At 69.9% G+C, this 114160-nt stretch carries 97 protein-coding genes and 1 pseudogene (2 of these 98 only partly in view); 54 read left to right on the top strand and 44 right to left on the bottom strand.

Features of this window, described 5'->3' with window-relative positions:
- Positions 1–932, bottom strand: partial view of an efflux RND transporter permease subunit gene (locus tag LXT21_RS36060; RefSeq protein ID WP_254042770.1) — the start only. Its footprint begins 2230 nt before the window's first position; 932 of the gene's 3162 nt are visible here — the first part of the coding sequence; it begins with the start codon at positions 930–932; its stop codon lies beyond the left edge, outside the window.
- A 138-nt stretch (positions 933–1070) separates the two neighbouring features.
- Here LXT21_RS36060 and LXT21_RS36055 point away from each other — a divergent pair, with 138 nt between their 5' ends.
- Entirely contained in the window at positions 1071–1979 is a 909-nt protein-coding gene (locus tag LXT21_RS36055) for a LysR family transcriptional regulator (RefSeq protein WP_254042769.1), read from the top strand.
- Between the two features lie 86 nt (positions 1980–2065).
- Positions 2066–3166 carry a M23 family metallopeptidase gene (locus tag LXT21_RS36050; RefSeq protein WP_254042768.1) on the top strand — a complete coding sequence of 367 codons (1101 nt, stop codon included), beginning with the start codon at positions 2066–2068 and terminating at the stop codon, positions 3164–3166.
- Between the two features lie 15 nt (positions 3167–3181).
- Here the strand turns inward: LXT21_RS36050 and LXT21_RS36045 are convergent, their stop codons facing one another.
- The gene (locus tag LXT21_RS36045) at positions 3182–4837 is read right to left on the bottom strand and encodes a glycoside hydrolase family 5 protein (RefSeq protein ID WP_254042767.1); all 1656 of its coding nucleotides are present in this window, start codon (positions 4835–4837) and stop codon (positions 3182–3184) included.
- 166 nt (positions 4838–5003) lie between these two features.
- Here LXT21_RS36045 and LXT21_RS36040 point away from each other — a divergent pair, with 166 nt between their 5' ends.
- Positions 5004–5423 (top strand): hypothetical protein, encoded by a 420-nt coding sequence (locus LXT21_RS36040; RefSeq protein ID WP_254042766.1) that lies wholly within the window; start codon positions 5004–5006, stop codon positions 5421–5423.
- Positions 5424–5431: 8 nt separating this feature from the next.
- On the opposite strand, the gene LXT21_RS36035 is transcribed toward LXT21_RS36040, so the two are convergent.
- Complete coding sequence (locus LXT21_RS36035) at positions 5432–6433, bottom strand: hypothetical protein (RefSeq protein WP_254042765.1); 1002 nt, start codon at positions 6431–6433, stop codon at positions 5432–5434.
- A gap of 248 nt (positions 6434–6681) precedes the next feature.
- Here LXT21_RS36035 and LXT21_RS36030 point away from each other — a divergent pair, with 248 nt between their 5' ends.
- The 3 genes from LXT21_RS36030 (at position 6682) to LXT21_RS36020 (ending at position 9465) form a co-directional block, all read left to right on the top strand.
- Positions 6682–7197, top strand: a complete 516-nt coding sequence (locus tag LXT21_RS36030; protein ID WP_254042764.1) for a PepSY-like domain-containing protein — start codon at positions 6682–6684, stop codon at positions 7195–7197.
- A 151-nt stretch (positions 7198–7348) separates the two neighbouring features.
- Positions 7349–8038: a response regulator transcription factor gene (locus LXT21_RS36025; RefSeq protein ID WP_254042763.1), complete on the top strand. Its 690-nt coding sequence runs from the start codon at positions 7349–7351 to the stop codon at positions 8036–8038.
- The gene (locus LXT21_RS36020) at positions 8035–9465 is read left to right on the top strand and encodes an ATP-binding protein (protein ID WP_254042762.1); all 1431 of its coding nucleotides are present in this window, start codon (positions 8035–8037) and stop codon (positions 9463–9465) included. The genes LXT21_RS36025 and LXT21_RS36020 overlap by 4 nt, the downstream gene beginning before the upstream one ends.
- A gap of 12 nt (positions 9466–9477) precedes the next feature.
- On the opposite strand, the gene LXT21_RS36015 is transcribed toward LXT21_RS36020, so the two are convergent.
- The 3 genes from LXT21_RS36015 to LXT21_RS36005 form a co-directional block, all read right to left on the bottom strand.
- Positions 9478–11064: a metallophosphoesterase gene (locus LXT21_RS36015; protein ID WP_254042761.1), complete on the bottom strand. Its 1587-nt coding sequence runs from the start codon at positions 11062–11064 to the stop codon at positions 9478–9480.
- A 100-nt stretch (positions 11065–11164) separates the two neighbouring features.
- The gene (locus LXT21_RS36010) at positions 11165–11950 is read right to left on the bottom strand and encodes an ABC transporter permease (RefSeq protein WP_254042760.1); all 786 of its coding nucleotides are present in this window, start codon (positions 11948–11950) and stop codon (positions 11165–11167) included.
- On the bottom strand, positions 11947–12855 hold the full coding sequence (locus tag LXT21_RS36005) for an ABC transporter ATP-binding protein (protein ID WP_254042759.1): 909 nt from the start codon (positions 12853–12855) through the stop codon (positions 11947–11949). Before LXT21_RS36005 ends, LXT21_RS36010 begins: the two co-directional genes overlap by 4 nt.
- Positions 12856–12940: 85 nt before the next feature.
- Here LXT21_RS36005 and LXT21_RS36000 point away from each other — a divergent pair, with 85 nt between their 5' ends.
- The 6 genes from LXT21_RS36000 to LXT21_RS35975 all read left to right on the top strand — a co-directional run bounded on the left by LXT21_RS36000 (position 12941) and on the right by LXT21_RS35975 (position 19475).
- Positions 12941–13444, top strand: coding sequence for a DUF2975 domain-containing protein (locus LXT21_RS36000; protein WP_254042758.1), 504 nt, complete (start codon positions 12941–12943; stop codon positions 13442–13444).
- Positions 13444–13680: a helix-turn-helix domain-containing protein gene (locus LXT21_RS35995; protein WP_254042757.1), complete on the top strand. Its 237-nt coding sequence runs from the start codon at positions 13444–13446 to the stop codon at positions 13678–13680. The genes LXT21_RS36000 and LXT21_RS35995 overlap by 1 nt, the downstream gene beginning before the upstream one ends.
- A gap of 160 nt (positions 13681–13840) precedes the next feature.
- Positions 13841–16999: a serine/threonine-protein kinase gene (locus LXT21_RS35990; protein WP_254042756.1), complete on the top strand. Its 3159-nt coding sequence runs from the start codon at positions 13841–13843 to the stop codon at positions 16997–16999.
- The gene (locus tag LXT21_RS35985) at positions 16996–17889 is read left to right on the top strand and encodes an RNA polymerase subunit sigma-70 (RefSeq protein ID WP_254042755.1); all 894 of its coding nucleotides are present in this window, start codon (positions 16996–16998) and stop codon (positions 17887–17889) included. The genes LXT21_RS35990 and LXT21_RS35985 overlap by 4 nt, the downstream gene beginning before the upstream one ends.
- A 359-nt stretch (positions 17890–18248) precedes the next feature.
- A complete protein-coding gene (locus LXT21_RS35980; protein ID WP_254042754.1) occupies positions 18249–18482 on the top strand; it encodes a hypothetical protein in 234 nt (77 codons plus the stop codon).
- A gap of 135 nt (positions 18483–18617) precedes the next feature.
- Positions 18618–19475 carry a hypothetical protein gene (locus LXT21_RS35975; RefSeq protein WP_254042753.1) on the top strand — a complete coding sequence of 286 codons (858 nt, stop codon included), beginning with the start codon at positions 18618–18620 and terminating at the stop codon, positions 19473–19475.
- Between the two features lie 166 nt (positions 19476–19641).
- On the opposite strand, the gene LXT21_RS35970 is transcribed toward LXT21_RS35975, so the two are convergent.
- The 3 genes and pseudogenes from LXT21_RS35970 to LXT21_RS45565 all read right to left on the bottom strand — a co-directional run bounded on the left by LXT21_RS35970 (position 19642) and on the right by LXT21_RS45565 (position 22522).
- Complete coding sequence (locus tag LXT21_RS35970; protein WP_254042752.1) at positions 19642–20163, bottom strand: efflux RND transporter permease subunit; 522 nt, start codon at positions 20161–20163, stop codon at positions 19642–19644.
- A gap of 46 nt (positions 20164–20209) precedes the next feature.
- Positions 20210–21292, bottom strand: a complete 1083-nt coding sequence (locus LXT21_RS35965) for an alpha/beta hydrolase (RefSeq protein ID WP_254042751.1) — start codon at positions 21290–21292, stop codon at positions 20210–20212.
- A gap of 91 nt (positions 21293–21383) precedes the next feature.
- Positions 21384–22522, bottom strand: a pseudogene (locus LXT21_RS45565) (MFS transporter).
- 234 nt (positions 22523–22756) lie between these two features.
- Here LXT21_RS45565 and LXT21_RS35950 point away from each other — a divergent pair.
- Positions 22757–23662 carry a LysR family transcriptional regulator gene (locus tag LXT21_RS35950; RefSeq protein WP_254042748.1) on the top strand — a complete coding sequence of 302 codons (906 nt, stop codon included), beginning with the start codon at positions 22757–22759 and terminating at the stop codon, positions 23660–23662.
- 12 nt (positions 23663–23674) lie between these two features.
- Here LXT21_RS35950 and LXT21_RS35945 read toward each other — a convergent pair whose 3' ends face one another.
- Positions 23675–24274, bottom strand: coding sequence for a TMEM165/GDT1 family protein (locus tag LXT21_RS35945; protein WP_254042747.1), 600 nt, complete (start codon positions 24272–24274; stop codon positions 23675–23677).
- 409 nt (positions 24275–24683) lie between these two features.
- Between LXT21_RS35945 and LXT21_RS35940 the strand changes: the two genes are divergently transcribed.
- From LXT21_RS35940 to LXT21_RS35920, 5 genes are all read left to right on the top strand, one after another.
- Complete coding sequence (locus tag LXT21_RS35940) at positions 24684–25010, top strand: hypothetical protein (protein ID WP_254042839.1); 327 nt, start codon at positions 24684–24686, stop codon at positions 25008–25010.
- A 305-nt stretch (positions 25011–25315) separates the two neighbouring features.
- Positions 25316–26542: a TolC family protein gene (locus LXT21_RS35935; protein ID WP_254042746.1), complete on the top strand. Its 1227-nt coding sequence runs from the start codon at positions 25316–25318 to the stop codon at positions 26540–26542.
- Positions 26539–27810, top strand: coding sequence for an efflux RND transporter periplasmic adaptor subunit (locus tag LXT21_RS35930; RefSeq protein WP_254042745.1), 1272 nt, complete (start codon positions 26539–26541; stop codon positions 27808–27810). Before LXT21_RS35935 ends, LXT21_RS35930 begins: the two co-directional genes overlap by 4 nt.
- Before the next feature lie 9 nt (positions 27811–27819).
- The gene (locus tag LXT21_RS35925; RefSeq protein ID WP_254042744.1) at positions 27820–30981 is read left to right on the top strand and encodes an efflux RND transporter permease subunit; all 3162 of its coding nucleotides are present in this window, start codon (positions 27820–27822) and stop codon (positions 30979–30981) included.
- Positions 30982–31212: 231 nt separating this feature from the next.
- Positions 31213–32247 (top strand): S8 family serine peptidase, encoded by a 1035-nt coding sequence (locus LXT21_RS35920; protein ID WP_254042743.1) that lies wholly within the window; start codon positions 31213–31215, stop codon positions 32245–32247.
- A gap of 27 nt (positions 32248–32274) precedes the next feature.
- Here LXT21_RS35920 and LXT21_RS35915 read toward each other — a convergent pair whose 3' ends face one another.
- Positions 32275–34389, bottom strand: coding sequence for a sensor histidine kinase (locus tag LXT21_RS35915; protein ID WP_254042742.1), 2115 nt, complete (start codon positions 34387–34389; stop codon positions 32275–32277).
- Between the two features lie 266 nt (positions 34390–34655).
- On the opposite strand from LXT21_RS35915, the gene LXT21_RS35910 reads away from it, so the two are divergent.
- From LXT21_RS35910 to LXT21_RS35895, 4 genes are all read left to right on the top strand, one after another.
- Entirely contained in the window at positions 34656–35408 is a 753-nt protein-coding gene (locus LXT21_RS35910; RefSeq protein WP_254042741.1) for a cupin domain-containing protein, read from the top strand.
- Positions 35409–35533: 125 nt separating this feature from the next.
- A complete protein-coding gene (locus LXT21_RS35905) occupies positions 35534–35956 on the top strand; it encodes a (R)-mandelonitrile lyase (protein WP_254042740.1) in 423 nt (140 codons plus the stop codon).
- A gap of 2 nt (positions 35957–35958) precedes the next feature.
- Positions 35959–36975 (top strand): zinc-dependent alcohol dehydrogenase family protein, encoded by a 1017-nt coding sequence (locus tag LXT21_RS35900; RefSeq protein WP_254042739.1) that lies wholly within the window; start codon positions 35959–35961, stop codon positions 36973–36975.
- 297 nt (positions 36976–37272) lie between these two features.
- A complete protein-coding gene (locus LXT21_RS35895; RefSeq protein ID WP_254042738.1) occupies positions 37273–38922 on the top strand; it encodes a HEAT repeat domain-containing protein in 1650 nt (549 codons plus the stop codon).
- Between the two features lie 2 nt (positions 38923–38924).
- Here LXT21_RS35895 and LXT21_RS35890 read toward each other — a convergent pair whose 3' ends face one another.
- The 3 genes from LXT21_RS35890 to LXT21_RS35880 form a co-directional block, all read right to left on the bottom strand.
- On the bottom strand, positions 38925–39512 hold the full coding sequence (locus LXT21_RS35890) for a suppressor of fused domain protein (RefSeq protein WP_254042737.1): 588 nt from the start codon (positions 39510–39512) through the stop codon (positions 38925–38927).
- Between the two features lie 20 nt (positions 39513–39532).
- Complete coding sequence (locus tag LXT21_RS35885) at positions 39533–40951, bottom strand: hypothetical protein (protein WP_254042736.1); 1419 nt, start codon at positions 40949–40951, stop codon at positions 39533–39535.
- Between the two features lie 154 nt (positions 40952–41105).
- Positions 41106–42173: an alkene reductase gene (locus tag LXT21_RS35880; RefSeq protein ID WP_254042735.1), complete on the bottom strand. Its 1068-nt coding sequence runs from the start codon at positions 42171–42173 to the stop codon at positions 41106–41108.
- Positions 42174–42238: 65 nt separating this feature from the next.
- Between LXT21_RS35880 and LXT21_RS35875 the strand changes: the two genes are divergently transcribed.
- Positions 42239–43141 carry a LysR family transcriptional regulator gene (locus tag LXT21_RS35875; RefSeq protein WP_254042734.1) on the top strand — a complete coding sequence of 301 codons (903 nt, stop codon included), beginning with the start codon at positions 42239–42241 and terminating at the stop codon, positions 43139–43141.
- A gap of 123 nt (positions 43142–43264) precedes the next feature.
- Positions 43265–44113 carry a (R)-mandelonitrile lyase gene (locus LXT21_RS35870; RefSeq protein WP_254042733.1) on the top strand — a complete coding sequence of 283 codons (849 nt, stop codon included), beginning with the start codon at positions 43265–43267 and terminating at the stop codon, positions 44111–44113.
- Between the two features lie 9 nt (positions 44114–44122).
- Here LXT21_RS35870 and LXT21_RS35865 read toward each other — a convergent pair whose 3' ends face one another.
- Together LXT21_RS35865 and LXT21_RS35860 are read right to left on the bottom strand one after the other, a co-directional pair.
- Complete coding sequence (locus LXT21_RS35865; protein ID WP_254042732.1) at positions 44123–44830, bottom strand: hypothetical protein; 708 nt, start codon at positions 44828–44830, stop codon at positions 44123–44125.
- 39 nt (positions 44831–44869) lie between these two features.
- On the bottom strand, positions 44870–45565 hold the full coding sequence (locus LXT21_RS35860) for a pirin family protein (RefSeq protein WP_254042731.1): 696 nt from the start codon (positions 45563–45565) through the stop codon (positions 44870–44872).
- Positions 45566–45796: 231 nt separating this feature from the next.
- On the opposite strand from LXT21_RS35860, the gene LXT21_RS35855 reads away from it, so the two are divergent.
- Entirely contained in the window at positions 45797–46627 is an 831-nt protein-coding gene (locus tag LXT21_RS35855; RefSeq protein WP_254042730.1) for a LysR family transcriptional regulator, read from the top strand.
- 8 nt (positions 46628–46635) lie between these two features.
- Here LXT21_RS35855 and LXT21_RS35850 read toward each other — a convergent pair whose 3' ends face one another.
- From LXT21_RS35850 to LXT21_RS35835, 4 genes are all read right to left on the bottom strand, one after another.
- Complete coding sequence (locus LXT21_RS35850) at positions 46636–47052, bottom strand: EamA family transporter (protein WP_254042729.1); 417 nt, start codon at positions 47050–47052, stop codon at positions 46636–46638.
- A 65-nt stretch (positions 47053–47117) separates the two neighbouring features.
- Positions 47118–50225: an efflux RND transporter permease subunit gene (locus LXT21_RS35845; protein WP_254042728.1), complete on the bottom strand. Its 3108-nt coding sequence runs from the start codon at positions 50223–50225 to the stop codon at positions 47118–47120.
- Between the two features lie 18 nt (positions 50226–50243).
- The gene (locus tag LXT21_RS35840; RefSeq protein WP_254042727.1) at positions 50244–51422 is read right to left on the bottom strand and encodes an efflux RND transporter periplasmic adaptor subunit; all 1179 of its coding nucleotides are present in this window, start codon (positions 51420–51422) and stop codon (positions 50244–50246) included.
- Positions 51415–52668 carry a TolC family protein gene (locus LXT21_RS35835; protein WP_254042726.1) on the bottom strand — a complete coding sequence of 418 codons (1254 nt, stop codon included), beginning with the start codon at positions 52666–52668 and terminating at the stop codon, positions 51415–51417. The genes LXT21_RS35840 and LXT21_RS35835 overlap by 8 nt, the downstream gene beginning before the upstream one ends.
- 219 nt (positions 52669–52887) lie before the next feature.
- Here LXT21_RS35835 and LXT21_RS35830 point away from each other — a divergent pair, with 219 nt between their 5' ends.
- From LXT21_RS35830 to LXT21_RS35815, 4 genes are all read left to right on the top strand, one after another.
- Positions 52888–53544: a response regulator transcription factor gene (locus LXT21_RS35830; RefSeq protein ID WP_254042725.1), complete on the top strand. Its 657-nt coding sequence runs from the start codon at positions 52888–52890 to the stop codon at positions 53542–53544.
- Positions 53531–54874, top strand: coding sequence for a sensor histidine kinase (locus LXT21_RS35825; protein WP_254042724.1), 1344 nt, complete (start codon positions 53531–53533; stop codon positions 54872–54874). The genes LXT21_RS35830 and LXT21_RS35825 overlap by 14 nt, the downstream gene beginning before the upstream one ends.
- Positions 54875–54938: 64 nt before the next feature.
- Positions 54939–55613: a response regulator gene (locus tag LXT21_RS35820; protein WP_254042723.1), complete on the top strand. Its 675-nt coding sequence runs from the start codon at positions 54939–54941 to the stop codon at positions 55611–55613.
- Complete coding sequence (locus tag LXT21_RS35815; RefSeq protein WP_254042722.1) at positions 55610–56764, top strand: sensor histidine kinase; 1155 nt, start codon at positions 55610–55612, stop codon at positions 56762–56764. The genes LXT21_RS35820 and LXT21_RS35815 overlap by 4 nt, the downstream gene beginning before the upstream one ends.
- Here LXT21_RS35815 and LXT21_RS45265 read toward each other — a convergent pair.
- From LXT21_RS45265 to LXT21_RS35800, 3 genes are all read right to left on the bottom strand, one after another.
- Positions 56679–58229, bottom strand: coding sequence for an ArnT family glycosyltransferase (locus LXT21_RS45265; RefSeq protein ID WP_267145436.1), 1551 nt, complete (start codon positions 58227–58229; stop codon positions 56679–56681). The two genes, LXT21_RS35815 and LXT21_RS45265, sit on opposite strands and share 86 nt — an antisense overlap.
- A 191-nt stretch (positions 58230–58420) precedes the next feature.
- Positions 58421–60751, bottom strand: coding sequence for a TonB-dependent receptor family protein (locus LXT21_RS35805; RefSeq protein WP_254042721.1), 2331 nt, complete (start codon positions 60749–60751; stop codon positions 58421–58423).
- Between the two features lie 109 nt (positions 60752–60860).
- Positions 60861–62381 (bottom strand): NHL repeat-containing protein, encoded by a 1521-nt coding sequence (locus LXT21_RS35800; RefSeq protein WP_254042720.1) that lies wholly within the window; start codon positions 62379–62381, stop codon positions 60861–60863.
- A gap of 210 nt (positions 62382–62591) precedes the next feature.
- Here LXT21_RS35800 and LXT21_RS35795 point away from each other — a divergent pair, with 210 nt between their 5' ends.
- Positions 62592–63812, top strand: a complete 1221-nt coding sequence (locus tag LXT21_RS35795) for an imelysin family protein (protein ID WP_254042719.1) — start codon at positions 62592–62594, stop codon at positions 63810–63812.
- 35 nt (positions 63813–63847) lie between these two features.
- Here LXT21_RS35795 and LXT21_RS35790 read toward each other — a convergent pair whose 3' ends face one another.
- Positions 63848–64447, bottom strand: a complete 600-nt coding sequence (locus LXT21_RS35790; RefSeq protein WP_254042718.1) for a hypothetical protein — start codon at positions 64445–64447, stop codon at positions 63848–63850.
- 136 nt (positions 64448–64583) lie between these two features.
- A complete protein-coding gene (locus LXT21_RS35785) occupies positions 64584–65126 on the bottom strand; it encodes a hypothetical protein (protein WP_254042717.1) in 543 nt (180 codons plus the stop codon).
- Positions 65127–65216: 90 nt separating this feature from the next.
- Here LXT21_RS35785 and LXT21_RS35780 point away from each other — a divergent pair, with 90 nt between their 5' ends.
- Complete coding sequence (locus LXT21_RS35780) at positions 65217–65981, top strand: hypothetical protein (protein WP_254042716.1); 765 nt, start codon at positions 65217–65219, stop codon at positions 65979–65981.
- A 47-nt stretch (positions 65982–66028) separates the two neighbouring features.
- Here the strand turns inward: LXT21_RS35780 and LXT21_RS35775 are convergent, their stop codons facing one another.
- A complete protein-coding gene (locus LXT21_RS35775) occupies positions 66029–66670 on the bottom strand; it encodes a porin family protein (protein WP_254042715.1) in 642 nt (213 codons plus the stop codon).
- Between the two features lie 270 nt (positions 66671–66940).
- Here LXT21_RS35775 and LXT21_RS35770 point away from each other — a divergent pair, with 270 nt between their 5' ends.
- The 11 genes from LXT21_RS35770 (at position 66941) to LXT21_RS35720 (ending at position 78885) form a co-directional block, all read left to right on the top strand.
- Positions 66941–67579: a glutathione S-transferase family protein gene (locus LXT21_RS35770; protein ID WP_254042714.1), complete on the top strand. Its 639-nt coding sequence runs from the start codon at positions 66941–66943 to the stop codon at positions 67577–67579.
- A gap of 183 nt (positions 67580–67762) precedes the next feature.
- On the top strand, positions 67763–68887 hold the full coding sequence (locus LXT21_RS35765) for an alpha/beta hydrolase family protein (protein ID WP_254042713.1): 1125 nt from the start codon (positions 67763–67765) through the stop codon (positions 68885–68887).
- A gap of 357 nt (positions 68888–69244) precedes the next feature.
- Complete coding sequence (locus LXT21_RS35760; RefSeq protein WP_254042712.1) at positions 69245–70063, top strand: TolC family protein; 819 nt, start codon at positions 69245–69247, stop codon at positions 70061–70063.
- Entirely contained in the window at positions 70045–70269 is a 225-nt protein-coding gene (locus LXT21_RS35755) for a hypothetical protein (protein ID WP_254042711.1), read from the top strand. The genes LXT21_RS35760 and LXT21_RS35755 overlap by 19 nt, the downstream gene beginning before the upstream one ends.
- Positions 70270–70297: 28 nt before the next feature.
- Positions 70298–71389: an efflux RND transporter periplasmic adaptor subunit gene (locus tag LXT21_RS35750; protein WP_254042710.1), complete on the top strand. Its 1092-nt coding sequence runs from the start codon at positions 70298–70300 to the stop codon at positions 71387–71389.
- Position 71390: 1 nt separating this feature from the next.
- Entirely contained in the window at positions 71391–74531 is a 3141-nt protein-coding gene (locus LXT21_RS35745) for an efflux RND transporter permease subunit (protein WP_254042709.1), read from the top strand.
- A gap of 365 nt (positions 74532–74896) precedes the next feature.
- A complete protein-coding gene (locus LXT21_RS35740; RefSeq protein ID WP_046711708.1) occupies positions 74897–75451 on the top strand; it encodes a peroxiredoxin in 555 nt (184 codons plus the stop codon).
- A gap of 6 nt (positions 75452–75457) precedes the next feature.
- Complete coding sequence (locus tag LXT21_RS35735) at positions 75458–75982, top strand: carboxymuconolactone decarboxylase family protein (protein WP_046711707.1); 525 nt, start codon at positions 75458–75460, stop codon at positions 75980–75982.
- Between the two features lie 129 nt (positions 75983–76111).
- On the top strand, positions 76112–76588 hold the full coding sequence (gene dps / locus LXT21_RS35730) for a DNA starvation/stationary phase protection protein Dps (RefSeq protein WP_254042708.1): 477 nt from the start codon (positions 76112–76114) through the stop codon (positions 76586–76588).
- Between the two features lie 180 nt (positions 76589–76768).
- Positions 76769–77575 carry a hypothetical protein gene (locus tag LXT21_RS35725; RefSeq protein WP_254042707.1) on the top strand — a complete coding sequence of 269 codons (807 nt, stop codon included), beginning with the start codon at positions 76769–76771 and terminating at the stop codon, positions 77573–77575.
- 47 nt (positions 77576–77622) lie between these two features.
- Entirely contained in the window at positions 77623–78885 is a 1263-nt protein-coding gene (locus tag LXT21_RS35720; protein WP_254042706.1) for a pyridoxal phosphate-dependent aminotransferase, read from the top strand.
- A 70-nt stretch (positions 78886–78955) separates the two neighbouring features.
- Here LXT21_RS35720 and LXT21_RS35715 read toward each other — a convergent pair whose 3' ends face one another.
- On the bottom strand, positions 78956–79360 hold the full coding sequence (locus LXT21_RS35715; RefSeq protein WP_254042705.1) for a hypothetical protein: 405 nt from the start codon (positions 79358–79360) through the stop codon (positions 78956–78958).
- A 289-nt stretch (positions 79361–79649) separates the two neighbouring features.
- On the opposite strand from LXT21_RS35715, the gene LXT21_RS35710 reads away from it, so the two are divergent.
- Together LXT21_RS35710 and LXT21_RS35705 are read left to right on the top strand one after the other, a co-directional pair.
- Complete coding sequence (locus tag LXT21_RS35710) at positions 79650–80969, top strand: MFS transporter (RefSeq protein ID WP_254042704.1); 1320 nt, start codon at positions 79650–79652, stop codon at positions 80967–80969.
- 93 nt (positions 80970–81062) lie between these two features.
- Positions 81063–81839: a hypothetical protein gene (locus LXT21_RS35705; protein WP_254042703.1), complete on the top strand. Its 777-nt coding sequence runs from the start codon at positions 81063–81065 to the stop codon at positions 81837–81839.
- Positions 81840–81842: 3 nt separating this feature from the next.
- On the opposite strand, the gene LXT21_RS35700 is transcribed toward LXT21_RS35705, so the two are convergent.
- The 6 genes from LXT21_RS35700 to LXT21_RS35675 all read right to left on the bottom strand — a co-directional run bounded on the left by LXT21_RS35700 (position 81843) and on the right by LXT21_RS35675 (position 88647).
- Positions 81843–84116, bottom strand: a complete 2274-nt coding sequence (locus tag LXT21_RS35700; RefSeq protein ID WP_254042702.1) for a hypothetical protein — start codon at positions 84114–84116, stop codon at positions 81843–81845.
- Between the two features lie 67 nt (positions 84117–84183).
- Positions 84184–84576, bottom strand: coding sequence for a hypothetical protein (locus LXT21_RS35695; RefSeq protein WP_254042701.1), 393 nt, complete (start codon positions 84574–84576; stop codon positions 84184–84186).
- Positions 84577–84593: 17 nt separating this feature from the next.
- Positions 84594–85742, bottom strand: coding sequence for a zinc-dependent alcohol dehydrogenase (locus LXT21_RS35690; RefSeq protein ID WP_254042700.1), 1149 nt, complete (start codon positions 85740–85742; stop codon positions 84594–84596).
- A gap of 113 nt (positions 85743–85855) precedes the next feature.
- Positions 85856–86527, bottom strand: a complete 672-nt coding sequence (locus tag LXT21_RS35685; protein ID WP_254042699.1) for a DNA-3-methyladenine glycosylase family protein — start codon at positions 86525–86527, stop codon at positions 85856–85858.
- 55 nt (positions 86528–86582) lie between these two features.
- On the bottom strand, positions 86583–87071 hold the full coding sequence (locus tag LXT21_RS35680; protein ID WP_254042698.1) for a hemerythrin domain-containing protein: 489 nt from the start codon (positions 87069–87071) through the stop codon (positions 86583–86585).
- 64 nt (positions 87072–87135) lie between these two features.
- Positions 87136–88647, bottom strand: coding sequence for an FAD-dependent oxidoreductase (locus tag LXT21_RS35675; RefSeq protein ID WP_254042697.1), 1512 nt, complete (start codon positions 88645–88647; stop codon positions 87136–87138).
- 443 nt (positions 88648–89090) lie between these two features.
- Between LXT21_RS35675 and LXT21_RS35670 the strand changes: the two genes are divergently transcribed.
- Genes LXT21_RS35670 through LXT21_RS35660 form a run of 3 tightly spaced genes read left to right on the top strand, consistent with a single transcriptional unit; the run spans position 89091 to position 92589 of the window.
- Positions 89091–91205, top strand: a complete 2115-nt coding sequence (locus LXT21_RS35670) for a PAS domain-containing sensor histidine kinase (RefSeq protein WP_407667082.1) — start codon at positions 89091–89093, stop codon at positions 91203–91205.
- Positions 91202–91612, top strand: coding sequence for a response regulator (locus LXT21_RS35665; RefSeq protein WP_254042696.1), 411 nt, complete (start codon positions 91202–91204; stop codon positions 91610–91612). Before LXT21_RS35670 ends, LXT21_RS35665 begins: the two co-directional genes overlap by 4 nt.
- Positions 91613–91620: 8 nt before the next feature.
- Complete coding sequence (locus tag LXT21_RS35660) at positions 91621–92589, top strand: GvpL/GvpF family gas vesicle protein (protein WP_254042695.1); 969 nt, start codon at positions 91621–91623, stop codon at positions 92587–92589.
- Here LXT21_RS35660 and LXT21_RS35655 read toward each other — a convergent pair.
- The 5 genes from LXT21_RS35655 to LXT21_RS35635 are packed head-to-tail and all read right to left on the bottom strand — an operon-like array spanning position 92572 to position 98632.
- On the bottom strand, positions 92572–93648 hold the full coding sequence (locus LXT21_RS35655) for a hypothetical protein (RefSeq protein ID WP_254042694.1): 1077 nt from the start codon (positions 93646–93648) through the stop codon (positions 92572–92574). The two genes, LXT21_RS35660 and LXT21_RS35655, sit on opposite strands and share 18 nt — an antisense overlap.
- Positions 93645–95516, bottom strand: coding sequence for a Gldg family protein (locus LXT21_RS35650; protein ID WP_254042693.1), 1872 nt, complete (start codon positions 95514–95516; stop codon positions 93645–93647). The genes LXT21_RS35655 and LXT21_RS35650 overlap by 4 nt, the downstream gene beginning before the upstream one ends.
- Positions 95513–96235, bottom strand: a complete 723-nt coding sequence (locus tag LXT21_RS35645) for an ABC transporter permease (RefSeq protein ID WP_141329342.1) — start codon at positions 96233–96235, stop codon at positions 95513–95515. The genes LXT21_RS35650 and LXT21_RS35645 overlap by 4 nt, the downstream gene beginning before the upstream one ends.
- Positions 96232–97161, bottom strand: coding sequence for an ABC transporter ATP-binding protein (locus LXT21_RS35640; protein WP_254042692.1), 930 nt, complete (start codon positions 97159–97161; stop codon positions 96232–96234). The genes LXT21_RS35645 and LXT21_RS35640 overlap by 4 nt, the downstream gene beginning before the upstream one ends.
- Positions 97162–97213: 52 nt before the next feature.
- Complete coding sequence (locus LXT21_RS35635; protein WP_254042691.1) at positions 97214–98632, bottom strand: TIGR01777 family oxidoreductase; 1419 nt, start codon at positions 98630–98632, stop codon at positions 97214–97216.
- Positions 98633–98663: 31 nt separating this feature from the next.
- Here LXT21_RS35635 and LXT21_RS35630 point away from each other — a divergent pair, with 31 nt between their 5' ends.
- From LXT21_RS35630 to LXT21_RS35620, 3 genes are all read left to right on the top strand, one after another.
- Complete coding sequence (locus LXT21_RS35630) at positions 98664–99635, top strand: L-threonylcarbamoyladenylate synthase (protein ID WP_254042837.1); 972 nt, start codon at positions 98664–98666, stop codon at positions 99633–99635.
- A gap of 201 nt (positions 99636–99836) precedes the next feature.
- The gene (locus tag LXT21_RS35625) at positions 99837–100421 is read left to right on the top strand and encodes a hypothetical protein (RefSeq protein WP_254042690.1); all 585 of its coding nucleotides are present in this window, start codon (positions 99837–99839) and stop codon (positions 100419–100421) included.
- A gap of 172 nt (positions 100422–100593) precedes the next feature.
- The gene (locus tag LXT21_RS35620) at positions 100594–101610 is read left to right on the top strand and encodes a hypothetical protein (protein ID WP_254042836.1); all 1017 of its coding nucleotides are present in this window, start codon (positions 100594–100596) and stop codon (positions 101608–101610) included.
- On the opposite strand, the gene hemH is transcribed toward LXT21_RS35620, so the two are convergent.
- From hemH to LXT21_RS35590, 6 genes are all read right to left on the bottom strand, one after another.
- On the bottom strand, positions 101558–102649 hold the full coding sequence (gene hemH / locus LXT21_RS35615) for a ferrochelatase (protein WP_254042689.1): 1092 nt from the start codon (positions 102647–102649) through the stop codon (positions 101558–101560). The genes LXT21_RS35620 and hemH overlap by 53 nt on opposite strands.
- Positions 102649–103035, bottom strand: coding sequence for a Co2+/Mg2+ efflux protein ApaG (apaG, locus tag LXT21_RS35610; protein ID WP_254042688.1), 387 nt, complete (start codon positions 103033–103035; stop codon positions 102649–102651). The genes hemH and apaG overlap by 1 nt, the downstream gene beginning before the upstream one ends.
- A 70-nt stretch (positions 103036–103105) precedes the next feature.
- The gene (locus tag LXT21_RS35605; RefSeq protein ID WP_254042687.1) at positions 103106–104056 is read right to left on the bottom strand and encodes a TerC family protein; all 951 of its coding nucleotides are present in this window, start codon (positions 104054–104056) and stop codon (positions 103106–103108) included.
- A 124-nt stretch (positions 104057–104180) separates the two neighbouring features.
- On the bottom strand, positions 104181–106319 hold the full coding sequence (gene glgX, locus LXT21_RS35600; protein WP_254042686.1) for a glycogen debranching protein GlgX: 2139 nt from the start codon (positions 106317–106319) through the stop codon (positions 104181–104183).
- A complete protein-coding gene (gene treY / locus LXT21_RS35595) occupies positions 106316–109417 on the bottom strand; it encodes a malto-oligosyltrehalose synthase (protein ID WP_254042685.1) in 3102 nt (1033 codons plus the stop codon). Before treY ends, glgX begins: the two co-directional genes overlap by 4 nt.
- 178 nt (positions 109418–109595) lie before the next feature.
- Positions 109596–109913: an SWIB/MDM2 domain-containing protein gene (locus LXT21_RS35590; RefSeq protein ID WP_254042684.1), complete on the bottom strand. Its 318-nt coding sequence runs from the start codon at positions 109911–109913 to the stop codon at positions 109596–109598.
- 397 nt (positions 109914–110310) lie between these two features.
- On the opposite strand from LXT21_RS35590, the gene LXT21_RS35585 reads away from it, so the two are divergent.
- The 4 genes from LXT21_RS35585 to LXT21_RS35570 form a co-directional block, all read left to right on the top strand.
- Positions 110311–111291, top strand: coding sequence for an NAD-dependent epimerase/dehydratase family protein (locus LXT21_RS35585; protein ID WP_254042835.1), 981 nt, complete (start codon positions 110311–110313; stop codon positions 111289–111291).
- 89 nt (positions 111292–111380) lie between these two features.
- Complete coding sequence (locus LXT21_RS35580; RefSeq protein WP_046711679.1) at positions 111381–112046, top strand: HAD family hydrolase; 666 nt, start codon at positions 111381–111383, stop codon at positions 112044–112046.
- A gap of 13 nt (positions 112047–112059) precedes the next feature.
- The gene (locus LXT21_RS35575) at positions 112060–113670 is read left to right on the top strand and encodes a lactate racemase domain-containing protein (protein ID WP_046711678.1); all 1611 of its coding nucleotides are present in this window, start codon (positions 112060–112062) and stop codon (positions 113668–113670) included.
- 8 nt (positions 113671–113678) lie between these two features.
- Positions 113679–114160: the beginning of an AMP-binding protein gene (locus LXT21_RS35570; protein ID WP_254042683.1), read on the top strand. The gene runs 3934 nt beyond the window's last position; only the first 482 of its 4416 coding nucleotides appear in the window; it begins with the start codon at positions 113679–113681; its stop codon lies off the right edge, out of view.

The raw sequence follows: 114160 nt of genomic DNA, 5'->3' as shown, positions 1-114160 counted from the left end.
ATCTCCTGGACGACGACGTCGCGCACCTCCAGCGCGTTGGCGGTGGGGAGCTGGAAGATGCCCAGCCCCAGCCCGGGCCGGCCGTTGAAGCGCAGGAGCATGCCGTAGTTCTCCGCGCCCATCTCCGCGCGGCCCACGTCCCGCAGCCGTACCAGGCGGCCCCCGGGGTTGCGCTGCACGACGATGTCCTCGAACTCCGAGGGCTCCACCAGACGGCCCCGGGCGCGCACCGCCAACTGGTAGTCCTGATTGCTCCGGCTCGGCGGCTGTCCCACCTGCCCGGCGGCCACTTGCACGTTCTGCTCCCGCAGGGCCCGCGCCACGTCCTGGGGCGTGAGCCGGTGGCGCGTGAGCGCGGTGGGGTCCAGCCACAGGCGCATGCTGAAGCGCCGCTCTCCGAAGAGGCGCACGTCGCCCACGCCCCGCACGCGCTTGAGGGCATCCTTGATGTTGACGTCCGCGTAGTTGCTGATGAACCCCGCGTCGTAGCGGTCATCCGGGCTGTAGAGCCCGAAGGACATCAGCAGCTGATTGGAGGCCTTGCTGACGACGACGCCCGTCTGGCTCACCTCCGAAGGCAAGCGCGCGGCGGCGCGGCTGACCCGGTTCTGGACGTCGACCGCCGCCACCTCGATGTCGCGGGTGGCCTCGAAGGTGATGGTGATGGCGCTCGTCCCATCGTTGCTCGACGTGGAGGTGATGTAGCGCATGCCCTCCACCCCGTTGAGCTCCTGCTCCAGCGGGATGGTGACGGCGGTCTCCACGACCTCCGCGCTGGCCCCCACGTAGGTGGAGGTCACCGTCACCTGCGGAGGCGCCAGGTCCGGATACTGGGAGATGGGCAGGGTGGGGATGGCGATGGCCCCCACCAGCGTGAGCAGGATGGACAGGACGGCCGCGAACACAGGCCGACGGATGAAGAAGTGGACCATGCTGTGTCTGGAGTCGTCCGGTGAGGTCCGGAGGAATACGGGCCACGTCCCCGGGACACTAGGCACCCGCGGGGATATGGGCTTTGAAGTCGAAGTGAACAATCGGCACGCCCCGCGGACCTGTCAGTGACCCACGCGATGAAGACGGCGCTCCTGCCCCAGTTGCAGACCTTCCTCGTGGTGGCGCGGCTGCGCAGCTTCAGCGCGGCGGCCCGCGAGCTGGGCCTCTCCCCTTCCGCCGTCAGTCAGGCCGTGCGCCAGCTCGAGGCGCACCTGCGCGTGGTGTTGCTGACCCGGACCACGCGCAGCGTGTCGCTGACCGAGGTGGGCAGGCAGCTGGTCGAGCGGGCGGGGCCCGCCCTGAGCCAGACGTTCGCGGCCCTCACCGAGGTCTCCGCGAAGCCGGGTGAGCCCGTCGGCCGGCTCCGGCTGTCCGTGTCCCGGGCCGCGGCGCCCTTCGTCATCACCCCCGTGATGCCGACCTTCCACGAGCGCCACCCTCGCGTCGAGGTGGAGGTCGTCGTCGAGGACCGCTTCGTGGACGTCGTGGCGGAGGGCTACGACGCGGGCGTGCGGCTGAGCGAGGCCATCGAGCGGGACATGGTGCAGATGCGGCTCACCGGCGCCTTCCGCTTCCTGGTGGTGGGCGGCCCCGCGTATCTCGAGCGGATGGGCACGCCCCAGCGTCCCGAGGACCTGCTTCGCCACGAGTGCATCACCTTCCGGATGCAGAGCACCGGGGCGCTCTACGCCTGGGAGCTGGAGCGGGGGCGGCGCACCTGGCGGGTCCCCGTGCGCGGTGGAATCGTCACCAACGACAATGCCCTGAGCGTGCACCTGGCGGAGCAGAACCAGGGACTCGCCTATACCCTCGAGCCCGCGGTGGCCGAGCGACTGCGGACCGGCCAGCTGAAGTGTGTCCTGGAGGCCTACGCGCCCACGGTGCCCGGCTTCTTCCTCTACTACCCCAGCCGGGCCCAACGCTCCGAGCCGCTGCGCCTGTTCATCGAGGCGGCGAAGGAGCGGCTCACCCGGACCTTCGACTGACCCGACTCCTTGCTCGATGATGCACATCGCGGCACCGCTCCCTCCTCCGGTGGATGCGACGCGGGGCCGCCCGTAAGGTCGGCGGCATGAGCCTCGACACCCCGATGCTTCGCCTCCCGGCAGTGCTCCTCGTGATGGTCCTCCAATCGTGCGCGGGAGACCCGAGGCCGCTCCCGGAGCTGCCTCCAGAGGAGCTGAGCCCCGAGGTGGAGGTTCCCCCTGGGATGGGGCACTACTGCAGCATGCGCTGGCCCGCGCAGGACTGGGCCTTCGCCTGGGAGCCCGCGACGGACACGGCGCCCTGTGAGCGGCTTCGAGAGCAAGCGCCAGGAGGCACCGTCGCGCGGGCCGGCCTCTACTCAGCCCAGGGACGCAACAACGTGGTCTCCCGATGCGCGGATGGGACGGTGGGTTTGTGGAGCGGCCTCGGCGCCGCTCCGCTCCAGTCCGCGCACGCCGACGCCACGAAGCACCAGCGCAGGGGCTGCGTGTTCACCACGGCGCCCGAGGCGCTGCCCATCTTCGACGCACCCTTCTCCTTGATGACGCGCGTGTTCCACGCCACGGGCTTCGACTTCGCGCAGGACGTCCCCCTCGACGTGGCGGACTTCGGCCAGACAGGCTCGACGACCGCGCACATCGTGGACCACCTGGGGAGAGATCAATCGAACGCCCCCTTCGTCAACAACCACGATGGCCATGATTGGGGAATGGTCACCGGCACGCCCATCCTCGCCGTGGCCAACGGCACGGTCCTCCTCGCCAGAGACAGGCAGGTGCCCTGCACCTCTCCCATCCAGAAGGAGGTCTACATTCAGCACGACGTCGGCTCGGGTGAATACCTGGAGCGGTTCGTGAGCTACTCCGCCCACTTCAAGTCCTACGTCGTCACGGCCGGGCAGGTCGTCAGGAAGGGACAGGTCATCGGCTACGCGGGCTCCACGGGGTGCTCGTCCGCGTCCCACCTGCACCTGGCCGTGGCGCGCTTGACGAACACCGCGTCGGAGTACCGCCGGGACTACTCGATTCCGAGCACGGACCACCCCCCCATGACGAGCAACATCGAAGTCTATGGGTGGGCCGCGCCCAGCGGCTTCGACCCGTGGGCGTGGCGCAACCACCCCAGTGGCGCCCTCAGCATCCACCTGTGGAACGACGGGCAGGCGCCCGTGAACCCGAACTTCTGACGGTTCCCCCCGCGCTCACAACGCGAGGAAGTTCGCGGTCAGGAACGCGGCGTACCAGTTGATGGGGGTGACTCCGTTGGCCGTGTAGTCCCCCGTGTGGCTGTTGGTGGTGAGCTGCCAGGGCGCCAGATCCCACGGAGACCAGCCGAGCCACACGTCTCGGTTGTTGTTCATGAACGTGAGCGCGTTCGTGATTTGCGTCTGCGCGTACGACGCCTGGTTCGGAATGCCCATCTCGGACAGGAACAGCTTCTTGCCGTTCGTCCTCGCCCACTGGGTGACGGCCGTCAGCTGGGCGCCGTAGGACGACTCGTCGTTGCTGCCGTAGCCTTCCGGGTAATACGAGTGCATGTCGAAGGCATGGTTGTTCGCGCTGTCGGTGATGGACAGGGCGGCGACCGAGTCGAGCGGACCTCCGCCCGGAGCCCACGTGTGCCAGTGCCCCACGTCCGACCCGCGCGTGTTGGGGACCAAGATCAGCTGGGTGGACCCCGTCGCTCGCACCGCGTTGATGACGGTCTGGATGCCAGAGAACCAGGTGGTCGAATTCATCGGCAGGTCGTGCGGCTCGTTCATGAGGTTCAGGACGACCTTGGGGTTCGTCTTCACCAGGTTCGCGAGCTTCGTCCAGACGTCCGCCAGGTGGGCCACCGTCAGCGTCCCGTCCCCGATGACACGCTGGACGTAGTTCGAGGTCTGGTTGCCCGCGCCATCGAACGCACCCGTCGCGTAGCGGTTGTAGTTGTGCAGGTCGAGCACCAGGGTGAAGCCCTGGGTCGTGGCCAGGTTGATGTAGTTCAGCATGCCCGTCGAATAGGCCCCATCCAGCGGACCATTGAGCGTGTGCTGGAGGCGCTCCCATGAAATGGGCAGACGAATCAGGTTGAAGCCCTTGCGCTTGTAGTACGCGAGCTCGGCGTTCGCCTGGGTCGACGACGGCATCTCGTAATACGTCTGCCCCGTCCAACCATCCCAGTCGTTGCCGTACTCCATCCCCGCGCGGTTGATGCCGCGGTAGGCGACGCCCGTGGGATAGGTCTTGCCTCCCGTCACCTTCTCCAACGCGATTCCGTCCATCCCATAGGTCACCGCGGAGACACTCTGGAGGGTGACCTTGTTGAACGTGGTCAGCGCCCCCGCGAGCGCGCTCATCGGGACGGTGACCCGCGTCCATTCGCCGGCGGGCAAGGTGTCGAAGCTCGGGTTGGCGTAGGCGCCAATCGCGACGCCCGCATTCCCATCCGTGCCCTCCTGGCTCACGATGAGCCGCAGGCTCTTGATGGCCGCGAGGCTCGCCGTGCCCGGACGGATGGCGAAGCTCACGGCCTTGTGGGTGTTCGTCGGGAACGTCTGTCCTTCGGCGCCCAGGGCAAACCCACTGTCCGCGCCCGAGGTGACCTGCAACGACGAAGTCCCATAGGCCTTCGTGCTCGTCGTCGATGTATAGGAAATACCGCCCCAGCTGTAGCCGAGGTTCCAACCCGCCGTGACGGAATCGTCATACAGGACGGTCTGATAGGACGTGTCCAACGGGGGCAGGAGCGACTGCTCGAGCACACTCACGGGCAGGTCTTCCTCCTCGCCGGGAAGTGGCGCACAGGCCATCCCCGCGATGAACAGACTCCCCAGCAGCACATCGAGACACTTCCTCGAAACCGAGCGTCGTCCCATCCACGCCTCCTGGTGTCTGGAAAGGATTGGGCTCGAGGGCGGCGAGGTCAACACCCACTCATCCCCACCGTCCAACACTCCACCCGAGCGCGCTGGATTGAAGCCCGCGCTCCGCCCGGCACATGATGTCGCGCCCCGGTGAGGGGCTTCGACTCAGGGAGACATCATGCGGAACCTCGTGGTGCGTCTGGCGGTGCTGTCTTTGGCGGCGTTCGGAGGGTCCGCGCTGGCGGCGGACAAGACGGGCGCGCCGGCGCTCGCCGTCAAGCCTCTCTCGGACCAGGACATGGAAGCCCACGCGGGCGCGGGCTGTTCGCTGGAGAAGGGAGACCAGGTCTACCTGCTCGACGACCTCAGCCAGGCCGTGGTGCACGTGGACGGGAAGGTCTTCGAGCTCAAGCCGAGCAAGGCGGACGCCAACCTGTCCCTCCTCGAGAAGAAGGGCGACAGCCTCAAGTACGCCGACGCCACCGGCGCCGTCACCGCCGAGGTCGTGATGACCACGCGCAAGGCGCTGAAGCTCACCCTGAAGAAGGAGGGCAAGACGGCGTCCGTGGACAAGCTGAAGCTGGTCTGCGGCGACTGACGGCGCCCCTAGAACTCCGCCGCCAGCTGGCCTCCGGTGAGCTTCGCCACCTCCTGGCGCAGCGCCGCGCGCACCGCCTTGCTGTACTCGAAGTTCAGCGTCTGCCGCATCACCAGGAGCATCTCCTCGGGGAGCTGGTAGGACACCGCGCGCTGACAGATGACCTCCTGTCGGCGCACGTCCACGAGCTTCGCCACCGCGGAATAGCGCCCACCCGAGTAGGTGCTCCCCGCCACCTGCAGCGGGGGCTCGTCGATGTCGTCGAAGAGCACGACGTGGCTGATGAACTGGTTCGCCGCGCACGGCCCCAGGTTCACCCCCTCCTTCTTCATCGTGGGCAGGCACTGGAAGCCGAGGATGTCGCCGATGTACGTGGTGCGCGGAGTCCGCGCGGAGGGGTCGTCGCCGAGCAGGTCCGCGTCCAGGACCAGCACGCCCCACTTCGGCAACGCGGGGAGGCCCTCGCAGACCTCCTGGTCCACGTCGGGGCCCTTCAGCGCCGCTCGCACCGCCGCGAACGCGTCGTCCATCCAGGCGCGCCGCAGGTGCTCCACCTGGGCGAGGGCCTCCTTCGCCGGCTCCGGACCCGTGGGCGGGTCGAACTGGCAGTCCAGCAGCTCGTGCGAATACCCCGCGAACGCCCAGCCCCGAGGCCCCTTGGAGAGGCACAGCGTCGGCACGGAGCCTCCCCCCAGGACCGCGTCATCCCAGTCGCTGGCCACGACCAGTCCGTGGAACCTCACGACCCCGGGGCGCGTGGCCTCCAGCGTGACGCGCTTGCACTCCGCGGTGAGCACCGTGTCCCGCTTCAGGTAGTGGCCCTCGACGACGAGGCACGCATCCTCGGGGCTCAGGGTCTCCATCGCCGTCGCCCGTGCGACGAGCGGTCCCAGGACCCGCACCCGCGCCTCGCGCGCCTGGGACACCCGGTGCATGCCCCAGACGAAAGCCCCACCCGCCACCACGGCCAGGACCACCACGCCACCGACAAGCCTCTTCAGGATGCGCACCGAGACCCACTCCTCTTCGCGCGCCCCCACCCGAGGCGCCGCGCCTGTTCAACGGACCTGCGCGCGGGAAGTCTCATGGCCGAGACGGACAAGGCCGTGTCCCACCTCGGCCACGGCCTCGCGAGCCCTCCCCAGGTCGGCGGCTCCTCGCGGGAAGACCTTCTCACGGTCCTCTCATGAACGGCCGCTATCTACGGCAACGGCAGCACGGCGGTGGATGGTCCACCGCCCGAGACAGGAGCACACCCATGAAGACCTGGAAGATGGCGGTGATGGGAACCCTCGCGATGATGGGGGCCGTCGGGCCCGCCTGGGCGAAGGACGTGGCCGTCCAGCCCTCCGATGTCCCCGCGGCGGTGAAGGCCACCGTCGCCAGCAAGTACCCCGACGCGAAGGCCCAGCGCTTCTCGATGGAGGAGGAGAAGGGCCAGCAGGTGTACGAGGTCGTCTTCGATTCCGGCGCCCACAAGGTGGAGGCCAGCCTGACGGCGGATGGCACCCTGCTCTCCGAGGAGCGGACGCTCACGCGCCAGGAGCTGCCCGCCGAGGTGGGCCAGTCGCTCGCGAAGTCCCCCTACGCCTCGGCCCGCGTCCAGCGCATCGAGAAGGAGACGAAGGGAGACACCGTCCGCTACGAGCTCATCGTCGAGCAGCAAGGCAGGAAGCAGGAGCTCGTCTTCGACGGCCAGGGCAAGCTGCTGGAACACGGCCGTGACGCCGGGAAACACCCGGGCGGGCAGCACGGCGAGGAGGACGAGGACTAGCACCGCGTGACGTCCATGCCCCGGGTGGGGCCGTGTGTCCCGAACACGGCCCCGCCTTCGTTGTCCTCCCGGCGGACACGGTGCTACCGCTGGCGGACAGGAGGGCGGCAGGCCGCTCGTTCCCGTTGCGTGAAAGGCGCGCCCTGGAGGCGTGTTCACTCCCACGATGCGCATCCTGGTCGTCGAAGACTTCGCGCCGCTCTCCCGCGCCATCGTCCAGGGACTCCGGGAGGCGGGGCACGCCGTGGACCCGGCCATGGATGGAGAAGAGGGTCTGGCGTGCGCGCAGTCCTGTCCCTACGACGTCATCCTCCTGGACGTCATGCTCCCCAAGCTGGATGGGCTCACGCTCCTCCAGCGACTGCGCAAGCAGCGCCACCCCGCGGCCGTGCTGCTGCTGACGGCGAGGGACACCGTGGCGGACCGTGTGCTGGGGCTCGACGCCGGCGCGGATGACTACCTGGTCAAGCCGTTCGCGTTCGAGGAGGTGCTGGCCAGGGTGAGGGCCATGGCCCGACGGCGCTATGGCCAGCGGGAGACGCAGGTCCTCATCGATGACCTGGAAGTCGACCTCACCGCCCGGACCGTGAAGAGAGCCGGGCGCGCCATCCCCCTGTCCGCGCGGGAGTACGCCGTGCTCGAATACCTCTGCGCGCGCCGAGGACACGTGGTGACCCGGATGGAGATCTGGGACCACGTCTACGACTTCGCGACCGAGCCCTCCAGCAACGTCGTGGATGTCTACATCGGATACCTGCGACGGAAGATCGACGCGGACCACGAGCACAAGCTCATCCAGACGCGCCGCGGGCAGGGCTATGTCCTGGGAGCGCCGGAATGAGTCGCGTGCCCTCGCTGCGGCGCAGGCTCGCGGTGACGAACGCCGTGGTGCTGGGAGCCGCGCTGTTCGGCTTCTCCCTCCTGCTCCACGCCGTCTTCACCCGCGCGCTGACCCATCAGTTCGACAACACGCTCGCCGCGGAGGCCCGCGCCATCGCGAGCCTCATCGAGCGCAAGGATGACGGCCGCTGGGAGGTCGAGTCCTCCGCGCTGCTGCTCCTCACCCAGGCAGACGCGCCTTCCTTCTTCGAGGTGCGGAGCCCGGACGGCCAGCTCATCACCCGCTCCGCGGGGCTGCGCGAAGGACAGCTCCCCAGGACGCCCTGGCCCGCCGAGCCCGTCCACCTCGCGCTCGAGCTTCCGCAGGGGCTGCACGGCCGCATGTTCACGGCGCGGCTCCCCGCCGGGGACGAGGAGGAGGGTGCCGTCCACGTCGTGGTCTCCGTGGCGCGGGAGACGGGGACACTGGACACCGTCACCTCGCTGCTCACGGGGGCGCTCGTGGCCACGGGCGCGACGACGCTCGTGCTCGCCATCCTGGCGGGCGTGGTGGCGACCCGCCGGGGCCTGCGCCCGCTCGAGGCGCTCGCCTCCCGCGTGGAGGCCATCGACGGCGCGCGGCTCGACACCCGGCTGGAGGAGGCGGAGGTCCCCGACGAGCTGCGTCCGGTGGTGACACGCCTGAACGGCCTGCTCGCGCGACTGGAGGTCGCCTTCGAGCGGGAGCGGCAGTTCAGCGCGGACGTGAGCCACGAGCTGCGCACGCCGCTCTCCGGCCTGCGGACCATCCTGGAGGTCTCCGCGATGCGTGAGCGCTCTCCCCGCGAGCACGCCACCGCGCTCGCCGAGGCGCTCGGCGTCGTCGGGTTGATGCAGGGCCTGGTGGAGCGACTGCTCCTGCTGGCGCGCCTGGACGCGCGGCAGATGCCCGTGAAGCAGGAGGCCATCGCCCTGCGGCAGCTGGTCGACGCCAGCTTCACCCCGCTCGCCGGCCGTGCACGCTCGCGCGGCCTGCGGTTCGAGAACCTCGTGGAAGGCTCCGTCGTCCTGCGGTCGGACCGCGAGAAGCTCCGGCTCATCCTGGGCAACCTGCTCGGCAACGCGACGGACTACACGGAAGCCGGGGGCATCATCCGCGTATCGAGCGACCTCGAGCGAGGCCTCCTCGTCGAGGTCGAGGACAGCGGGCCGCACATCCCCCCGCCCATCCTGGAGCGCATCTTCGAGCGGTTCTACCGCGCCGATGCGTCCCGCACGGGGACCGAGGAGCACAGCGGCATCGGCCTCTCGCTGGTGCGCTCACTGGCCGGCGTGCTGGGGGCCACGGTGAGCGCCGAGAACCGCCCCGGTGGCTGGGTGGCCTTCGTCGTTCGTCATGACGGTGGGGCGGCGGGTCCTTCTCCACATGGCGGGGACGGACCGGGCTGAAGCGAGCGCGGCTCAATCCCGCCGGGCCTGGCGACGGAGTCCCGCCCGACGCAGTGACCTGGCCCACAGCTCGACGAGCGGCAACAGCGGCGCCGCCATGGCGCCCGTGCAACCGCCCGACGATAGGGGCCCTGTCGTCTCATGGAGCGGCTCGGCCACCACCTGCCGGCCCGGACGCGGCGCGGGCCCCGGAGGTGGAGCCGGCGGACGCGGAGGAGGCTCTGGGAGCGCAGGCGGTGCTTCCACCTCGATGAGCAGCCGCTGCTCCGCGCGGGCGTACCCGAGGGCGGCCCGCACGCGGACCTCGAAGACCCCTGGCGTCTGGAACACCTGCGTGTGGTCGGGCCCCGTGCCCACGACGTCTTCCTTGCCCAGGAGCCATTCGATGCTCGCGCCCTCACGGCTCGGTGCCGCCGTGAAGGCGACCGTCAGGGGCGCGCGCCCTCGAAGGGGACTGGCGACCACGGACAGCGTGAGGTCGAATCGCTTCGAGAGGGTGAACTCATCCGCGATGCCGCCATCCGGTGTCACCAGTCTCGCGGTCAGGACATCCTCATGGATGCGAACGCTGAGGAAGCCATAATCCTTGTCGCTGCGCACCGAGGTCCACCGGGGCTTGGGGACCGGGAACTTGCGCAGCACCGCGCCCCCCGTTCCCACCACGACATAGGTCACCCCGGGCTTCCCCTTGGGCGCCACCCGCTCGCCCACGAGGGGAAACGTCCGCTCGTAATCATGGTCATGTCCGGCGAGGACCAGGTCCACGCCCCCCTCCTCGAAGACCGGCGCGAACATCTCCCGGAACTGGGTGTCGATGCCGTGTCCGCCGCTGGACCAGGGAGGATGGTGCATGATGACCAGCTTCCAGCGCAGCGGGCTCGCGCGGAGGTCCTCCACGAGCCACGCGTGCTGCTCCTCGGCTGAACAGTCGCGGCCGGCGAGCCCCATGGCGCAGCTCGTGTCGATGGAGACGATGTGCGCGTCGCCCCAGTCGAACGAGTAGTACCGCTCCGTGCCCCTGGGGTTGTTCGTGGGGAGATGGAAGTTGTCGAAGTAGGGCTGGGCGCGGTCCGTCAGGTATTCGTGATTGCCCGGGGTCGCGAAGACGGGCGTGCGCCGCAGCAGCTTCGCCATGGGCGAGAAGAACCGGTTCTGGAACTCCGCATGCGTCCCGGATGAGTAGACGTTGTCGCCCAGCCCGAGGAACAGCTGCGGGTCCGCGGCGTGCATGGCCTCGACCACGCGCAGCTGCATCACCCCTCCGGTTCCCGAGTCTCCCACTGCGATGAAGTGGACTTCCTCCCCGGGCGCGGGGGCCGTCCGGAACGTGAACGGCCCGAGTTTTTCCTCACAGGCCTCCACGACGTAGTCGTAGGCCGTCCCGCCCTGGAGTCCCTTCAGCGGCAGCACGTGCTGGGTGCGCGCCACGTCGCTCGTCACCAGGCCCTCCATCGCCGCCCCAGCCCGGCCCAGGCGAACCGAGGCGGGGCATGGGCGCTGGAGGTTGAAGACGATGAGCGCCTGCTCCTGTGTCACATTCTGGAGGTAGGGCTCTCGGGTGAACGGGCCCGCAGCGGCGCTGCCGCCGAGCAGCACCACGCCCCACCCCACCCACCCTGCGAGTCGGTCGCAACGCACGGCCGAGAAGATGGCAGGCGTTCGATGGGGCGCGAGTGTCCCAGGGTATGAGCCTGGGCGCTCAACCCTTCTCCTCCCGGGTCGCGAAGAGTCCGTAGCCAACGAGCGTGAAGAGGAGGGAGTACCCGAGGGCCATGACGTGGATGTCCACCGCGGGCGTGGCGACCTTCGCGCTGCTCCATGCGCTCAGGTATTCAATCATCGTGTACGAGTATGGGATGACGAAGTTCCACCGCCAGGACAGCGCGGCCAGCGTGCCGACCCAGAGCATGAAGCCGATGCCCACGGGGGTGAGGAAGTTCCGGAAGCGCAGGCTGATGGCGTACTGCAGCGCCACGATGGGCAGGCAGTCCAGGAAGAACCATCCATTGTCCCAGAGGAAGCGTGCATGGGGCACGGGCCCCTTCGGGAAGGGCACGCCCGACACGAGCAGCGGCGGGAGGACGGCGGACAGGTAGATGCCCACGTTGAACAGCACGAAGAACTGTCCGAGCATCAACAGGACGATGGCGAGCTTGGAGAAGTAGAGGGTCGCCAGGCTCAGCGGCAGCGCGTGCACCAGCTTCCAGGCGTTGTTCTTGTATTCAATCTGCGCAATCAGCGTCGTCGCCAGGATGCCCCCGATGGGGAGGTAGAAGATGGCCGCCGACTCCCACGAGCTCTTCCAGAGCGCGGACCAGAAGTCCTCCTTGGCGTAGAGCGCCGGCAGCGCCTCGTGATGGAGCAGCCGGACCACGACGACGATGGCCGGCGTGAAGAACGCCCCCAACAACACCATCCAGGAGGCGAGGCTCTTGCGCTGCTTGAGCCACTCACTCTGGAGACTGAAGAAGAAGGCCGGGCTCATGGGCGCACCTCGATGAGCTCCATGAAGTTGGCCTCGAGGTCGTTCCCGCCGGCGCTGAGCTCGTACACCTCCAGGCCCTGACTCACGAGGCACCGGTTCACCGCGGCGACCTCCCCGTCGGAGGACCTGGGCAGGACGAGCCGCCCTTCGTCGGCCCGCGCTCCCAGGCCCTGCTCCGCGAGGACTCGTAGGGCCTTGCCGTCATCGTTGGTCCGCAGGCTGAGCGTGAGCCCGCGCGGCTGTCTGCGCTTGAGCTCGCTCATCGGCCCCTGGAAGCGCATCACCCCGTGGCTGATGACGCCGACGTCCGTCACCAACCGCTCAATCTCCGCCAGCAGGTGGCTGGAGATGAGGATGGTGATGCCGTGCTCGCGGTTGAGCCGCTTCAGGAGCTCTCGCATCTCGATGATGCCGTTCGGGTCGAGCCCGTTGGTGGGCTCATCCAGGATGAGCAGCTCGGGGCTGTGCAGGAGCGCGATGGCGATGCCCAGCCGCTGCCGCATCCCCAGCGAGAACTGGCGGGCGCTCTTGCCTTTCGTGTCCGCCAGGTCGACCAGGGACAGCACCTCCTGGATGCGACGGGGCGGGCACCGATGCACCCGCCGCAAGAGCTCCAGGTTCTCGACGGCCGTGAGGTGGTCGTAGACCGAGGGGCTCTCGATGAGCGCGCCGACCTTGCGCAGGATGTCGATGCGATGTGCGTCGAGGCTCTGTCCGAACAGGGTGATGGAGCCCTGCTGCTTCTTCAGCAGCCCCAGCAGCAGCCGCAGCGTCGTGGTCTTCCCGGCGCCGTTGGGCCCCAGGAAGCCGTAGATGCTCCCCTGAGGCACCTGGAGCTCGATGCCTCCCAGCACCGTGTCCCCGCCATAGCGATGCACCAGCTCCCGGACTTCGACGCAGTTCATGGACCAGGACCTCGAGTCGAAAAATTTAACTCTAAATTAAATGAGTGGCCTCGGAATTTAAGTCAAGCTTAAAGTCCCCTTCGCCATGACCGCGAAGACCACGACCGCCCGAATCCGCAGCCGAAGCGGGCAGCTGCGTCGCCTGATGACCCTGCTGGTCGCGCTGCTGACGGCGCTGCTGGTGTTGGAGCGCTTCTCCGCCGTCACGCTCGCGCTGTTCCGGGAGGGGGGTGGGGAGTCGGCGCGCCGGTGGGCGCAGCAGGGCGTGGCGGCGGTCCCGGAGGTGTTCTACCTGCTGGCGCTCTGGTGGGTGCGGCAGGCGCTGGCGGCGTTCGCGCGAGGCGAGCTCTTCACGCCGACCATCACCCGCGCCCTGCGTCGCGTCGGAGTCATGTTGGCGTCAGGCGCGCTGCTGGGCGTGTTCATCGTCCCCAGCCTGATGCGCGCGCTCGGCTTCCAGCCGGGCTATGTCATCGCCTACGACGTGGGAGGTCTGGTGCTGGGCGCGGTGGGGCTCGCGCTGACGCTCCTCGCGCACGTCCTGACGCATGCCTCCGCTCTGCAGAGCGAGCTCGAAGAGATCTTCTGATGCCGATTCGAATCATGCTGGACGAGGTGCTCGCCCGAAGAGGCATGAAGGCGAAGCAGCTCGCCGAGCAGATTGGCGTGAGCCAGACGCACCTGTCCCTGTTCCGCTCGGGCAAGGTCCGTGGGGTGCGCTTCTCGACCCTGTCCAAGCTCTGCCTGGCGCTCGGCTGCGAGCCGGGGGAGCTGCTCCGCTACGACCCCGACCCGGCGGACATGACGACGGGCGAAGAGGACTGACGCGACGTACATCGGAGAGGCTCGCACACCCCGGTGGAAAACCAACGCCATCGCTGTAAGACAGTCAACGCAAGGCAGTCCACGCAATCCTGTACATTCCTCCTCGTGAATAAGGAGGGCGCGGCCCTGTTCACATCCCAGTTTTCCCGAGGGGGGCCTCATGAACGAGCGAAAAACCATACCCGCCACCCCGGCCGGACCGGAGCGCGGGGCGGAGTCGTGCCCCTCCGAAACGACGCTGGCGGACTTCCTCGCGGGACTGCTCGCCGAAAGCCACCGCGCCCACGTCCTGGCCCACGTGGAGCGCTGCGCCGACTGTCGATGGGCCCTGGCCGCCGGAGACGACGTCCGGACCCAACTCGATGATGCGACGGCGCCCACCCTGGCTCCCCTCCAATTCCTGACACCGGGGACCCGCGTCTCCCGCTATGTCGTGCGAGCGCGGCTGGGCGCTGGCGCCATGGGTGTGGTGTACGCGGCGGAGGACCCCGAGCTGGGCCGCCAGGTGGCCCTCAAGGTGCTGCGCCCCGAGGGACGCCAGCGCGCGGAGTTGCAGCAGCGCCTGCAGCGCGAGGCGCAGGCCCTCGCCCGGCTCTCCCACCCCAACGTCGTCACCCTCTTCGACGTGGGCACCCACGAGGACTGCCTCTTCTTCACGATGGCGTTGGTGGAGGGCACCACCCTGGCGGAGTGGATGAAGGAGCGTCGAGCCTGGCGGGAGGTGCTGCGCGTCTTCCTGGAGGTGGGACGGGGGCTGGCGGCCGCGCACGCGGCGGGCCTGGTGCACCGGGACATCAAGCCCGCCAACATCCTGATGGGGCGCGATGGCCGCGTCTGCGTCACGGACTTCGGCATCGCCCGGCTCCTCGACCCACACGAGGCGCTCGCCGTGTCGCCGGAGAGCCCCGAAGCCCTCCCCCATCGCCTCGGGCGGCTCACCCGGACGGGCTTCCTGCTGGGCACCCCGGCCTACCTGGCCCCGGAGCTGCTGCGCGGGCGACCCGCCGACGCGCGCTCGGATGAATTCAGCTTCTGCGTGGCGCTCCACGAGGCGCTCTACGGAGTACGCCCCTTCCCGGGAGCGACGCTGCGGGAGATGGCCCAGGCCATGCTGAAGGACCAGGTGCGCCCGCCCGAGCGCGACACGCAGGTCCCCGTCTGGGTCCGACGCGCGGTGCTTCGCGGTCTGCGCGCCGACCCCGCGGAGCGCTTCGCGTCGATGGAGCCCCTGCTGGCGGCCCTCACCCCTCCGCCCCGACGGGTCCGGACCTGGGTGGCGACGACGGCGACGGTGACGGGGCTGCTGGGCGCCCTCGTCGCCCTGGGGGTGACGCAGCGGCGCGAGGCCCGCTGCGCTCAGGAGGCGCAGAAGCTGGAAGCCGCCTGGGGCCCCGCGCGGCGCGAGCGCGTGCATGCGGCCTTCCTCGCCACGGGCAAGGACTACGCCGCGCCGACCTGGGAGCGGGTCTCCACCGCGTTGGACGCCTATGCCCACCAGTGGCGCACGCTCCGGACCGAAGCCTGCCTCGCCACGGGCCGGGAGGACCCGGGCAAGGACTCCTGGCAGACGGCGGCGTGCCTCGACACCCGACTGTGGCAGCTCGCCACCACCGCGGAGGTGCTGGAGAAGGCGGACGCGCGGACCGTGGAGAAGGCGCTCGTGCTGACGAGCGCGCTCGAGGGACTCACCAGCTGCAGGGACACCCCCGGGCTCACCCACCGTCCCCAGCCACCGGACCACCTCCGGCCTCGCGTGGACGCGGCACGGCACACGCTGGCGCAGGCCCGGGCCCATCTGCTGGCGGGCCGGCGCACCGACAGCCTCGCGGTGACGGCGGCGCTCCTCGAGGACACCCGCGCCCTCGACTTCAAGCCCCTGACGGCCGAGGTGCTGCTCGCCCACGGAATGAACCAGGAGAGCGACCAGCCCCAGCAGGCGGAGGAGTCCCTCTACCAGGCCCTCTGGGCCGCCGAGGCCGGGCGTGACGACGAGACCGTGGCGCGCGCCTGGATGGCGCTCGTCCGGGTGGTGGGCGAGGCCCTGTCGCGCCCCGCGGACGCGGAGAAGCTCGTCCGGCATGCCCAGGCCGCCGTCGAGCGCCTGGGCCGCGAACGCTTCCCCGACCTCACGTCGGACCTGCACCTCGCCCTGTCCTCGCTCCGGCTCCAGCAGGGGAAGCTCGAGGAGGCCGAACAGGAGGCGCGCCAGGGACTGGAGTTCTCACGCGAGCGCCAGGGCCAGGACAGCCTCCGCGCGGCGAGCCTCCTCCACCAGTTCGGGAAGATCCGCATGCTCCAGCGCCGGGACCAGGAGATGTTGGAGCTCCACCTCCAGGCGCTCGAGATGCGCAAGCGGCTGCTGGGCCCCGACAACCCCTCCCTCGCCGTCTCCTATGACAGGGTCGGCTCCGCCTACCACGGGCTGGGCAGGAACACGGAGGCCATCGACACCTGGCGCAAGGCGCTGGCCCTCCAGGAGGCGGCGCCCGTCCCGGAGCCCGGCGTCCTCTCCAACCTGCTGCTGAACCTCGGCATGGCCTCGCGCGTCGCGGGGCGGATGGACGAGGCACAACCCCTGCTCGAGCGGGCACGCGCTCTCCTCGAACGCATCCGTGGACCCGACCACTTCCTCGTCGTCGAGGTCATCATGGAGCAGGCGATGATGCATGGCGACCAGGGCCGCAACGACCAGACCATCGCGCTGACCACGGAGGCCCTGGAGCGCCTCCAACGCTCGCTGGGCCCGGACACGCCCCGGGCCTCCAGGCCCTTGCTGATACGGGGGTACGCGCACCTGTTCTCCGAGAACCATCACGAGGCGCGGCGCGACCTGCGGGATGCGCTGACGCGGATGGAGAAGTCGCAGGGCGCGAAGGGGGCGGGCATGCTCTCGGTCCTGCTGCCCCTGGCGGAGGTGGCCGTGGCGCTCGAGGCTCCGAAGGAGGCGCTCATGTACTGCGAGCGCGCGCGCAGGCTCACCGAGCAGGTCCAGAGCCAGCAGACCGCGGACGGAGCCAGCGCCCTGACCTGTGTCGGCGAGGCCCACCTGGCACTGGGGGACACGAAACAGGCCCTGCCCTTGCTCGAGCGCGCCTGGCGCACCCTCCTCCAAATGGGTGAGCAGAGTGACCCGCTGACCGCGGCGAGGACCGCCTTCGTGCTGGCCCGGGCGCGGATGCAGGAGCGTCCAATCCCCGACCGGGTGGGAGCGCACGCGATGGCCGAGGAGGCGCGGACGCGGCTGGAGTCGGTGGGAGTCCGGGGTCGAGCAGGGCTCCAGAAGGTCCTCGCCTGGCAACGAAGCGAGGGGTTGCGATGAGCGGCGCGCGGAAGACGGAGGACCTGGTGGAGCATCTGCGAGCAGCGCTGCCGCCGGAGCGCCGCCCGGAGCTGGAGGCCGTGGAGGGACTCGAGGTCCTGCTGCGCCGACATCTCACGGCGGCCCGGACCCGCTGGCCCACGCCGAGCCTGTCCGATGAGCGCTTCGTGCGATACCTGGCCGCGCGGTTGCCCGCGGGCAAGGTGTCCGAGGTGATGCGTGTCCTGCGGGCCGAGGACCTGTACCTCGCATGCGCTTGTGCCAGCGGCGAGCCCACCGCCCTCGAGGACTTCGAGCGGCACATCCTCCGGCACCTCCCCGCCCGGCTCGCGCGCCTGTCGCCGAGCATGCGGCAGGAGGTGCTGCAGGTGGTCCGCGAGCGACTGCTCGTCGCCAACGGCGACACGCCCCCGCGAATCGCGAGCTATGGCGGGAGGGGGCCGCTGCTCAGCTGGGTGGGCATCGTCGCCGCGCGCATCTCCGGAGAGCTGATGGACCGGGACACGCACCTCCAGCTCGTCGCGGAGTCACCCGAGGAGCTCGCGCGGCACCTGTCCCCGCGCGACCCCGAGTGCGCGCTGCTGCGCGAGGACGCGCGCCGGCTCCTCGCCGAGTCGCTCCGAAGAGCCGTGAGCGTGCTCTCCGAACAGGAGCGGACCTTGCTGAGCCTGCACCATCTCCATGGGTTCACCCTGGACCGGTTGACGCGCATGTACGGCGGTTCGCGCTCCGGCATCGCGCGCAGGGTCGCGGCCACTCGCAAGCAGCTGCTCGAGCGCGTTCGGCTGGAGCTTGCCCCCCGGTTGAAGCATGACGTGCTCGCCCTGGAGAGCCTCCTCGGACTGCTCGGCAGCCGACTGGAGCTCAGCCTGAAGGGCTTGCTGGACTGAAGCCCGTCGTCCCCGGCGACCCGAAGTGGAGTGAGGGCAAGCAAGGGCAGAGCGACCCCGTCCGGGTCCGGCGCTGGGGCCACGACGCGGGGACCAATGCCAACACGGGCGGCTGCGGCACGGACCCCATCACGTTCGGCGGGGGCCACACGGATGTGAGCACCCGTCCCTGGTAGCGCCAGGTTCCGTGCTCTCGAGGACCTCCCAGGCGGGCCTCGAGCGGCAGACCGCACGTGAGACATCGGTGGGGGTGAGGGCTGCTCGCGAGGTCATGCCCTTGCTCCGTGGACTCGGGCATCCTTTCCCATCCGCATCGAGGACCGCGTGAGCGCTCGCTCGATACACACCTGGAGCCGGACATGACGAAGCGATGGATGAGCGCCGTGGTCTTCACGGTGGCGCTGGTGCTGGGCGCCTGTGGTGGACTGGAAGAGGGTGAGGCGCCAGAGCAGGTGCCTGCCGCGGACATGCAGGAGTCCCAGCCCGGGGACACCCACCAGCAGGCCATCCCCTGTGACGCGCAAGGCCGCTGCCCCGCCAACCTCTCCTGCACCATCGGGTGGACGTGTCGCTACGCCGGCGGACACGTGTAGCGCATCACGGCATGATGCGCCCCTGAGCCAGACACGGGGAGGACTCCCTGGGGGCCGGGGAGGACGTCCGTGGGGGCAGCTGACACAGGAAGGCCAAGGCAGGGTCATTGCCTCTGGGCACGGGCGTGCCTCGCCATGATGGCGTGGGGACTCTGCGCCTGTGACACGGAGGAGATCCACCAACTGAGAGACACGGTGCGCACCGCGAGGCTCGTGCACGTGGAGATGCACTATCTCGTCACGCACCTCGACGAGAGTGCACGAGAGCTGCAAGCCATCGAGCAACAACTCCACCGCCACTGCCCTCCTGCCCAGGAGGACGACCTGCGCGCCCTGCTCGCGAAATCCCTGGGGGGCGCGGAGGCATCCCTTCTTCAGAAGGACCGCGAGGGAGTGGTGCTTCGGCTTCAAGGGACGGGAGCGGAGCGCGGCCTCGAGGCAGTCGAGACGCTCGGGCGGAGCGCGCCCTTTCTCTCACTCGTCCGGCTCTCCCGTCATCAACAGGCGTGGTCGATGGACCTCGCCTCGGGTCCGGCCTGTCCGACACTGCAGGCCGTCGCGGCCACGGTCACCCGGTTCCCACTTCCTCCTCGGGGGATGTTCTGGCCCGGAACCAGCCAGGAGCTGAGGGAGGAGATCATCGCCACGGAGCGCGACATCCAGCGATGGGAGTCCACCGTCCTGGCGGGAGGGCTGGCGAAACTCAACTCCCGACTCGCGCTGCTGGAGCGTCTCCGGACACGTCAGTCGACTGGACTGGGACACCTCACGGGTCAGCTGCCCCTGGCCAAGGGATTCCTCCAGCTCCCGGTCGCGCCATCGCTGACGCTGTCGCACCAGGAGGACGGTCGATGGCTGCTTGAAGGCGACCTCGCTGGAATGGAGGTGGATTGGTTCGAGCACTTCGGACGGGCGGGCTACGGAGTGACAGGAGACCGGTCCGGCCCCTTGCTGCTGATTCATCGCTCGCCGCGGAAGCCGACAGGCGGCTGACCGAACCGCGGGAAGAGCACGGGCACCACCAGCATGTTGAGGAAGGTGGAGGACAGCAGCCCGCCTGGCTGATGGTGTTCGGGCCCGACTCGCGCGTCACGCTCGCGAGCATCTTCAAGGGGATGGGCGGCCCCACCGGCGTGTCCACCAACGCCGAGGCGATGGCCTACAAGTCGACCCGGGAGGCGTCATCCAGGCGCACCGCGATGTCCACCACCCGCTGCCCCTCCAGCACCGAGCCCACCGTCTCCCCGGCGAAGGCCGGCTCCACCGCCTCCGCGACCTCTCCCGTGGTGAGCCCGCAGCGCGCCACCGCGTCCCGGTCCGCGTGAATCTCCAGCTCCGGGATGTCCAGTTGCTGCTCGATGGCCACGTCCACCGCCCCCGGAGTGCCCTCGGTCACCTTCTTCACCTCCTCGGCGAGGCCCCGCAGCCGGTCCAGGTCATCCCCATGGACTTTCAGCGCGATGTTCGCCCGCGTCCCCGACAGCATGTGGTCGATGCGGTGGCTGAGCGGCTGACCGAGGGTGACGACGGCGCCGGGCACCTGGGCCAGCGCCTCGCGCAGCGCCTCCAGCAGTGACTCCTTGTCCCGAGCACTTGTTCGGCGCGGCCCGTGCGACGGGCGGTGGACACGACCTCGTCCGGTGGTGCGGAGCCCACCTCCATCGAATCGCTCCGAATCCACCGGACATGACTCCAGGCCTCGTGTGCACGCCCTATCGCCGCACGCGTCACTTCAAGTTCGCGCGGAAGAACCGGGTCAACGTGTCGAACGGAATCAGGCCCACCCGGTCGTAGAGGTCCACGTGCCCGGCGCCTGGCACGACGACCAGCTCCTTGGGCTCGGCGGCGAGCCGGTAGGCCTCGTCGCTGAACTCCCTGGAGTGCGCGCTCTCCCCCGTCACGAAGAGCATCGGCCGGGGCGAGATGGTCTCGATGTCCGTGAACGGATAGAAGTTCATGAACCGGGTGCTGCTGCTGAGCGTCGGGCGCGTCGACGTGTTCGAGCGATGCCCTCGCGCCGTCCGATAGAAGTCGTGGAACTCACGCTCGACGGGGCTCGACTCCTCGCTCACCGTGTCCGGCGTCCCACCCGTGTACCGCGTCTCTCCGCCCGCGAACTCCACGTCACGCTGCAACGCCGCGTCCTCGATGAACTTCTTTCGCTGCGCCAGGCTCACCGCGTGCCGGAGGCCGTCGCGACTCGCGGCGCCCATGTCGTACATGCTGACCGTGGCGAGGGCCTTGATGCGCGGGTCGATCTTCGCGGCGCTGATGGCGAAGCTCCCGCTGCCGCAAATCCCGAGGACGCCAATCCGCTCCCTGTCCACGAACGACTGGGCGCGCAGGTAGTCCACCGCGGCGCTGAAGTCCTCCGCGTAGATGTCCGGTGACACGGTGTTGCGAGGCTCACCCGCGCTCTCGCCCCAGAAGGACAGGTCCAGCGCCAACGTGACGAAGCCCTGCTCCGCCAGCTTCGTGGCGTACAGGTTCGCGCTCTGCTCCTTGACCGCCCCCATCGGATGGCCGACGACGACCGCCGGGCCCCGCGCGCCACGCTCGAGCCCCTTGGGCACGAACAGGTTCCCGACGACCTCCATCTTGTATTGGTTCTTGAAGGCGACGCGCTGAACCGCGACGCGGTCGCTCGTGTAGAAGTTGTCCGCGCCGTCGCGCGTGTCCCCGGACGCGAGGCCTGGCGTCGGGCGCGCCGGCGTCGCCGAGGCCGCGGCGCAGCCGCCGAGCACGGACAGGGAACCGAACAGCAACGCGCTCGACAGGAACCGGCGGTGGGGAGTCTTCAGCTTCGTCATCGTCTTCATCCTCATGGTGTGTGATTCAGTGGTGTCCAGGAGCTACCGGCCAGCGCGCGCACCCGCGACGCGTCGAACGTGAACGGGCCGTTCAGCCTGCGTTGACGGTGCGATTTCCCAGCGATGTCACGGGGACCTCCGCGCCGATGCGGGCCGCTCGCGAGGCCCGGATGGACAGGAGGGCTCCCGCCCCGAGCAGCGCGGCGCTGAGCGCGAACGTGCCCTGGTGGCCGCTCCGGTCGAACAACACGCCACCGAGCGAGGCCCCCGCCGTGATGGCCAGCTGGATGGCCGCGACCATCAGGCCACCGCCTGCCTCCGCGTCCCGAGGCAGCGTGCGGCTGAGCCACGTCCACCACGCGACGGGGGCCGCCGTACCGATGAACCCCCACCCCACCAGGAGGACGGCTGTCGCCGCGAGCGACTGCCCCAGAGCGGCGAGCGCCACCGCGATGACCGCCATCAGGACCGGCGCGGCGACGAGCACCACCGACAGCCGCCGGGCCACGAGCGCCCCGATGAGATACGTGCCCACCAGCCCCGCGAGCCCCATCCCCAACAGCAGCAGCGACAGCGTGGCGCCGTCGACCCGGGTGACGGTCTCCAGGAAGGGCCGCAGGTACGTGAAGAGGGCGAACTGCCCCATGAAGAAGAGCGTGACGGCGAGGATGCCCCACCGCGCCGTGGGGCGCCGCAGCAGGGCGAGGCTGCTCGGAGGCGCGGCGGTGCGCTCCACTGGCGCGGGGGCATCGAGGGCAGCGAGAAGAACTGCCACACCAGCGTGAGGACCGAGAGGGGCACGACCGCGAAGAACGCCCCCCGCCAGCCGATGGACTGCCCCAGGAAGCTGCCCAGCGGCGCCGCGATGGTGGTGGCCAGCGCGTTGCCACCGTTCAACAGGGCGAGCGCACGCGGCACGTCCCCTTCGGGCACCAGCCGCATCACGGTGGCGGCGGACAAGGACCAGAAGCCACCGATGACGATTCCGACCAGCGCCCGGCCCACCATGAGCACGATGAAGTCGGACGCCAGGGCCGTCACGAGGCCCGAGACCATCATCAGCCCCGTGAGGCCGAGCAGCAGCTTGCGACGGTCCACGGACCGCGTCACCGATGCGACGAAGGCGCTCGTCAGCACCGCGAAGAGTCCGGACACGGCAATCGACTGGCCGGCGCGGCCCTCGCTCAAGTGGAGGTCCGACGCGATGGGCGTCAGCAGGCTCACGGGCATGAACTCGGACGCGATGAGCGTCGCGACACAGAGGGTCAGCGCGAATACCGCGCCCCAGGACGCCGAGCGCGGAGCCGGTGCCGCCAGGGGACCGGTGTGTTGAATGGACATGTGTCTCTCCGAGGGTCCCCGCGCCGCCTGTTCACTGGCGCATCGGGGCCTGGAGACAGGACTATGCGGCGCCCACCCCGGGAGCTAGACGACCGGAGCGAACGAGCCGTTAAGCTGGGATTGATGAAGCCAGGTCTCTTCCAACAGCTCCACGTCTTCCTCGCCGTGGCGAGGCTCCAGAGCTTCCGCGGCGCGGCGCGAGAGCTCGGGGTCTCCACCGCCGCCGTGAGTCAGTCCGTGCGACAGCTGGAGGAGCAGCTGGGCGTGGTCCTGCTCAACCGCACGTCGCGCAGCGTGGCCCTCACGGACGCGGGGCGGCGTCTGGTGGAGGAAGCCGGGCCCGGCCTCGCGCAGGTCGCCGACGCGCTTCGGCGGACGTCGGCCCAACCCGGGGAGGTCACCGGGAAGCTGAGGCTCTCCGTTCCTCGGGTGGCGGTGCCGCTCGTCATCGCGCCCCTGATGCCGGTGTTCCGGGCGCGCCACCCTCGCGTCGAGGTGGACATCGACGTGGACCAGCGCCTCGTCGACATCGTCGCGGAGGGCTACGACGCGGGCGTGCGCCTGAGCGAGACGCTCGAACGCGACATGGTGCAGCTGCGCCTGACCGAGCCCTTCCGCTTCGTCGTCGTCGGCGCCCCGTCCTATCTGAAGGCGCACAAAGCCCCCGAGCAACCGGAGGACCTGCTCCAGCACGAGTGCATCGGCCTGCAATCACAGACGACCGGGACGCTGTACGCCTGGGAGTTGGAGCGTGGGAGGAAGACCTGGCGCGTCCCGGTGCGTGGCGGCGTCACCACCAACGACGACGGAGCGGGCGCGGCGATTGCCGCCGAGGGCGGAGGGCTCGCGTACGTCCAGGAGCCCGCCGTCCGGGAGTACCTGGACTCCGGCCGCCTCGTGCGGGTGCTGGAGGACTACGCCCCCACGGTGCCCGGCTTCTTCCTCTACTACCCCAGCCGGGCGCAGCGCTCCGGGCCGCTGCGCGTCTTCATCGAGGCGGCCCGGGAGCTGGCGGGGAGGACCGGCTGAGCGGCCCCGGCCCTACGGCGCGGACATCCCCGCCGTCATGTCGACGCCGCCCCGCAGCGCGGCCCACAGGGAGAGCGCGCCGAAGACGAAGAAGATGGAGGCGGCGACCCACCGCACCCACTTCATCTGCACCTTGGCCGCGAGCTTGTCGCCGAGGAACACGGCGGGGATGTTCGCGGCGAGCATGCCCACCGTCGTCCCAATCGTCACCAGCGTGATGGACTGGTAGCGCGCCGCGAGCGCCACCGTGGCGAACTGGGTCTTGTCACCCATCTCCGCCAGGAAGAACAGGATGATGGTGGTGAGCAGCGCGCCGAAGCGCGCGGGGTTCTTCGACTCCTCCAGCGTGTCGGGCTTGAGCGTCCACAGGCCGAACGCGATGAACAGGACCGCCAGCACGCCCGCCATGACCCGGGGCGACACATGTGAGGACACCCAGGTGCCCACGCTCGCGGCGAGCGCGTGGTTGGCCAGGGTGGCGATGAGGATTCCGAGAATCACCACCCAGGGCTTGCGGAACCGGGAGGCCAGGGAGAAGGCCAACAGCTGGGTCTTGTCACCCATCTCACTGGCGGCGACGAGTACGAACGAACCGACGATTGCCTCGAGCACGACATGCACCTCACGTCACATGGCCGAGGGACTCGTGAGGAGCGGGGACGCACGCACGAACGACCTCGGCCGGGTTGAACCCCGTCCGAAGGTCTCGTTCGCCTCGCACGTCGCGAGGTGGGTGCCCGGGCCTTCTCAGGCCAGTGTGTCGAGCATCCCTGCGCCATTGGTTCCTGGCGCGAACTACTCCCCTTACTGCGCGCAGGGGTAACACGGCGGCTCCCGGGTTCGTCAAGCACGGCCCCGTGCATGCGCCGCGTCGGCGGGAGCCCGTTCCCTCACGACTGTGCGCGGCAGGACCCGGTAAACCCTGTCACCCCCACCGAGGGGATGACCTGTTGTCTGCCTCGACACGTGCGCCGCGTCACACCTTGCATCCCCCACACGGCTTCATTAGAACGCCGCGGTGATGCGTCTCCTGGTGATGCTGGTGTTGGTGCACGGCCTCGTGCCTTCCTTCGGGGAAGCCATCGAGTTGGCCGTCCACTACTCACTCACCGGACACGTCGCCCACACCGAGCTCGGTGAATCCGACCTGGGAGACACCGGTCGGGAGCATGGCTGTGGTCCGACGCAGCATCACTGCGGTTGCTGCGCCAGCCAGGTGCTCATCCCCTCGCCCCAGAGCCGCCTCGTCCCCGTCGCGCACAACGGCCACCAGGACATCCTCGGCAAGCCGCAACGCGAGGCGGAGGCCTTCCTGCCTCGACTGCTGCGCCCGCCCATAGCGGCCTGACGGCGAAGCCCGCTTCTCACGTCCCACCTGCGCCGTTCGTGCGTCGTCACGCATGAAGGCACGCGTCCGTTCGAGTGATGCCTCACGCGTGAACGCACGCCAGGGCGCGTGAACGGGCTCGCGCCCTTCCATCCCATGCTCACGGCCTTCGTCGCGCGTTGTCTGGCGGCGACGAGGCGCCCTCCATTCACGTCTCGGCGACCGCCCGTGACGAGCCCTCGTGCGGGCCTTGGTGGACGTGCTCCGCCTGGCTCCGCCCGTGCTCGGGACGGGTCCGCCGACGCTCTCGCCACCGGTGTGCCCACGTGCGTCCCACAGCCATTCCCCTCGCAGTCCTGTTCTTCGTCGCGTCGGCGCCAGCCCTCGCGACCCGCGCCCTGACGATGGAGCAATCCGTCGCGCTCGCGCTCGCGCAGAGCCCGCGTCTCATCGAAGGCCAGGCCGAGGCCGCATCGGCCCAGGCCCAGCTCGAAGGCGCGTCCCGTCTCCTCCAGGGCAATCCCCAACTCCAGGCGGCGCTCGGTCCGCGCCTCCGCGACGCGGGGAACTCCATCGACCTCAACCTGGGGCTCAGTCAGCCCCTCGAGCTCTTCGGCCAGCGTGGAGCCCGCAAGGACGCCGCACAGGCCACGCTCTCCGCTCGCCAGTCCCGCCTGGAGGCGCTGAAGGTGGAGCTGGCCGCGGAGGTCCGTCAGGCCTTCGGCGCCACGCTCGCGGCCGAGCAGGAGCTGACGCTCGCCCAGGACTCGCTCGCCCTCGCGGAGGAGGGCCGCAAGGCCGCCGATGACCGGCTCGCGGCCGGCGCGGCCACCCACATCGAGGTCAACACGGCGCGCGTGGAGCTGGGCCGCGCGCAGAGCGCACGGGTCCGCGCGGAGCGGCAGCGGACCCAGGCCCACGCGGAGCTGAAGCTCCTGCTGGGGCTGGACCCGACCGAGCCCATCACGCCGGACGGCGAGCTCCGCGCGCAATCCGCCCCCGCCCCGGCCCTCGCATCCCTCGTCGAGAAGGCCGCGAGCCAGCGCCAGGACGTGAAGGCCGCGCGGTTCGAATGGGAGGCGGCCCAGGCGGAATCTCGCCTTGCTCGCCGACAGGCCCTGCCCGTCCCCAGCCTGGGCGTGAGCTACGGGCGCGAGGAGGACAGCACCATCCTCCAGGGGACGCTCGGCATCGACCTGCCCCTCTTCGACCGCAACCAGGCCGCGCGCGGGGTCAGCTCCGCGCGCGAGCGACAGGCGCGGCAGAACCTCGCGGCCCTCGAGCGCTTCGCGCGCACCGAGGTCGAGCTCGCCTTCAACCGACTCCAGACGGCCCAGGCCGCCGCGGACGTGTTCGGCGGGGATGTCCTCTCCGCGCTCCAGGAGAACCTGAGCCTGGTCACCGAGGCGTACCGCGCCGGCAAGGTGGACTTCCTGCAACTGCTCATCATCCGTCGCGAGGCCCTCGACGCGCGACGCGGCTACATCGAGGCGCTCGAGGAGCTCAACAGCGCCAAGGCTCAACTCCTGAAGGCCCTGGGGAGCATCCAATGAAAGCGTCCATCCCGCTGTTCGTCACGCTGGCCCTGTCCTTCCTCTCCACCGGCTGCGCCGAGAAGAAGGGCGCCCCTCCTCCGGAAACGGCGACGAAGCCCTCCTCCAGCAGCAAGTCATCCGACCACCCGGAGGGCGACGACCACGCGCCCGGAGAAGCGGCGCACGGAGACGATGACGACCACGACCAGCTCATCACCCTCACGCCCGAGGCCGCGCGTTCGGCGAAGCTGGAGCTCGGCCAGGCCCAGGTGAAGCCGCTCTCGTCCGGCCTCTCCGTGCCCGCCCGCATCACCTTCACGCAAGACGGCGTGGCCAAGGTCGCCTCTCGTGTTCCGGGCAGGCTCGACACCCTCGCCGTCGTGTTGGGCCAGAAGGTGAAGAAGGGCCAGGTGCTCGGACACCTGGACAGCCCGGAGCTGGGGCAGGCGCGCGCGGACTACCTCTCCGCGGCGACCCAGGCGCGCGTGGCGGAGGGGAACTTCCGCCGCGAGCAGGAGCTGCTCGCCAAGGGCATCACCAGCGAGCGCGAGACACGCGAGGCGGAGAGCCTCTTCGTCACCGCCCAGGCCGAGCGGAACGCGGCCGATGGGCGACTCCACGCGCTGGGGCTCTCCGACGGCGAAATCGCCACGCTGCGCGCCAACGAGCACTACAGCTCGCGCTTCCCCGCCATCAGCCCGATGAGCGGCACCGTGGTGGAGATACACGGCATCGTGGGCCAGGCCGTCGAGGCCACCACGTCCCTCTTCACCGTCGCCGAACTCTCCCAGCTCTGGGCCCTGCTCGACCTGCCCGAGTCGCGGCTCGCCCAGGTCCGCGCGGGACAGACGGTGGAGCTCACCGTCCAGGCGGTCCCCGGCAAGCGCTTCCGGGGAGAGGTCGGCTACATCGGCGACATCGTCGACGAGAAGACGCGCACCATCCCGGTTCGCGTGGTGGTGGCCAACACCGAGGGCGCGCTCAAGCCCGGGATGTTCGCGCAGGCGGACATCGTCACCACGGAGGCGATGACCGACGCGGGCGTGAAGGGCCGCGTCGTCGTGCCCCGGGCGGCGGTGCAGAAGGTGGGCGAGGAGCAGGTCGTCTTCGTCCCCGTCGCCGAGCACCAGTTCCGTCCCGTCGAGGTCCAGACGGGCGCCAGCTCCGCCACCGAGGTGGAGCTGCTCTCAGGTCTCGAGCCAGGCGCGCCCCTCGTCACCCAGGGTGCGTTCATCCTCAAGTCCGAGCTCTCCAAGGAGAGCATGGGCGAAGGCCACTCCCACTAGGCGGCCACCATGTTCGACAGGCTCATCCATTTCTCCATCCAGAACCGCTTCATCGTCTTCCTGCTCACCCTGGTCCTCGTCGGCTTCGGGCTGAACGCGCTGCGCACGCTGCCCATCGACGCGGTGCCAGACGTGACCAACGTGCAGGTGCAGATTCTCACCTCCTCGCCCGGGCTGGGTCCCGTGGAGGTCGAGCGGTTCATCACCGTGCCCGTCGAGACGGCGATGAGCGGGCTGCCCGACACCGAGGAGATTCGCTCCGTCTCCAAATTTGGCCTCTCCGTCGTCACCGTCGTCTTCCAGGAGGACGTGGACATCTACTTCGCGCGCCAGCTCATCCAGGAGCGGCTGGCCTCCGCGAAGGAGAGCATCCCCGAGGGCTACGGCTCCCCGGAGATGGGCCCCATCTCCACGGGCCTGGGCGAAATCTTCCAGTTCGAGGTGCGCGGCGAGGGCCAGAGCGCCATGGAGCTGCGCGGCATCCTCGAGTGGCAGATATCGCCCCGACTGCGCGCCGTGCCCGGCGTCGTCGAGGTCAACGCCTTCGGCGGCGAGCTGAAGACGTACGAAGTGCAGGTGGCCCCCGTCCGGCTCGCCTCGTATGGCCTGTCACTGGAGCAGCTCTTCACCGCGTTGAAGGAGAACAACGCCAACGCGGGCGGGGCCTACATCGCCCGAGGCCCGGAGCAGGTGCTCATCCGGGGCGAGGGCCTGGTGGAGAGCCTGGAGGACCTGGGAGACATCGTCCTCACCACCTCGGCCCAGGGCATCCCGGTCTACGTCCGCGACGTCGCCGAGGTGGCCTTCGCGCCCAGGGTGCGCCAGGGCGCCGTCACCCGGGATGGCCGGGGCGAGGCGGTGACGGGCATCGTCATGATGCTCATCGGTCAGAACTCACGAGAGGTGGTCAACGACGTCAAGGCGGAGGTGGAGAGGATTCGCCCCACCCTGCCTCCGGGCGTCACCCTCGACGCCTTCTATGACCGGACGGACCTGGTGAAGAAGACCGTCCAGACCGTCGCCAGGAACCTCATCGAGGGCGGCCTGCTCGTCGTCGTGGTGCTCTTCGTGATGCTGCGCAACCTGCGCGCGGGCCTGCTCGCCGCGGCGGCCATTCCGCTGGCCATGCTCAGCGCGTTCATCGGCATGCGGGCCCTGGGCATCTCCGGGAACCTCATGTCGCTGGGAGCCATCGACTTCGGCCTCATCGTCGACGGGGCGCTCATCATCGTGGAGAACGCCGTGCGCCACATCGCGGAGCGCAGCCATGAGCTCGGCCGGGCGCTGACGCGCGAGGAGCGCGACGAGGTCGTCTACCGCAGCGCGGTGGAGGTGCGGCAGGCGGCCGCCTTCGGCGAGGTCATCATCGGTGTGGTGTACCTGCCCATCCTGGCCCTGAGCGGAATCGAGGGGAAGATGTTCAAGCCCATGGCCATCACCGTCATCTGCGCGCTGGCCGGAGCGTTCGTGCTGTCGCTCACCTTCGTCCCCGCGCTCGCGTCCGTGATGCTGCCCCGGAAGACCGAGGAGAGGGAGAGCATCATCGTCCGGGCCGCCCGCCGCGTGTACGAGCCCGCCCTCTCCTGGTGCCTCCGCAAGAGGGGCATCGTCGTGGGCGTCGCCGCCGGGCTGCTGGTGGCGAGCCTCGCCACCGTGCCCTTCCTGGGCGCCGAGTTCATCCCCCGGCTCGACGAGGGCGCCATCGCCATCCAGGCCTGGCGCGTCCCCTCCGTGTCGCTCGAGGAGTCCGCGCGTCAGACAGGGCTCATCGAGAAGGTGCTCAAGCGCTTCCCCGAGGTCACCACCGTCGTCTCGCGCACGGGCCGCGCGGAGATCGCCACCGACCCCATGGGCGTCGAAATCAGCGACATCTTCGTCATGCTCAAACCCCACGACGCGTGGACGACGGCGAAGGACCGCGAGGGGCTCATCGCCCGCTTCAACGAGGCGCTGCTGAAAGAGGTCCCCGGCAGCCTCTTCAGCTACTCGCAGCCCATCGAGCTGCGCGTCAGTGAGCTCATCGCGGGCGTCCGCTCCGACGTGGCCCTCAAGCTCTACGGAGACGATTTGGACGTGCTCAAGCAGACGGGAGACACGCTGGCGGCGGCCCTGGCGAAGGTGCCCGGCGCCGCGGACGTCAAGGCGGAGCAGGTCGCGGGCCTCCCCGTCGCGCGCATCCAGGTCGACCGGAAGGCCATCGCCCGCTACGGCATCAACGTGCGGCAGGTCCTGGACACCATCGAGACCCTCGGCGGCAAGGAGGTGGGCACGGTGGTGGAGGGACCGCGGCGCTTCGCGCTCCAGGTCCGCTTCGCGCCCGATGCGCGGACCAGCGTGGAGCAGCTCGAGGGCATCCAGGTGGCCAGCCCCACGGGGCAGCTCATCCCGCTGTCCCAGCTGGCCCGCATCGTGGTGGAAGAGGGCCCGGCGCAGGTGAGCCGCGAGAACATCCAACGGCGGCTCACCATCGAGTCCAACGTGCGTGGCAGGGACCTGCAGGGCTTCGTCACCGAGGCGCAGCAGACCATCGCGCGCGAGGTGAAGCTGCCCCCGGGCTACTGGGTGGAGTGGGGCGGCCAGTTCGAGAACCTCCAGTCCGCCTCGCGCCGGCTGGCCGTGGTGGTGCCGCTCACGCTCGCGCTCATCTTCGTCCTGCTCTACACCACGTTCAACGCGGTGCGCCCCGCGCTGCTCATCTACCTCAACATCCCGTTCGCCATCACCGGCGGCCTGCTGGCGCTGCTGCTGCGAGGGATGCCGCTGTCCATCTCCGCCGCAGTGGGCTTCATCGCGCTGTTCGGCGTGGCGGTGCTCAATGGACTGGTGCTCGTCGCCGCCATCCGCAAGCTGCGACAGGAAGGCCTGTCATCCGCCCAGGCCGCGCATGACGCCGCGCACCTGCGATTGAGGCCCGTGCTCACCACCGCGCTGGTGGCCTCCCTGGGCTTCCTGCCCATGGCCTACTCCACGGGCGCGGGCGCGGAGGTGCAGAAGCCGCTGGCCACCGTCGTCATCGGCGGGCTCTTCAGCTCCACGCTCCTCACGTTGCTGGTGCTGCCCACCGTCTACGGCTGGTTCGACCGGGAGCGCCGCGCCCGGACCGCCACGCCCGAGGAGGAGGTCTTGGGCCGTGAGCCGCCTCCAAGCATCGTCGAGGGAGGCGCTTCATGAGCGCGTGTCACGTCGGGTGACAGACTGAGAAAGCGCTCACCCGGACCGCGTCCCGACAGGACGAAGCTGCGTCCTGTCGGGACGAATTCATGTTTCATCCCGAGGAATCCGCGTCCTGTCAGGACGAATCCGCGTCCTCATGGATGCATGGGCATTCCCACCGAGACAGTCCTTGTCGTCACTGGGAAAGGACGATTCACTCACAGGCCCCATCTCAACTGGAGCCGTGGCATGTCATTGGGCGCATACCGAGTCTACGAGGCGGATTCTCGCGATACGTACATGGAGGAGGACGCCGAGTTCGCCAAGATGCTCAAGCTCGCGGGCCCTCGCATGCACCCGGTCACCATCGCCGTCACGGACACGGGCATCTACGCCGACCGGCCGGGGGGCGCGTACTTCCAGGCCACGGAGAAGTATCTGCGCTCGCACCTGGCGGGGTCCTCCGGCAACCCCGTGAGCTGGCACCGCAAGGACTTCTGTCGAATCATGGCGGATGGCACCGTGGGCAGCGCCCCGCCCATCACCAGTGACTCCATGTGGCACGGGACGGCCGTCGCCGGGCAGGCCGCCTGGGGCACGGACATGATCAAGCTGGTGGATTGTCGCGTCACCTGCGACTTCACCCAGAACCTGCCGACGAAGCAGGTCGACCTGGAGGCCCGCTACGTCGCGGCCTTCGACTTCGCCCATGCCAGGGGCGCGAGGGTCGTCAACATCAGCCAGTCCGGCATCTCCAGCAACGCGGACGACTCCGCCTTTCGCGACGCCATGCTGAAGCACTCCGACATGCTGTTCGTCGGCAACGCGGGCAACGTCCGCTTCCAGGCCGCCGCGGGTGTCTTCAGCCGGCGCAGGCGGGATGAAATCCCCAACCTGTTGCTCGTCGGAGGTTGCACCCCGGACGGCGAATTCGAGCGGAGCCTGGACGGGATGACGCAGGGCTGGGGCTGGAGCCCGGAGCTGGTGGACATCGCCGTCCCCGGGGACTACCAGGAGCTCTACACCGTGCCAGGGCTGGCGCGCGCCGAGGGACTGGAGACATACCGCGACATGGGCGTCTCCTTCGGGTGCCCGGTGGCGAGCAACATCGCGGCGAAGATGATGCTGCTGTGCCCCTCCCTCACGCCGGAGCAGTTGCGGAAGATGATCATGGCGTCGGCGCGGACCATGTCCGGGTTGAAGGGCAAGAACCGCGTCAACGGGATGATCTCCCCCATGTCCTGCTACGAGGCGGCCTATCGCCGGTGGGTCCCCTTCCGGTGAGCCGCTGACGCGCGGCCACGCGTCGGCCTAGGGGTTCGCCGCGGCACCCTCCATGAGGGCCGCGGTCGCCCCGGCATCGCGCTCGAGCGGATGACAGAGCAGCTCCACGGTGAACGTGGAGCCCACCCCCAGCGTGCTCTCCACGTGGACGCGGCCGCCCATCGCCTCCACCAACATGCGGGTGATGTAGAGGCCCAGCCCCAGGCCGCCGTAGTTGCGCTCGGACACGGCGCGCTCGAAGCGGCCGAAGAGCCTGGGCAGGGACTCGGGCGCAATCCCAATCCCCCCGTCCCGCACCACCAGGTGCACGCCTCCATCCACGGGCACCAGCTGCACCTGGATGGGGTTGCCCCGGCCGTACTTCACCGCGTTGTCCACCAGGTTCATCACCACCTGCTCCAGACGCAGCCGGTCCCAATCCCCCTCGAAGGGCACCGTCCCCACGTCCAGCTCCAGCGTCGAGCCCGCGCGGCGCGCCTGGAGCTCGTACTGGGTCACCACCTCACGGACGATGGGCGCCAGCTCCAGCCGCTGCAGGTCCAGCGAGAGGCGCCCCGAGGCGATGCGCGACACGTCCAGCAGCTCGTCCACCAGCTCCGTCAGCTTCTTGATTTGAAGGTCGCCGACCTCCAGGTACTTCGTCACCACCTCGCGGGGAATCGGTCCGGGATGCCGGTTCAGCTCCCGGGACAGCGCCTGGAGCTTGAGCTTCAGCGGCGTCAGCGGCGTCTTCAGCTCGTGACTGGCGATGGACATGAACTCGTCGCGCAGGCGGACGGCCTCCTGGGCCTCCCGGTAGAGCCGCACGTTCTCCAGGCTCAAGGACACGCGGCGGGCCAGCTCCTTGGCGAACACCAGGTCGTCCGAGGTGTAGTGCCGACCGGAGTGCGCATAGATGAAGCTGAACACGCCCAGCGGCTCACCTCGGGCCATCAAGGGCACCCCGATGACGGAGACGGCGCCCACCTCCCGGATGACCCGGAGGTGCTCCGCGTCGTGTGCGAACTCGGCGGCCTGCCCGGGTGTCAACGACTCCACGTGGAGCGGCTCCCCCTTCAGCAGCGGGAGCGTGGGGGCGTGCTCTGGATGCCCCTCCGGGTAGAGGCCATGCCGCAGGAGCACCCGCGCCAGGTCATCCTCCGCGGGCCGCTGGTGCGCGACCTCCAACCGGCGATAGTCCCCCTCCTCCACCAGGTCGACGAAGCACCAATCCGCGAAGGTGGGCACCACCAGCTTCGCCATGTTCCGGAGCACCGTCTCGACGTCCAGCGACGACGCCAGGACCGCGCCCGACTCCGCCATGAGCAGGTCCCGGGCCTTGGCCGCTTGAATCTCCCGCGTCAGCGTCTCGGCCTTCTGCCGGGCCAGGACCTGCTCGGTCACGTCGAACCCGAAGCCGGCGATGCCGTTGACCTGACCGTCCTCGCCCCGCGTGGGCTGATACACGAGGTTCAGGAACGTCTCCCGGACCGTCCCATCCGGCAGCGTGCGAGGGAACGACACGGCGTCGCCCCTGTAGGGAATCCCCGTGCGATAGACCTCGTCCAGCAAGGCGACGAAGCCCCGCTCCTCCGCCCAGGGCAGGGCCTGCCGCACCTCCATCCCCACCAGGCCCGTTTTCCCCATCATCGTGTCGTTCATCACGTTGGAGAACGAGAACACGTGCCGTGGGCCCTGCAGGAGGATGATGCACCCGGGCGCATCGGTGAAGAGCGAGTGCAGCCGCGCCCGCTCCGCCTCCGCCTCGTGCCGCGCGTCCAGCTCACGGACCAACAGCCGCGAGCGCTCCTCCCGGGCCGAGCGGAGCAGGACGCTCAGCTTCGTCGTCAGCAGCGCGAGCACCACGAAGGCGGCAATCGAGATGGCCCCTCCCGCGCCTGGCATCAGGTCGAGCAAGGGCTCCAGGTAGAAGAGGTCGACCACGCCCAGGGACAGGACCATGGTCAACAGGGCGGGGCCCCAACCGCCCCACCACCCGGCCACCATCACGGCGCCCAGGAAGAACAGGAACGGGGCGGTGGGGGCATAGGGGCGACCCGCGAACAGCACGAAGCATGCGGCCGCCCAGGAGAGAATCGCGACACCGTAACGACCCGCGAGTGGAGCCCAGAAGGAACGATTTCGGGGAGGACGGACGTGCATGGCGGGGGTCGGGTTCCTGGAAGGGGACAGCCCTCCAGTGGAACCTCGTGCTTTTCACCTAAGCATCGTTCCCACGGCATGACATCCCGCTTGCTGCTCTCACGTGTGCCTTCCGCGCCACTTCGCGCAGTGGATGACATCCGCGCGGAGCAGCAGCCGCAACTGTGGCTGCTCGCCCACAGGTGCGCTGGCATGTGCCTTGCCTCGACAGCCCGACTTGCCCGTGAACCCCACTCACCCGGCAAGCCCATCTCGAGGAGAATCCCATGTCGCAAGGCGCCACACGGCGAGAGGTCCTGCTCCAAGCGCTGACCGGCTACGCCCTGGTACGCACCCTCCTGTGGCAGGACGCGCTGGCCGGGCCGGTGCGCCAGGAGGTCCAGGCCTGGCTCTCCAAGACGCATGAGCTCTGCGCGGAGCTGCGGGAGAAGAAGCTCACCCCGCGCGAGTGGCAGCAGCAGTTGGAGGCGCTCTACACCCGGGTTCCCCTCCCGGAGCTGCTCGCGGCCATCGACGTGGAGCGGCTGAAGCCGGGCCTCGAGTTGCCGGATGACCGCGCGGGTGCGGTCTTGGCGCCACTGCCCCGAGTCGAGGGGCTGCCCCGCGTGTTCGGCTCGAAGCTCTTCGGGCTCGCCCAGGGCCGGGCCGTCGTGCCGCACGGACATCAGAACATGGTGTCCATGCACGTGGTGCTCGCGGGTGAGTTCCACCTGCGCCACTTCGAGCGCGTGGAGAGCCAGCCGCGACACCTGGTGCTGCGCCCGAGCATCGACCGCGTGTCCGGCCCCGGGGACCTGTCGAGCATCTCCGACCAGCACGACAACGTGCACTGGCTGGTGGCCACGAAGGGGCCCGCCTATACGTTCGACCTCATCCTCGACCGGCTCGACCCGGCGCTCGGCTTCGCGTGGAAGCTGGACTACGTGGACGTCGCGCGCGCGGAGCCCCTGGCGGGAGGGCTGCTGCGCGCGCGTCGCATCGAGTTCGACGAGGCCGTGCGTCGCTACGGGAAGACGTGAGGCGCGAGCCACGGGAGGGATATCGCAGGGCTGGACGCCTGCTCCTGACGCATGGCCTTGCAGGACCCGGTGCCCCTCAACACCGTTGAGGGGGCTCTTCGCGCGGGCCCGAGCGAGGGACACCCATGGAGCTCAAGAAGAACGGAACCCAGCCATCTCAGCGAGCGCCCGCGGAGCACTTCACGGGCACCGTGCGCATCGACCCGCTCTTCCAGGCGAGCCCACCCGGGCGCGCGGCCGGCGCGTATGTGACGTTCGAGCCCTGCGCGCGCACGGACTGGCACTCGCATCCGCTCGGGCAGTCGCTCGTCGTCACCGCGGGCTGGGGGCTCCACCAACGCTGGGGGGGGCCCATCGAGGAGCTGCGGCCCGGGGATGTCGTGACGGTGGGCCCGAACGAGAAGCACTGGCATGGCGCTTCGCCGACGACGGCGATGACCCACATCGCCATTCAAGAGGCGCTCGACGGCAAACCCGTGGAGTGGATGGAGAAGGTCACGGACGAGCAGTACGGCGCTTCGCGCGCCTCTACCTCGAAGGGAGATTGAGCATGAAAGCCACCCTCCTCCACGGCGCCCGGGACGTGCGCTTCGAAGAAGTCGCGCCGCCGAGAATCACCGAGCCCACGGATGCCATCCTCCGACTCTCCGCCACGTGCGTCTGTGGTTCCGACCTCTGGCCGTATCGCGGCATCCAGGCCATCGAGCGGCCGACGCCGATGGGCCACGAGTATTGCGGCATCGTCGAGGAGGTCGGCGGCGCGGTGAAGAGCATCAAGCCCGGCCAGTTCGTCATCGGCTCGTTCTTCGCGTCGGACAACACCTGCCCCATCTGCCGGGAGGGCTACCCCTCGTCGTGTCAGCACCGGAAGTCGGTCTCCGGAGCGCAGGCGCCCCTGCTGCGCGTCCCCCTCGCGGATGGGACGCTGGTGGCGACGCCCGAGGTGCCACCGGCGGATTTGATTCCGAGCATGCTGGCCGTCTCCGACGTCTTCGGGACGGGGTGGTTCGCCGCCGACGCCGCGAACGTGAAGCCCGGCTCCACCGTGGTGGTCGTCGGCGATGGCGCCGTCGGCCTGCTCGCCGTCCTCTCCGCGAAGCAGAAGGGCGCCGAGCGCATCATCGCCATGAGCCGTCACCCGACCCGACAGGCGCTCGCCCGTGAGTTCGGCGCCACAGACATCGTGACAGAGCGAGGTGACGCGGGCATCGCGCACATCAAGGAGCTGACGAAGGGGCTCGGCGCGAGCTCCGTGCTCGAGTGCGTGGGCACGCAGGAGTCGATGACGCAGGCCATCGGCGCGACGCGGCCCGGGGGCTTCGTCAGCTATGTCGGAGTGCCGCACGGCGTACAGCTCGATGGCGCGAAGTTGTTCTTCACGCACGTCCACCTGCACGGAGGCCCCGCGCCGGTGCGCCGCTTCCTTCCCGAGCTGATTGCGCTCGTGTGGAACCGGAAGGTGAACCCCGGGAAGGTCTTCGACCTCACGCTGCCACTCGACCAGGTCGCCGAGGGGTACCGCGCGATGGATGAGCGCCGCGCCATCAAAGCGCTCCTGCGGCCGTGACGACGGCGAGGGTTCACCTCGCCTCCCCGGTCCGAACGACGCGAAGCAGTAGGTGTCCAGCGCTCGGGGCCGCCTCGACATGCGCGGAGAGCGGCCGCGTTGTTCGCGCTCGAAGCGCCCCTGCAGCCCTGATGACACCGAGGAAGCAACGACGAACCGCACCGAGCAGGACGACGCGAAGCGTTCTGTCCAACGCCTGGGTCCGCCACGACATGAGGCGCGAGGCCGCGCGAGCCCCGCCCCGTCGTGTCAGAATCCCTCGCGCCATCCATCTCCCTCGGGGGCAGCGGGCCGCGCATGACTGGACACGAAGACCTCGATTCGCTGTGGCGAAAAGCGCGACCCGATGACCTCGCGTCCCTGCGGAGGCTGGATGCCGCGCTGGTCCGCTCCGGCTACCAGGTCCGAGGCAAGACGGTGCGCGAGTGGATTGCCGCGTCCGCCCAGGACCGCATCCGCTGGTTCGATGGTCGGGAGGCCAGCGACCGCATCCTCGAAGCGGGGCTCGCGGCGGTGCCCGCGCTGGTGGAAGCGCTGACTCGCGCGGATGCGGCGGCTTCGTGGCAGGCCTCGCTCAACCTGCGTGGACAGTGTGTCGCGGCGCTGGGCACCATCACCCCGCTCCCCACCTGCGCGATTCCGACGCTCCTCGACGTGCTCCATCAGCCCGTGGCCCGCGTACGTCGGATGGCGTTGGCGGTGCTCGCGCGCATGCGTCCGCGCGCCAGCACCCTCGCGCTGCGCGCCGTCCTGCCATGTGTCGAGGACCCAGGAGACCCACAGACGCGGGTGCTGGCGACACAGGTGCTCGCGGCGATGCAGGCTCCGCTGCCGGACGAGGTCCGCGCCGCCGCGCTGGCACGGCTCGCGGATGTCCACCCCGCGGTGCGCCGGGCGGGGCTCCAGGTCCTGACGCGCTTCGGGCAAGACGAAGCCGCGCTCACCGCGATGGAGGAGCACGCCATCCTGGACGACGAGAACCGGCTCGAGGCCCTGCGCATGCTGTCAGGGCTGGCCCCGTCGCGAGCCATTCCAAGGTTGCTCGAGCTGGCGAGCAGCGCGAGGGCGCGCAAGCGTTCAGGACCGGCTCCGCTGGCCTGGAAGGGGCCGCTCGGGGAGACGCGGCGGAGCGAGGATGGGAAGAAGGCCCTCCTGTTCATCGGCCAGTTGGGGGCACGGGGCGCGCAAGCGCTGGCGTCGCTCGACGCGCTGCGGGCCGTCGAGGTCCTGGCCCCGTACGCGGACGCCGTCATCGACGACATCACGCGCGCCGTCCTTCGCCAGCAAGCGCCACCTTTGCGAACGGACCGCTTGAAGGAGCCGCTCTGCGCCGCGCTGATGGCGGACATCATGTGGCCCACCGAGAGCACCCCGGAGCCCTTCGAGGCGCTGCGCCCGTGGCTCGCGTCGCTGGTCTCCTCCGGCGCGGAGACGAAGGTGCGCGTGGCGCTCGCGGCCACGAGGCGGGTGCTCGGCCTGTGGGAGACGCAGCATCCGAACAACGACGGACCGCGCCGCGCCGTCATGGCCATGGACCACTGGTTCGTCGAGCCCACGGAGGCACACGCGGCCCAGGTGGCCGAGCTGGGCAATCTCACCCCCAGCCAGTTCTTCGCACCGGATGCCTTCTCCGCCGCCTGGGCGGTGAACCACGCCAGCCGGTGTCTCTCGCGGCCCGCCGAGACGGACGAGGACTCGCTGAGCGCCTGCGTCCAGGCCGCGTGCCGCGCGCTGAGCCGCCAGTCCGTCATCACCTTCGCGCTGGGCACCAGCCAGGAGCCCTCGGAGCCGCTCGGCCCGCTCGAGGCGGCCCGAGAGGTCCACCGCGCCATCCTGGACGAAGTGCTGCCCTGGGCCTGTGGCGCCTGGGACCCCGTGCGCGACCCACCGCGACTGCGCGCCACCCTGCGCGCGGACGGCTGGCGTGTGCGTGGACAACCCGCCTGAGCTCAGACGAGCGAAGGGCGGCGGACATCCGCGGGGCTCAAGTCGCTGGCATCCAGGAGCTCGCTGAAGGCGTCGAACCCCTCCTTCTGGATGAACGCGTACTCCGCCTCATGCAGCGGCACGAGCCAGCACAGCTCGATGTGCTGAGGGCCCAGATGGAGGCCGCCGAACTCCTCGTCCTCCCCGACGGCTTCGTCCACGAGGAGCGCGCGGGTCGGCCACGCTTTCGGCACCCGCTCCGAGGGGGGGATGGCGCGGCCCGGCTCCACCTTCACGTCGTCGCGGCGCGAGTGGACGACGAAGTCCATGAGGAAGCCGGCGACCTCCTCGAACGTGGCCCCTCCCAGGTCCGCGGGGAGCACGAGCAGGAACTCCGAGCGCGCCCCTCCCTCCCGAGCGAAGGAGGACGCCCCGACGGTGGCGAAGCGCGCGACGGGTGACTCCGCGGTGGCCGGGAAGAAATAGACCTCGATGACGTCGGTCTGCCGGGAGAAGCGCTGCCTGTCGCGGGGCATGCCCCAGTGGCGCAGGTAGGCCCCCAGCACGACGGTCCGCCGGAGGTCTTGTTGGAACAGCTCGGGTGAGTCCATGCGGCCAATCTACCGTCACGTCACTTCGTGGCGGGCGCCGTCGTCTTGACGGGCTCCGGCCGCGGCGGCGCCTGGAGCGGAGGGAGCGACGCGGTCAACGCGCCCACGTAGAGCCGGCCCCAGAAGCCATCGGGCTGCTGGGCGGCGAAGAGCTTCAGCCCGGTGGCCTGCGCGGTGGCCTGTCGCGCCTCCAGCGACGGGCTGATGCCGAAGACGTTGCACTCCACGTCCTCCTCCCAGACGCTGTAGCGACAGACATACTGGGTGCCACGTCGGAAGCCCACGTCCAGGGCCCGCACGGAGGGGAGCGCCTTCGCGACGCGCGCCCCCATGGGCTCATGGTCTCCATCCCAGCTCACCTGCGTGGTGCGCGCATGGACACTCCCCGTGAGCACCAGCGTCCACGCCTGGGAGCGCTTCGCCTGGGCCTTCAACAGCACCTGGGCCATCCACTCCTCGCGCTCGTTGCCGTGCGCCTTGTCGGAGTCGATGGCGACCACGGTCACGTCCTTGCCGGAGACGCGCAAGCGGCGCGCCTGCTCGACGAGCCACAACATGGCACGGCTGCTGCGCCCGTCCTGGTACACCCGGCGCCAGAAGGCGCTCCCCGAGAGGAGCTCCTGCAACGCCGAGGAGTCACCCGAACTCTCGAGATAGCGCTCGAGCAGCGGCTGCTCCACGTCGGGGATGGACAGCGCCAGCGTCACCGGCAGGTCCCGGGACGTGGCCTCGCACAACATCCGCAGCGCCACGGACGGCAGCTCCTGCGTGCCCAGCGGGTCCGCCACGAGCAGGACGCCCCCCGCGGAGAACAGCGACGCGGCGCCCTCCACGGGAGCACCACACGAAGGCGCGACGACGGGGGCGCGATCCTCCTCGCCGCCGCTCTCCATCACCACCGAGCGCATGGGCACGGGCGGATTGCCGCCCACCAGCTCCAGCGCGGGAGCCATCTCCAGCGCCGCGATGAGCCGCTGCTCCACGCCCATGTCTCGAATGCCCTGCGCCGGCCTGTAGCCCTCCAGTCCGGGCAGGCCCTTGAAGTCGGCCAGCACCTCCACCTGCCTGCTGGGCGTGCCGGGGGCCTGCGCGGCGAAGGCCGGGTCATGGATGTAGCGGAGGCGGAAGACGCGGACGACGGACTGCCGGGGACCGTGTCGCTCGCCCTTGATGTAGAAGCGCTCCGGCGGCGAGATGTCCGGGATGAAGGAGGAGAACATCTCCAGGCCCCCCTCCTTCTCCAGCACGTCGAAGCGCCCCGTCTCCAGGATGTGCCGGGCCGTCATCATCGCGTCCTCGACGGGCACCTGGTAGACGAGCTCCTCCGCCGGAACCTCGTATTGGCCCGTCTCCGGGTTGTACTGGGTCGCGATGCCTCGCATGGGGCTGGCGCATCCCACGAACCCCAACAGCCCCAGCATCACTCCGGACCATCGCATCGAAGCCTCCATGACCAGGCTGCGTCCATCCCTGAACGACTGGCGCGCGCCGGACATATTCCTCCACCGCCCGATTCGTGGGAACTCCGGCCCACGCGAGCACCGGCCCGAGCGGACATGGCCGGTCGCCCGTTCCGGGAGTGCGCTTCGCGCTTCACATCACAGAGGGCGTGCCGCGCGGGTAGTCCGTATACCCCTCCGCGCCACTGCCATGGAGCAGCTCCATGCGAGGCTCCGTCAGGGGGAGCCCCTCTCGTGCGCGCGTGACGAAGTCGGGGTTCGCGATGAACGGCGAGCCGAAGGCCACCAGCTCCGCCTGCCCGGCGGCGAGGGCCGCCTGGGCGCTCTGGGCCGTGAAGCCCCTGTTGGCGATGAACGTCCCTCCGAAGGCGGCGCGGAGCCCCGCCACCGTCGTCGGCAGCGCCTCGTGAGCGTTGCCCACCACGTGGACATAGACCAGGCCGCGCAGCTTGCTGGCGACGTAGGTGTAGAGCGCGTGGATGTCGTCGTAGAGCGGCATGTCGACGTGGGTGTTGTAGGGCGACAGCCGCACGCCCACCCGGTCCGCGCCAATCGCCTCGGCGCAGTCGTGCGCCACCTCGACCATGAGCCGCGCGCGGTTCTCCAGGCTGCCGCCATGCGCATCCGTGCGCTGGTTGAGGTGCGGGTTGAAGAACTGCTCCAACAGGAAGCCGTTGGCCCCGTGCAGCTCGATGCCGTCGAAGCCGGCGGCGATGGCGTTCCTCGCGGCCTGGACGAACTCGCGCCGGACCTGGGCCACGTCCTCCGCCGTCATCTGCTCGGGCGTCGAGATGGGCCGTGGTCCCTGGGCGTCGGTGAAGATGTCTCCTTTCGCGGGCACCACCCCCGGCGCCACCAGCCGTGCGCCTGGCGGCAGGTTGAGCACATGGCCGACGCGGCCGCAGTGCATCACCTGCACGAAGATGTGGCCGTCCGCTTCGTGCACCGCGTCCGTCACCTGGCGCCAGCCGTCCACCTGCTCACGGCTGTAGATGCCGGCCTCACGAGCGAAGCCGAGGCCATTCGGTGAGGGGCTGGTCCCCTCGGTGATGATCAACCCCGCCTCGGCCCGCTGTCGGTAGTAGTCGCGCATCAGCGCGTTGGGCGTCCCGCCGATGGCGCGACTGCGCGACATGGGCGCCATGACGACGCGGTTCGACAGCGTGATGCGCCCCAACCTGTAGGAAGAGAACAGTGCCATGCGCGGAACATGCGCGGGCGAGGCGTCTCGGACAATCCAATCAGGATGGGATACACTGTCCGGCCATGCGGACAGTCGACCCGAATGGCATCATCGCGTTCCTGGAGGTGGTCGAGCGCGGCAGCTTCCGTGGCGCCGCGCGGGCCCTGGCCCTCCCCAAGTCGACGGTCAGCCAGCGCGTGGCGGTGCTCGAGGAGCAGCTCGGCGTCCAGTTGCTCCTGCGCACCACGCGCACCGTCATGCTCACCGACATCGGGGCCAGCTACCAACGCGAGGTCGCGCCGGCCGTGGCCGCGCTGCGGGACGCCGAGGCGTTGGTGAACGAGCTGCAGGCGCACCCGAGCGGGCGGCTCCGCATGAGCGCGCCGTTCGAGCTGGGCCAACGGTTGATGGGCGGGGTGCTCGCGGCCTTCGCGGAGCGGTATCCGCAGGTGAAGCTCGAGCTCGAGTTGACCGACAGGGAGGTGAACATGGTCGAGGAGGGACATGACCTGTGCATCCGCGTCGGTCCACTCCGGGACTCGCAGCTCATCGCCCGCAAGCTCAGCGTGCCCGCGCACGTGGGCGTCTTCGGGAGCGCCGCCTATCTCAAGAAGGCGGGCCGCCCCAAGCACCCGCGCGAGCTGTCAGCGCACCGGTGCTTGAGCATGGGCACCACCACCTCGCCGACGACCTGGGTCTTCACGGGAGCCCGGCCCGTGAGCATCCGGCCGGCCATCGCGGTGAACAGCTTCCAGGTGCTGTGCGCGCTGGCGGCCGCGGGGATGGGACTGGCGCGCCTGCCCCGCGCCCAGGCGAATACACGCGCGCTGGTGGAGGTCCTCGAACCCTTCGCGCCTGCGCCCCATCAGGCCTTCGCCGTCTACCCGGCCGCGCGGCACCCGAGCGCGGCGCTGCGCGCGATGCTCACGGTGCTGGGGGAGACATTCGGCTCCTGCGAGGCCGCGGTTCGCGGTGGAGAGGTGTAAGGGCTCCGGAGCCCCCTCCGCGTCGATTATCCAGATTCACTTCATGGCCCGTTCTCGATGTCGACATGGTCGGGTGCCCATGCACGGCCTAGGCTCCAGGGCACGGAAAGGCAGGACCACGACATGCGGACCCCATTCATCCTCACCCTCCTCCTTTCCTCCGCGGGATGCAGGCCCGCGCAGGAGGCGCCTGCCGCGCCGGCCGCTCGCGCGGATGGGAAGATGACGATTCAGCGCAGCGGCTCACAACTCACGAGGGTGGGCCCCGCCGCCAACTTCACCGGCACCGTGACCGTCGTACCGCTCTTCCAGGCCATGGAACACCGACAGGCCTCGGCGGCGTCCGTGTCGTTCGCGCCGAACGCCCGCAGCGCGTGGCACACCCATCCCGCCGGGCAGACGCTGGTGGTGACGTCGGGGACGGGTTGGGTTCAACAGTGGGGCGGTGAGAAGCAGGAGATTCGAGTCGGTGACGTCATCTGGACGCCGCCGGGCGTGAAGCACTGGCACGGCGCCACGAGCACCACGGCGATGACGCACACCGCGCAGCAGGAGAGCGTGGACGGCAAGGTGGTCGAATGGCTGGAGCACGTCACCGACGAGCAATACGGTGTCGCGCCAGTGGCCCCCTCCCCCGCGTCGGCGGCCAGCCCCGCGGTGAGCGTCCGCATCGCGGAGCTCGACATCGACCCCGCCCGCCTCGCCGCGTACCTCGCCATCGTACGACCCGAGATGACGGAGTCCGTCAGGACGGAGCCCGGGGTCATCGCGCTCCAGGCCGTGGCCGAGAAGGACAACCCGGCGAAGCTCACGTTCGTCGAACTCTACGCGGACGAAGCCGCGTACGAGCTTCACCGCTCGACGCCGCACTTCCAGCACTACCTCAAGGCGACGAGCGACATGATTGTCTCGCGTCGGCTGCGAGAGGCGGTGCCCGTCCAGCTCAGCATCAGGCCCACCGCATCCGAATGACGACCTGATTCACAGGGGCTTGAGCCGGTCCTCTGCCTCGACGTGTCTGGCGCGGAGCTTCCCCAGCGCGCCGGGCAGGAACGGGTCCTTCCCGCTCACCATCAGCTTCCACACCGACCCTTCATGGAAGCTGTCCCCCTTCAGCGCCTCGGGGACGAAGACCTCCGAGGCCACGTCCTTGGAGGTGAAGTGGAGCGGCAGGCCCCAGCCCTCACTGGCGAACACCACGGCGTCGAGCTCGGTGGCGTTCACCCCGGTGTTGCCATCGAGCATCAACACGCGAGCCTTCAACCGCGCCGTGTGCAGCTCGGCCGACTCGTCCCCGTGGTCTCCGAAGCAGCCGCCCGTGAGCTCCACGGACTTCGTCACGTAGCAGCACGCGCTGCCGCTGAAGCGCAGGTTCCTGGCGCGCACCTCGCCGAACACCACGAACAGGCTGATGTCGTAAGGGCTCGTCGACAGGTCGATGTCGCCGGCCACCTCGAGGTCTCCATCCACCACGAGAATCCACGGCGACTTGGGGACGAGCTTCTCGAGCCGCACGGGCCCGGTCACCAGATGAATCTCGGGCACGGGCTTGTCGTGCTGCCCGGCCCGCTCCCGGCTGTGCCCGAAGTTCTCGACGAACCAGCCAAAGGTCTCCGCCTCGTTCGCGGCCTCGAAGCGGGCCTTGATTTCGTCGAGCGGGACGACGCGTGTTGCCAGGTCAGGGAACATCGGGCCGTCATATCAAACGCGTCACTCGGAGAGAGCGCGTCAGGCCACGTCGATCCAGATCGCGGCGCTCGCGGCCGCTGCGCTCAACTGGACCTCCCCCTCCCCCAGCTCCGCGCCCTCACCGAGCGCCAGGTCCACCCCCGAGCCACCTCCCACCGCCTCCACCCGGACCGGCCCCGTCGTCGCGAGCAGATAGCCACGACGGGCGCGGCCGATGGAGAGTCGCTCTAACTGGCCCGCGGCGAGCGGGAGCCACCAGACCTTCACATCCGCGCGCAGCGACATGCCCTCGTCCCCCGCGATGAGCTGGCGCCCTGCCCCCGAGAAGTCTCGCGACGAGTAGACCGGCGGCCCCCCGTGGCTGTTCGGCCGGAACCACAGCTGGAGCATCCGCGTGGGGCGGTCCGTGTCGTTCCCCTCCGCGTGCACCATCCCGTTCCTCGCGGAGATCAACTGCGCCGTCCTGGGCCCCATCGTGGCGCCGTGCGCCTGGTCTCCGTGGTGGGACAGCGTCCCGTCCACGACGATGCTGAGGATCTCCATCTCCTCGTGCGGATGGAGCGGGAAGCGCGACTTCGGCGCGAACGTCGCGTCCGCGAGGACGAGCAGCGGCCCCAGCGGCCGCCCCCGTCCGGCGTGAGGCCCCACCGTCGCCACGAAGTGGTCACGGAGCGAGAGCCACGACAGGGTGGTTCGAGGCAGGGAGGCCAGCGGACGGTGTTCGAGGTGCGGCATGGGTGTGCTCTTTTCGGTGCGACAGCCGGAGAGGACCACCGCGCTCCCGGCGACGAACGCGCGACGGGAGAGCGTCACGACGTGAGCCCCGGGGCGTCGTCGGGCGACTCGAGGCCCTCTCGGTGGAAGGTGGGGTGGCGGTCCATCATCGCGTCCTCCTGCGTGGTGGGATTGATAGCCGGGGACACCTCGTTTGACACCTGCGCGCGGACGCACGGAGGATGTGCGTCCATGCACATCACCTGGGACGAGATTCAGACCCTCGAGGCGCTCGTCCGCACCGGCAGCATCGAGGCCGCGGGACGCGAGCTGTCACTCCGACACTCCTCGGTGTCCCGACGGGTCGCCGCGCTGGAGGCACGCCTGGGAACGGCGTTGTTCGCGCGGGGCGCGCGGCTGGTGCCTGGCACCTTGGCCCTGCGAATCGCCGAGCGGGCCGCGACCATGCGCACCGCGGCCCAGGACATCGAGGGCTTCCTGGGGTCCGAGCGGAGGGGCCGGGAACGCACCGTGGTCGTCACGACCAGCGACGTGCTGGCACCGCTCCTCTTCCGCGCGCTCGCGAAGGCCCGACCCGCGCAGGCGGTGGAGGTGCTCGTGAGCGACGACGAGCTGGAGCTCCTGCCCGGTCAGGTCGACCTGGCGCTGCGCCCCGGCCAGAACCCGAGCGGCGCGCTGCGCGGTCGGCGGCTCGGCCGGTTGAAGGTCGGCATCTATCGCGCGAAGGGCGGAGCACCGGACTGGCTCCAGCCGAGCGCCGAGCTGCGCGCCAAGTCCTCGATGCGGTGGTGGCGCGAGGTGCCCGGGGACGCGCCGGGCGCGGTGACGTGCAACTCACTCCTGGCCATGCGCGACGCGTGCTGCGTGGGTCTCGGGAGGGCCGCGCTCCCGTCCTTCCTCGCGCATGGAGACGCTCGGCTCCAGTTGGAACGGGAGCTCGACGGCGGGCCACCGCTGTGGCTCCTCGCGCCCATGGCGCGGGGTGTTCCCAAAGCGCTTCGCGAGACCCAGAGCGCCATCTTCACCGCGCTGCGCTCGACGCAGGACGCCTTCGCCGAGTAGCGCGGAGGTCAGGCGAGCGTCAGCAGCGCGCCACAGACCATGAGCACCACGCCCAGGACCAGCTTCCACGACATCGCCTCCCCCAAGAGCCCCCAGGCCAGGACGAGCGTGAGCGCCAGACTGAGCTTGTCGATGGGCGCCACCCGGGAGGCAGGCGCGAGCTGGAGCGCGCGGAAGTAGGCGAGCCACGACAGGCCGGTGGCGATGCCCGAGAGCGCGAGGAAGAGCAGCGTGCGCCGGCTGAGGGAGGGCAACGCGGCGCCCTCCCCCCGACTCAAGGCGATGCTCCAGGCGAAGACGAGCACCACCCCGGTGCGCAGCGCGGTGGCGAGCGTCGAGGGCACCCCCTCCACGCCCACCTTGCCGAGAATGGCCGTCAAGGCGGCGAAGACCGCCGATGCCAATGCGTAGACCCACCACGCCATGCTTGTGACTCCCGGGGAAGCAGCTCTCCGTGGCGCCGAGCCCCTGGCACCCCGGAGCGCGCACGCTACTTCGAAGAGGACACTCCAGGCTCCTCCGGATGCAGGGGCTGCTGGGGCCCACGTGCCTGTCCGCCCCCGAAGCGCAGATACAGCGACGGGACGAGCAGCACGTTGAGGATGGCGGAGGAGAAGAGCCCTCCCAGGATGACGACGGCCATGGGGTGTTCAATCTCCTGCCCCGGCTTGAGCCCCCCGATGACGAGCGGCACCAACGCCAGCGCCGTCGTCAACGTGGTCATCGCCATCGGCTGGAGCCGCTCCAGCGTGCCTCGCAGCACCAGCTCCCGTCCGAACGGAACGCCCTCCTCCTGCTCCAGATGACGGTAGTGGCTCACCAGCAGGATGCCATTGCGCGCGGCCACGCCCAGCACGGTGACGAAGCCCACGAGCGAGCCCAATGACACCACACCGCCGGTCATCAACACGCCCACCAACCCACCCACCAGCGCGAACGGCAGCGTCCCCAGGGTGAAGACCACCAGCCGCGGCGACTGGAAGTCCAGGTACAGCACCATGGCGATGCCCAGCACCGCGAGCAGGGACAAGCCGAACAGCCGCGTGCGCGCCGCCTGCCGCTCGGCGTACTCGCCCAGGATTTCCGCGTAGTGTCCCGCCGGCCACTCGACCTCCGCCAGCACCGCCTGGATGTCGTTGACCACCGCGCCCAACGCACGGCCACTGGCATCACACGTGACGTCGAGTCGCCGGGAGGCGCCCTCGTGCTGGACGATGTTCGGCACGGAGACCATCTCCACGCGCGCCACATCCCCCAGCCGCACGGGCGCTCCCGCCGCGGACATCAAGCGCAGCTCCTTCACCGCGGACACGTCCTGGCGCAGGGAGTCGTCACCCCAGACGACGACGTCGATGGTGCGCTCCTCCAGATAGACCTCGCCCACCTTGGTGCCTTGCAGCAGCGTGGCCGCGGCGCGCTGTACGTCACCCGGCGTCAGGCCCAGTCGTCGTCCCGCCTCCGCGTCCAACCGCACCTGGAGCTGAGGGACGAGCACCTGCGGCTCCACCTTCAGGTTCACCACGCCGGGAATCGCCTTGAGCTTCGCCTCCAGCTCCCCCGCCTTCGAGCGGAGCACCTCCAGGTCCGGCCCCCGCGAGCGCACCACGATGGAGCCGCTCGCGCCGCTCAGCACCTCCTTGATGCGCTCCTGCAGGTACGTCTGCACGTCGCGATAGAGGCCGGGGTAGCCCTCCACCACCTCGTTGATGTGGCGCACCGTCGCGGCGTAGTCGTCCACCGAATCCAGGCTGATCCACAGCTCCGCGAAGTTGGGCCCCACCACCTCGTCCGCCACCTCCGCGCGGCCGATGTGCGCACCGAAGTGCTTCACGCCGGGGATGGCCCGCAGCTCTTCACTGGCGCGCAAGGCCGTGCGCAGCACCGCGTCGCCGGACGTCCCGGGCTTGGCCACCCAGTGCATGAGGAAGTCCGACTCCTGGAAGTGGGGCAGGAAGCCCTCGCCCAACAGCGCCGCGAGCGCGACACCGCCCACGAGCACCGCGATGACCCCACGAAGCGCCATCCGGGGCCGGTCCATCACCCACGCCACCCAGGGCCCGACACGGCCGCGCAACCAGCCGCCCAGCTTGGGGGGATGCTTCTCCCGGCGCGACAGGAAGAGCAGGCACAGCACCGGCGTCAACGTGAGCGCGACCACCATGGACGCCCCCACCGCCAGCACGTAGGCCACCGCGAGCGGCCGGAAGAAGGCGCCGCTCACGCCCTCCAGGAAGAACACCGGGAGGAAGACGAGGATGACAATCACCGTGGCGTAGACGACGGCGCTGCGCACCTCCAGCGACGCCTCCAACACCACCTGGAACGCGGAGCGTGGAGCGCCCAGCAACCGGTTCTCCTCCAGCCGGCGCTGCACGTTCTCCACGTCGATGATGGCGTCATCCACCACCTCACCCAACGCGAGCACCAGGCCCGCGAGCACCATGGTGTCGATGGTGGCGCCCACCACGCGCAGCGCGACGATGGCCCCCACCAGCGACAGCGGGATGGCGACGATGCTGATGGCCGCCGTGCGCCAGTCCTGGAGGAAGGCGAACAGCACGACGATGACCATCACACAGCCCAGCACCACCGCGTGCTGGAGGTTGCCGAGCGCGGTCTCGATGAACGTGGCCGGGCGGAAGATGCCCGGGACGATGGTGACGCCTTGGAGCGCGGGGCGGAGCTGCTCGATCACCGACTCCACCTGCTCGGTGACCTCCAGCGTGTTGCCCCAGGGCTGCTTCTCCACGATGAGCAGGATGCCCGCCGTGTCGTCGACGATGCCCTCGCCGATGGGCGGCGGATGTCCCTCCTCCACGGTGGCCACGTCCGCCAGCCGGATGGCCGCGCCGTTGCGGAAGGCCACCGGGACCTCCTTCAGCGCCTCCAGCGACGCGGCGCTGAGCAGGCTCACCGACAGCCGCTGGTTCGGCGTGTCCACGAAGCCGCCGGACGACGGCACGCTCGCGTCACGCGCCACGCGCAGCACATCCTCCAGCCGCACGTTCGCGGCGCGCAGCCGCTCGGGGTCCACCTTCACCTGGTACTGACGGTCCCTCTGTCCCCAGATGGCCACGTTCGCCACGCCGGGGATGCCCATCAGCCGGGGGCGAATGGTCCAGCGCGCCATGTCCGACAGCTCCATCCGGTCGAGCGTGTCGGAGCGCAACCCCACCTTGAGCACGCGGCTGGTCGCGGACACCGGTGAGAGCATGACGGGAGGCCGGGCCGCGACGGGCAGCGTGGGCGCGATGCGCGCCAGTCGCTCCTGGACCAGCTGCCGGGCCCGGAACAGGTCCGAGCCCCGCTCGAAGATGAGCACCACCGAGGAGAGGCCGAGCACGGATTTGGAGCGCAGCGTCTGGAGCGCGGGCACCCCCGCGAGCGCGTTCTCCAGGGGCGTGGTGACCAGCCGCTCCACCTCGAGGCTGGAGAGTCCGGGGACCTCCGTCTGGATTTCCACCAGCGGCGGCGCGAACTCCGGGAAGACGTCCACCGGCATCTGCCGGAGGCTCGTGTAGCCCAGGATGAGCAGCAGCACCGAGGCGGCGATGGGAACCAGGCGGAAATGAAGGCAGGCGGCGATGAACTTTCGCATGTCGAGGTCCGTGCTCCGTCAGTGGCCCGCGCCGAATTCCGTTCCGAACAGCTCCGCGGCGCCCGTCACCACGACGGGGGTCCCCACCGAGGGACCTCGCGCGAGCAGCAGCTGCGTGCCCTCCAGGCGAAGCACGTCCACCCGGCTGCGGACGTAGACGTGCTCCTGCTGGCGGACGTAGAGCCACGCGCCGCCCAGCGCGTCGTAGACGACGGAGGAGGCGGGCACGGCCAGGACCTCCACCTGCTCGCCCAACATCAGGGACACCCCCACCCGCTGTCCCGGCGCGAAGCGCGCGCTCGCGGGCAGCTCGTAGAAGACATCCACCGTGGCCGCCAGCGGGTCCGCGGTGGGAGGCCCCGACACCGGCAGGGCCTCCACGCCCTCGTCCCGTCCCGACAGGAGCGCGTGCACGCGGACCTGCGCGTCCGCCTTCAAGCGCAGCGCCTCGTCGACGAAGAGCGGCACCCTCACCCAGTTGGCGCTGATGCCCACCACCTCGAACAGCGGCGCACCCGCGGCGATGGATTGACCGGGCGCCACCGCCACCTGGCGCAGCACCCCGTCCCGCGGCGCGCGCACCAGCATGCTGACGTCCGCCTCCAGGGGTGAGCGGCCCACCATCTCCAGCCGGGACTGCGCGGCCTGGAGCTCGGCGAGCGCGACGGCGTGGTCCGCGCGCGCCTCCTCGACGGAGCGCTCCGTCCCCGCGCCATCCTTCAAGAGCCGCTCGGTGCGGGCGAGCCGGGCCGACGCCGCCTCCTCGCGCGCCTTCGCGGACTCCACGGCGCGCTGGGCCTGGGCGCGCAGGTCCCGGTCCACCATGGCGAGCGGGACGAGCCGCAGCAGCACCTCCCCGCGCTTCACGCTCGCGCCGGGACGCAGGGCCGTCTCACTCCCCGCGGCCGCGACGACGCCCGCCACGGGGGCCGTGACGAGCAGGGCGTTGCCCGAGGGCACCACCACCTCACCGCCCAGGAAGTGTCTGCGCGCGGCGCTCCGCTTGCTCACGGGTTCGACGCGCAGGTCCAGGCGCTTCTCCGCCTCCGGGTGGAGCGTCACCGTCGTCAGCGACTCCTCCGACACATGACCGCTCACCTTGGCCGCTGGAGGGGGCGCGGGGGGCTTGTCCGCCGAGCAGGCCAGGACCAGGGTGAAGACGCTGGAGAGAAACACGCGGCGATGGGGGCTATTCATGAGCGACTCCCTGTTGGCCCAGGCTGCGGTCCAGCTGAGCGAGTGCACGGCGCAGGTCCGCCTCGATGTCGAGGACACGCAGTCGCGCATCCGCCAGACGTCGAAGCGCATCCAGCACCTGGAGGTAGGGCAGGTCCCCCGCGTCGAAGGCTTTCTGCGCGCCCTCGCTCGCGGCGGTGAAGGCCGGAAGGATGTGGGACTGGAACGCCTCCAGGGAGCCGGCGGCCTGGAGCACCTGCTCCCGCGCCGTCAGCACCTCGTTCGTCACCTGCTGACGCAAGAGCAGGTAGCGCGAGGAGGCGCGCATCATCTCCGCCTCGGCGCGGCCGATGCCGCCCGGGTTCCAGTTGAAGAGGGGCACCTCCAGCTGCACGCCGGGCACCCACAACAACTCCTTGGCGCCGCTCGCGGACGTCGACGGCTTGGCGTCCAATCGCGCGAAGAGCTGGAGGATGCGGGTCTTCTCCCAACCCAGTCGCCCGCCCGCCGCCTCGATGCCCAGCTCCGCGGCGCGCACGTCGGGCCGGGCCTGCTGGGCCACGACGACGAGGTCGGCGAGCGGCCGAGGCGCGCGGGTATCCAGAGGGGTCGCGAGCGGCTGGGCCTCGGCGAACAGCGGGCTCTGCACCACGCCCATCAAGAGCCGCAGTCGCTCCCGCGCCAGCACCACGTCCGTCCTGGCGCGGCGGGCGCTGTCGACCGCGGTCTGCGCCTCCGCGCGCAGCGCGGCGACCTCCACCTGGCTGGCGTCTCCCGCCGCGAAGCGGGCCTCGACCAGCTCGGCGGTGCGTCCCCACAAAGCGGACAGCGCGTCACGCGCCACGCGCCGCTCCTCGGCGAGCACCCACTCCGCATGCGCCAGGCGCACGTCGCGCGCGAGGTCCAGGCCGTTCTGCACCAGGCCCCGCGCCACCTGCTCCACCTGGAGCTTCGCGGCGGCGACGCGCGAGGGACGCTGCCACAGCGAGAAGAGCGGCTGGAGCAGCGAGGCCTCGATGGTCCGGGGCCCCACGGGAAACAGCAGGGAGAAGGTGGGGTTGGGCAGTGCGCCCGCCTCCGCCAGGTCCGCGCGCGACACGCCCAGCTGCGCCATGTCGACCTGGAGGGCGGCGCTGTTCCACAGCGCGACGGAGACCGCGGCCTGGGCATTCAGCGCCTCCGTCTCCGAGACGCCGGGAGGAAGCGAGGCGGCACGGGCCCCCTCGGGCCCCATGGGCGCGGCGAGGGACGACAGCTCGCTCGACACCCAGGCCCTGTCATAGGGCGAGCTGGCACAACCGCCCAGCAACCACGAGCATGCAAGCAAGGCCAGGGGTGGCCCCGCGCTTCGAACCCCGCTCCAGGAGAACATGGGCGGGACCCTGCCAGCGACACCTGAACGGTGGCTGAACGCGTGGGTCCCCCGTGCGGTTCAGCCACGTGACACGGATGGTATAGGTCGCGCCAACGATTGGTTCTTCCACCCATGCATGTCCTCGTCGTCGATGACCACCAGGAGCTCCGCGCGCTCGTCGCCCAGGCACTCGAGCGCGACGGCCATCTCGTCCGTCAGGCGGCGGACGTCGAGCAGGCGAGGCAGGCGCTGCTCGCCGAGCCCGACGTCATCGTGCTCGACATCGGCCTGCCGGACGGCTCCGGCCTGTCGCTCTGCCGCGAGCTGCGCAGGGACGGCATCCAGACCCCCATCCTCATCCTCACCGCCCACAACCGGGTGAACGAGCGCGTGGAGGGGTTGGACGCGGGCGCGGATGACTTCCTGGGCAAGCCCTTCGCCATCGCGGAGCTGCGGGCCCGCGTCCGCGCGGTGGGTCGGCGCCGCGAGCGCACGAGCACCGTCCGCGTGCGGCTGGGCGACGTCGAGCTCGACTTCGGCAGGCGCGAGGCGCTGCGCGCGGGACAGGCGGTGGCGCTCACCTCGCGGGAGTGGACCATCCTGGAGACGCTCGCGGCGCGAGGCGACCGGGTCGTGAGCAAGGACACGATGATGGAGTCCATCTGGGGCGAGGCCACCGCGGGCGCGGTGAGCAGCCTGGAGGTGCTGGTCGCGAGGATTCGCAAGAAGCTCGGCGAAGAGGCCGTCGTCACGCTGCGCGGCGAGGGGTATCGACTTGGCGGCAGATAGCCCTCCCCGAACACGCGACACGCTGGTGCGCCGGCTGTCGCGCGCGATGCTGGGCCTTGCGCTCACCACCACGGCGCTCACCGCCGGCGCCACGGGGCTGCTCGCCTATCAGATGCTGCGCGCGGCGGAGGACCGGCGCCTCAACGACGTCGCGACGGACATGGTCGAGGAGGTCGTGGGCCTCGACGACGCCCAGGCCCGCCTCGAGGCCGACGCGGAGCAGACGGAGCTGCAGCCCTTCGGAATCCACATCACCCTGTTCGCGGGGGACACGCGCCTGGGTGGCGCTTCGCACATCGCGCCCGTCGTGGGCTGCGCCTGGGCCGACGCGCCGGGGCTGGAGGACGTGAGGCGCTGCGGCATCGAGTCCCATGGCCGGCTCGCCGTGGCGCAGGAGACCCTCGGCAGCATGCCGCGCATCCGCCTGGGGTTGGGGCTGGCGGTGGTGCTCACCTCGGTGGGCGCCGCGCTCATGAGCCTGGTGCTCAGCCGCCGCGTGGCGCGGTGGGCCGCGCGTCCGCTCACCGAGCTCGGCGAGTCCCTGGCCCGCCTCCAGCCGGGCGCGGACATCCCCGCCGACCTCCACGCCGAGGCCCGCTACGAAGAGGTGAACACGGTCCGCGCCGCGATGGTGGGACTCCTCGGCCGACTGCACACGGCCCTGGCGCAGTCCCGCCGGTTCTCAGCCAACGCGGCGCACGAGCTGCGCACGCCCCTGGCCACGCTGCGCGCGGAGCTGGAGCTCCAGTCGGAGATGCCCCAGCCCCACGACACCGCCGCCGCGCTCGCGCGGATGCACCGCACGGTGACCTCGCTGGGGACGCTGGTGGAGCGGCTGCTGGTGCTCGCGGAGGGCGCGGAGGGCCCGCTCGAGCTGATGGAGACCGTGAGCCTCGCCGAGGTCGTGGAGGCCGCCCTGCACGACCTTCCCCAGGAGCACCGCGGCCGTGTCCACGCCGACCTCCAGACGCCCGGGCTCATCGCCGGTGACGGTCAGCTGCTGCGGCAGCTCGTCGACAACGTGGTGGAGAACGCGCTCAAGTTCTCAGGGGAGGGACGCGTCTTCGTCGACCTGACGTCCACGCCCGAGGCGCTCCTGCTGGACATCCGGGACGAGGGGCCGGGCATCCCCGCCGACGAGTCCGAGCGCGTCTTCGAGCCGTTCTACCGCGCCCCTCACGCGCGCGCGGGGAAGCCGGGGCACGGGGTCGGCCTGTCCCTGGTCCTCCTGGTCGCGCGGACCCATGGCGCCCAGGCCCGCTTCCTGCCCACCCCGAAGGGCGCCCACCTGCGGCTGACGTTCCCATCCCCAGAGCCCGCGCCCCCATGAAACCATGGGACCGGGACGACGACGTGCACCACGCCAGTCCAGCCATCGCGAGGGAAACCCTGTCGTGTCCATTCTCATCGTAGAAGACGAGCTGCGCGTCAGGGCGTTCCTCGCGCGCGGGTTGGAGGAAGAGGGCTTCCGGGTCCGCGAGAGCGTCAACGGGCTCGAGACCCAGGAGCTTTTGCGCGGCGAGCGCTTCGAGCTCATCATCCTGGACTGGATGCTGCCCGGTCTGCCGGGCGTGGACCTGCTGCGAGCGATGCGCGCGCAGGGAGACAACACCCCGGTCATCATGCTGACCGCGAAGGACGCCATCGCCGACCGCATCCTCGCGCTCAACGCCGGCGCGGACGACTACCTCATCAAGCCCTTCTCCTTCGAGGAGCTGCTCGCGCGCATCCGCGCCGTCCTGCGCCGGGTCGTCCAGCGTGTGGGGCCCTTGCTGAGCCACGCGGACCTGACGCTCGACCCGACCACGCGCCGGGTCACCCGCGCGAACGAGGAGATCATCCTGACGGCCCGCGAGTTCGCGCTGCTCCAGTTCCTGCTCGAGCACGCGGGGGAAGTCGTCTCCCGCACGCGAATCGTCCAGGCGGTGTGGGACCACGACTTCGAGACCTTCTCCAACGTGGTGGAGGTCTACATCCGCTACCTGCGCGCCAAGGTGGACGCGCCCTTCAAGCGCAAGCTCATCCACACCGTGAGAGGCGTCGGCTACGTGCTGCGGAGCCGGACATGAAGCGCGTCCCGACGCTGCGCGCCCACCTGACGCTCTTCTTCACCACCGCCGTGCTGGGCACCCTCCTCCTGTATGGCGCCGCGGTGATGGGGACGCTCGTCTGGGGTGAGTGGCGCGAGGCGCAGGAGAAGCTTCATGCGCCGCACGAAGCGCAGCGCAAGGAGGAGGAGGAAGGGCTCTTCGACGAGGCCCTCCAGGCGCTGGGCGGCATGGCGCTCACGGCGCCCCTGGCCGCGCTGGGCGCGCTGGTGTTGGGCAGCACGCTCGCACGCCGCGCCCTGGCCCCCCTGCGCGAGGCGAGCGAGCGCGCCCGCGCGGCCCGCGCCTCCAAGCTGGACCTGAGCCTCCCGGTCCGCGGCAACGGGGACGAGTGGGACGAGCTGGCCACGACGCTGAATGGACTGCTCACGGACGCGCGCACCTCGTACGAGCGCATCCGCGCCTTCACCTCCGACGCCGCGCACGAGCTGCGGACCCCGCTGACGGTCATCATGGGGGAGACCGAGGTCTGCCTGCGGCGCGAGCGCACGCCCGAGGAGTACCGGCAGTCGCTGGGCATCGTCCTGGACGAGACCCAACGACTCGCCCGGCTCGTGGACGAGCTGCTCCAGTTGGCGCGCGCGGACGCGGACGCGCGCGTGGTGGACGCGGAGCCCGTCGACCTGCACGTGCTCGCCCAGGAGGCCCTGGAGCGCACGCGTCGGCACCTCGTGGCGCGCGCCCAGGACCTGAGCCTGGAGCTCACGGGCACGCCGGTCTGCATCCAGGGGAGCCCCATCCTGCTGGCGCGGCTGTTCGACAACCTGCTCGACAACGCGCGCCGCCACGCGCATCACCGCATCCGCGTGGAGCTGAAGGCCACCGACTCCGAGGCCCACGTCACCGTGGGAGACGACGGCCCAGGGGTGGACCCCGCCCTCCAGTCGCGGCTCTTCGAGCGCTTCGCCCGCGCCGACGCGTCGCGCAGCACGGAGGGCACGGGGCTGGGCCTCGCGCTCTCCAGGGGCATCGCCCAGGCGCACGGCGGCACGCTCGACTACACCCGCGTGGAAGAGGAGAGCCGCTTCATCTGCCGGCTCCCCGTGCGACGGGGGTCATCCGCCGCGCAATCTCCTGAGGCGTCCGCCAGTGGTGGCAGAACCACAGCTTGAACGTGGTCACCTCCCGAGGCCCCCGGTGGACCGTCACGGGAGGCAGCGGATTCACGGACTCGCAATGCGCGTCCAGTCGACTCGGCGCGTCCTTCAGGGGATTGCGCTGGTCGACGACGATGATGGCGTCCTGCCCGGGGGCGGGATTCGTCCAGTAGGAATAGGCCAGCCCTTCGCCGCCCAGCGCGGAGTCGGATTGTGTCTGGGGCCTGCCGTCCAGATAGAAGGCCAGCTCGCTGGCCGTCTTGTAGCCCCACCCCACCACCATCGGCGCGAGCGGCCCCTTCGAGGTGTCCCGGTGGCGTTGCACGGCCTCCGCCAGCTCCCGCCAGCCGCTCACCAGGTTGTCGCGCTCCCGGAAGGGAATCCACGGGCAGAGCGGCATCAGGTACATGCCCACCATCAACGCCGCGCCCAGGCCCATGCTCAGGCCCGCGTATGCGCGGACGAAGCGGTGGTGACGCAGCGCCCACACCCCGCCGGCCGCGGCCACCAGCAGGCCGAGATACGCAGGCGCGACCCAGTTCATCTTCACCCAGTGGAAGGGGCTCACCAGCGTGAACAGGAGCAGCCCTGGAACGCTCGCGAGCCCCAGCAGGCGCGCTCGCGCATCGCCCCTCCAGGCCTGTCGGACCAGCAGCCCCGCCGTGAGCAGCAGCCCCAGGTAGAGCAAGGGACCGACGGCCACGGACTGGAGCCCCACGTAGCGGCCGATGAGATAGCCGTGGAAGCCCGTCACCGTCTGCGTGCGGCCCGTCGTCTGGAAGGCGAACGAGGCCCAGTCATGCGATTGGTTCCAGAAGAACACCGGTGAGAACACCAAGGCGGCCAGCACGCAGGCGACATAGGGGTGCGCGGTGCGCAGGGCCTCGCGTCCTCGCGGCATCACCAGGGCCGTGGCGAGCACCTGGAGCGGAAGCAGCCCCGCCGTGTACTTGGACAGCATCCCCAAGCCACACAGCAAGCCCATCAGATACCAACGCCACGCGAAGCGGCCCGGCCCGGCGCCATCCGGCAATACCAGCTCACACAGCACCCGCAGCGCCGAGGCCCAGGCCAGCACCAGCGGGACATCCGGCGTCATCACCACCGCGCCCAGTCCGAAGAGGACCGTGGCGTTCGCGGCGACCGCGGTCAGCAGCCCGACGGCCGGTGAATACAACCGGGTGCCCAGCGAATACAGCACACAGCTGAGCGCGGCCGAGGAGAGGATGGCGGGCAGGCGGAGGGCGAGCTCGGAGTCCCCCACGAAGTACGTCGAGAGCGCCATCAACCAGGCACACAGCGGAGGATGGTCCAGATAGGACCAGTCGAGGTGACGTGCGTATTGCCAGTAATACGCCTCCTGGGGAGCGAGCTCTACCTGGCCTGCATAGACGAGCCGCAGGAGCACCAGCCCCAGCGATGTCCCCAGGACCCAGCGCCATCCCATCTCCCGGGAGACACCTTCGGACGCATGCGACATCCGACACCTCTCACCCCCTTCGAGACCGGGCTCCAATGCTCCGGGGCTCGAAAGGTGTTGCGGGTGTCATGCCCGATGCGATGAATCGCGTCTGTGAACTCCAGGGACGATGAGAGACATCTCATCTGGCTTTCATCCACCCCTTCATTTCTCATCCACGCCAGTGAGAGGGCGAGCAGCCGAGCCTCTCGCTAGAGCTGGACCTTGACGCCCCCGATGAGGGTGCGCGGTGCGTTGGGGCGAGCGCCATAGGGACGGCGGCCGACGATGACCGCCTCATCCAGGATGTTGCGCCCGCTCACATACAGCTGGCCCCAGCGGGTGATGTTCCAGCTGGCGTTCACGTCGAACGTCAACAGCGCGCCTGTCTTCAGCCCCGGGGGAATCTCACCCGTCCCCGCCCGCTCGCGCATGCTGGCGACATAGGTGGTACTGATGAACGCACCCCACCTCGCGCCCTCCACGCCGACAGAGGCGAAGAGCTGGTGTCTGGGGACATAGGGCAGCTCATCCCCCGCCACGACGTTTCCGAACTGCGGGTCCGCCGAGCGGAAGTCATTGAGCAGCTTCGTCCGGGTGAACGTATACGCCGCCGTCACCGGGAAGGTGAGGCCCCCTCCAGGACGGAAGGTCTTCTCCGCGTAGGCCTCCAGGCCGTAGATGTTCGCCTCGCCGGCGTCCACCTGCCGGTCCAGGTCGTCGTTGAGACAGCCATTGGAGAAGGTGCAGACGTCCGTGAGGTTGGAGTAGTCGTTGAAGAAGCCCACCACCTCGAAGCGCTCACCGCGCCGCGTCCAGCGAGCGCCCGCCTCGTAGTTGACGCTCTTCTCCGCGCCCACCTCCCGGGGCTGTCCCGGCGCGGGAGGCGAGAAGCCCCGGTACGCGCCCGCGAACAGGCCCAGCTCCGGCGTGAGGGCGCCATGGACACCCAGCCCCGGCAGCAGGGCCTCCAGCGAGCCCTTCTCGAGCGTGTTCGCCAACCGGTCATGCGACTTGGAGCGCAGCACCTCCAGGCGCACGCCGGGCGTCACCGTCAACGGGCCCCAGGCCATGGCATCCGTCGCATGCAGGGCGAGCGCGTGCGTCGAGTCCTTGTTGTAGGCGGTGACCTCCGTCGCGCCGCCTTCGGGGACGAGCTCGCCGCCGACCATGAGGAACCCATCCTGCGAGTGGCGCCGGTCGATGCTGTCGTAGTGGTACCGGACGCCGAACTCGACATTGTGCGCCACCGGCCCCGTCCGCGTCGTCCAGCGCGCCACGCTCTGGGCGCCCTGGTTCACGAACACGCGGTAGTTGGGCCCGATGAGCAGCGTCTCGCCGGGGGAGGACGAGTCCAGCTGCCCGGTGAGGACGCCGTAGTAGATGGCGTTGCGGGCGCTGTCGGGGTCCGCGAGCACGTTGGCGATGGAGATGCCGCGGAAGGTGTTCACCTTGCGCCACGAGCGCTCCAGGTCCTGGCGATACAGCGACGTCGTCACGACCAGGTCGCGACCTTCCAGCACGTGGCTGAGCACCGCCTGCGTCCGGTGCCACTGCATGTGGTCGAACTGGCTGGCCTTGTAGCGGCGCAGCGGGTTCGCCGCGAAGTCCGCGTCCGACAGGCCCAGGTACGTCTCGTTCGAGCCCTCGTCGGAGTAGCCGAGCTTGAGCTGGAGCGACTGTCGGAGTTCGCCCTCCGGCACCAACCGGTAGCGCGCCTTGGCCATCCACTCGTTGCGGTGGAAGCCGGTGCTCCCATCCGCGCCGTCGATCTCCTTGAAGCCGTCGCTGCGCAGGTGGATGCCCTCGATGAGGAAGCCCGCGCGCTCGGTGCTCGCCCCGAGATACCCATGGGCCTTGCCGTAGAGGTATTGCCCGCCGGCGACGTCCAGCCCGAACGACTCCTGGGCCGGGATGTCGCGGGTGATGAGGTCCACCGAGCCGCCCACCGTCTGAGGCCCCTGCTGCACCGAGGACGGCCCCTTGAGGACTCGCACCGACTGCATGCGCGTCATCAGCGGGAAGTAGTAGGCCGCCGGCGCGGAGTACGGCGCGGGGCCGAAGAGGATGCCGTCCTCGAGCAGGGTGAGCTTCTTGCTCCGGTCCGGGTTGACGCCGCGCAGGCCCAGGTTCGGACGCAGGCCGAAGCCGTCCTCGCCGCGGCCGTACACCCCCGGCACGCTCTGGAGGATGGCCTGGGGGTCATCCAGCTCGTAGCGCTGCAGCTTCTCGGGCTTGAGGACGTGGATGGAGCCACTCGTCTTCGCCTCGGACGTGCCCACCACCACGCTCTCGAACTTGCGGCCACCGGGCGGCGGCTCCGGGAGCAGCTGGGGCTGGAGCGGCGCATCGGGGGGCGCCGCGACGTCGGCGCCAGCCTCGGGGGCGGGCTCGACGGCTTCCGCGGGGACCTGGGGAGGGAGCTCGACAGCCTCCGCGGGAACTTGAGGCAGCGTCTCCTGGCTCGGCTCCGAACTCTGTGCCCAGGCCTCCGACGCGAGGACGATGGCAATCACGGTCACTGCCTGGCGCGACACACCCATGACGGCGAAGACTCCTGGAGAACGAGCGAAGAGAGAGGGCGGTCGGTCCAGCTCGACGGGCGAGGACATCACCCGACGAACCGGACCGACCGCCTGGGAGCACGACGGACTAACGGGACTCGGCGGCTCCGCCGAGGACGATCTTCCCGTCGGACTGGACGGTCACGCCGCGAACGGCCTCGTCGAGCTTGCCCACGATGACGTTCACCGTGACGATGCCGCCCGTACCGAAGGTGGTGTCGCGCGAGCCGTCCAGGTTGAAGCGGGCCACCGCGAAGCGATTGTCACTGCCCTCGGTGACGAAGCCCGCCGCGTACACCTTGTTGTCCGGGCCGAACGTCACACCCCAGAACCGGTCATTCTCCGTCTCGGAGAAGGGCACGGCCCCGGCGAACTCGACGCCCGTCGTCATGTTCCGGATGAGCAGGATGGCGTCGTCGTCCTGTCCGCCACCCGCGCGGTAACCCGCGGCGGCCACGTACTCCTCGGCGCCCACGTCCGCGCGCGCCACGTCGAAGAACGCCTCGTCGGGGCGGTCGAAGGAGTAGAGCTTGTAGCCCTCGCTGAAGCCCTCCGCCGTCCCAGGCTGTCCGTTCGCCGTGACGAGCACCGCCATCGCGTCGATGTTGCCCGACGTCGGCGTCCCGCTGCCCACCATGAACACGCGGTCATCCTTCAGCGCGACCGCGTCGCGGCCACGCTCGTGGTCACCCGCCAGGTCCAGGATGAACGCGCCGTTGGTGCCGTACGTCGGATCCAGCTGCCCCGCCTCCGTGTAGCGGAACGAGATGAGGTCCACCGTGTTGCCGACCACGCCCGCGGCGCGGCCATAGCCCGTGGTGACATACGCGCCCGTGGACTGGCGGACCGCGGCGTAGGCCTCCGCAATCCCCCACTCCTTCGTCGGGTCGTTCGTCGCGAACGGTGACGAGTTCACCACGCCCTTGCTCCCGAAGGTCGCGTCCACCGTCCCCGACTCCGTCAGCCGCAGCAGCACGATGCGGTTGGCGGTCTGCGACCCGACGCCCGTGGGCTGCGGCAGGTAGCCCGACGAGACAATCTTTCCATCCGCCTGCACCATGCCGTGCCGGGCGGCGTCGCCCAGGCCACCGATGTCCAGCGCGAAGAAGCCCTTGCGCGCGTTGGCGGCGGGGGTCGCGTTGAACGTCTCGTCCAGCGCGCCGTTGGCGGTGAGCCGGGCGATGACGCGGTCCGTGTCCGTACGCGTCCCGTCCGCCTTCTTCGTGGCGAACACCACCAGCCGGTCCTGCGCGTCCCGCTCGATGCCCCACATGGAGTCACGCAGGGTGCCCGAGCCCGTGCCCAGGTCCACCCGCGAGATGCCATTGCCCGAGGCGCCAAAGGTGTTGTCCACCGAGCCGTTGACGTTGAGCCTCACGAACGCCAGGTCGGAGTCCGCCACGGTGGGCCCGGCGTCGGTGCCCGCATCCGCGCCGGCATCCGTCCCCGCGTCCGTGCCCGGACCCGCGTCAGCGCCCGCGTCCGGCGTGGGCGTCGGCGTCGGGTCCTCGTCATCACCACAACCGCCCATGGCGCTGGCCACAAGCCCGAGGGCCAGCACGCCGGGCAACAGGCTCTTGAAGCTCCGGACCGTCTTTCGATTCGGCATTTTCAATCCTCAAGTGAACCGCAAACGAGAACGATTCTCATTTTCAACTTCCAAAGGCAGCCGTGAGTATTCGTATGACCAGACAATGTCAAGACACCGGCCCCCTCAAAAAATCTCATCAATGAGAGAGATTCTCATCTACGCGTCGATACACGACTGGCGCGTCAATATTGATTGTCAGTCTCAAGAAGGCTCCTGTACTTGTCGGTCATGAGCATTCCCTTGTTCGGCCTCCGGGCGTCCTCCGCGATGAGCGTGAGGGCGGTGCTTCTCACGGCGACGCTGTGTCTGGCCTGCAGCGACACCAAGCCCAAGCCCCCGGGCCCGCCCGTCCCGGGCGACGACGTGCGCATGAAGCTCCTGAGCGCGACGGGTGAGTGCATCCTCGGAGGAGCGCGGGACTTCCTCCCCAAGGCGCAGGCGCTCCGGGATGCGGCGGCCCTGCTGAAAGACACGCCCGACGCGGCGAACCAGGCGGCGTCACGGGCGGCGTTCCACGAGGCGATGGATTCGTGGCAGGTGATGGAGGCGATTCAGGTGGGGCCCGCGGCGCCGCGCAGCACCCCGGGCGGCGGAGAGATTCGCGACCACATCCATTCGTTCCCCTTGTACAGCCGGTGCGCCATCGAGGAGCAGCTCGTCTCCAAGGGCTACGAGTCGCCGAGCTTCTCCACCAGCCTGGTGACACGGCGTGGGTTCCTGGCGCTGGAGTACCTGCTGTTCTACGAGGGCGCGGAGACCGCGTGTGGTCCCAATTCGGCCATCGTGGCGAACGGGACGTGGGCGGCGCTCCCCGCGGAGGAGCGGGCCTCGCGCAAGCGGGCGTACGCGGCCGTGGTGGCGGCGGACGTGGCCACGCGCGCCCAGGCGCTCGTGGAGGCGTGGTCGCCCGAGGGTGGGAACTTCCTGAAGACGCTCGCGACGGCGGGCGCGGGGAACACCGTCTTCCCCACGACGCAGGTGGCGCTCAACACGATGAGCGACGCGCTCTTCTACGTCGAGCGGGAGGGCAAGGACCAGAAGCTGGCGCGGCCCCTGGCGCTGCGCGACTGCTCGTCGGACATCTGCCCCGAGCTGCTGGAGTCACAGTTCGCGGGTCGCTCGAAGAAGAACCTCCGCCAGAACCTGGTGGGCTTCCGGAAGGTGATGGAGGGCTGCGGGCCGGACTTCTCCGGGACGGGCTTCGACGACGTCCTGGCGGCGGTGGGCGCGGAGGCAATCGCCACACGGATGCGGGAGCAGGTGCTCGGGGCGGACGCGGCCCTGGTCGCCATCGAGGAGGAGGACCTCCAGCAGGCGCTGGTGCAGGACAAGCCCTCCGTGCAGCAGGTGTATGCCGGGTTCAAGGGCATCACGGACCTGCTGAAGACCGACTTCATCTCCACACTGGACCTGGAGCCCCCCGCGGGGCTCGAGGGTGACAACGACTGAGGCGGTCCCCCTCGCCTCCCACGCGGGAGTCCGCGTCACAGCCCCGGGCAGACCGGGGTCTGCTTCGCCAGCGCCTCGACGATTTCGTTGATGCGATACGTGACCACCTTCCCGTCCGCGTTCCCGGCCGGGTCGACGTAGCCGCACGTATGCATGTGCTCATGGAGGAAGTGCCCCGCCAGCGCCGCAGTGTCCATGGTGGTGATTTCGCAGTCGTACGTCTTCATCCGCCACACCCCTTCGGACTCGTGGGTGGAGCCGACCTCGCGCTTGAACGGCCAGACCGAGACCCAGGGACAGTGACGGGCGCTCCATCCGAGGTTCAGCGGTCGACGCGCGCACTCGAGGACCTTCTGCGAGGTCGACAGCGCCTCGGGCTGGCCCGTGAAGCCATAGTCGTCCCCGAGGACCGTCTCATCGAAGCTCGGAAGCGCGCGCACTGCGTCGAGGCGGGCCAGCGCACAGCGCACATGGGAGTCGAAATGGGGCGGCATCTCGGACTCGAGCTGGACGGTCATCGCGGGGCGAGAGAACGCCTGCGGCGTCTTGCTGGGTGAATAGAGCGAGTAGCAACCGCCAGCCAGCGCCGTCAGCGACAGCAGCGCCACCGTCCGCGAGGTCCCGAGGAACGACATGTCTTTCTCCTGGGGCACCGAAGCCCCCCGATGTCCCTCCAGTCTACCTGCGCTCCCGGTATTGCCCTCCAGGCCCCACGCAGTCGGCAGGCCCTCCGTGCCCAGGTGAGACGGACATCTCCGGGTCAGGCCTCACTCATCCCGGGCCGCCCGAGTCTCCACCCTGTTCATCGCCCACGAGGAAGGACGCTCGCCCGAGCGAGAAGGTGTCGGGCACCGGCTCATCCCGAGCACGGACGATGAACGCTCGCGCCAACGGGCGCGCCTCCGGAAGGGCGCGCTCCAGGATCATGGCGCAGTCGGCCAGGTGGATGACGAAGGTCCGGGCCCCGCGCGAACTGGCCTCCGTCCGCAGGGCGGCTTCCCCCGCCGCGATGAACACGCGGACAATCGCGGGCCCTGTTTCGGGCAGGTCCCGGAGGAGGGCGATCAGCGTCTCGCCCAGCGCATAGGCCCCATGGCGTGTCGGGCGCTCCACCAACCTCGCCTCAATCCGCCCGATGATTCCCGGGCCGCGCCGGGTCAGCGCATCGGTGAGGTGGAGCATCGCCCATTCACCGAGCGGGTCGAGGTCGAGCGCGTCGAAGAGCTCCTCGATGGAGGCATTCTCCGCGTTCCGGCGCGCGAACGCGCCTTGGTCATCCGCGTTGAGTCCTGCCAGGTGTTCTGTCAGTCGCATGTCGTGGCCGGGGCGTGAGGTCCCGCGTCTACAGCGGGCGTCCGCCATGTTATGCGGAAACGCTCGAACGTTTCCGACACGGAGCAAGCCATGCGCAGCCTCATCCTCTGGACCCTGTTGTTGTTCGCCACGGAGGCCCTGGCCGTCGAGACCCGGCTCGTCGTCCGGGCGCGCGCGCGGGACGGCAAGTTCGTCGGGACGTCGATGGGCGGCGTGCAGGTGGTGCTCCGCGATGCGCGGACGGGTCAGGTGCTGACCCAGGGCGTCACCGCCGGCTCGACGGGCAACACCCAGACGCTGATGAAGCAGCCCCAGGTGCGCGGCGCGCCGCTCGCCGACGGGGCCTCCGCGAAGTACACGGCCACGGTGGACCTCGACGCGCCGACGCTGGTGACGGTGGAGGTGTCCGGGCCCCTCGCGCAGCGGCAGGCGCTGGCCACCAGCACGACGCAGCTCTGGCTGTTGCCCGGCAAGCACGTCGAGGGCGATGGCCTCATCCTGGAGCTGCCCGGCTTCGTGGTCGACGTGGTGACGCCGTCCGCGCAGGAGTTCCTCAAGCTGCCGGCCGACACGAAGCTCACCGTGCCGCTGCGCGCCAACCTCGTGCTCATGTGCGGCTGCTCCACCGAGCCCAAGGGCCTCTGGGACTCCAACCGGTACGAGCTGCTCGCCGCGGTGAAGCACAACGGGAAGCCCCTCTCCCAGGTCCCCTTGAAGTTCGCCGGGAAGACCAGCACCTACGAGGCCGCGCTGGCCGTGCAGCAGCCAGGCATCTACGAAGTCACCGTGACGGCGTTCGACCCCGTCACCGGAAACGCCGGCGTGGACGCCACCACGTTCGTCGTCGAGCAGTGACGGCACGCGGGCATGGACACACGCCCGTGTGTGTGTCCGTCCCTGAATCAGAAGTGCAATTGCATGCGCACGCCGGGCTGAAGCCAGACGTGGAATCGCCGGCTGTCGCCAGGGATGTGCCGGGCGTCTGTCTTGCGATAGCGGCCCAGCGACGTGGTGAGGTAGGGCCCCAGCACCACGGTGCGGTTGAGGCGCAGGTCCAGGCCGACGTTCGCGTGCCCCAGGTCGAAGCCCCTGCGTTGCATGGAGCCCGCCAGGTCCTCACCGTCGTCGCTCACCAGCTGCGACGTGGCGAACTCATAGCCAATCCCCACGCCCACCCAAGGCGACACGAACTCACCGGGGCGGAAGCGATAGTCCAGCTCGAGGCCGTAACGGACGACGGTGGCGCCACACAGGGCCTCGAAGCATGCGTCAGGCGACCTGCCGAATCCGAGCTGGAAGTAGGCGCCCAGGGAGAGGCGGGGGTTGAAGTAGTACGCGACCTCCACCTGCTGCGACAGCGTCTGACCGAACTCATCCGCCACCCTCGCGTCCGCCACCGAGCGCCCCACGGGAACGCCATACGCCGTCCGGAAGCCCAACGCGAACCCCGCACCCTTGGGTTCGACGGGCTGCGCCTGGGCTCGCGCGCCCCACAGCAGGAACAGGGACACCATCAACGAAGAGACAAGAGGGCGGGTCCGCATCTCGTTCACCCGAGTCGCCAGTGCGTGGGGATTGCAACGCCGCTACATTGCAAGGCCACGGCCAGACCGCGAGACACCGTGTTGTCGAGGAGAACCCGCCTTCGGGCATGGCGCCGGGGCCCCGTCACTCGCGACACGATTGTCAGGTTCCCTCCCGTCCCACGGAGGCCGCGAGGGCCGGAACCGCACGGGCCCGAAGATTCCTGACATACACCTGTCACCCCGACGGGATAGCTCCCCCGCATCACCTGCTGCCCTGGAGGCCCCGTCATGAAGCTCTACTTCCACCCCATGTCCGGCAACTCGCGCCGTGTCCTGCTCGTCGCCACGCACCTCGACGTGCCCCTCGAGCGAGTCATGGTGGACCTGCCCAAGGGTGAGCAGCGCGCGACGTCACACCTGGACCGCAACCCCAACGGACTCGTTCCGGTGCTCGACGACGATGGCTTCCTGCTGTGGGAGTCGCGCGCCATCATGCAGTACCTGGCCGAGCTGACGCCGGGACAGACGCTGCTCCCGCTGGAGGGACGCGCCCGCGCCGACGTGACGCGCTGGCTCTTCTGGTGCTCGGCGCACATGGCGCCAGCGTGCACCGTCCTGGTCCAGGAGAACTTCGTGAAGGCGATGACGGGCCGTGGACCGCCGGACCCCGCCGAGGTCGCGCGAGGTGAGGCGCTCTTCGCGAAGCAAGCACGCATCCTGGACGAACACCTCGCGGGCAAGACGTGGGTCTCGCAGGAGCGCCTGACGCTCGCGGACTTCTCACTGGCCGCGGGGTTCGCCCTCGCGGGACCCGCGCGTCTGCCGCTCGGGGATTTTCCGAACATCCGGGCGTGGCTCGGCCGCGTGCAGGAGGTCGAGGCGTGGAAGCGCACGGCCCCGACCCTGCCGGCGCCGGCTCGCGGCTGAGCGCATCGGGACTCCTTGTCCCACCGCTCCGGCCCCCGGCGTGAAATCGGGAGGGAGCTTGGGGCGCGGTCGCAATCGATGCGCCCAGGATGCGTCTCTTCGCGGGGTGGGCCATGCCCCACCGAGTCGTGAGCCGCTTCTTGCTCCGGGCGTGTCCTGCCCGGACGTCATCGATGGGTTTCCATGCATCCTCGTTCGCTCCGTGCACCTCGCCCGCACAACGTCAACGCTCGCTCCGGCCTGTTCGGAGCGGGGCTCCTCGGGCTGGCGCTCCTGACGGGTGGCTGTGCCGCGTCCCGGCCCACGCCCGGCACGGTGTCCTCGACCGCCGCACCGTACGGTGCCGACGCGGACTACGCCGTGGGCTTCACCTCGCGGGGCTACGAGGACGCGGCGCGCGAGCGCGCGTTGAAGACGGTGGTCTGGTATCCGGCGGCGCCGGGCTCGGCGATGGAGGAGGTCACGACGGCGCCCATCTTCGCGCCCTTCGTCGCGGCGAAGGATGCGCCGGTGTCCACGGCGCACGAGCGGTGGCCCCTGGTGGTCCTGTCCCATGGCAACGGGGGCTCGGCCTTCAACATGTCGTGGTTCGGCGCGCACCTGGCCGCGCATGGGTTCATCGTCATGTCGGTGAACCATCCGGGGAACACCTACGGGGACACGAGCCCGGACGGTTATGTGCGCGCCTGGGAGCGGCCCCAGGACTTCACGGCCCTGTTGGATGGCGTCTTGAAGGACACGGTCTGGGGCCCTCGGGTGGATGCCGAGCGCATCGGCGCGGCCGGGCACTCCATGGGGGGCTACACGGCGCTCGCGCTGGCGGGCGCGCGACTCAACCTCGCGCCCATCGCGCGCATGTGCACGGCGCCGGAGACTCGTGGGCATGCGGGCTGTGAGGAGCTGCGCGACGTGGACTACCGCCGCATCGACCTCGAGGTGGCGCGAGCGTCGTACGAGGACACGCGAGTACGCGCGGTCTTCTCCATGGCCCCTGGCATGGCGGGGACCTACGAGGCCCGGGACGTCGCGGACATCGACGTGCCGGTGACGCTGGTGCTGGCCAAGGGGGATGAGCTGATGCCACACGAGCAGAACGGCGTGCATCTGGCGAAGCTGCTGCCCTCGGCAACCACGGTGGTGCTGGAGGACGCGGCGCACTTCACCTTCCTGCCCCAGTGCACGGAGCTCGGGAACAAGGTCGCGGGGCCCCTGTGCCGGGATGCCACGCCTGGGACGCGAGGTGCCTCTCATGCGCGGACGCTCGCGGAGGCCGTGGCGTTCTTCCGGCGGTCGCTCGGCGGCGACTGAGCGGCAACCCGCGTCCCGTTCGCCGACCAGCGGGCCCCGTTCGCCGCTTCGCGGGCACCACTGACAGAACTCTCCGCCCGCGTGCGGCTCACGCGGGCACTGTGCCTCCACCACCTGTTCGATGGAGGCGCGTTTCATGTCGTGCAAGCGGCTCGCTGTCTTCCTCCCCGCTGTCGGCCTGGCGTCATGCGCCACCGGGGATGACGGCGATACCCTCGACCAAGGCGAGCGGGCCGTGGATGGCACACCCTCGTGAGGCCCCCCTCACGTTGCGCTCGTCGACTGGCGCTTCTGCTCGCCCTCGCCACCGCTCCGACACACGCAGCGCCGCGGCCTCCACTCGAGGTCGAGGACGCGATGCTCGCCCCCGTCCCGCCCGCGCCTCGGCGCGTGAAGAGCTGGGATGAAGCACGGGCCCTGGTCCGTGAACGGTCCACGGATTTGCGAGGCGCCCAAGCAGGCGTGGAGCGCGCGAGCGGCCGTTGGCGGCAGGCCCTCTCCGTGCTGCTGCCCCATGCACGGACACAGGTGGCGGTGGCGCAGGACCTCCTCAATCCCACCCTGGCCCCGGGCGTTCTTCCGGGAACCGCGGGGGAGGGCCGCACCGCCACCCGGCCCGCGGTCACCCTCACGACCACACTCACCCAATCACTCGTCGACGTGAGCGCGTGGCGAGGTCTGTCCTCCGCGCGAGAAGCCGAGGCCAGCGCGGTGGCCTCTCTTCAGGACACCCGCCGCCGCCTCGTCCTCGGGCTCGCGCAGGCGCTGGTCGCCACGGTGGCCGCCGAACGCGCCGCTGAGATGAACCGTGTCGGTCTGCTGCGCGCATTGGAGCGCGCCGCCCTCACACAGCGCGCCTTCGAGCTGGGCGCGGGCAACCCGTTGGACGTGGTGCGCGTCCAGCAGGACGTGGCGGTGGCACGCGGCGCCCTCGTCGCTGGGGACGAGCAACTGCGACGGACTCGTGAGGCGCTGGGACTCGCGCTCGGCTTCGGCGAGCCCCTCGGCGTCGACCCGTCCTTCGACCTGCGCGGGCTGGTGGATGACACCCGGCGGGACTGCGCCGCGCTGGAGAACCTGGACGAACGCGCGGACCTCGTGGCGGCAGCGGCGCTGCGTGTGTCGGAGCGGTGGCACGGGCGCGCCGGAGCGCGGAGGTGGCCGAGGCCCTGGTGAAGACGGCGGCGGAGTCACGCGCTCTCGCCGAGCGCACCGACCAGCTCACCCGTCGCGCCTTCGAGGTGGGCCGAGGCAGCAGCCTCGAGTTGGTGCAGAGCGGCGCGGCCCTGCGCGAGGCCGAGCTGAACCTGGTGCTGCGCGAGTTCCAGCGCGTCCAGGCCCACCTGGACGCCTTCCTGACGGAGGCCCGATGCCACGGATGAATCCCTTGGTGCGCCCCTGGAGACACGGATGATGCGGCTGTGGAGTGTGGCGTTGTTGTTGGTGCTCGGGTGCTCGGGGAAGAAGGCGGCCCCCGCCGCGCCCGAGCCTCGGGAAATCGACGTGGTCGCCGTGTCTCCTCGTGAGGTGCGCGACACGGGAGAGTACCTGGGTAGCCTGCTGTCGAGGCAGAGCGTCACCGTGCTCCCTCGCGTCGACGGCTACGTGCGCCGCATCCACGTCCGCCCCGGCCAGCACGTGGAATCCGGCGCACCGCTCCTCGAGGTCGACTCACGCGTGGAGACCGCCGCGCTCGACGGCGCACAGGCGCAGCTCAGCTCCGCACAGGTGGACCTGGAGCTCGCCCGCCGCACGCTGACCCGCGTCGAGGCGCTGCGACAGGAAGGGCTCGCCAGCGCCCAGGAGCTGGAGAGCACCCAGGCTCGCGTCGAATCCGCCGAGGCCACCGCGCAAGCCGCCTCGGCCCAAGTCACCCAGCGCCAGGTCCAGCTCCAGTTCCACGCCATCCGCGCCCCCTTCTCCGGCACCGTCGACGACGTGCTCGTCCGGGAAGGCGACTTCGTCACCGCGTCCACCCCGCTCACCCGCGTCGCCCAGGCCGAAATCCTCGAGGTGAGCGTGTCCGTCCCCTCCCCGCGCGCCCGCTCGCTGAAGCCCGACACGGTGATGGAGGTGCTCGACACGAAGGGCGCCGTGCTGCTCACCAGCCCCCTCTTCTTCGTCGCGCCCCAGGCCGACCCTCGCACCCAACTGGTCGAGGTGAAGGCCGCGTTCCAGAACACCCTCGGCCTGCGCCCCAGTGAGCTGGTGCGCGCGCGCCTCGTCTACTCCGTGCGCGACGCGCTCCAGATTCCCGCGCTCGCGGTGGTGCGTCAGAGCGGTCAGCCCTTCGCGCTCGTCGTGCGCGAGAAGGACGGGGCCACCGTGGTGGAGCGCCGGCCCATCACCCTCGGCGCGCTCGGTGAGCGCAGCTACGTCGTGGAGCACGGCCTGGAGCCCGGCGAGCGTGTGGCCATCTCGTTCCTGCAGGCCCTGCGCGACGGCGCGCCCGTGAAGGTGAAGGCCCCTCTGCACACCGCCGCGCGGATGAACGGGCGCTGACATGTTCATCGACTTCTTCATCCGTCGGCCCGTCTTCGCCATCGTCTGCTCCATCCTGCTGACGTTGGTGGGTCTCATCGCCATCCCCACCCTGCCCATCGCGCAGTACCCGGACCTGGCGCCGCCCCAGGTCACGGTGTCCGCCACCTACGTGGGCGCCAGCGCGGAAGTCGTGGAGAGCGCCGTCACCATCCCCCTGGAGCAGGAGCTCAACGGCGTGGAGGGCATGCGCTACATCTCCTCCACCAGCGGCAACGACGGCACCAGCAACGTCACCATCACCTTCGAGGCCACGCGCGACATCGAGGTCGCCGCCGTCGACGTGCAGAACCGCGTCAGCCGCGCCGCCGCGCGACTTCCCGCCCAGGTGAACCAGACGGGCATCGTCGTCAACAAGGCCTCCAGCCAGATTCTCCTCTCCGTCGCGCTCTACAGCCCCGATGACCGCTACGACGCGAAGTTCCTCTCCAACTACGCGGACGTGAATCTCAAGGACGCCATCAAGCGCGTGCGCGGCGTGGGCGACGTGCGCATCTTCGGCGAGCGAAAGTTCTCCATGCGCGTGTGGCTGGACCCCACCGAGCTGGCCCGCCGCAAGCTCACGCCCCTGGACGTGACACGCGCCCTCCAGGAGCAGAACCTCCAGGTGGCCGCGGGCCAGGTGGGCCAACCTCCCTCCGAGGAGGACCAGCCCTACCAGCTCGCGGTGCGCGCACGCGGCCGACTCATCGAACCCGAGGAGTTCGGCGACATCGTCCTCATGCGCGACGCGAGCGGCAAGGCCGTGCGCATGAAGGACGTGGCCCGCGTGGAGCTGGGCGCGGAGAACTACAGCACCCTGCTGCGCTTCAGCGGCAAGCAGGCCGTGGGCATCGCCACCTTCCAGCTCCCCACCGCCAACGCGCTCGAGGTGCGCGACGCCGTCCTCGCCGAGCTGCAGCGCCTGTCCGCCCAGTTCCCCCCGGGAATGGAATACCAGACGGGCACCGACACCACGCTCGCGGTGCGCGCCACCCTGCGCGAGGTGGTCCGCACGCTGGTGGAGGCCATCGTCCTGGTCATCCTGGTCATCTTCCTGTTCCTCCACGGTTGGAGAAGCGTGCTCATCACCGCGCTCACCCTGCCCGTGTCCCTCGTGGGCACCTTCGCCTTCGTGAAGCTGCTCGACTTCTCCATCAACACGCTCACCCTGTTCGGCCTCACCCTGGCCACGGGCCTCGTCGTCGACGACGCCATCGTCGTCATCGAGAATATCGAGCGGCTGATGCTGGAGCGGAAGCTGGCCGCCGCGCAGGCCGCGCGCGAGGGCATGAAGGAAGTGTCCGGCGCCGTCATCGCCATCTCCATCGTGCTGGTGGCGGTGTTCCTCCCCGTGGCCCTCTTCCCCGGCACCACCGGCGCCATCTACCGCCAGTTCGCGCTCACCATCGCCGCGTCCGTGGCCCTCTCCACCTTCTGCGCCCTCACCCTCACGCCCGCGCTCGCCGCGCGCATGCTGTCGAACCACACCGGCGACAAGTGGGTCTTCATCCGTCACGTGGACCGCGTGCTCGACCAGACGCGCCACCTGTACGGCCGCTGGCTGCGCCGGCTCCTCACCCACCCGGCCCTCATCCTCGGCGCCTTCCTCCTGTGCGTCGGCGCCACGGCCGCGCTGGTCGTCATCACCCCCACGGGCTTCATCCCCGACGAGGACCAGGGCTACCTGCTGGTCACCGTGCAGGGCCCGGAGGGCACATCCCTCTCCCAGACACAGAAGGTCATGGCGCAGGTGGAGGAGGTGCTGCTCGCCCAGCCGGAGGTGCGCGCCATCTTCGCCAACGGCGGCATGTCCCCTCAGGGCACCGGCTCCAACATGGCCAACATCTTCGTCCCCCTGAAGCCCTGGGACGAGCGGCCCGGCAAGGACCAGAGCGTGGCCGCGCTCGTCGAGCGGCTGCGCGCCCCCTTGAGCCGCATCGGCGGCGCGCGCGTGGTGCCCTTCCAACCGCCCGCCATCCGAGGCGTCGGCGCCGTGGGCGGCTTCCAGTTCGTCGTCGAGGACGCGGCGGGCACCAGCTCCCTGGACCAGCTCGCCTCCGCCGCGCAGCAGCTCATGGCCCAGGGCAACGAGGACGGCCGGCTGCGCGGCGTCTTCACCGGCTTCAACGCGGACACGCCGCTGCTCGACGTGGAGGTGGACCGCCAGCTCGCCAAGGCCGTGGGCGTGCCCATCGACCAGATCTTCAGCACGCTCCAGGTCTACATGGGCAGCCAGTACATCAACGACTTCAACTACGCGAACCGCGCGTACCGCGTCTACGTGCAGGCCGAGCAGCAGTTCCGCGACAGCCCCGCGGACATCGCCGCCTTCTACGTGCGCAGCGACACCGGCGACATGATTCCGCTCGAGTCCCTGGTGAAGGTCCAGCCCGCCGTCTCCGCGCAGCTCATCCGCCACCACAACCTGTTCCGCGCCGTGGAGCTCAGCGGGCAGGCCGCCCCGGGCGTGTCCTCCGGACAGGCCATGGAGGCCATGGAGGAGCTCGCCGCCCGGCACCTGCCCCAGGGCATGAGCGCCGAATGGACAGGCATCAGCCTGGAGCAGAAGCAGAGCGGCGGCCAATCCCTGCTCATCTTCGGCCTGGGCCTGCTCTTCGTCTTCCTCGTCCTCGCGGCCCAGTACGAGAGCTTCAGTCTGCCCTTCGTCATCATCCTCTCGGTGCCGCTCGCCATCCTCGGCGCGCTCGGCCTGCAGCTGTTGCGCGGACAGGCCAACGACGTGTTCTGCCAGCTGGGCCTGGTGATGCTCGTGGGGCTCGCCAGCAAGAACGCCATCCTCATCGTCGAGTTCGCCGAGCAGCTGCGCGCGCAGGGCCGGAGCATCATCGACGCCGTGGTGGAGGCCGCCGAGGTGCGCCTGCGCCCCATCCTCATGACGTCCACCGCCTTCCTGCTCGGCGTGGTGCCCATGATGACCGCGTCGGGCGCGGGCGCCGGCTCACGCAACTCCCTGGGGACGGCGGTGTTCGGAGGCATGCTCGTCTCCACCGTCGTGAACTTCGTGTTCATCCCCGGCCTCTACGTGTTGATGCAGAAGCTGCGCGGCGAGGCTCGGCAGCCTGCCCCCGACGCACGCGCCGTCGCCACGCCCTCGCACTGAGGCGCGAAGGCCCGGGCACCCACATGTCGGGGCCCGGGCCTTTCAGTTGGCGGCCCATCAATCGGGCGTCCGCCCGCCCGTACCGCGTGCAACCTCGCGAGAGTTCTCGTATTTTCCGCCGGCTCTCCAGCCTCGACGGAGGGCACTCCACCGGTCCGGCTGTTCATCCACCGAAATTGCAGTGGCGAGTGCCACCGACATTTCGTTATTCACCGCCCCGGCGGCAGTGACCAGCAGGGGATTGAAGCCAAGTCCCCGGAATCATTGCAGTGGATGAGCTGGCACGAAGACTGCTGTAGCAGTACGCAGAAGACATCTTCCCAGGGGCCTCCCCCGGCCCCCCAAACCCAAGGAGCCGTAACGACATGCTGACCGTTGGCGACAAGATCCCGAGCTTCAAGGTCAAGGCCACCGTGAGCCTGGAGAAGGGCAAGGAGTTCCAGGAGATCACGAACGAGACGTTCAAGGGCAAGTGGCTGGTGCTGTTTGCGTGGCCGAAGGACTTCACGTTCATCTGCCCCACGGAGATTGCGGAGTTCGGCAAGAAGAACAAGGACTTCGCGGACCGTGACGCGCAGGTGCTGGGCCTGAGCACCGACAGCGAGTTCGTGCACCACGCGTGGCGCACGCACCACCCGGACCTGAAGAACCTGCCCTTCCCGATGCTGGCGGACCTGAAGCACGAGCTGTGCAACGCGCTGGGCATCCTCCACAAGGAGGAGGGCGTGGCGCTGCGCGCGACGTTCATCGCGGACCCCGAGGGCATCATCCGCCACGTGACGGTGAACGACCTGTCCGTGGGCCGCAACGTCTCCGAGACGGTGCGCACGCTGGACGCGCTCCAGACGGACGAGCTGTGCCCGTGCAACTGGAGCAAGGGCGAGGAGACCCTCACCCAGAAGCTGGCGAAGGCGGGGTAACGCGTCATGGCCTCACTCGAAGTCGTCCGTGCGGAACTCACGGACTCCCACAAGGACACCCGCCTCAACCTCCAGGCCGTCCTGGAAGGCGGCAGCCTCACCCCGGAGCAGCGTTGGGGCGTGGCCGTCGCGTGCGCCTTCGCCGTTCGTAACGAGCGGCTGAAGGAGGCGATGTTGAACGAGGCGCGGAAGGCACTCGCGAACCCCGACCCCGTCATCGAGGATGCGCGAGCCGCCGCCTCGCTGATGGCGATGAACAACGTCTACTACCGCTTCCGGCACATGATCGGGAAGGAGTCCTACTCGACCAAGCGCGCCGGTTTGCGGATGAACAGGCTCGCGCAGGTGCTGACCAACAAGGTGGACTTCGAGCTGGTCTGCCTCGCGGTGAGCGCCATCAACGGCTGCGAGATGTGCATGCAGTCCCACGAGAAGGTCGTCCTCGAGGGCGGCCTGTCGGAGGACCAGGTGCACGACGCGGTCCGGGTCGCGGCGGTCATCCACGCCGCGGCGGTGGGTCTGGAGTCGTAAGCCTCCAGTCGCGAGTCATCGACGTGATGTGAGGCGCCCTCCGGTGGAGACACCGGGGGGCGCTTCCTTTTCGGGCGCCGCGCATCCAACGCGGCGTCCAGAACGAACGAGCACGAAAGGAAAGCCCTCATGTACCGCAGCCCCAGCCCCCTCCCCGAGAAGACCCGCGCCTCCCTCGTCGAATCCCTCAACGCCCGGCTGGCGGACGGTCTGGATTTGCATTCGCAGATCAAGGTGGCCCACTGGAACATCAAGGGCCCGCAGTTCGCGGCGCTGCACCCGCTGTTCGAGACCTTCGCGGTGAGCCTGGCCAATCACAACGACTCCATCGCGGAGCGCGCGGTGACGCTGGGTGGCAAGGCCTACGGCACCAGCCGCCACGTGGGCAAGACGAGCCGCCTGCCCGAGTACCCGCAGGAGACCACCAAGGATTTGGAGCACGTGAAGCTGCTGGCCGAGCGCATCGAGGTGTACCTGGACGGCCTGCGTGAGAGCCGCAAGCTGTTCGTCGAGGTGGACGACGCGGACTCCGAGGACCTGGCCACCGGCATCATCGTGGAGTTCGAGAAGCACGCGTGGTTCCTGCGCGCGTCGCTGGAGAGCTGAGACATCCCTGTCACGTGAGGCGCGTGTGCCCGGAGTGTGCACCGCGCTTCACGCCCCTCGCGGGAGGTGAAGACAGGCTTTCCCCTGTCCTTCCGCGAGGTTGTCTTCAGGCACAGCGGTTGCTCTCCCAGGGTGCACCCCGCCCGCGAAGGCGTGGACGGGATACCTTGGAGAAGCGCCATGCGAAGCCTCCTCACGTTGTCCGTCGTCGTCGCCCTGCTGTCCGGCTGTGGGGGTGCGCCTCCAGAGGAGCTGGTCCAATCCGCCAAGGCGAAGGTGGAGCGCGCGGCGGCGGTGGGACACCTGACGCGCGGGGCGCTCGAGGTGCTGGGGTTGATGCCGGTGTACACGTGCGGCGAGCCGCGCCGAGGCTTCCTCGACGTCGCCACGCTGGACCTGTCCCAGAGGCTGGCGTGCGCCACCACCACGGTGGAGTCGCTCGACGCGGTGACGGACGGCGTGGTGGTGACGTTCAGCGGCCCCGACTGCCAGGTCCATGGCCTGGGCCTCTCGGGGCGCGTGTTCTTCAAGTACCGGGGCGGCGAGGACCGGATGGAGGTGGAGGCGGACCTGCGCCAGTTGCGCGTGGAGGGCGCGGTGCTGCCCGCCCAGGTGGGCTACGGCACCTGTGGCGATTTGACCCACGTCTGGGTGAAGGCCGAGGGCGAGGTCCCCGGGCGCGAGGGCCACACGATGCGGATGGACGCGAAGGTGACGAAGCGTCCGGGGATGCCGCTTCTGGGCGGCTCGTCGCTGGTGCTCGACGGTACGGGCGAGCTGAGCGGCCCCGACGGCGTGGACAAGCTCACCCTCACCACCCTGCAATACGAGGTGGGTGAGTATCTGCCCAAGGAAGGCATGGCTGTCCTGGAGACGGCGGACGGCCACCACGTGGAGGCGAGCTTCAAGCCGGTGCTGTGGCGGGTGGGCAAGGTGGAGTTGACGGTGGACGACCACTCCCCTGTGACGGTGCCCATCGTCCGGTAGTGTCGGGCCACGCGCGCGGCGCCGTTTTTCCGCTAGGGTGTGGCGCCGTGAGCGACGACGTCACGATTCCCGCATTCCGCTCCGTGCCTCGCACGGGCGTCATCTACGTCACCGCCGAGGCCACGCGCCGAGGCTACCGTTCCAGTGACCCTGACTGGTGCAACCTGGGCCAGGGGCAACCGGAGACAGGCGACCTCCCCGGTGCCCCCGCGCGGCTGGGCACGGTGAACATCGACGTGGCGGACATGGAGTACGCGCCCGTCGCGGGGCTGTGGGACGTGCGAGAGGCCATCGCCGGCCTCTACAACCGCCTCTACCGCAAGGGCATGCCAAGCCAGTACAGCGCGGAGAACGTCTGTCTTTCGGGCGGCGGGCGCGCGGCCCTGACGCGGGCGGCGGCCAGCCTGGGCTCCATCAACCTGGGCCACTTCCTGCCGGACTACACGGCGTACGAAGAGCTGCTGGATGTCTTCAAGGCCTTCACCGCCATCCCCATCCTGCTGGAGGGCGAGCGCGGCTACGCCTTCACGCACGAGGACCTGCGGCGCGAGGTGCAGGGGCGCGGCCTGTCCGCCCTGCTCTTCTCCAACCCGTGCAACCCCACCGGCAAGCTGGTGCAGGGGGACGAGCTGGCCCGGTGGGTGGGCGTGGCGCGCGAGCTGGAGTGCACGCTGCTCATCGACGAGTTCTACTCGCACTACGTCTGGACGGGCCGCCCCGGGCACCTGCCGGTGGAGAGCGCCGCGCGCTACGTGGAGGACGTCAACCGGGACCCCATCGTCCTGTTCGACGGCTTCACCAAGAACTGGCGCTACCCGGGCTGGCGCATGACGTGGACGGTGGGGCCCAAGCAGGTGATTGAGGCCGTCTCCAGCGCGGGCAGCTTCCTGGACGGCGGTGGCAGCCGGCCCCTGCAGCGCGCCGCGATTCCGCTCCTCCAGGAGGAGCCAGTCATCGCGGAGACGCTGGCCATCCACCACACGTTCCGGGAGAAGCGAGACCGGTTCCACTCGCGCCTGGAGCGGCTGGGCATCCGCACGGACCGCGCGCCGGACGGGACGTTCTACGTCTGGGGAAACCTGTCGGGCCTGCCCGCGCCGCTCAACGACGGCATGGGCTTCTTCCGCGCCGCGCTGGAGGAGAAGATCATCACCGTGCCCGGTGAGTTCTTCGACGTGAATCCCGGCAAGCGCCGCGCGCGCCCCTCGCGCTTCCGCAGCTACGTGCGCCTGTCCTTCGGCCCGTCGATGGAGGTCCTGGAGAAGGCCCTCACACGACTGGAGGCCATGGTGCTCAAGCACAGCCGCTGAAGGCAGACGGCCACCTTCCGGAGCGCTCATTCCACGGCGACTCCGGAAGGCAATCCCAGACAAAGACGGCCTAGAGGGCCTTCTCCATCAGGTTCACGATGCGCTGACGGCGCTCGTTCGTGTAGTTCTCGATGTTGCTGAAGTTGTGGCGGTACGACAGCGTCTTGTTCTCGAAGCGGTAGAAGATGCGGTCTTCCGGCTCGGTGCCGCTGATGAAGTACTTCTTGAAGCCGTCCCGGATGGCCTGCTTGGAGAAGTCATCCACGCCAATCTCCTGGAGCGCCAGCACCAGCGGCTCGAAGTAGATGGCGTCCAGGCCCTTCTCCATGATGTGGGCCACACCCTCGGCGCCGAGCGTGTCCCACTCGACCTCGATTTCGATGGGCGCGCCCACCAAATCGTTCAGCGTCTGCTGCCACTTCGGGAAGACGTTCTGCTTGTACTGCGCGATGGCTCGTCGCTCGGGCAAACCCATGACTGCCCCCTCTGAGGTGGATTCCCAGTGTGCTGTTGGGAGGTGTGTCACGATTGTATGACGGCGGTAACCTGTCAAACACTCCGAGTCCCGAGAAAACGAGACACCGTGGGTGGCGGGCTTCAGCGCGGCGAGCCGCCAGGTCTCGCGGCGCTTGTTGGCGGTGGGCGGCAGGTGGAGCCCTCCGCGCATCGGGCCGCCGAGCAGGCTGGCGCGGGGGCTGCGTCACGGCAAAAGTCGGTGGCGTCCGCGCGGCGGGTATCAGGAGGCCCTATGCTCGGCGGGGTCCATGAGACTCCCCGCCTCCCGGCTCGCACTGCTCGGCGTCCTCTACTTCGTGCAGGGACTGCCCTTCGGCTTCCAGGCCACCGCGCTGCCCGTCTACCTGCGCGGGCAGGGGGTGTCGCTCACCGCGCTGGGCTTCGCCGGAGTGCTCGCCCTGCCCTGGGGACTCAAGGTGCTCTGGGCGCCGCTGGTGGACCGCTACGCCTCATCGCGCATCGGGCGACGCAAGTCGTGGATCCTCCCCATGCAAGCGGGCCTGACGCTCACGTGCGTGGCGGCGGGGATGATGGTGTCGGACGGTGGCTCGTTGAAGGTGCTGCTCGGGCTCATCCTGGTGATGAACCTCTTCGCCGCCACCCAGGACATCGCCGTGGATGGGCTCGCGGTGGACCTGCTGCGCCCCCAGGAGCTGGGCCTGGGCAACACGGTGCAGGTCGTGGGCTACAAGCTGGGGATGCTCACCGGCGGCGGGCTGCTGGTCTGGGCCAGCAAGTACCTGGGCTGGTCCGGCTTGTTCCACGGCATGGCCCTGCTGTGCGCCGTCGCGCTCGGGGTGACGCTCCTGTATCGCGAGGCGCCGCCTCGTGAGCCCGAGGCCACCGCGCGCGTCGAGGCGAAGACCGGGAGCTGGCGGCAGTGGTTCGCGGTGTTCCTCACGGCCGTGCGACAGCCGGGCATCGGCTGGGTGCTGCTCTTCATCGGCACGTACAAGTTCGGCGAGACGATGGCGGACGTGCTCTACAAGCCCTTCCTCGTCGACGCGGGCATCCCCGCCTGGCAGATAGGCCAGTGGGTGGGGACGTGGGGCAACGCGGCCTCCATCCTCGGCTCGGTGACTGGTGGAGTGCTCGCCACGCGCATGCCCATCCTCGGCGCCCTGTCACTCACCGCGTCGCTGCGCGTGCTGCCGCTCATGGGGCGCTGGTGGCTGGCCACCCACGGCGTCAGCGACGCGGGCGTCATCGGCGTGACGCTCGCGGAGGAGCTCGTCGGCGGCGCGCTCACCACCGTGATGTTCGCGTTCATGATGTCGCGCGTGGACCGGCGCATCGGCGCTTCGCACTACACGCTGATGGCCAGCATCGAGGTCTGGGGCAAGGCGCCCGCCGCGCCCCTCGCCGGATGGCTCGCGGACTCCACCCACGGGCTCGCGCTGGGCTACGGCCCCGTGTTCCTGCTCGGCGCCGGACTGTCCGTCGCGTTCCTCGCGCTGCTGGTTCCCATCCGTCATCTCCAGACGCGCTTCGTCACGGATGTGTCACACGAAAACAGTGTGTCACCGGCGCGAGACGAGAGCCCTCCGGTGGAATCAGGCACACGCTGAACGCCTCGCGAGCCGTGTCAGTCGCGGGTGTTAAGTGCTTACGCGCTGTCCCCCTTTCACCGTGGGCGCGCTCGCCCACGAGAGGTGCAACGCATGCTCTCTTCTTCGATGAAGTCCCTGTTGGGTGGTGTCGTGCTGGCCGCCACCCCTGCCCTCGCCGACAGCACCACGACGATTCCCGCCTTCGCGGCCGACATCGCCGCCGCCCGCCTCGCCACGAGCCCGGGTGGCACCACTGTCATCCGCGCGGAGATGCGCGGCGCCGTCGACCGGTTCCTGCAGGATGACTCCAAGGTCGACGCCGTCGAGCGTGCGTACCTGGCCGACCGCATCAACGACCTGACGTTCAAGCAGGGCGTGACGGCCACCGCGATGAAGTACCTCATCGACACCCACGAGCTGAACGACGGCCTGACCTGGTACTCGCCGCTGTGGCTCGACGTCCTCCCGCAGACCCCGGCCGACTACTTCGGCGCCACCGGGCCCCTCACCACCTCCACGGAGATCATGGAGGGCAACATCCCCAACGGCCAGGGCGTCGCCAACCAGCGGACGCTCACCTACAAGGCGGCCGCGGCCTTCGGGCTCCAGGGCGTGTCGAACTTCACGCCCATCACCGTCCAGGAGCTGCTCGCGATGCTGAAGGGGCATGTCATCAACGGCACGCCCAACGCCGATGAGGTGGATGGCGCGTTGGCGTTCATCACGCAGGTCTCCCGCAACAGCAACCGGCTCTACACCACGGGCTGGTCCTGCCAGACGTACTGCGGCGGTGGAGGCCCCGGCGACGCGGGCGGCTTCTTCATCGCCGCGGTGAGCACCGAGCGCAACTTCGTGCGCATGGTGCGCGTGACGACCTGGTCCGACTAGTTCTCAGCCGGCGCGCATGCGCCACTCGAGGCCCGCGGGAGGGAAGGTGCCTCCCGCGTGGGTCCACTCGAGCCGCACTTCACGCGGCTCCTCGGGCGGAAGCTCGAAGCACGCGAGCACCCGCCCCTCGCCTCGCTGATTGACGCGAACATCCACGCGCTCACCGTCGACCTTCATCGCCAGGTGGAGGACGCCGGCCTGCGGGAAGAAGTGTTCCGAGGGGTGGCGACGCGGTGAGGTGAGCAGCAGCTCCACCTCGCGCGGCTCGTCGTCGATGTTCTCCAGGGTGTACGTCAGTTCGTACGAGACGCCTCGGGCTCCGTCATGGGTCCGAGGCGTTCTCCGCTCCGGTTCGCGCACGGTCGGCGACAAGGGCGCGGCATCGGGCCAGACACCACCGTGTCTGCCGGGCATGGACATGACGAGGTCTCCGGCGCGCTTTCCCTCGGACAGGCGCACCGTGCGGCCGCCGACGAAGACACTTCCAGCCTCGACCACGCCTGGATGGAGAGGAAACGCCGGGGCGCCGGTCTCGGGCACATCGTTTCCCGCGCTGGCCATGGGGTGCTCGCCACGAGAGATGGCGGTGAGCTCGTCGGGCGTGAGGGGCAGCGGGCTGGACACGGTGGCCAGGCGGAACCTCGCGCCCGCGTCGAGTTGTCCCTTCGCGTCCACGGCCGTGAAGTCCAGGAGCGACTGGAGCGCTCCGCCCTTCTCATGGCGCGCGGCGAGGACGAGCACGGTGTCGCCGGGTTGCACGGTGAGGGAGGCCTCGATGCGACCTCGCGTGCCCAGGCGCACGTCGTCGAGTCGGGACAGGTCGAGGTCCTCACGGAGGAGCGGGTCGGCTTCACGCTCGTCCAGAGGACGCGGGTCGACGCGTGCATCGCGGAAGCCGGAGGCGAGCACGGCGTGAGGCCCACGGAAGAAGAGCCCCTCCGGGTCGGGAGCCTTTCCGGAAGCCGAGTCGACGAGTCCCGTGAAGTCCTCGGCGAGCGCGTCCTGCGCATCCGGGTTGAAGGGCTCGCCTCGCGCGTTCGCGGGGAACTGGGGCGTGAGGTACTTGGAGAAGACGACGCCCGCGAGTCGCAGGTGGATGGGACGGCCCGAGGTGTTGCGCAGCACGATGGAGCAGTGCTGTGTGCCGGTCGGGGACGTGGCCTGTGTCACGAGTCCCTGGTCGTCTCGCGTGAAGGTCTCGCCCACGCGATTGACGGCGCGCAGGAACAGTCGGGCCTGACCGGCGAACGTGAAGCCACCCTCGCTCTTGCCGGGCACGATGCGTCCCATCGTGGTGCCGATGACACCGGAGGCCCGAATCGTCTCGGGGCTCGCGTGGATGAGCAGCGGCGCGCCCGTGAACCCGCCTTCGAGAGGGGCGAGTTCCGCGATGGGGAGCACGTCGGTATCGAGCGCGCCGACGGGCAGCGGTGGCCGCTCATGGGGATGCGCGGATACGCGAGGCGCGGCGACCTCCTCCTCGCGTATCGCATCGACTTCGAGGGCCATCGCCAGGTCTCGCACGCCATGCGAGGCCTCTGCCTTCTCGGCCAAGGCAGTCACCGCGTCCGCGGCATCGCCCTCTTCCGCCGACTCCACCACGAGCCGCGGGACACCCGCCTTCGTCGCGTCGACGTCTTCCGCCGACACCACGACGAGTCGCGGGACAGGCTTCACCACAGCGTTCGTCGCCCCCGTCTTCTCGGCGACGTTCTCGTCTGGGAGCGCCGCCACGAGCTGCGGGGCCACCTTCACGACGGGACCCGCTGACTTCACCTCGGCCTCCGCCGCTTTCGGGGGGGCCTGCCCATCCAAAGGGGCCACCACGGGCGGTGCGATGGCCTTCGCCCCGGCCTTTGCCGTCTTCGCCGCGGCCTGCCCATCCAAAGGGGCCACCACGGGCGGTGCGATGGCCTTCGCCCCGGCCTTCACAGTCTTCGCGGCGGCCTTCCCTCCCACGGGCGTCACGGCCGCCCCCGCCGTCTTCCCTTCCGCGGGAGCCCCCACCGGCCTGGCGACAGTCTTCGCAACGGGCTTCTGCCCCGGAGCATTCGGAACCGTCTTCGCGGCCTTCACCCCGACCCCGACTGTCTTCGCGGCGGCCTTCGCCTGTGCACTCGCGGCGGGCTTCGCCTGTCCTCGCTGTGGCGTCACGGCCGGCGTCGCGGCCCCACCCGTCTCAGCCTTCTTCGCGGTCTTCTTCGCGGCCTCCCCATGGGGCTTCGCCCCCGAGGGTTTCGAGGCGGGACGTCGTGGTGGCGGCTTCGAGGGAGGCATTCTCCAGAATCCTCACAGAGAACAGGCCTGGATGTCGCCTCCCCATGGCCCCGGGTCCCACCTCACCTCACGCGCGGGCCCACTTGCGCCACACGGTACCGGTGAGCGCCAGCACCCCCGCGGTGGGCAGCGCCCACGGCAGCACCTTCGCCAGACGGTGCTCCCAGACATCCACCCGGTCCGCCAGCAACAACATCATCCAGTGGCGCGCCTTGTGGTCCGGGAACCCATAGGCCACCCGGCGCAACACGCCACTCAGCCCCTTCGGCGGCTGCGCCGTTCCATACACCGGCGGCAGCTGCGCGCGCCCCGGGTGCTTGAACACACGCACCGGCGAGTGCTGGAACCGGATGGGCATGCGAGCCCCCGGCAAGGGATGCGGCAAGGTCTCCATCGGGACGCCGGGGCGGCTGGCGAAATCCAGGTCCGCGGCGGCGCCAGGTACAGGTCTATCCGGCATGGCTCGGCTCCTTTCGGTCACGCATGGCCCGGCGTGAGGACGCACTTGACGCAGCCGTCACGCTTCTGGGCGAACAGGTGGTAGGCCTCCGGCGCATCCTCCAACCCGAACCGATGGGTGATGATGGCCTTCGCATCGATGCGCCCCTCGCGGATGTGCTTCAGGAGGTGCGGCATGTAGCGGCGCACGTTGCACTGGTTCATCCGCAGCGTGAGCCCCTTGTTCATCGCGGTGCCAATCGGCATCACGTTCCACGGCGGTCCATACACACCGACGATGGAGACATTGCCGCCCTTGCGCACGGCATCGATGCACCACGAGAGCACCGTGGGCGCCCCCGCCTCCAGCTTCATCCCCAGCCCCATCACCCGGTGCGTCGTGGAGCCCTCGGCCTCCATGCCCACCGCGTCGATGCACACGTCCGGGCCGCGTCCCTCGAACATCTCCTTGAGGTAGGCAACGACGTCCCCCACCTCCTGGAAGTTCACCGTCTCCACCTTCGCGAACCGCTCCGCGAAGTCGAGCCGGTACGGCACGCAGTCCACCGCCACCACGCGGCCCGCGCCCATCAGCCACGCGGAGCGCATGGCGAACAATCCCACCGGGCCCGCGCCGAAGACGACCACCGTCTCGCCGCCCTTGATCTCGCCCATCTCCGCGCCCATGTAGCCCGTCGGCAGGATGTCGCCGAGGAACAGCACCTCCTCGTCCTCCATGTCGTCCGGAATCTTCAAGGGCCCCACGTCCGCGTACGGCACGCGCACGTACTCGGCCTGGCCCCCGTCGTAGCCGCCCGTGGTGTGCGAATAGCCATACACGCCGCACGCCACGTCGCTCGCGGGGTTGCTGTTCTCACACAGCGCCGTGAGTCCCCGCTCGCAGTAGAAACAGCCGCCGCACGAGATGTTGAAGGGCACCACCACGCGGTCGCCCTTGCGCAGCTGGGAGACCTCCGTGCCCGTCTCCTCCACCACGCCGGTGAACTCGTGCCCGAAGGTGTGGCCCACCCGCGTGTCGGGGACCAGCCCGTGCAACAGGTGCAGGTCTGAGCCACAGATGGCGGTCTTCGTCACCCGCAGGATGACGTCCTGGGGGTGCTCCAGCCGGGGGTCCGGCTTGTTCTCCACTCGGACCCTGAAGGGTCCCTGGTAGGTCAATGCTCGCATGAGGGCGCTTCTCCCGTTTCATCTACGGGTGAGGACGCCAGCGCCGTGCGGCAAGGCGCGTCATCAGCGAGCCCCCCGCTCGCTCACTCGCCATGGCGTGGGGAGAACGCGGCTCAGCCCTCGGATGGCTCCCAGCTCAGCTCCGTGGCCCGCCACATGTACCAGCTCGCCACCGAGCGCCAGGGCCGCCAGCGCTCGCCGTATTCCAGCAGCGCCTTCGGCTTGGGCATCTCCTTCAGTCCGTACGCGAGCATGAAGCCCTTGCGCACGCCGAAGTCATCCACCGGCAGCACGTCCGGGCGGCCGAGCCGGAACATCAACAGCATCTCCACCGTCCACTGGCCGATGCCCCGCACCTGGGTGAAGTGCTCGATGAGGGCCTCGTCGCTCATCCGGCGCACGCGCGCGAGCGGAGGCACCGTGCCCTCCAGCGTCTTGCGCGCCAGGTCCTGGAGCGCGGCCATCTTGTTGGCGGACAGCCCCGCCTCGCGCAGCGCCTTCTCCGGCGTCGCGAGCAGGGCCTCGGGCGTGAAGTCGCGGCCCGTCCCCACCTGAACGCTGACGCGCTCGAAGATGGTCGCCGCGGCCTTGCCGTGCAACTGCTGGAAGACGATGGAGCGCGCCAGCGCTGCGAACGGGCTGTGCAGCGGGCTCAGCTCCATGCGGAAGGCGCCCACGCGCTTCATCAGGGCGCCCAGCGTCGGGTCCGCGCGCGACAGGGCACGGCGGGCGCTCGGGGTGAAGGCTTCGGGCAGGCGCGGAGCGGAGGAGGCGGAGCTGGGCATGGGAGAAACCCCATGCTGACGCTCCGGCCGCTCCGCGCAACCCGAATCTTGCGGCCTACAGCGGCGCCGCGTGGCCCGTCTCGGCGGGGACGTTGTTCCGGGGCTCGTCCTCCATCAGCTCCTCGAACTGCTGCTCCATCAAGATGCCCAGGTCCTCGAGCTGCTCCTTGGACAAGAGCTTGCGGACCTTCTTGAAGAGCTCGCCCTCCTCCTCCTTGACGTGGTGCTCGATCTGCTCCTGGAGCACCTTCATCTTCGGGTCGAACTCCTCGTCGCCCGGCTCCATCTCCAGCAGGTCCGCGATGATGCGCTTGGCGGACAGGTGCTCCTCCACCGCCTCGCGCAGCTCGTCCTCGGTCCGCTCCGACCTGGTGGCCGGATAGAAGTACAGCTCCTCGATGGTGGCGTGCGCGGCGAGCCGGTCGGCGATCATCTCGAACAGCTCGCCCCTGCGCACGTCCGCGTGGTCCGGCAGCTTGCCGTACTGCGCGAAGAGCTTCTTCACTTCGTCATGCTGCTGCTTCAGCAACTCAATCGCGTTCATGTCCAGCCTCCAGGTCGGCGGGGTTCAAGGCTCGTCTGACTTCGGAGACTCGTGGCGGTGGGCGTCAGGTGGGCAGCTTGCGGGAAGGCAAATCCTTCACCGCGGGCCCATTGAGCACCTTGCCCGTGGGGCTGAAGCGCGCGCCGTGACAAGGGCAGTCCCACGAGCGCTCCGCGCCGTTCCAATGCACATGGCAGCCCAGGTGCGTGCACACCGGCGACACGGCGTGCGAGGTGCCATCCTCCTCGCGGTAGACGGCCACCTTCTGCCCATCCACCTCCAGCACCTTGGCCTCGCCGGGGGCCACCTCGGACAGGTGCTTGCCGTCGGGCTTCGCCAGCCGGTCCGCGACGAAGCGGAAGGCCACCTCGGCGTTCTCCTGGATGAAGTCCTTCACGCCCGCCATGGGCTTGACGCGCGTGGCGTCGTACAGCGCGGCGTAGGGGTTCTGCCGCCCGAGGATGAGGTCGGTGAGGAGCATCCCCGCCAGCGTGCCGAACGTCATCCCCGTCCCGGAGAAGCCCGTGGCCACGTAGACGTGCTTCCGGGCGCTGTCGCGGCCGATGTAGGCCAGCCCGTCGGCCGGCTCGATGACCTGACCGGACCAGCGGTGGGTGATGGCCTCCACCGGGAAGCGCTCGCGCGCGAAGTCCTCCAGCGCCGCGTAGCAGCGCGCCGTGTCCTCCTCGGTGCCCACCTTGTGGTCCTCGCCGCCGACGATGACGAAGGTGCGCCCGTCCACCGGCTGCGTGCGGATGTAGTGATAGGGCTCCTTGCAGTCGTAGTACTGCGCCGCCTCCAGCGGCCCGTTCAGCGGCCCCGCCACCGCGTAGGTGCGGTACGCGAAGAGCTTGGTGTGCATGAAGACGCGGTTGAGCGGCGTGGTGGTGGCCTCCACCACGTCGGTGGCGGTGACGACGCCCCGGTCCGTGAGGACGCGGCAGGGCTTGCCATCCTGGACCTCCAGCACGCGCGTGTTCTCGAACAGGTGGCAGCCGTCACCAGGGATGCGGTCCGCCAGCCCGAGCAGGTACTTGCGCGGATGGAATAGGGCCTGGTCCTCCACGCGCAGCGCGCCCTTCACCTGGAAGGGCAGCGGCACGCGCTGGGTGAGCGTGGCGAGCAGCCCCGCGTCGCGCGCGGCGGACACCTCGTCCTCCAGCGACTGGAATTCGCGCGCCGTCTCCGCGTACTGGAACATGGGCACGCGCTGGAAGTCGCAGTCCAGGCCCAGTTCCTCCACGAGCGACGCCACCTGCTCCATCGCGGCGCGGCTGGAGGATGCCGCCAGCCGGGCGCCCTTCTCCCCGAAGTCGCGGCGCAGCGTGGCGTAGGGCGTGTCGAGCAGCTCCGTGAGGTGCGCCGTCGTCTGTCCCGTCTGCCCGGACAGGATGCGGTTCATCTCCAGCACCGCCACCCGCTTGCCGGCGCGCTTGAGCAGCCACGCCGTGGTGAGGCCCGCCATCCCCCCGCCGATGACGGCCACGTCCACCGTCAGGTCCCCGGGCAGCGTGGGGAAGTCACGCGGAGGGGCGGTCAGCGTCCAGAGCGAGCGATGCGTCCGCGTCTCGTCCATGTCCCAAGACTAGGGATGCGCCTCAGGTGCGATAACCCGACGCGGCGGACGCCGATGCCTGGCCGCCTGCCCGGCGTCTTGGCCACTCGCGATGTGCACGAGCAAACAGAGCGGGCCGCCGGGTGTTGGCAAGTCACGCGGGATTCCAAGCGGTTCTGGGGTGGTGGAGCGGCCCGCGCTACATAGAGGGCAGGGACGGCCCCCCGACCCCTGCCTCGTACCCAGGGAGCCACGAAGGATGCCGGTGGAAAGATTGGCTGGGAGCACCAGCCTCGTCGATGTCATGGACCGGGTCCTGGACCGCGGCCTGCGCTGGGACGGCGCCGCCCCGCCAGACGCCCCCGAGCCCTCCGCGCGCGTCGTGGTGACCTCCCTGGAGCTTCGCGTCGAAGACCCCTCTCCTGCTGACGACACACCTCGACTTCCTCCTGGAGCCTGACGCATTGGTCTCGTACGCCCCGCTCGCCCCGGCCCCCGCCTCCACTGTCGACGCGCGCCTCGCCCTGGCCGAGCAGCTGCTCGCATGCGACTCCGCGAGAGGCTGTGCCCGGGCCGTGGTGGAGTGGTTGCCCGCGCATGCCCAGGCCCTCGCCGCGGCCTGCGTCGCCCGCGAGGAGCCCGGAGCCCGGATGACCTGCCTGGCCGCGCGGGGACTGTCCGAGGCCCAGCAGGCAGCGCTCGCGGCGTGGTCCGACACAGACACCGCGCATCCGCTGGCGGACGTGCTCACCCAGGCCGTGCCGCGCTTCTTCCCGAAGGAGCGCGCGCCCCTGCCCTCCCCTGGCGCGCAGGGCCTGTTCGCCGTGCCGCTCGGGCGCGCGGGCTCGTCTCCCGTGGGCCTCCTGCTGGTCTGGGCGAGCGCCCCCGAGCTGCCCGCCGAGGTCGCCTGGGTCGCCGGGCACGCGGGGCCCTTCCTCGCGCGCCAGGCCACGTCCGGTCCGCTCGCCGCGGGAGGCGCGGAGCTGTTCCGCCGCATCATCGACGCGGTGACGGACCCGGTGCTGCTGACGGACCTGGAGGGCCGGCCGCGCCTGGCCAACGCGCGCGCGGAGGCCTTGTTGATGGCCAGCCCCGACGCGAGCCACGGCCGCCGGCGCGCCGTGCACCTCAACCAGCGCGTGTTCTCCGCCGCGGTGGCCAGCACCGCCAGCGTCGGCCAGTCCGGGGTGAGCTGGCGCGAGGTGCCGCTGGTGGACCCCGTGGAGGGGTTGGACCTGCTCTTCGAGCTGGTCAGCACGCGGGTGTACGAGCCGGACGGCCGCGAGGCCATGGTGAGCGTGCTGCGCAACGTGACGGACCTGGGCCGCGCGACGCAGGCGTTGGGTGAGAGCTACCGGCGGCTTCGCGCCACCGAGCGCGAGGCGCGCAGCGAGCGCCACCGGCTGGACCGGGTGCTGGACTCGGTGGCGGACCCCATCATCCTGTCGGACCCGTCCGGCGTCACGGTGATGATGAACGAGCCAGCCGAGCGGCTCTTCTCGCTGCCGCCCGAGGGAGGCCGCGCGGCGCAGCGCCGCGTGCGCTCCAACCACGCGACGTTCGTCTCGTTCCTCGCCAACGTGCTCGACACCGGCGGAAGCCCGCGCTGGCGAGGGCAGCTGAGCCTGGTGGACCCGACGAGCGGCGCCACCCTGCCGGTGGAGGCGGTGGCGAGCAAGGTGCTGGGCGAGGGCGGGGAGCTGACGGGCATCGTCACGCTCTTCCAGGACCGGGGCGAGGCGCTGGAGAAGGCGCGGCTGCTCGAGCGGCTCAAGGAGGTCTCCACGCTGCTGGAGGCGCGCGTGCAGGTGGCCACCGCGGAGCTGGCGGAGCAGAACGAGAAGCTGCGCCGTCAGGCCATCCAGCTGGAGCAGGCCAGCGCGGCCAAGTCCCAGTTCCTGGCCAACATGTCCCACGAGTTCAGGACGCCGCTCAACGCCATCCTCGGCTACACGAACATGCTGCTGCAGGGCGTGTCCGGTGAGCTGTCCGCGCCGCAGAAGCGCAACCTCACGCGCATCGACTCCAACGGCCGGCACCTGTTGGAGGTCATCAACGAAATCCTGGACATCACCCGCATCGAGGCGGGGCGGATGCCGTTGCACCTGTCCGACTTCGTCATCCCGGAGCTGCTCCAGGAGGTGATGGCGGAGATGGACCCCATCATCGCCCGGAGCAAGCTGACGGTGACGACACACCTGGGCGCGCGGCTGCCGCCGGTGCACAGCGACCGCCAGAAGGTGAAGCAGGTGGTGCTCAACCTGCTGTCCAATGCCCTGAAGTTCACGCACGAGGGCGTGGTGAAGGTGGTGGCGGAGTACCAGCCGTCATCTTCCATGCTCACCATCTGCGTGGAGGACACGGGGATTGGCATCGCCCCGGCGGACCAGGAGAAGATCTTCGAGGACTTCCAACAGGTGGACAGCTCGCCCACCCGGGCCTATGGAGGCACGGGCCTGGGGCTGTCCATCTGCAGACGTCTGGCCGATATGCTGGGGGGGCGCGTCACCCTCCAGAGCACCCAGGGGCAGGGGTCGGCCTTCACGCTGCACTTCCCACGACGCCCGAGGCGGACATGACGAATCCCTCCCCGAATCTCCAGCCGCTCGTGCTCGTCGTGGACGACTACGATGACGCGCGAGAGATGTACGCGGAGTACCTGGAGTTCTCAGGGTTCCGCGTCGCGCAGGCGAGGAACGGGCAGGAGGCGCTGGACCAGGCCTTCGCGCTCACGCCAGACATCATCCTGATGGATTTGTCGTTGCCCATCATCGATGGGTGGGAGGCGACGCGGCGGCTGAAGAACGACGCGCGCACGAGCACCATCCCCGTCGTCGCGCTCACGGGGCATGCGATGACGGGCCAGTCCGATGAAGCGAAGGGCGCGGGGTGCGACTCCTTCGTCACCAAGCCGTGCCTGCCCGACGAGCTCGTGGCGGAGGTACGGACCATCCTCGCCCGGCGCGGAGGCGCCGCGATTCGCTGAGGCGTGCCGTGGCCCGCTCCCCCCGTCCACCCAAGAGCTCTTCCCGACGAGGCGCGGCCTCGCCCAAGCCGTCCCGCGTCCGACGCGCGACGCCCAAGGCCGAGGCGAAGCGCCCGGATGCGTCCACGTCCCGAGCCGCGCCGCCTCGGACCTCCGTGCTTCCCGACACTGTTGCGCGTGGCGGCAAGGTCGCCCGCCCCCTACCGGACGCGCCCACCGACGAGGAGCGCGCGGGGCCGCAGTACCTCTACGGCGTGGTGCGCGCCGACGGCCCGCTGGACTTCGGTCCCATCGGTCTGGGCATTCCGCCCTCCCACGTGCGCGCCGTCTGTGAGCACGGGCTGGCCGCGCTGGTGTCCCCCACCCCGTCGATGCGGGTGGACCCGACGCGGGCCCATCTGCTGGCCCACCAGCGCGCCGCGGAGGTGGTGCTCCGCGAGCACACGCTGCTGCCGGTGGCCTTCGGCACGGTGCTCGGCTCGGAGGCCCACGTGCGCGCGCTCCTGCACTCCACGCATGAGAGTCTGAGAGTCGTTCTCACCGCGCTGGAGGGCAAGGTGGAGCTGGGGCTCAAGGTCCTCTACCACCGCGAGCACCTGAACCGGCGCATGGAGCTGGAGGACGAGGAGCTGCGGCGGCGCGCGGACGAGTCGGAGCTGGAGCACGAGCAGCGGCTGGGGCGCGCGGTGGAGCTGCGCGCCGCGCTGGACATGGCGGCGATGCTGGAGGGCCTGCGCCCGCTGGCGGCGGCGTCTCGCACGGATGCGCCCGTGGGCGAGCGCATGCTGCTCAACGCGGCCTTCCTCGTGGCGAGGCAGGACGGGCCCGCCTTCGAGGCGAAGGTCCGGATGCTGGCGGCACGCTCGGACCTCTACACCTTCCGCTTCACCGGCCCCTGGGCGCCGTACAGCTTCGTCGACGTGCGACTGGGCCGCGTCGACGACCAGGAGCCGCGGGTGTCACGGACCGCCGGCTGAGGACACCGGCGTCGTCACCCGCGCGGCCTCGGCGGCCAGCGGGTCCACGCCCGCGTGCAGCCGGACCCAGCCCGGCGTGTGCTCGGTGCGCGCGTAGAAGCCGTCCGTCGCGCGCGCCACCGTCAGCTCACCCACCGGCTTGCCACCGCGCCGGTACTCCACGCGGAAGGCCTCCTTCGGCTCGCCCCCGGCAGGCTGCTCGTCGCGGCCCAGCAGGTCCAACGGCACCAGCCGCCACACGCGGTCATGCCAGTTGCGGGTGAACTCGTCCGGCTTGTCCGGCGACTCCTCCGGCGCGAGCGTCACCGGGTTGGGCGCCTTGCCGCTCGCCACGAACGCGCGCGACGAGCCGCCCGACGAGATGACCACCGAGTCGAACTCGCCCAGGTCGAAGACATGCATCCGCCGGTCGACCAGGCGTGTCATCGCGTTCTCCAGGTCCGGCAGCAGCGCGGGGCCGAGCAGGAACACCTGTCCGTCAGAGTCACGACGCAGGTACGGCGTGCCCCAGCCGCCCGTCATCGAGGCGAGCGTGAAGGACTCCGCCTTGCCGCCCAACGTCAGCGTCAGCTTGCGCTGCGAGCCCGTCAGCCCCACCTCCTCCAGCTTCTTCTCGTCGAGCACGCCCAACGCGCGCGTGGCACGCAGCGGAGCGAAGCGCGGGTAGAGCTTCTGGGCGACCTCGTTGGCCCGCATGTCGCGAGGCGGCGGAGTCTGCGCCGCCGAGGGCTGCGTCCCCGCGTCGGCCGCCCCCTGCGCCAGCGCCACGCCACCATCCACGGACGCGCCACCGTCGGCGGCGCCCTCGACCGGAGGCAGCGGCTTCGCGGGCTTGAAGCCCAGGCGGACCCAGAGCGCGTCACGCTCCTGCGCGTCGCGGTACAGCTCCACGTAGCGCGCCTCGTCCTCGTAGCGCACCTTGTCCAACGCACGCGCCGGCAGCTCCACCACCGTCACGTCACCAGGGGCGCCCGCCGGAGCGCGCTGCCACACCAGGTAGGCGGCCACCAGCGCCACCGCCGCGAGGGCGCCCTGCAGGGCCAGGTCCCGGGCCTTCATTGCTCACCTCCCGCCGCCACGCTGGCGCGCGGAGCACGACGGCCCCGCCGCCTTGTCGTCACGAAGCCCACGGCCAGCACCAACGCCGGCGCCAGGAACACCGTGGCGTAGAACCACGCCACGTCCTGCTCGCGGGTGTGCTGGATGGGCACGTCCTCCTCCGTCGACACCGCGCCGGAGATGGCCTCCTCACCCGTCAGCCACCGCAGGGTGTCCACCGCGAGGTACGCGTTGCCCATGTTGGGCAGCACCACGTCGCTCACCACGTCCGCGTCCGCCATCACCACGGCGCGCATCGGCTCCTTGCCCTTGGCGGCGGGCTCCTCCACCGCCACCACCAGCGGCCAGGTGCGCCGCATCTCGCCCGGGTCCGGGCTGAAGTTGCCGTTGGCGTCCGCGAAGGTGGCCCCATGCGCGCGCACGGAGATGTCATGCATGACGCCGTTGGGCAGCGGCTGGAGCTGGTCCAACGCGCCCGCGCCCAGGAAGGCCACGGGAGACTGGCCCGCCATCGCCGACAGCGACGTGACGGACGGATGTGAGCTGAAGCTCGCGGTGCCCAGGTTGCCTCGGTCGCTCTGCTGACGCGTGGTGCGGAAGTACACCTGGTCATTCGCCAGCGGCGTGCCGAGGTACTTCAGCCCCATGGGCGCGAGCAGCGCCTCGAAGCCCGGCCCCTCCGGCTCCAGCGCCATCCAGAGTCGACCGCCGCGCGACAGGTACTCGCGCACCGCGGTGAGCTCCTCGGGCAGGAAGTCGCGCGTGGCGCCCATCACCACCAGCGCCGCGGCGTCCCCCGGCACCTCGCGGCCCAGGCCCTCCGCGACCCCCAGCGGACGCACGTCCACGTTCTGCGCGCGCAGCAACTCCTTGAGCTGCGCGACGGACGGCTTCGGCATCTCACCGGGCACCGGCCGCGTCTCCGCGCGCTCGCCGTGGCCCGCGGTGAAGTAGACGACGCGGCGGGGCTTGGCCACCGTCAGCAGGCGCCGCTGCACCTCCTGGTCCAGCCGCTGCAGCTGTCCGCGCGCGCGGTCCAGCTCCAGGCCCACCGTGAAGGGCTCCTTGCGCTCACCGCGCGCCAGGACGATGGTGCCGTTGTTGTGCACCCCGAGCGTCTTCGCGCGCGCGGGCTCCACCGCCTGGTCCAGCCGCTCCACGCTGAGCAGCCCCGGGCTCTCCACCGACAAGTCCCGGAAGTACTGCCCCACCGCCTCGCCCACCTCGTTCGCGGGCGGGAAGAAGAGCATGACCTGGAGCGGCTCGTTGAGCCCACGCACCACCTTGCGCGTGGAGTCACCGGGCTTCGCCGTGCGGAAGTACGACAAGTCCCAGGTCGTGTTCGCCTGCGTGACGACGTACATGGTGGCGAAGGCGAACACGAGCACGAAGGACAGCCCCAGCCCGGAGTACAGCGCGCTGCGGGCCCGCCCCGTCTCCATCACCGGCGCGCGCGCCATGGCCTGGGTCGCGACCTCCACCAGCGCCAGCGGCACCAGACAGCACGCGAGCAGCGCGGGGAACAGCGCCGCCAGCATCACCGCCAGCTTCGGCGCCTTCTGCGACAAGGGGGCGTCGAACAGGGACATGCCCAGGTCGGACTGGAGGAAGTAGAGCGCCAGCGCCAGCAGCCCCAGCCCGTACAGGCCCAGCACCCAGCCATCCACCCGGCGTCGGTCGGCGCTCGCGCCGCGAGAGCCCACGAACCGCCACGCCGTCGCGCCCACCGCCAGCGCCACGCCGAGCCCGGAGAAGAGCCCGCGGCCCGTCCCCACGCCCAGGATGCGCTCGCCGATGAAGACGGCCAGCAGGCCCACCCCGAAGGCCAGCGTCGCCGCCAGCCCGCTCCCCGAAGTGCGCGCGCTCATCGCCACCTCCGCGCCTCGAGCACCCGCGTGGCCGCGAACAGCGCCACGTAGGTGACCACCAGGTAGTAGACGACGTCACGCACGTGGACGAGCCCCGATTGGAACGGCGGGAAGTGCTGGTTCCACAGCGACATCGCGCTGAACACGTCCGCCAGCGGCTGCTCGGTGATGCGCGCGAGCAACCAGCAGAGGATGAGCGCCACCAGCATCACCGCGGACGTAATCGCCGCGAGCAGCTGGTTCTTCGCCAGCGCCGAGCCGAAGGTGCCCACCGCCAGGGACGCGCTGCCGAGCAGCAACAACCCCAGGTAGCCGGCGCCCACGTGGCCCCAGGACACCTTGCCGTTCACCAGCACCAGCACCGGCATGTACAGCGTGCACAGCACGTACAGCGCCAGGAACGCGAAGCCCGCCAGGAACTTGCCCAGCACGATGTCCCTGTCGCGCAGCGGCGAGGAGTACAACAGGGGCAGCGTGCCCGTCTGTCGCTCCTCGGCGAGCAGGCGCATGGAGATGAACACCGAGGCGACGATGGTGAAGCCGCTCGAGTAATAGAAGAACTGCGAGAGCACCTCGGCGGAGCGCTTGCTCGCGCCGCCCAGGGCGTACGCGTTGAAGAACAGGCCGTTCAACGCGAGGATGACCGCGATGACGACGTAGCCGCTGAGCGTGCGCAGGTAGCCAGACAGCTCGCGGCGGGCGATGAGCAGCGCCTTCACGCGCGCACCTCCTGACCATGCGTCAGCTTGAGGAAGATGGACTCCAGGTGTCCCGCGCCCACGTCCAGTCGCAACAACTCCAGCCCCGCGCCCACCACCGCCTGCGCCACCCTGGGCCGCACGTCCGGCGACGCGCGCAGCGTCAGCGCCACCAGCCCATCGCGGGAGCTTCCCACCTCCACCTCACCGAAGGGCCGCAGCACCTCGACGGCGCGCGCGGAGTCCCCTCGCACCTCCACCTCGACGGAGCCTCCGCCGCCCATCTTCCGGCCCAGCTCCTCCTCCGTCCCCTGCGCCACCAGCGCGCCCTTGTGGATGATGAGCAGGCGGTCACACGTCTGGGAGATTTCCGGGAGGATGTGGCTGGAGACGAGCACCGTGTGCGTGCCCTTCAACCCACGGATGACGTCGCGCATCTCCACGATTTGCCGCGGGTCCAGGCCGCTCGTCGGCTCGTCGAGGATGAGCAGCGCGGGCTTGTGCACCAGCGCCTGCGCCACGCCCACGCGCTGGCGGTAGCCGTGGCTGAGCGTGGAGATGAGCTCGCCGTCCACCTCGCGCAGCCCCGTCTTCTCCTCGGCCTCGCCCACGCGCGCGGGGGTGTCCTTGGCCGTCACGCCACGCAGTTGCGCGACGTAGGCCAGGTACTCGCCCACCGTCATCTCCTCGTAGAGCGGCGGCACGTCCGGGAGGTAGCCGATGCGCTGGCGCACCTCGTGGGCGTTGCTCACCACGTCATGGCCGTCGATGACGACGCGGCCGGCGGTCGGCAACAGCACGCACCCCAGGACCTTCAACGTCGTCGACTTGCCCGCGCCATTGAGGCCGAGGAAGCCGATGACCTCACCCTGGCCGATGGTGAAGGCCAGGTCCCGGATGGCCGCGTGCTCACCGTAGTACTTGGTCAGCCCTTCGACCTGAATCATAGGGGGCCATTCCATCAGTCCCCCCAGGGGGGATTGTCAAGCTTCGAACCACTCAGCCATGGCGGAACTCCGGGCCCGCCGTGGTGCGGCCGAGCGTGAAGCGCAGCGCCCCCTCCAGCTCCGGGAAGAGGAACGCGTAGCCGAGCCGCTCGGCGGCGTTGGGGAGCACCCGGGCACCCGCCAGCAGGGCCTCCTGCCCCATCTGCCCGAAGAGCGTCTTGATGACGGCCGCGGGCATGGGCAGGAAGGCGGGCCGCCGCAGCACCCGGCCGAGCGTCCGGGCGAAGTCCGCCTGCCGCACCGCGCCCGGCGCCACCGCGTTGATGGGCCCCCGGGCCGCCTGGGTGAAGAGGCTGAAGTGGATGAGCCCCAGGATGTCCTCCATCGACACCCAGCCCATCCACTGCCGCCCCGAGCCGATGGGCCCACCGCCGCCCGCGAGGAACGCGGGCAGCATCTTCGCCAGCGCGCCGTCACGCGCGTCGAGCACCGGGCCGATGCGCAGGTGCACCACGCGGATGCCCGCGGCCTCGGCGGGCGCGGTGGCCGCCTCCCAGACGCGGCACACGTCCGCGAGGAAGCCCGTGCCCGGCGCGCTCTCCTCGGTGAGCGGCTCGTCGCCCCGGTCGCCGTAGATGCCGCTGCCCGCCGCGCACACCAGCACGCGGGGCTTCTTCTTCATCTTCGCCAGCGCCTCGGACAGCGTGAGCGTGCCCTCGGAGCGGCTCTTCAGGATGGCGTCCTTGTACTCGGGGGACCAGCGCTTGCCGGCGACGTTGGCGCCCGCCAGGTGCACCACCGCGTCCACGCCCTCCAGCGCGGCGGTGTCCACCTCCCCCTTGTCCGGCGCCCACGCCACCTCGTGGCGCGAGGCGTCCGCGCGCCCTCGCACCAACCGCTGGACCCGGTGTCCTCCTGTGGTGAGCAGCGGCAGGAGCGCCGAGCCGATGAGCCCCGACGCGCCGGTGACGGCCACGCGCAAGGGGCCCTGGTCCGCGAACGCCAGGTGGCGACGTGCGTCCACCAGGGTCACCCGGTGGCGATAGGCGAACATCCGCTCCAGGGTGTGGCGCGCGAAGCCGCCGCCGAAGAGCCGGCCCAGTGGGCCCACGGGCAGCACGTACTCGATTTCATCCTCGAGGATGGAGGAGTTCGTGGCGGGCTCGGGCCACATGCGATGGGTGTGGACCCACTTCGAGAAGGGGCCGGACACCTGCGTGTCCTGGAAGAGGGAGCCCTCGACGTACGCGGTGTGCTCGGCCACCCAGCGGCGGGGGATGGGGCCCATGTGCATCTTCATGACGACGCGGGCGCCGGTGTGGATGCCGTCGCCGGTGCGCTCGAGCAGCTCCATCCGCTCCCACGGGGGCGTCAGCCGTGCGAGCGCCCCTTCCCGGGCATGCCAGGCGAACAGCTCGGTCGCGGGGATGGGTGCCCGACTGCGCGCCTCGAAGACGAGTGACTTGCTCATGACGCCTCCTGGCGCGACAGTGCGGCATCGCATGGTAAAGCCGGAGCTCGTCGAACGCGCGGTGGAAGTGCTGCGCAGTGGTGGTGTCATCGCCCTGCCAACGGAGACGGTGTATGGCCTGGCGGCCAACGCCGAGGACGAGCTGGCCGTGCGCCGTGTCTTCGCCATCAAGGGCCGTCCGGCCACCCATCCGCTCATCGTCCACCTGGCGGGGGTCGAGCACCTGTCCTCGTGGGCCCGGGAGGTCCCCGAGGCCGCGCGCCGCCTCGCCGAGGCCTTCTGGCCGGGTCCCCTCACGATGGTGCTCCCGCGCACGCCGCGCGCCACGGACGCCATCACCGGCGGCCAGGACACGGTGGCCCTGCGCGTGCCCGGACACCCCGTGGCGCTCGCGGTGCTGAAGGCCCTGGGCGGCGGCGTGGCGGCGCCGAGCGCCAACCGCTTCGGCCGCGTGAGCCCCACCACCGCGGAGCACGTGCGGGTGGACCTGGGGAGCGACGTGGACCTGGTGTTGGATGGTGGACCGTGTGACGTGGGCGTCGAGTCCACCATCGTCGACGTGAGCTCCGGCTCGCCCGCCATCCTCCGGCCCGGCGGGCTGTCGGCCGAGGCCATCGAGCGCGTGCTGGGGCATCCGGTGCCGGTGCGCGTCGCGTCCAGGGTCCGCGTGTCCGGCTCGCTGGAGTCGCACTACGCGCCCCGCGCGGGCGTGGTGCTCGCGGAGCCCGGAGAGGCCGCGGCGCGGGTGCGCGCGTTGAGGGAGCAGGGCTTGAGTGTCGGCGTGCTCGGTCCACGAGGACTGGAGCTCCCGGGCGACGTGCCGCGCTTCGACGTGCCGGAGGACCCGGCGGGCGCGGCGCGCGTGTTGTACGCGAGGCTGCGCGAGGCGGACGAGAAGGGCCACGACGTGCTCGTGGCCTGCCTGCCCTCGGCGAGCGGCCTGGGCATCGCGGTGCGGGACAGGCTCGCGCGAGCCGCCGCGCCTCGTGGTCCGAATCACTGAGCGGTTCATCCTCGCGCCCCGACACGCAAGGCTGGAGCATGAGCGCGGCGCCTCGCGCCACCTGCGACGCGCGACGGGAGACAGCCTCCGCCCGAGTCCGGCGCCGCGCGATATGCCGCGAGCATCGCCGCGTTGTTCAAGATGTCCCGCGTGCGAGGCGAGTCTCCTCCACACGCGGCCCACACCCCGAACGAGGCGACGATGACGATGACGAGACGGTGGCTCGCCCCATGGGCGGGCCTGATGGCCGCCGTGTGCGCATCCGGCTGCACCAGCAGTCCCCAGAAGGCGCTGCTCGGTCGAACCAGCGGGCTCGTGGTCTACGACCTGCCCGCCATGCAGGTGATGAAGGCCGCGGAAGCGGAGCTCAGCGAGCGCGGCTACGCGCTGCTGCCCAGCACCGACCCCTACTTCCTCCAGACACCGTGGAAGGTGAACGGCAGCTACGACATGGGCTCCAGCTGGTCGCGCCTCTACATCGAGGGCCGCGTCCGCGCGGATGGCCGCTTCGTCGTGCGCGCCTACGAGATGGCCGCCACCACCTTCGCCAGGACCCAGGCCCTGCCCTTCGGTCTGCGCCAGACGACGGGCGCCACCCTCGACGACAAGCCCAACGCCGCCCCCGCCGAGCTCATCGCCTCCGAGCCCGAGCTCCAGACGCGCTCCGCCCGCGCCAACATCCGCCGCGACCTGGACCTGGAGTGGGCCATCCTCGAGCGCCTCAACCCCGACTTCGCCCACAAGGTGAAGGAGCAGGTGGACCTCTACGTGGCCCACTCGCCCTGATGACGCATCCGGACAACGCTCGCGGCCCCAAAGAGCACCGCGAGGGCCCCCGGGCGCCCGAGGGCCACTCCCACGGTGAATCCGCCCGGACGCACGCGGCCGGGTGACGGACTTGAATGACTGGTGGGGCTCCGATATCCCGCGTGTACTCCCAGAGGAGCGTCCCCGCGTGATGCGAAGCCTGTTCGGACTGGTCGTCGCCCTGTCGTTGTCCGCCTGCAAGGAAGAACCCCGAGGCCAGCTCGAGCCCATTCCGCGTCCTCCAGGCATGAAGGACGCGCCCGCCCCCGGAGCCGCGCCCACCGCCGCCCAGCCCCCGGTCGACCCGTCCAAGGTGACGCTCCGCTGGAAGCTCGCCGCGGGCACCCCCGTCACCTACCACCTGGAGATGGAGCGCTCCGGCGCCGCCCCCGCGCCGCAGGAGGCCGCCGAGGAGACTGCCGCCAAGGACAAGAAGGGCAAGGGCAAGGAGGAGGCCGCGCCCCAGCGCGCCGCCCCCGCCACGCCCTTCCCCAGCGGCTTCACCTACGTGCTGGAGCGCACCAACTCCGGCGACTACCGCCTGCGCGTGCTCCCCGAGGGCAAGGACACCACCGAGGACACGGGCGCGCTGAGCGAGCGCGGCTTCGTGCTCGACGGCCTCCAGGGCATCAACCGCAACATCGCCGCGCTGGTGCTGGAGCTGCCGCTCGCGCCCGTGGGCCCCAACGACACCTGGGCGCTGGGCACGGAGCTGCTCACGCACGACGCGCTGGGTCCCCTCTTCACCACCACCAAGACGGAGCGCCGCAACCGCGTGAAGCTCACCGCGCTCACCGCCGAGGGCGGCGACCAGGTGGCCACGCTGGAGTACGACCTGCTCGAGCAGCTCTCCGGCAAGGTGACCAGCCGCCGCGCCCCGCCGACGGTGCCCGCGCGCGCGGACGACCCGGCCGAGGAGGAGGCCGAGCCCGTGGACGAGTCCGCCGGTCCGCCCACCACGGACGCCAGCGCCGAGGTGCGCATCACCGGCAAGGGGGAGTTCCTGGTGAAGGCCGGCCGGTGGCGCACGTGGGAGGGCACCATCGCGTCGTCCTCGCGCGGGCCCTTCCCCACCAACGCCCTGCAGGTGCCGCCCGGCACGGTGAAGCTCCAGCTCACCGCGCGGGAGTCGGCGCCCCCTGCTGCCACGGCGAAGCCCCAGCAGTAGCCGCGCCGTCGGACTCGCGCACCATCCGCACCACCGCGTCCACCCACGCCGGGTGGGCGTTGAGCGAGGGGACGAGCGTCAACGACTCGCCCCCCGCCTCGACGAACTGCTCGCGGGCCCGCATGCCCACCTCTTCCAGCGTCTCCAGGCAGTCGGCGACGAAGGACGGGCACATCACCGCCAGCCGCTTCACGCCCTGCTTCGCCAGCTCCGGCAGCACCAGGTCCGTGTAGGGCTTCACCCACGGCGTGCGCCCCAGTCGCGACTGGAAGGACACGCTGAAGCCGCCCTGGGCAAGCCCCAGCCGCTCGACAATCCCCCGCGTGGTGGCGAAGCACTGGGCCCGGTAGCAGTGCCGGTTGGCGTCCGTGAGCGCGTCACAGCACCCCGCGGACGCGAAGCAGTGCCGCCCCGACGTGTCCGTCTTGCGCACGTGGCGCTCCGGCACGCCGTGGTAGCTGAAGAGCACGTGGTCCGCCCGCGCCTCGGCAATCACCGGCCGCGCCACTTCCGCGAAGGCATCCAGGAACGACGGGTGCCCATGGAAGGCCGGCACCGCGCGCACGTTGGGCACGTCCCAGCCGCTGGAGAGCACCTCGTACACCCGCGCGAGCGAGGACGCCGACGAGGACGTGGCCTCCTGCGGGTACAGCGGCAGCACCGTGAAGTCCGACACGCCGCGCGCGCGCATCGCCGCCACCGTGTCGGGGATGGACGGGCTGCCGTAGCGCATGGCCAGCGCCACGTCGTACGCGTGGCCCAGCTTCTCGCGCACCGCCACCTCCAGCGCCCGGCTGTACACCAGGAGCGGCGAGCCCTCCGGCATCCACACCTTGCGGTACGCCTCCGCGCTCTTGGCCGGGCGCGTGGGCAGGATGATGAGGTTGAGCAGCATCCAGCGCCCCACGGGGTGGATGTCCACCACCCGGGGGTCGCTCAGGAACTCGCGCAGGTAGCGCCGCACCGGCCCGCTGTGGGGCGCGTCCGGCGTGCCCAGGTTGACGAGCAGCAGCCCTGGCTTGTTGGCGGGCGTGTTCATCAGTGCAGGGCGTTGGGCAGCGTGAGGGCGAACTCGGCGATGCGCGCCTCGAAGTGCGAGCCGTCCGGGCGCTCCATGTCGTAGCTGCCGCGCATCGTCCCGAAGGGCGTGCGCAGCATCGCCCAGCTCGTGTACTCGAAGCGCTCGCCCGGGGCCACGCGAGGCTGGCGACCCACCACGCCCTCCCCCTTCACCTCCTCCACCTTCCCGGAGGCATCCGTGATGACCCAGTGCCGCGCCTTGAGCTGCGCGGGCGCCTCCCCCTCGTTGACGATTTCCACCGTGTACATGAACGCGTACTGCCCCGACTCGGGCGAGCTGCGCTCGGGCCAGTAGGCCGGCTTCACGGTGATTCGGATGCCATCAGTGGTGGCGCTGGAAGACATGCCTCCACATTTGAAGGCAAGGCCCCCGGGTTGCAAGCAAAACCCCGGCGCCCCCCCCCCGCACCCGGGCTCAGGTCTTGGCGCTCTCCCGGTCATGACCGGGCTCCGGGCTCTTGGGCCAGATGAGCGAGGCGACGATGGCCGTCAGGAGGATGCCGCCAATCACGCCCAGCGACAGGCCGATGTGCATGTGGATGTCGAAGTACGTGATGAGCATCTTCACGCCCACGAAGGCCAGGATGGCGCTCAGCCCCAGCTTCAGGAAGTGGAACTTCTCCATCAGGCTGGCCACGACGAAGAACAGCGAGCGCAGGCCCAGGATGGCGCACACGTTGGACGTGTAGACGATGAACGCGTCCTGACTGATGCCCAGCACCGCGGGGATGGAGTCCAGGGCGAAGAGCAGGTCCGTGGCCTCCACCACCAGCAGGACGATGAACAGCGGCGTCACCTTGCGCCGGCCATCCTCGGTGACGAAGAAGCGGCTGCCTTCGCCCATGCGGGCCACCGGCAGCACCCGGCGCGCCAGCTTGACGATGCTCTGCTGCTCCGGGTCGATCTCCTCGTCCTTGGAGAAGAGCATCTTCACCGCGGTGAAGACGAGGAAGGCGCCGAACAGGTAGATGAGCCAGTGGAAGCGCGACACCAGCGCCGTGCCCGCGATGATGAGCACCGCGCGCATGACGAACGCGCCCAGGATGCCCCAGAACAGCACCCGGTGCTGGTGCTCGGGCGCCACCCGGAAGTAGCTGAACACCAGCAGGAAGACGAACAGGTTGTCGACGGAGAGCGAGTACTCCACGACATAGGCCGTCACCCACTGGAGCGCGGGCGTGCTGCCGGCGAAGTACCAGATGCCTCCGCAGAACGTCAGGCTGATGGTGATCCACACCAGCGTCCAGATGCCCGCTTCCTTGGGCGTCACCGCGTGGTCCTTGCGGTGGAACAGCCCGAGGTCCACGGCGAGCATCGCCAGGACGAAGAGGTTGAAGCCCACCCAGAGCGCGACTTGCGTATTCACGTATGAATCCTGTTTCAGGAACGGCGGGCGCACCCTAGCGGCGGCGCGTCCGGGCGTCGACACTTCCGTGTAACCGCCCAGGCCCCCATCCGCAGGCCTGGTCCACCCGTCCCCGCCTGGAGCGTTACTCCGTCGACGGCCGGCGCAGCACCATCAACGAGCGCCCCGCCACCTGCACCTTGCCGCCCGCCTGCGTGTGGGCGTGCTGGGACTCCTCCGCCGTGGATGTGTCTACCACCTGCTCCCAGTCCGCACCCCACTCCAGCGCCGGCAAGAGGAAGCTGATGGGCTCGTGGTGGGCGTTCATCAGCACCAGCACCGTGTCACCGACAATCCGGTTGCCCTCGTCGTCCGGCGCCGCGATGGCGTCCCCGCCCAGGAGGATGGCGAGCGAGCGCACATAGGGCTTCTCCCAGTCGTCCTTGCGCATCTCCTTGCCGTCCGGCCGGAACCACGCCAAGTCTTTCAGCTCGCTGTCCCACATGTGGGCGCCGCGGAAGAAGCGGCGCTTGCGCAGCACGGGCTGCTCGCGGCGCAGGCGCGTCAGCCGGCAGGTGAAGTCCAGCAGCGCGCGCTGGGTGTCGTCGAGCTCCCAGTTCACCCACGACAGCGCGTTGTCCTGACAGTAGGCGTTGTTGTTGCCCTTCTGGGTGCGGCCCATCTCGTCGCCGGCCACCAGCATGGGCACGCCCTGGGACAGGAAGAGCGTGGCCAGGAAGTTGCGCTTCTGTTGCTCGCGCAGGGCCTTGATTTTCACGTCGGCCGTCTCGCCCTCCACGCCGCAGTTCCAGGAGTGGTTGTCGTTGCCGCCGTCGCGGTTGTCCTCGCCGTTGGCCTCGTTGTGCTTGTCGTTGTAGGTGACGAGGTCGTGCAGCGTGAAGCCGTCGTGCGCGGTGACGAAGTTCACGCTCGCGGAGGGCTTGCGGCCGGACAGCGCATACAAGTCCGAGCTGCCGGTGAGCCGGTAGCCAATCTCCGCCGCCTGCCGGTCATCCCCCTTCCAGTACCGCCGGATGGTGTCGCGGTACTTGCCGTTCCACTCGCTCCACAGGACGGGGAAGTTGCCCACCTGGTAGCCGAAGTCGCCCACGTCCCAGGGCTCGGAGATGAGCTTCACCCGGCTGAGCACCGGGTCCTGGTGGATGATCTGGAAGAAGGCCGCGCGGGTGTCGTAGCCGTGCCTGTCGCGGCCCAGCGTGGTGGCCAGGTCGAAGCGGAACCCGTCCACGTGCATCTGCTCCACCCAGTAGCGCAGGCTGTCGGCGACCAGCTTCAGCGCGTACGGGTGGGTGGCGTTCCACGAGTTGCCCGTGCCGGTGACGTCCAGGTAGTAGCGCGGGTCCTTCTCCGTCAGCCGGTAGTACGCGCCGTTGTCCAGGCCCTTGAAGGACAACGTGGGGCCCAGCTGGTTGCCCTCGCAGGTGTGGTTGTAGACGACGTCGAGGATGACCTCGATGCCCGCCTTGTGCAGCGCCTTCACCATCCCCTTGAACTCGTCCACCTGCGCGCCCGGGGCGCCCGCGGTGCCATAGCGCGCGTCCGGCGCGAAGTAGCCCAGCGTGCTGTAGCCCCAGTAGTTGGTGAGTCCGCGCTCGGCGAGGAACGGCTCGTCGACGATGTGGTGGATGGGCAAAAGCTCCACCGCGGTGACGCCCACCTTCTTCAGGTGCTCGATGGTGGCCGGGTGTCCCAGGCCCGCGTAGGTGCCGCGCAGGGCCTCCGGCACGCGGGGGTTGAGCTTCGTGAAGCCCTTGACGTGCAGCTCGTACAGGACGGTCTGAGGCCAGGGCACGCGCGGGTGGGTGTCCCCCTCCCAGTCGAACGCGTCCTCGAGCACCACCGCCTTGGGCACCCCCGCGGCGTCGTCCTGCTTGTCCTGGACCAGGTCCTCGTCCTTGCCGCCCTGGACGTGGCCGTAGATGGGCGCACGGTAGTCCACCTGCCCGTGGATGGCGCGGGCATAGGGGTCCACCAGCAGCTTGTGCGGGTTGAAGCGAAAGCCCTTCTTGGGCTCGAACGGCCCGTGCACGCGCAGGCCGTACAGCGTGCCCGGCTTCAGGTCCGGCACGTAGCCGTGGAACACCTGGTGCGTGGTCTCCAGGAGCGGGAAGCGGCGCGTCTCGCGCGTGGGCTCCTGTGCGTCGAAGAGGCAGACCTCCACCTTCTTCGCGTGCTCGCTGAAGACCGCGAAGTTGACTCCGTGCCCGTCATACGTGGCGCCCAGGGGAAACGGCTTCCCTGGAAGCACCTCGGCCCTCCTCATCCCGTGCTCCTCTCCAGCAGCACCACCGGGAACCGCTCCAGGAGCGGCGCGAGGGGCAGCACCACGCCACCCGCACCCCGCTCGGGCCGCACCTGTCGCCCGGTGAAGACATCGCGGAACATCATGCCCGCATATGCCTCGGGAAGGTCCAGGAACGTGTCGGCATAGGCGCCGCGGAGCCCCTGGGGGGACTCCAGGGCCTCCAGCACGTAACGCGGCGCGCACACCACCACGCCCGCGTCGTCCAGCTCGCGCGAGAAGGCCACCGCCGCCTGGGAGCGGGGCCCGGACAGCTCCAGCGCCCGGTAGCCGCCCCGCCGGAACAGCTCCTGCTGACGCTGACGCAGCCGCAGCCCGTGGGCCAGCAGGAAGAGCTTGGCCCGCCCGTCATCCAGGCCCGCCACCAGCCGCGAGCACAGCCCGGGGGCGTCCTCGCGCGCCTGGGCGTCCAGCTCCTCCAGGAGCTTGGAGCGCAGGGTGAAGTCCACCGGCCGCCGGTTGTCCGGGTCCACCAGGGACAAATCCCACAGCTCGCAGCCCTGGTACGTGTCCACCACGCCGGGCGACGCGAGCTTCAGGAGGAGCTGGCTCAGGGCGTTGTGCTGGCCCGCGCGCTCGATGCGGCGCTTGAAGACGCGCACCTCCTCCAGGAAGCCTCCGCCCTTCGCCTCGTCGAAGCACGCGTCCACGAAGGACGCCACCGCGTCGTCGTAGGCGCTGTCCGGGTTGGTCCAGGAGGTGCGGACCTTGGCCTCCTTGATGGCCTTGGACATGTACTCGCGCATCCGGCGGTGGAAGTCGGCCCGGGACTCGGGGGACAGCGTCTCCCCCATGGGCCAGGCGCCCACCAGCGTCTGGAGGAACAGGTACACGTCGTTGGCGCTGGGGGCCGCGCCGGACGGCAGGGCCTGCGCGAACTTCTCCGTCAGCCGCAGCCAGCGCCGCGCCAGCTTGCGCCACTCCTCGGGCAGCTCCGTCAGCACGTTGATGCGCGCGCGCACGTCCTCGCTGCGCTTGGTGTCGTGGGTGCTGGTGGTGAGCTGGCTCGCCGGCCAGTGCTCGGCGCGCTCCTGGTTGCGCAGGTGGAAGGTGGTGGTGCGCGTGCCGAAGCGCTCGGGCTCACCGCCCACCTCGTTGAGGCTCACCAGCCGGTTGTAGATGTAGAAGACGGTGTCCTCCAGGCCCTTGGCCATGACGGGCCCCGTCACCTGCTGCAGCTTCATGGCGAAGCGCAGCATGACGGCGCGCTCGCGCTCGTCGGACTGGGGCGGGTACTGGCGCAGGAGGATGTCGCGCAGGAAGTCGAAGATGGACGCGTTGGTGGTGGCGTTGCGCTCCTTGGCGCGCTGGATGGTCCACTCCACGTACTGCACGTCGCGCGCGTCCAGCCCCGGCCGCCAGCCGTCCACGTACGTGCGGTACACGGGGAACAGCGCGATGAACTCCACCAGCGCGCGCCTCAGCGAGTTGAGCGTGAAGTCGCGCGTCCTGCGGCTCATCTCCGAGATGCGGTTGAGCTCGTGCGCCAGCACGTTGATTTCGCTCGCCATGGACACGCGCATGATGAGCAGCTTCTTCTGGTAGACGAGCTCGGCGAAGTCGCCCTTCTCCCCGGTGAGCCGCTCGTACGTCTCCGTCAGGTGCGGCTCCGCGGCGGGGTGCACGAAGACGCCGCTCACCGCGTTGGCGAAGCGGTAGCCGGTGGTGCCGTGCACCGCCCACGCCTCGGGGATGCGCTCGCGGCCGCCTTGAATCTTCTCCACCACCACGTACAGCGCCTTGCGCAGGACGCTGTCCGGCGACTGCGTCACCTCCGCGCGCCAGCGCTCCTTGAGCGACACCTCCACGCCGGGCCAGCGCGTGTCGTCCCCGGCCAGGTCCTGGAGGAACACCGCGTGCGCGCGCTCCACGAAGTAGCGCTCCTGCAGGTCCAGGAAGTACGCGGTCGGGTCGAACAGGCCGTCCGGATGGTCGATGCGCAGCCCGGTGACGCAGCCGTCGCGCAGCCAGCGGAAGACCCGCGCGTGCGCCTCCTGGAACACCTCCGGGTCCTCCACGCGGATGGCCGCCAGGCCGTTGATGTCGAAGAAGCGCCGGTAGTTGATCTCCTCCCCCGCCACCCGCCAGTGCGCCAGCCGGTAGCTGCACGAGGCCAGCACCCGGTCCAACAGGTCGAACGAGCGCGGGTTGCCCGGCTCGCCGTTGAAGACGCGGATGTTGTCCTCGATGTACGCGGCCACCTCGGGGCTCGTCCGCGCCACCGCGGCGAGCCGGCGCTTGATGACCTCCTTCTCGCGGTGCCGCTCGACGACGCGGGGGCGCTCCACCTCGGTGCGCAGCGGCAGGTGCTCGATGGCCGTGAGGATGGAGAGCAGCTCCACCATGGGCTCGGCCTCCGCGCCCAGCTTCGCCTCCAGTCGCTCCAACCCGTGGCGCAGCACGCGGCCGTACTGCCGGGGCGCCAGGGGCAGCAGGTGGTCGTAGTAGTTCACGAAGAAGGCGCCGTCGCGGAAGGACAGCTTCAACTCGCCCTTCTCCAGCACCACGCCGTACTGGTCTCCCAGGATGGGCAGCAGCACCTTGTCGCGCAGCTCGTCCTTCACCGGCGACCAGTCGATGTCGAAGTACTTGGCGTAGACGGACGACGGGCCGTTCTCCAGCACGTCGAACCAGAGCGGGTTGCCGCGCTCGATGCCCATGTGGTTGGGCACCACGTCCAGCACCTGCCCCATGCCGTGCTCCTGCAACGTGGCGCACAGGGCCTGGTGGTCCTCGGTGGAGCCCACCTCCGGGTTGAGGTGCTGATGGTCCACGCAGTCGTAGCCGTGGGTGCTGCCCGGCGTCGCCTTGAGGTAGGGGGACGCGTACAGGTCGCTGATGCCCAGGCGGCGCAGGAACGGCACCACGGCGCGCGCCTGCTGGAAGTTGAAGCCCTGGTGCAGCTGCACGCGGTAGGTGGAGAGCGGCGTGCGCGGGCGCTCGACCAGCGCGTCCTTCACCCGCTTGAACAGGCCCTCGGCCAGGGCCTCGGCGCTCAAGGTGGCACCCGACGAGCCCGTGGGAGCCGTCCCCTCTTCTTCCAATCCGTCGCGGAGCATGGGGCCCAGAGGTAGGGCGCCATCGCCCGCCGCGCCAGAGCCCAGAGTGCCTTCCGACCTCCAGCCAACGCTCCAAGGGCCCGGATTCCCACGAGCCCCTCGCCACAAAAGCAGAGGGCTCACCGGAATCCTCCGGAGAGCCCTCGAGATGCAGCCGCCGGGTGACCCGGCCTTGGGTTCAGCTCAGCTGCTTGTTCACCAGCGAGGTCATCTCGAACATGGTGACGTTCTTCTTGCCGCCGAAGATGGGCTTGAGCTTGTCGTCGGCGTTGATCTGCCGCTTGTTCTTCGCGTCCTGGAGGTTGTTCTTCTTGATGTACGCCCAGAGCTTCTTGACGACCTCGGTGCGCGGCAGCGGCTTGGTGCCGACAATCTCAGCCAGCGCGGCGGAAGGAGTCATCTCCTTCATGAAGGACGCGTTGGGCTTACGAGCCTTGGCAGCAGGGGCCTTCTTGGCGGCGGGAGCCTTCTTCGCAGCAGCTTTCTTGGCAGCCATTCGTCTTGAGTCTCCTCCCCTCCGAAGGGGACGTTGTGCGGCCTCGCTTCAATTCAAGCCAGTGCCGGTGGGGCGTAGGTAGCACGCCCAAGCCCGAAAAACAGCCCTCTCCTGCGTTTTTCCCTCTAGAAACGCCCTACGCAACGCGTTTCATGCCCGAGAAACCGGCTCCGCAGCATGTCTTCCCTCGGGGGCGAACCTCTCGGACGCGAAAAATGCGCCCGGAGGGCCACCTCGACAGGGTGCCTCCCTCCTCGCAGAGAGGCCCTTGCGTCGCCGCCCAGGCCCGACCATCCGGCCTCCGCGCGATTCGTCGTCCCCCGAGCGCTCGAACGACCCCAGGTGGGAAACCCCTTGCGGACGAGGTGTACTTTTTTGGATGAAACGTCCCATGCCCATGCGTGCCCTCATCACCGGAGCTGGTGGCTTCCTCGGAATCTGGCTGACCCGCGCCCTCGCCGCGCGGGGTGACACGGTGACGTGCCTGCTCAGGCGGGGCTCGGATGCCTCGGGCCTGGAGGGCATCCCCCACACCCGCGTGGAGGGGGACGTGACACAGGGGGCCTCGCTCGCCCCGGCGGTGGAGGGACAGGACGTCGTCTTCCACCTGGCCGGCGTTCGCCGCGGCGCGACACGTGAGGACTTCATGCGCGTCAACGCCGAGGGCACCCGCCTGTTGTGCGAGGCCATGGTGGCCTCCGGCAGCCGCCCCCGGCTGGTGCTCGTGGGCTCGCTGGCCGCCATGGGCCCCTCCTCCCCCACCCGTCCCCATGTGGAGGAGGACCCCTTCCAGCCCTACGAGTGGTACGGCGAGAGCAAGGCGGAGGCGGAGCGCATCGCCTTCTCCTATGGAGACCGGCTGCCGGTGACGGTGTCCCGGCCGCCGCGCATCCTGGGGCCGTGGGACCGTGAGAACCTGGCCTTCTTCCGGCTGGCGACGAAGGGCATCCGGCTGGAGCTGGCCGGCGGGCCCCGTCCCCTCACCATGGTGGACGTGGAGGACGTGGTGGACGCGCTCCTCCTCCAGGCCGAGCACCCGCGCGCGGTCGGCGAGGCCTTCTTCTGCGCGGGTCCCGGAGAACCCCTCTCCCTGGAGTCGGTGCAGGACCTGGGGGCCCGGGCGCTGGGGCTGTCACCCCGCACGGTGCGCGTGAGCCCCTGGCTGCTCACCACCCTCGCGTCGGCGGCGGACGGCGTGTCGCGCGTGACGGGCCGCAAGCTGCCCCTGAGCCGGAAGATGGCGCGGCAGCTGCTCGCCCCGGCCTGGACCTGCTCGGGCGCGAAGGCCGAGCGGCTGCTGGGCTTCCGGCCCCAGAGGGGGGTGGAGGACGCCGTGCGCCGCAGCGCCGAGTGGTACCGCGAGCATGGCTGGCTCTAGCCGTGCTAGCAGGGTCGGGGGTTGCCGCCCCCCGGCCCTCGTTTCGTTGACCTCACCCCCCTTGGAGTGTCAGGAAGCTGCGCTGCCACATGCCCTCGAAAGCCGCATTTTTCGATGTCGACGGGACGCTCGTGAAGACGAACGTCGTCCACGTCTACGCGTACTACGCGATGAACCGGGGCTCCGTGCTCGGCATCGCGGGCAGGACGCTGAGCACCGCGATGAGCGTGCCGCTCTTCGGCGTCATGGACGCGCTGGACCGCAAGACGTTCAACGAGTTCTTCTACCGGTACTACGCGGGGTTGAGCGAGGACCGGCTCGTCACCATCGCGGAGGACATGTTCGAGGACGTGCTCAAGCCCGCCCTCTTCGAGCAGACCCAGGACCTCATCGACCAGGCGCGCCGCAGCGGGTGCAAGGTGGTGCTCGTCACCGGGGCGCTGGACTTCACCATGCGTCCGCTCGCCCGGCACCTGGGCGCCGATGACCTGATCGCCAACAAGATGCAGTTCGTGGGCGGCAAGGCCACCGGCAAGGTGATTCCGCCCATCATCGAGGGCGCCAACAAGGCGAACTCCATCCGCGCCTACTGCACCAAGGAGGGGCTGACCTTGGACAAGTGCCACGGCTACTCCGACAGCGCCTCCGACTACGCGATGCTCGCGGTGGTGGGACGTCCCACCGCGGTGAACCCGGACCTGCGGCTGCGCTCCATCGCGCGCGCCTACAACTGGCCCATCCTCGACCTCAAGTAGCCCCGTGCCCACCATGCGCCCGTTCAAGACGCTCCAGAAGCTGTACGACGAGGAAAGCCAGGTCGTCATCACCGAGAAGGGCAGCCCCCCGCGCGCCCTGTTCTACGGCGAGGGTTTCCTCCAGGAAGACCTGCCCGTGGGCACCCGGGTCATCTTCCCCCGTCCGCCCATGGCGGGCGTGCCCAACGTGAAGGCCGCCATCCGCTGGGCCATCAATCACCCGGAGGGCATGGAGCCGCTGCACGCGCTGCTCAAGCCGGGCATGCGCCTGACGTGCGTCATCGACGACATCAGCGTGCCCCTGCCGCCCATGGTCACGCCGGACGTGCGCCAGTCCATCCTGGAGATCGTCCTGGAGTTGGCCGCGGACAGCGGCGTGGACGACGTGCACCTGGTCATCGCCAACGCGCTCCACCGCCGCATGACGGAGGGGGAGATGAAGCGGATGGTGGGCGAGAAGATCTTCGACGCCTACTACCCGGACCGCTACTACAACCACGACGCGGAGGACCCGGACGGCATCGTCGCGCTCGAGCGCACGGCGCACGGCGAGGAGGTCTCCGTCAACCGCCGCGTCGCGGAGAGCGACCTCATCATCTACGTGAACGTGAACTTCGTGCCCATGAACGGCGGGCACAAGTCCATGGGCACCGGCGTGTCCAACTACGCGTCGCTGCGCCACCACCACAACCCGAAGACCATCCGGGCGTCGGACAGCTACATGGAGCCGAAGACCAGCGCGCTCTATCGCAGCAACGAGCGCATCGGTCGCAACATCGACAAGCACCTGAAGGTCTTCCACATCGAGACCACGCTGAACAACCGCATGTTCGGCGCGCCCGTGGACTTCCTGGCCAAGCGCGAGGAGGACTACACCGAGGGCGACCGGCTGAAGTTCCAGGCCATGCGCTACGCGTTGTCGAAGATGCCGCGCGCGGCGGCGCGCAAGGTGCTCAACGCCATCCCCGCGCCCTACGACGTGACGGGCGTGTACGCCGGAGCGACGGAGCCCGCGCACCAGAAGACGCTGGAGACCAGCTGGAAGCAGTACTCGGTGCCGGTGGAGGGGCAGAGCGACATCGTCATCTTCCCCATCCCGTTCATCTCGCCGTACAGCGTCAACTCCATCCTCAACCCGCTGCTCGTGCAGGTGATGGGGCTGGGCTACTTCTTCAACCTCAACCGCGGCGTGCCGCTGGTGAAGAAGGGCGGCGTGCTCATCCTGTTGCACCCGGCCTACGACGAGTTCGACCCGGAGCACCACCCCAGCTACATCGAGTTCTTCCACCGGCTGCTGCCGGAGACGCGCGACTCGATGAAGCTGGAGCACAAGTACGAGAAGGAGTTCGCGGAGAACCCCAGCTACGTGCACCTGTACCGCAAGAACAACGCCTACCACGGCGTGCACCCGTTCTACATGTGGTACTGGGGCGAGAACGGTCGCCAGCACGTGGGCAAGGTCATCGTCGCGGGCGCGGAGAACAACCACGTCCCGGCGCTGCTCGGCTGGGACCGCACCGACACGCTCACCGAGGCCATCGAGGAGGCGCGCGGGTTCATGGGGCGCTCGGCCACCATCAGCCTGCTGCGCATCGCCCCCACGGTGATGGTGGACGTGAAGTGAGGACGGACATGTCACCGCTTCCCGAGCTGAACGTCTCCCAGGTCTTCACCGGCAAGCGCCTGCTCTTCGCCGGTGCCACGGGCTTCGTGGGCAAGGTGACGCTGTCCATGCTGCTGCACCGCTACGGGCAGGAGCTGGAGCGGGTGTACGTGCTCGTCCGCAAGGGCAGCGCGGCCTCCGCCGAGCGGCGCTTCTTCGACAAGGTGGCGACGAGCGAGCCCTTCCAGCCGCTGCGCGACACCTACGGCGAGGAGGGCGCGCTCGAGTTCCTGCGCAAGAAGTGCGAAGTGATTGACGGCGACATCACCGACCCCTGGGTGGGGCTGGAGGAGTCGCGGGTGGCGGAGCTGACGGGCCAGGTGCACGCCTTCGTCAACTGCGCGGGCCTGGTGTCCTTCAACCCGTCGCTGGAGGTCGGCCTCAACGTCAACACCCACGGCGTGAAATACGCGGTGGAGCTGGCGCTGCGCTGGGGCGTGCCGCTCATCCA

It is taken from the genome of Myxococcus guangdongensis, from assembly GCF_024198255.1.
GTDB lineage: Bacteria > Myxococcota > Myxococcia > Myxococcales > Myxococcaceae > Myxococcus > Myxococcus guangdongensis.
Note: the sequence above shows the minus strand (reverse complement) of the source record. Positions and strands in the feature narration are given on the sequence as shown.

Bases quoted from the DNA above. Each gene is read 5' to 3' on its own strand.
- LXT21_RS36055 (WP_254042769.1), top strand. From the start codon at position 1,071: ATGAAGACGGCGCTCCTGCCCCAGTTGCAGACCTTCCTCGTGGTGGCG.
- LXT21_RS36050 (WP_254042768.1), top strand. From the start codon at position 2,066: ATGAGCCTCGACACCCCGATGCTTCGCCTCCCGGCAGTGCTCCTCGTG.
- LXT21_RS36045 (WP_254042767.1), bottom strand. From the start codon at position 4,837: ATGGGACGACGCTCGGTTTCGAGGAAGTGTCTCGATGTGCTGCTGGGG.
- LXT21_RS36040 (WP_254042766.1), top strand. From the start codon at position 5,004: ATGCGGAACCTCGTGGTGCGTCTGGCGGTGCTGTCTTTGGCGGCGTTC.
- LXT21_RS36030 (WP_254042764.1), top strand. From the start codon at position 6,682: ATGAAGACCTGGAAGATGGCGGTGATGGGAACCCTCGCGATGATGGGG.
- LXT21_RS36020 (WP_254042762.1), top strand. From the start codon at position 8,035: ATGAGTCGCGTGCCCTCGCTGCGGCGCAGGCTCGCGGTGACGAACGCC.
- LXT21_RS36010 (WP_254042760.1), bottom strand. From the start codon at position 11,950: ATGAGCCCGGCCTTCTTCTTCAGTCTCCAGAGTGAGTGGCTCAAGCAG.
- LXT21_RS36005 (WP_254042759.1), bottom strand. From the start codon at position 12,855: ATGAACTGCGTCGAAGTCCGGGAGCTGGTGCATCGCTATGGCGGGGAC.
- LXT21_RS36000 (WP_254042758.1), top strand. From the start codon at position 12,941: ATGACCGCGAAGACCACGACCGCCCGAATCCGCAGCCGAAGCGGGCAG.
- LXT21_RS35995 (WP_254042757.1), top strand. From the start codon at position 13,444: ATGCCGATTCGAATCATGCTGGACGAGGTGCTCGCCCGAAGAGGCATG.
- LXT21_RS35990 (WP_254042756.1), top strand. From the start codon at position 13,841: ATGAACGAGCGAAAAACCATACCCGCCACCCCGGCCGGACCGGAGCGC.
- LXT21_RS35985 (WP_254042755.1), top strand. From the start codon at position 16,996: ATGAGCGGCGCGCGGAAGACGGAGGACCTGGTGGAGCATCTGCGAGCA.
- LXT21_RS35980 (WP_254042754.1), top strand. From the start codon at position 18,249: ATGACGAAGCGATGGATGAGCGCCGTGGTCTTCACGGTGGCGCTGGTG.
- LXT21_RS35975 (WP_254042753.1), top strand. From the start codon at position 18,618: ATGATGGCGTGGGGACTCTGCGCCTGTGACACGGAGGAGATCCACCAA.
- LXT21_RS35965 (WP_254042751.1), bottom strand. From the start codon at position 21,292: ATGACGAAGCTGAAGACTCCCCACCGCCGGTTCCTGTCGAGCGCGTTG.
- LXT21_RS35950 (WP_254042748.1), top strand. From the start codon at position 22,757: ATGAAGCCAGGTCTCTTCCAACAGCTCCACGTCTTCCTCGCCGTGGCG.
- LXT21_RS35940 (WP_254042839.1), top strand. From the start codon at position 24,684: ATGCGTCTCCTGGTGATGCTGGTGTTGGTGCACGGCCTCGTGCCTTCC.
- LXT21_RS35930 (WP_254042745.1), top strand. From the start codon at position 26,539: ATGAAAGCGTCCATCCCGCTGTTCGTCACGCTGGCCCTGTCCTTCCTC.
- LXT21_RS35925 (WP_254042744.1), top strand. From the start codon at position 27,820: ATGTTCGACAGGCTCATCCATTTCTCCATCCAGAACCGCTTCATCGTC.
- LXT21_RS35920 (WP_254042743.1), top strand. From the start codon at position 31,213: ATGTCATTGGGCGCATACCGAGTCTACGAGGCGGATTCTCGCGATACG.
- LXT21_RS35915 (WP_254042742.1), bottom strand. From the start codon at position 34,389: ATGCACGTCCGTCCTCCCCGAAATCGTTCCTTCTGGGCTCCACTCGCG.
- LXT21_RS35910 (WP_254042741.1), top strand. From the start codon at position 34,656: ATGTCGCAAGGCGCCACACGGCGAGAGGTCCTGCTCCAAGCGCTGACC.
- LXT21_RS35905 (WP_254042740.1), top strand. From the start codon at position 35,534: ATGGAGCTCAAGAAGAACGGAACCCAGCCATCTCAGCGAGCGCCCGCG.
- LXT21_RS35900 (WP_254042739.1), top strand. From the start codon at position 35,959: ATGAAAGCCACCCTCCTCCACGGCGCCCGGGACGTGCGCTTCGAAGAA.
- LXT21_RS35895 (WP_254042738.1), top strand. From the start codon at position 37,273: ATGACTGGACACGAAGACCTCGATTCGCTGTGGCGAAAAGCGCGACCC.
- LXT21_RS35890 (WP_254042737.1), bottom strand. From the start codon at position 39,512: ATGGACTCACCCGAGCTGTTCCAACAAGACCTCCGGCGGACCGTCGTG.
- LXT21_RS35885 (WP_254042736.1), bottom strand. From the start codon at position 40,951: ATGCGATGGTCCGGAGTGATGCTGGGGCTGTTGGGGTTCGTGGGATGC.
- LXT21_RS35880 (WP_254042735.1), bottom strand. From the start codon at position 42,173: ATGGCACTGTTCTCTTCCTACAGGTTGGGGCGCATCACGCTGTCGAAC.
- LXT21_RS35875 (WP_254042734.1), top strand. From the start codon at position 42,239: ATGCGGACAGTCGACCCGAATGGCATCATCGCGTTCCTGGAGGTGGTC.
- LXT21_RS35870 (WP_254042733.1), top strand. From the start codon at position 43,265: ATGCGGACCCCATTCATCCTCACCCTCCTCCTTTCCTCCGCGGGATGC.
- LXT21_RS35865 (WP_254042732.1), bottom strand. From the start codon at position 44,830: ATGTTCCCTGACCTGGCAACACGCGTCGTCCCGCTCGACGAAATCAAG.
- LXT21_RS35860 (WP_254042731.1), bottom strand. From the start codon at position 45,565: ATGCCGCACCTCGAACACCGTCCGCTGGCCTCCCTGCCTCGAACCACC.
- LXT21_RS35855 (WP_254042730.1), top strand. From the start codon at position 45,797: ATGCACATCACCTGGGACGAGATTCAGACCCTCGAGGCGCTCGTCCGC.
- LXT21_RS35850 (WP_254042729.1), bottom strand. From the start codon at position 47,052: ATGGCGTGGTGGGTCTACGCATTGGCATCGGCGGTCTTCGCCGCCTTG.
- LXT21_RS35845 (WP_254042728.1), bottom strand. From the start codon at position 50,225: ATGCGAAAGTTCATCGCCGCCTGCCTTCATTTCCGCCTGGTTCCCATC.
- LXT21_RS35840 (WP_254042727.1), bottom strand. From the start codon at position 51,422: ATGAATAGCCCCCATCGCCGCGTGTTTCTCTCCAGCGTCTTCACCCTG.
- LXT21_RS35830 (WP_254042725.1), top strand. From the start codon at position 52,888: ATGCATGTCCTCGTCGTCGATGACCACCAGGAGCTCCGCGCGCTCGTC.
- LXT21_RS35815 (WP_254042722.1), top strand. From the start codon at position 55,610: ATGAAGCGCGTCCCGACGCTGCGCGCCCACCTGACGCTCTTCTTCACC.
- LXT21_RS45265 (WP_267145436.1), bottom strand. From the start codon at position 58,229: ATGTCGCATGCGTCCGAAGGTGTCTCCCGGGAGATGGGATGGCGCTGG.
- LXT21_RS35805 (WP_254042721.1), bottom strand. From the start codon at position 60,751: ATGGGTGTGTCGCGCCAGGCAGTGACCGTGATTGCCATCGTCCTCGCG.
- LXT21_RS35800 (WP_254042720.1), bottom strand. From the start codon at position 62,381: ATGCCGAATCGAAAGACGGTCCGGAGCTTCAAGAGCCTGTTGCCCGGC.
- LXT21_RS35795 (WP_254042719.1), top strand. From the start codon at position 62,592: ATGAGCATTCCCTTGTTCGGCCTCCGGGCGTCCTCCGCGATGAGCGTG.
- LXT21_RS35790 (WP_254042718.1), bottom strand. From the start codon at position 64,447: ATGTCGTTCCTCGGGACCTCGCGGACGGTGGCGCTGCTGTCGCTGACG.
- LXT21_RS35785 (WP_254042717.1), bottom strand. From the start codon at position 65,126: ATGCGACTGACAGAACACCTGGCAGGACTCAACGCGGATGACCAAGGC.
- LXT21_RS35780 (WP_254042716.1), top strand. From the start codon at position 65,217: ATGCGCAGCCTCATCCTCTGGACCCTGTTGTTGTTCGCCACGGAGGCC.
- LXT21_RS35775 (WP_254042715.1), bottom strand. From the start codon at position 66,670: ATGCGGACCCGCCCTCTTGTCTCTTCGTTGATGGTGTCCCTGTTCCTG.
- LXT21_RS35770 (WP_254042714.1), top strand. From the start codon at position 66,941: ATGAAGCTCTACTTCCACCCCATGTCCGGCAACTCGCGCCGTGTCCTG.
- LXT21_RS35765 (WP_254042713.1), top strand. From the start codon at position 67,763: ATGCATCCTCGTTCGCTCCGTGCACCTCGCCCGCACAACGTCAACGCT.
- LXT21_RS35760 (WP_254042712.1), top strand. From the start codon at position 69,245: ATGCTCGCCCCCGTCCCGCCCGCGCCTCGGCGCGTGAAGAGCTGGGAT.
- LXT21_RS35750 (WP_254042710.1), top strand. From the start codon at position 70,298: ATGATGCGGCTGTGGAGTGTGGCGTTGTTGTTGGTGCTCGGGTGCTCG.
- LXT21_RS35745 (WP_254042709.1), top strand. From the start codon at position 71,391: ATGTTCATCGACTTCTTCATCCGTCGGCCCGTCTTCGCCATCGTCTGC.
- LXT21_RS35740 (WP_046711708.1), top strand. From the start codon at position 74,897: ATGCTGACCGTTGGCGACAAGATCCCGAGCTTCAAGGTCAAGGCCACC.
- LXT21_RS35735 (WP_046711707.1), top strand. From the start codon at position 75,458: ATGGCCTCACTCGAAGTCGTCCGTGCGGAACTCACGGACTCCCACAAG.
- dps (WP_254042708.1), top strand. From the start codon at position 76,112: ATGTACCGCAGCCCCAGCCCCCTCCCCGAGAAGACCCGCGCCTCCCTC.
- LXT21_RS35725 (WP_254042707.1), top strand. From the start codon at position 76,769: ATGCGAAGCCTCCTCACGTTGTCCGTCGTCGTCGCCCTGCTGTCCGGC.
- LXT21_RS35715 (WP_254042705.1), bottom strand. From the start codon at position 79,360: ATGGGTTTGCCCGAGCGACGAGCCATCGCGCAGTACAAGCAGAACGTC.
- LXT21_RS35710 (WP_254042704.1), top strand. From the start codon at position 79,650: ATGAGACTCCCCGCCTCCCGGCTCGCACTGCTCGGCGTCCTCTACTTC.
- LXT21_RS35705 (WP_254042703.1), top strand. From the start codon at position 81,063: ATGCTCTCTTCTTCGATGAAGTCCCTGTTGGGTGGTGTCGTGCTGGCC.
- LXT21_RS35700 (WP_254042702.1), bottom strand. From the start codon at position 84,116: ATGCCTCCCTCGAAGCCGCCACCACGACGTCCCGCCTCGAAACCCTCG.
- LXT21_RS35695 (WP_254042701.1), bottom strand. From the start codon at position 84,576: ATGCCGGATAGACCTGTACCTGGCGCCGCCGCGGACCTGGATTTCGCC.
- LXT21_RS35690 (WP_254042700.1), bottom strand. From the start codon at position 85,742: ATGCGAGCATTGACCTACCAGGGACCCTTCAGGGTCCGAGTGGAGAAC.
- LXT21_RS35685 (WP_254042699.1), bottom strand. From the start codon at position 86,527: ATGCCCAGCTCCGCCTCCTCCGCTCCGCGCCTGCCCGAAGCCTTCACC.
- LXT21_RS35680 (WP_254042698.1), bottom strand. From the start codon at position 87,071: ATGAACGCGATTGAGTTGCTGAAGCAGCAGCATGACGAAGTGAAGAAG.
- LXT21_RS35675 (WP_254042697.1), bottom strand. From the start codon at position 88,647: ATGGACGAGACGCGGACGCATCGCTCGCTCTGGACGCTGACCGCCCCT.
- LXT21_RS35665 (WP_254042696.1), top strand. From the start codon at position 91,202: ATGACGAATCCCTCCCCGAATCTCCAGCCGCTCGTGCTCGTCGTGGAC.
- LXT21_RS35655 (WP_254042694.1), bottom strand. From the start codon at position 93,648: ATGAAGGCCCGGGACCTGGCCCTGCAGGGCGCCCTCGCGGCGGTGGCG.
- LXT21_RS35650 (WP_254042693.1), bottom strand. From the start codon at position 95,516: ATGAGCGCGCGCACTTCGGGGAGCGGGCTGGCGGCGACGCTGGCCTTC.
- LXT21_RS35640 (WP_254042692.1), bottom strand. From the start codon at position 97,161: ATGATTCAGGTCGAAGGGCTGACCAAGTACTACGGTGAGCACGCGGCC.
- LXT21_RS35635 (WP_254042691.1), bottom strand. From the start codon at position 98,632: ATGAGCAAGTCACTCGTCTTCGAGGCGCGCAGTCGGGCACCCATCCCC.
- LXT21_RS35630 (WP_254042837.1), top strand. From the start codon at position 98,664: ATGGTAAAGCCGGAGCTCGTCGAACGCGCGGTGGAAGTGCTGCGCAGT.
- LXT21_RS35625 (WP_254042690.1), top strand. From the start codon at position 99,837: ATGACGATGACGAGACGGTGGCTCGCCCCATGGGCGGGCCTGATGGCC.
- LXT21_RS35620 (WP_254042836.1), top strand. From the start codon at position 100,594: ATGCGAAGCCTGTTCGGACTGGTCGTCGCCCTGTCGTTGTCCGCCTGC.
- hemH (WP_254042689.1), bottom strand. From the start codon at position 102,649: ATGAACACGCCCGCCAACAAGCCAGGGCTGCTGCTCGTCAACCTGGGC.
- apaG (WP_254042688.1), bottom strand. From the start codon at position 103,035: ATGTCTTCCAGCGCCACCACTGATGGCATCCGAATCACCGTGAAGCCG.
- glgX (WP_254042686.1), bottom strand. From the start codon at position 106,319: ATGAGGAGGGCCGAGGTGCTTCCAGGGAAGCCGTTTCCCCTGGGCGCC.
- treY (WP_254042685.1), bottom strand. From the start codon at position 109,417: ATGCTCCGCGACGGATTGGAAGAAGAGGGGACGGCTCCCACGGGCTCG.
- LXT21_RS35590 (WP_254042684.1), bottom strand. From the start codon at position 109,913: ATGGCTGCCAAGAAAGCTGCTGCGAAGAAGGCTCCCGCCGCCAAGAAG.
- LXT21_RS35585 (WP_254042835.1), top strand. From the start codon at position 110,311: ATGCGTGCCCTCATCACCGGAGCTGGTGGCTTCCTCGGAATCTGGCTG.
- LXT21_RS35580 (WP_046711679.1), top strand. From the start codon at position 111,381: ATGCCCTCGAAAGCCGCATTTTTCGATGTCGACGGGACGCTCGTGAAG.
- LXT21_RS35575 (WP_046711678.1), top strand. From the start codon at position 112,060: ATGCGCCCGTTCAAGACGCTCCAGAAGCTGTACGACGAGGAAAGCCAG.